Here is a 114,794-nt window from a genome sequence, read left to right as displayed (position 1 = left end):
GATTCATGGCAATAAAAAAAGCCGACTGGCTGTTTTATTTGCTAAACTACACCAATCGGCTATGTAAAAATCTATTCCGTTTTATTCTCTGCCTTATCTGTTCTTTTGTGATAAGGCTTCTCTTATTCTCTCCGTATCCCATTTTTCTGGAAACAATACCGCCATAATATGAAACGCATCCATCAGTCCTGCAATATACGCATGAGTGCCGTATTCAAAATCCTGCTTTTCCCTGCAATCTATAAGATGTTGGCAAACTTCCCTCTGTTTCTCCGTCAAATCAAGCTGGTTAAAGGCATCCTCCGCATATCCCTCATCCTTACTGTCTTTTTGATAACTTACATCGGCTTGTAGCAGTTTCAATACGGATTCGTCTTTTAATTTCTCTGCTGCTATCTTCACCAGTTCTTTAAATTCCTTATCGTACATCACTTCCCCCTACAAGCTCTACTCTTAATTTTTTTATAGGTGCATGGATAACCTTAAAAATAAGTTCGTCAACGCAGTCTGTATATCTGCCTTGCTGTATGAGCTGATTTTTCAGTTCCACAAGGCTATGTAACAAAATGCTCCGTTCCCCACTATCCACATACAAATGATTTTTCTTTTCTCTCATAAAGTCCACCATCCTTTTTTGATTTCATTATATAGACGGATAGCAGAATGTTCAAAGCTGCAAATTGGATCAAAAAAATAAGCGTACCACTATCTCTAATGATACACCTATCCCGTTCAATTTCTAAGAGCCTGTTGTCCGCTTTTTATCAGCAAGGTGGACACTACATAGACACGTTAATTGCCCAAACCCTTTATTTTCCGTTTGTGTTCCCACACCCGATATCAACTACCACCGAAACGTCAAAGTAGTTTTTGAGGTGCTTATTTCGGATTTTTTCACCCTCCGAAGTGAACGTGAAATGCTTCGCAAAGTGCCTAAAATAAAGGATTTCTACGAGGTTTTCTTTTGTATCAACACAATAGTCTCTACATGCACCGTTCCCGGAAACATATCCACACACACGCATCTCTCCACTCCATACCCGCATTCCTGCAACATCTCCAAATCCCTCGCCAAGCTTGTAGGCTTACAAGAGATATACACGATTTTCTTCACTCCGAAATCGATAATCTTCCTCAACGCTTTTGGATTAATACCGTCCCTTGGCGGGTCAAGTACGATAATGTCCGGCGTTTCCCGTACTAAATCAATTGCCTTTAGCACATCGCCTGCAAGGAACTCGCAGTTCGCAAGCCTATTCAGCTCCGCATTCTGCTTCGCCGCCTCCACAGCTTCCTCCACAATTTCAATGCCAACGACTTTCTTTGCCACAGACGCCAGCATTTGTGCTATCGTGCCTGTTCCGCTATACAAGTCGAAAATTACTTTGTCTTTCATCTCCCCTACATAAGATCGCGCCAAATCATATAGAACCTCCGCCCCCAGGGAGTTTGTCTGAAAAAAGGAAAACGGTGTTATTTTAAATTTCAGTCCCAGAAGTTCTTCGTAAAAGAAATCCTGCCCGTAAAGGATTTCCGTTCTGTCGTCCTGCACCACATCCGCCAAGCTGTCGTTGTATGTATGAAGAATTCCCGCAATCTTTCCTTCCAGCGGTAATGCCAGAATACACTCTGCAAAGCCCTTCAGATCATGCTGCTCCTGGCTGCTAGTCACCAAATCAATTAAAATCTCCCCCGTTTTCTCTCCTCTGCGCACCAGGAGATGACGCAGATATCCTTCATGCGCCATTCTATGATAAAAACTCATCTTATGTTCCCTGCAATATTCCAGGACACAGGTAAGGATTTTTCCAAAATCCCCGCACACAATCTGACAGTCCGGCACATTCACAATGTCATAAAAGCTTCCCCGTCTATGAAGTCCTAACGCCAACGGACCGTCTTTTATTTCATCGCCAAAAGAAAACTCCATCTTATTCCGATAAGCAAATATTTTCGGACTCCCCTTGATTCCCTCAAAAATATATTCTCCCTGCACCGCTCCATCCATGAGTGCTTTTACCTGCTGCTTTTTCATAGAAAGCTGTTCTTCGTAGGGAAGGTTTTGGTAAGTACACCCGCCGCAAGCGCCGAAATGCGGGCAGGCAGGTTCTATTTCTACAGGCGACTTTTCCAGGACTTCCAGAAGTCTTCCTTCACATTTCCCTTTCCGAATTTTATTGATGGAAAACCTGACCTTCTGCCCAGCCAGGCTATTTTTTACAATGACAGGCTTGTTCTCATTTTCTACTTCTGCAATCCCTTTATTTGGGAATACTACTTCCCGGATCTTGCCTTCCAATATCTGTCCTTTTTTCATATTCTGCTCCTCATATCAGTTCATCTATACTCTAAAGAAGGCAGGTGCCTTATGGCATCTGCCCATCTGTGTGCTTTCATTAATTACAATTTTAAAACATAAATAAAATGAAACTGCCGTGATTACTCAGCCTCTTCCTCTTTGCTGTCTTCTTTCTTGGAATCTTCCTCAGAATCATCAAAGTAATCATCAAAATCATCCTCAAAGTCATCCTCGAAATCTTCCAGATAGTCCGGTGTAAAATAACGGTATACGCCATATGCGATTGCTGCTACTGCGGTTACTGCCCCAATAATCGCCAGCACCCATAAAACGGTATTCTTTTTACTTTCCTCTTCTTTTCTTTGTAATGCTGCCAGAAAATCTTCCCACTTATTCATAGTATGCACATCCTTTCTAAGACATCCTGTTATGTCAATTCTTTTTCATAGTATAACACTAAAAAGAAAATATTACTATACAAAATCGAAATTTTATTCTTTTTTTGTTACCTGCATTATTGCATATAGGGTAAACAGCAGCATCGCACATATTTTCCAAAACCACGCATATATTTCATCATCAGAAGGAGGACAAGTGCATGACAAACCAAACGCCCATATCACAAGAAACCCGGCGCGGCCAAAACCAGCTTGACGAAGCGAAAAAGGCCACGCCCATCGGAACATTCTTCCAACAGCTGAATGATCCGCTGATTTACATTTTATTCGCCGCAGCCGCTATCTCTACCATGCTGGGCGAAATCGGGGACACTGCCATCATTCTGGTGGTAATCTTCGTAAACGCAGTTGTGGGAGTTATCCAGGAAGGAAAAGCCCAGCGCGCCCTGGACGCCCTAAAGGAAATGACCAGCCCCACCGCTCTTATAGACATAAACGGCATACCTGCGGAAATCCCTGCCAAAGATTTGATTGTAGGGGACCTCGTTTACCTTGACGCAGGAAGGCAGGTTCCGGCCGATCTGGTGCTGACTTCTGTTTCCAGTCTGAAAATCGAGGAGTCCGCACTTACCGGCGAGTCCCTTCCTGTTGAAAAAGATACCTTGTCTGAAAATAAGGCGTATATGTCTACCAACGTCACCTACGGCAAAGGAACCGGGCGCGTGACGGCCATTGGAATGGACACGGAAATCGGAAAAATCGCCAAAATGATTAATACGGCCCCCACTGAAATGACACCTTTGCAAAAGCGCCTTGGAGATTTAGGAAAAGTTCTGAGCGTCGTATCCGTACTGCTCTGTGTCCTGCTTTTCCTCATTGCACTAATTCAGAAACGAGATGTGATGGAAATGCTGATTACCGCTATTTCCCTGGCCGTTGCAGCAGTTCCGGAAGGACTGCCCGCCGTTGTCACTCTTGTACTGGCGCTCAGCATCTCACGGATGGTAAAAGTAAATACAATTGTCAAACGGCTGCCCAGTGTAGAAACCCTGGGTTCTGTAAGCGTTGTCTGTTCTGACAAAACAGGGACTTTAACACAGAACAAAATGTCTGTCACCCTCTGTTATACTAACGGCGAGCTTCTGGATGTTTCTACTCTGGCTCCCTCTAGGGATGAACATTTCCTGAACGGCTTCCTCCTTTGTAACGACGCCATCCTCTCCCCGGATACCCGTCTTGGCGATCCTACGGAGCTGGCGCTCTTAGATATGGGAGGCCTCTATCAGCTCTCCCGAAACCGTCTGGAACAAACATACCCTCGCATCCGCGAAATCACATTTAGCTCTGAGCGTAAAATGATGACCACCCTGCACCGCAGCGGTTCCTCCACCGTTTCTTACACGAAGGGATCGCCTGATGACGTCCTTGGAAAGTCCAGCCAAATCCTGCTAAATGGGAAAATCCTCCCGCTGACTTCCCAGAGGCGCAATGATATCCGCCGGATTCTTGACAGACTCACTTCCCATGCCTTACGTGTCCTTGCCCTTGCCATGCGGACCGGTGATTCTTCTCCCCAGGAAACCGACATGATTTTCCTTGGACTGGCAGGCATGAAAGACCCCATCCGCCCGGAAGCCGCAAAAGCTGTGCAGGATTTCAAAAAAGCCGGCGTCCGCACCGTCATGATTACAGGGGACAGGAGCGATACCGCGCTGGCGATTGCCCGGGAATTGGGAATTGCCTCTGAGCCACACGAATGTATGACTGGAAGTGATTTACAGAAAATGTCCGTGCCTGAGCTGGCGGCAGCGGCGTCTCGGGTCAACGTATATGCGCATGTCTCTCCCGAGCATAAAATGCGCATCGTATCCGCACTGAAATCTATAGGAAAAACTGTGGCGATGACTGGGGACGGAGTGAACGACGCACCTTCCTTGAAGACCGCCGATGTCGGGATTGCTATGGGAATCACAGGCACAGATGTTGCAAAGAATGCCGCAGATATCGTTCTGGCGGACGACAACTTTGCCACGATTGCAAAAGCTATCGCTGAAGGACGGAGCATTTACGAAAACATCAAAAAAGCCGTGCTTTTCCTGCTCTCCTCCAATTTCGGTGAAATTATTACCATGCTTTTTGCCATCATCCTGGGGCTGGCTTCTCCTTTAAAGCCCAGCCATATCCTATGGATTAACCTGATTACAGATTCTCTCCCGGCTTTAGCTCTGGGAACAGACAGGAATGATGCCTCCCATTTTATGAAACATCCTCCCCGTCCCAAAAATGAAAGCCTTTTTGCAGAAGGCGGACTTGCCTGTACGCTTTTATATGGGGGGCTGATTGCCTTTATCAGCATGGCTGCCTTTCTTCAGCTCCCCGTCAGCCTCCTGCTTGCAGGGCACACAGACATCACCCTGCGCTCCCTCCAGGCGCTGCTGATGGACGAAGGTATTCTCGCCCGCTCCCAGACCTACGCTTTTACCGTACTCGGCATGTCGCAGCTCTTCCATGCCATTGGTATGCGGGATGTGGAAACCTCTGTTTTCCGCATGAAGCATTTTTCCAACAAACTCATGATTTTCGCCTTTTTTACCGGAATCGGGCTGCAGCTCTTAGTGACGGAGATTCCATATTTTATCCAAATTTTCGGAACCTGCCATCTTACACTCTTTGAGTGGGGACAGATGATTTTCCTGGCTTCTATGCCTTTGCTGGTACATGAATTGCTGATACTGTTTTCAAGAAAAAGAGCTTCTGGCTCTTAACCGGTTTCAAAAGGGCTGTGCATCCGCTGCACAGCCCCTTATATCACACTTTATTCTATGTTAATTCCTTTTTCCTCTTCTTTGATTTCCCAATGAATCAGGAATGTCAGCGCCGCCCGCAAAGCAATGATTCCTGCCACGATACCAATCTCCTTCCATTCCCGCACAACTACGGTCCTCAGGATTTCACTTCCCAGCTTGAACTCCAGTCCCATCGCCATTCCTTTTGCCAAAGCAATCCTGGTATCGGGGCATCGTCTCAGATATTTATAAAATCCTACAATACCAGACCAGATAATAATTCCCACGCCAATAAACTCAAACAGCAGGATGGCATAATTGACAATATCCTCCAGCGTCATTTCCAATAACTCCATATTCTTCCTCCTATGTGCTCAGACTATTATATTTTTTTATTCTATCATCCTCCGCAGAAAAATGCATCCATTTTTTACTCCGCTCCACACAATTCATAATAAAATGCATATTGCTGCAGGACTCCTGCATATCCCTGGTAACGCTCAAAAGGGAATCCCTCCGGATAATGGCTCGTCAGCATGTCCCTGATATGTGTATCTATCGGAAACGCATCCACATGATGCAGTGCGAACAGGCAGATACACTCCGCAACCTTGATTCCCACACCGGATAATTTCATTAACTCCGTTCTGGCCGCCTCATACTCCATTCCCGCCAGTTCACTTAAAGACACCGTGCCATCTGCCACCATTTTCGCTGTATTCCAGATATATTTTGCCCGGTAGCCGAGGCTGCATATGGCAAAGTCTTCGAGATTTTTCCTTGCCAGGACATCTGCTGTCGGAAATACATAATATTTCTCCCCCCTGAAATCCTCTTTCTCCTCACCGAACTGTATACACAGAGATTCCACACACTTCCTTATACGCGGAATATTATTTTGCTGCGAAATGATAAAGCTGACAATCACTTCCCACAGCTCCTGTCGCAGAATCCTCATCCCCTGTCCGCAGCGCACTGCCGCCGTCAGGTAAATGTCCTCCTGATCTACTGCATGCACCATTTTCTCATAATCCGTATACAGATCAAAATAGTCTTCCCAACGCCTTGAAAATTCCTCTCCTGTACAAGAAAAAGAAATTACTTCCCCCTCCTGCTCCATCTCCAGATACTCTCCAAATGCTGTCAGGCCATAACGATTTTCTCCAAGCGATTTCATACGGAAACACTGCCCGGAATTACAGATTTTATGTAAATCAAATGCGGGAATTTTCCTTTTTATCATATGTCGTGCCTCCTGCCTTATTCCTCCAAATGCTCCAGCCCCTGGCTTAAAATGCTGCATACATGGTCATCCTGCAGCGAATAAAAAATAGTTTTTCCTTCCCGGCGGAACTTTACCAGACGGCTCTGTTTCAATATGCGGAGCTGATGGGAAATCGCACTCTGTGTCATATTCAAAAGCTGCGCAATGTCGCATACGCACATTTCGCTTTCCAACAGTACATAAAGAATCTTAATCCGGGTCGAATCTCCAAAAACCTTAAAGAGCTCCGCCAAATCATAGAGAAGCTCTTCATCTGGCATCTGACTGGTAACAGCTTGTATGATTTCCGGATGAGCGTGTATATAATCACATTTTGGCGCTTCATTATTATAAGCCATAGTAAATTCTCCTTCTTTTTGATTTCATCCCCTTCGTTCCGGAATGAGCCTTGATGCGATATATTCCTATTATACCTCTATTTCTCCTCATTGCAAATATATAACTTTTTCCACTTATGCTCACAGGTGGAAGTTCTTGAAGAGAATACTGCCCAGCCTTGATATTAGTGTTACCAATCATTGACGCCCCTACCGTATTACCTATCTATTGTATCTCAACACTGAAGCCTTCAATGGAAAATCCTCTCTAAAATAAATCCAGTTTCTTAAAATCTGTTTGCGGTGCATGGCAAGTTCCGTTTTCACAAAGATACCATTTCGTACCTTCCGATATCGGATAAGATGCGGTAAACGGTGCAAGCTCTGACAGCTTCTTTTTATTCTCCGCTGATTGAAAAAGAATACTTAAATCATGTGCCGGATTCTCCCGAAGGTAAGATATCAGTTCATCCGGCAGTTCACTTCCGGTGCAGACCAGCTCCTTATGCGGATAGAGCGATTTTGCCATAGCCATTAAAGAAAAACAGTGTGCGGCAGGATACTCCTTAACACATCCCGCCATAAATCTGTGCTGACGGTCTGCCGCTTCCCGAAACAATATTTCACCCGTAAGAGCCGCCAGCTCCTCTAATACTTCCTCAGCGACGGCGTTTCCGGATGGAACTGCCCCATCATAAGTTTCTTTGGGGCGTGTAATCAAGGCCTCCGCGTCATGTGCAGTCAGGTAATACCCCCCGTTTTCCTTATCCTCAAATAAATCTATCATCTGTTCCGCCCGAAATATTGCTTCTTCCAAATATTTGATTTCAAAGGAAGCGCGGTACAGCTCAAGCAGCGCAAGCGCATACACAGAGTAATCATTAAGCTGTCCGGCATGAGCAGCTTCCCCTACGCAATAGCGGACAAAAAGCCTGTCTCCTTCGTTTGTCATTTTTTCAGAAATGAAGTTCCTTGCCTTCACTGCGGCTTCCATATAACGCGGGCTATTAAGAATCCGCGCGGCTCTTGCCAGCGAAATAATTGTCCATGCATTCCATGACAGCAGGATTTTGTTGTCAAGATGGAGGTGTGCTCTCGTTCTCCGATACGTGTAAAGCCGCTGCAAACGAGAATCACCCGCCCCCCACGCTGCATCCCTTTTCCCAATCCGGTTTGGAATGCTCTGTCCTTCAAAATTTCCACGTTTTGTAATATCATACGCCCTGCAGAATTCTTTACCGTCTTGCTCCCCCAATACCTGTATAATTTCATCAGGGGTAAACACGTAATATTTTCCCTCCACACCGTCACTGTCTGCATCCTGCCCGCAATAAAATCCACCTTCCGGCGAAGCCAGCTCTCTTAGAATATATCCGGCAGTCCGCTTTGCAACGTCCGCATAAAATGCTTTTTGAGTAAGCTGAAACGCTTCCAGATACGCCAAAAGCAACAGAGCATTATCATACAGCATCTTCTCAAAATGCGGCGCAAGCCACCTCTGATCGGTCGAATAGCGTGAAAATCCTCCGCCAATCTGATCAAATATCCCTCCTTCAGCCATCGCTTTCAGGGTCACCTCTGCCATGTACAGCGCTTCTGGCAGCTTTTCCGCCTCATGCATCCTCATCAGAAAGAGCAAATTATGCGGAGTCGGGAATTTCGGCGCTGCGCCGAATCCTCCCCAGGCAGAATCAAAGGTTTGCAAAAGCAAACGATAGCCCCTGTGCAAAAGAGCTTCATCAATTTCACCCGGTTCTGTAAAATCATCCTTTTGCAGCGCTGATATAATCTGCTCACTTGACTCCAAAATTTTTTCACGCCCGTTCTCCCAAAGATACGATATCCGGCGAAGCAAATCAGAAAGCCCCGGCTGCCCATACCGGCTTCTCTTCGGAAAATAAGTCCCAGCAAAAAACGGCTTCTGTTCCGGTGTCATAAAAATCGTCAGCGGCCAGCCGCCCGAACCCGTTAATGCCTGGCAAACCGACATATAGACAGAATCAATGTCAGGGCGTTCCTCACGGTCAACCTTAATGCAGACATACTTATCAAGCAGCCTGCCAATTTCAACATCTTCGAAAGATTCATGCGCCATAACATGGCACCAGTGACAGGTAGAATAACCGATACTCAAAAAAACCGGCTTATCCTCTGCTTTTGCTTTTTCAAAAGCCTCCCTGCACCATGAATACCACTTGACCGGATTATCTTTATGCTGCAGCAGATAGGGAGACTTTTCATTTACAAGCCTATTCGCCATCCTTTTCCCTCCACACACATTCTTCTGGCGTCTTATGCTGATTTCTCTTTTTTCATCATCACACGCCATTGCGTATACCTCGCTTCTATACAGAATAGTGTGCCCTGAAATCGGAATACTATTTTATGTACTTTTCTTTTTTGGCTTCTGCAATTTATCTTTTCTGCTTTTCCACACTTTTGCCAGGATGTCTTTCAACACTAAAAAAGCATCCAGCTCATTATACCCGTACTCCTTTTTTAACTCGTCAATCATAATATTTAACCGTGCCGCATAATTGGCAGTGTTTCGTCCGTCTCCCCTTTTGATATCGTCTGCCTGCTTACTCCCAGCTTTTCAGCAACCGCTTCCTGCGAAAGTCCGCATTTCTTCCTCGCATGAAATAAACTGTTTCCTAATTTCATTCCAACCACCTCATTCCTGTGTAATATAAAGCAAGTATACTCCCACACATCTCAAAAAACCACCAATCCTATTTTACATTTCTGCACGTTTATTTAACTCTTTCATTAATACGTTACAATCCGCAAGACCGCTGTTTGTGATATCTCTGAAGAAAATCTTGACAAATTAGTAACTTGTTGCTATAATCAAAATACGTAACAAGTTACTTATAGAAAGAGAAGATTCCATGAATTTCAATGATTTAATTGCTAAATTTTCAAATACCGCAGAAAACCAACAAAAAGCTATTTTCAGCACATTATTTATTGCCGGAAATAAGCTGCAAACACTTTTTGACAAACATATCCCGGAGATATCATTAAAACAATTTATGCTGCTGTCAATCGTTAGACAATCCGAAAAACAATTAACATTCACCCAATTAGGAACTCTATTGGGCTGTTCAAGACAAAATATAAAAAAATTAGCTGATGTTTTGATGAAAAAAGGCTTCATTACGATTCAGCGAAGCCCTTTGGACACCCGAGCCATGTGCATTTGCCCCACAGATAGGGTAAATAACTATTTTCAGAACGATTTTTCTAAATACCAAGGAGAATTAAAATATCTTTTTGAAGTTTATACAGACAAAGAAATCGAGACACTTTTTATTCTTTTATCCAAGTTATATACAGGGATAGAGCATTTAGAAAAGGAGATTCACCCCTATGAAAACAGTAGTAATTTATAATTCACAAACAGGGTTTACAAAACGGTATGCCCAATGGATAGCAGAAGCAGCCGGAGCGGATTGTCTGGAATTATCAGCAGCAAAAAGGACAAATTTAGATGCATATAAAGCGATTATTTTTGGCGGCTGGGCATGTGCGGGCGGTATCAGGAAACTTAGCTGGTTCAAAAATAATATAGACAACTGGAACGATAAGAAGTTAATTACATTTTGTGTCGGTGCAAGTCCGATAGATAGCCCTGAAATAGAACCCTTTCTTAAACAAAACTTTACAGAAGCAGAGTTTAAAAAAGTAAGCGTATTTTATTTTCCAGGCGGATTGAACTATGAAAAAATGTCTATACCATCAAAACTTATGATGAAAATGTTTGTAAAAACACTTAAAGCCAAAAAGGGCAAAACAGAGAAAGAGCAGGCAATGGCCAAAATGATTTCTGCTTCCTATGATATTTCTGACAAAAAATATATTGAACCAATTTTAAAATGTTTAGAAAAATGATTTTTTCTATATCTCAGTCCGCCTGCCAGATAGAATTCCGCATGGAACAACCGCTATATTCCATGCGGAATTCTATCTGGCAGGCGGACCGGATACAGCTATGAAACTTACTGAGAAATCCAAACCGTCAATGGCTCTCTCAATGCTCCAGCATATTTTCAATAAATATCCCAAACCCACTGGTAGCATCCTGGATAAATACATGGGTCACGGCGCCTATCAGCTTTCCATTTTGGAGAATCGGGCTTCCGCTCATTCCCTGCACAATACCGCCCGTTTTTTCCAAAAGCACCGGGTCAGTTACCTGGATTACCATGCTTTTATTTGCATCTCCGCTGTTCAGGTAAATTTTCTTGATTTCCGCCTGGTATTCCTGCACTTCTCCTTCTACGGCGCAGAGAATCGTGGCTGCTCCTTCCTCAACCTCCTGTTTATAGGCGATTTCTACCGGCTCTGACGCGGCGGCAATCTCTTCCATCTGTTTATTTGCAGTTCCAAAAATTCCTTCTTCTGTATTTTCACCAATCTCGCCGAGTTCTTCCTCTGTCCGATAGTGAATGACGCCTGACAGCTCGCCCGGCACGCCCCGCTCTCCTTTTGTCACCGAAAGGATGTCTGCATGGTACAGGGTTCCGCCTGACAGATTCAGCAGCTCCCCAGTGTCTACGTCGCTGATTCCATGCCCCAGCGCTCCGAAATTCTTTTCCTCGTCTACATAAGTCAGCGTACCAATGCCCTGTGTATCGTCGCGGACCCAGATGCCCAGCTTGTATTCATCATTCTCTGTGTGCACCGGAGCCAGTTTCAGCGTAGTCGTTTCCCCATTCCGCTGTACCTCAAGCACAAGCTCTTCGCCCTTGCTTCCATTGATCAGCTGAGTAAGCTCTTCTTTATTCCTTACCGGGCTGTCATTGACAGAGGTAATGTAATCCCCGGACTGGACAATATTAAGCGCCGGCTCATAGTCCAGTCCATCTAAACCACGCACGGTTCCTGTACCCACCACCAGGATTCCCATGGTCTTCATATATATACCAATCGCTTCCCCGCCCGGTGTAACTTTCTTTTCTTCTACTACATTCACATGGATATCCTTGATTGGAATCACGCCAAGCAGACTGCAGCTTATCTTCACCGAACCCTGCGGAATATTGGATTCATCCCTGCCGCCCGCTTCCACTGCTTCCTGTTCTACCATAGGTAAATCCAGCTTTATTTCCCTCTGGTCTTTCCCTCTCACCACATTCAGCTCATCGGGAATGCTCCTTTTTATCAAAAAAAATCCTGTGAAAGCCATGATACACAGCAACACAGGAATAAAAATCCCAAGCTTTTTCATCACTTTTTTCACATCCTTTCTACGCTTCTAGTATGCGAAATAAAATGATTTTCAACCTTGTATTTTTTTGTCCGCCTTTCCAAATCCTTCCAAATTTATATTTGACGCCTAGCTCTTTTTCATCTGAGCCGCCAGCTCTTTCATCTCCCGCGCGCTTTTCAGCACAGTCGGAGTAATCTCTGCACCGCCCAAAATGCGCGCCAGCTCTTCCACGCTTTCTTTTTCTGACAATTTCTGTATAGACGTAAATGTAACCTGGTTTTCCACTTTCTTTTCTATTACATAATGGCTGTCAGCCATAGACGCAATCTGCGCCAGATGCGTAATACAGATAACCTGATGGCGCTTCGCCAGTACCGCCATCTTTTCTGATACCTTCTGCGCTGTACGTCCGCTGATTCCTACATCAATTTCATCAAAAATCAACGTTTCCGTAGCGTCTTTATCCGCCAGCACTGCCTTGAGCGCCAGCATAATCCTGGACAGCTCGCCTCCGGAGGCTACTTCATTCAATGGTTTTACAGGTGAACCCGGATTCGTGGAAATCATAAAGCAAATCTCGTCAATTCCCAAAATCCCCGGCGTTTCCAGCGGCTCAAACGCAATTTCAAACTGTACATCCAGAAAATTCAAATCTTCCAATGCTTCTTTTATTTTTACACTTAAATCAAACGCATATTTCTTTCTGATTTTAGACATCTTTCCGGCATTCTCAAACAACTCTGCCTCGCAGGATGCAAGTTCCTTCTGAAGCTTCGAAAGGCAGGCTTCATAATTCTCCAAAACATTCAGCCGTTCCTGCCGTTCCTCCTGGTATGCCAAAATTTCCGGAATCGCATTCCCATACTTCGATTTCAGGTGATTGATAAGATCAAGCCTCGTCTCAACTCTGGAAAATTCTTCCTCGTCAAAGCTCAACCTTTCCACGTAATCCGAAAGCTCCCTGTTAAAATCATTCAGAAGGCTGTCAATATCGTAAAGCTGGTCGTTCAGCCCTGAAATCTCCCCATCCAGCTCCGCCACTGCACTCAAGCTCCGGATGGCTCTTCCCGTCATCTCGGACGCGCCTCCGTCGGGGGAAAGCAGGGCGGATATCTCTGCGGCTGCCTCTGCAATCTTCCTGCCGTTCACCATTTTCCGATACTGCTCTTCCAGGCTCTCATCCTCGCCCTCCATCAGCGCCGCAGCCTCTATTTCCTCTATCTCAAAGCGCAGGAAATCTGCCTCCTTCGCCCTTGCATTCTCATCTGTCTGCATATTTGAAAGCTCACGCTTCTGCCGCTGCCACCGCTTATAGAGCTCTTCATTTTTCTCCGCATACGGCTCCAGTTCTTCTTTGGCATACTCGTCCACAATAGCCAGGTGGTTTTTCCGATACAGCAGCGACTGATGCTCATGCTGTCCATGAATATCCAGCAGTACCTCTGCCGCCTCCCGGATTCTGGATACCGTAACAGTTTCCCCGTTTATTTTGCTGATTGTCCTTCCTTTCGCCAGCTTCCTGGAAATAATGACCTGCCCATCCTCCACGGGCACTTCAAGCTCCTCCAGACGCCGCCTGATTTTTTCATTTTCTACAGAAAAAATCAATTCCACCAAAGCGTACTCCGCATCCTCCCGGGCAAAACCTTTAAAGCCCGCCGCGCCCAGCGCCACGTTTACCGCTCCGATAATAATTGACTTTCCCGCGCCTGTCTCTCCGGTCAGGATATTCAGTCCGGTGGAAAGCTCCACATCCACCTCCTGGATTAACGCCATATTTTTCACATGAATATTCCACAACATACGATTTTCCTGCCCTCTCCCGAATCAAGTAACCGTTCCGCTTTGCCGGCTGGTTACAAAAATAACCTATACTGTCTATCTTCCTGTCATCCGATGGATCTTATCCATCACCAGCAGCGTATCGTCCACGCTGCGGATAGCGCACATCACCGTATCGTCCCCCGCGATGCTTCCCGCGACCTCCGGCCAGCGCATCGCGTCAATCGCAGCCGCCACGGCCATCGCCATCCCCGCCACAGTCTTTACCACCAGGATATTCTGCGCCATATCCATAGAGACAAAGCCATCCTTAAGCACACGCAGATACTTCTCATCCATCCCTGAACTGTGTGCAGCCATCACCGCATATTTCTGCTTCTCACCGTTCTGTGAAATCTTTGTTAATTTCAATTCCCGGATATCCCGTGAAACCGTCGCCTGCGTTACGGCAAATCCTTCCCGGTTTAGCCGTTCCGCCAGTTCCTCCTGGGTTTCAATATCATAACGGTTAATCAAGTCAATGATTTTTGCATGTCTTTCTATCTTCATCTTTACCTCCATTGGCGCACTATAGGAGATAAGCACTCCTACTGATTGCTCATTTTCTTCCTGAGCACCTCAAGAAAACTAATATTATTTATTTTCAAAAGCCTGGCATACCGTGAAGCCTTGCGTACCGTCACCTGGTCGCCGCCGCAAAGCCCCATGCAGGTATCTCCGTCAAAAGTCACCACGGCTGACTCTGAGTGCCTTCCTTCCTTCACCTCAACCGTGATTTCCACATCATCCGGCAGCACAATGCTTCTGGTATTCAGCGTATGGGGGGCGATCGGGCTGAGTAGAATCAGGGAAGCCTCCGGCGATACGATCGGCCCGCCTGCCGAAAGGCTATAGCCGGTAGAACCGGTCGGTGTAGAAATCACGATGCCGTCCGCACTGTAAGAATTCAAAAATTCCCCATTCACATAAATATTGAAATCAATGATACGTGGCTTTCCATCCCGTCCAATCACAATATCATTCAGAGCCATATCCTCCATCAATTTCTTCGACTTCCTGCATACCGTTCCCTCCAGCATCATCCGGCGTTCCGTAATAAACGCATCTCCCATCAGCCTCTCCAGAGCCGGCTGCACATTCTGCTTCTCGATTTCCGCCAGGTAACCCAGCGTCCCCAGATTGATACCCAGCAGGGGAATATCCTTTTCACTTAAATCACGGCATGCCTGAAGCAGCGTCCCGTCACCGCCTACTACCAGAACGCACTCTATATCTTCCGGAATCTGCGCCGCGTCCGTATATTTATAGGAATGCCCTTCCCCGCACCGCACCTGTTCCTGAATCATACACGTTTTTCCCCGTGCCGTCAAATATTCCTGAACAAACCTGGCAGTCTCCAGCGCCGGGTCTTTACTATTGTTTGTAATAACATAAAAGTTCTCCATATGCGCTACCTGCCATCCAGTTCTTCATGTGCCGCGGCAACCGTTTCCTGCACGGAAAAATGCATATCCTCCCAGCGCGTGCCCTCTTCCCGTTTCTGAAGATGCAGCAGATATTCAATATTTCCCTCTGGCCCTTTGATGGGGGAAAATTCCAGATGCAAGGGTTCAAAAGAAATCTCCCGGGCATACGCCAGCACCTTACAGATTACCTCCTCATGCACTTTGCTGTCGCGTACTACGCCCTTTTTTCCTACCTTTTCCCGTCCCGCCTCAAACTGGGGTTTAATCAGGCACACGATTTGCCCGTTTTCCGTCAAAAGATTCCGAACCGGAAGCAGTACCTTTGTCAGAGAAATAAACGATACGTCAATCGATGAAAACTCCGCCCTCTCTTCGATATCTTCCGGCGTTACGTAGCGGATATTCGTTTTTTCCATGCATACCACACGCTCATCCTGGCGCAGCTTCCAGTCAAGCTGCCCGTGCCCCACATCTACCGCATATACCTTCACCGCGCCATTTTGCAGCATACAGTCCGTAAATCCCCCTGTGGAAGAACCTACGTCCATACAGATTTTCCCCTCCAGGGAAATATCAAAATGACTCATCGCTTTCTCCAGTTTCAGACCTCCGCGGCTCACATATTTCAGAGTGTTTCCTTTTACTTCAATCTGCACGCCCTCTTTAAACATAGTGCCTGCCTTATCCTCTTTCTGGCCGTCTACATATACATTGCCCGACATGATGATGGCTTTTGCCTTTTCCCGTGACGCCGCCAGATTCCTTTTTACCAGCAGCACATCCAAACGCTCCTTCATGTTATCTCCTTATCTATAAAATCGTCCGCGCTTTCACAAACAGCGTCAATCGCTGTTTCCAATATATTCTGCAAGAATCCTCTTCTCGATAGACTCCGCGTCTATACCTGCCTCTTTTTTCAAGATTTCCACATTTCCGTGTTCGATATAATCGTCCGGAAGCGCTACCTGTATGATCCGCGCCCTGCTGCCGATTTCATGCAGGTAATCCAGCACATGCTCCCCAAAACCGCCGCACCGCACATTTTCTTCCAGTGTAACAATCAAACGATGCTCCTGTTCCAGCTCACGCAGCAGATCCTCGTCAATCGGTTTCACAAACCTCGCATTTACCAGAGAGCATGGGTAACCAAGCTTTTTCAGGTACAGGCGCACTTCATGAGCCGTCTTTACCATGCTTCCCACCGCCAGCAGAAGGATTCCTTCTTCATCAAACAGTACCTCGCTTTTCCCGTATACCATCGGCGCACGGAATTCCTGCAGGCCGTCATACGCCTCACCCCGCGGATAACGCAGGGCAATCGGCCCTGTATACTCCACGGCAAACTTCATCATATCTGAAAGCTCCCACTTATTTTTCGGAGCCATCACACACATATTCGGAATCGTAGAAAGGTAAGATAAATCAAAAATACCCTGATGTGTCTCCCCGTCGCTGCCTACCAGTCCCGCCCTGTCGATGGCAAATACCACATGCAGGTTCTGGATACACACATCATGCAGCACCTGGTCATATGCCCTCTGCAGGAAGGAAGAATACACGGCAACTACCGGGGTAAGCCCCGCCGCCGCCAATCCTGCCGCAAACGTAACCGCATGTGCTTCCGCGATGCCCACGTCAAAAAACCTGTCCGGGAACATATTGGAAAACCGCTTCAGCCCCGTGCCGTCAGGCATCGCTGCCGTGATAGCTGCCACATTCGGATACCTATCCCCAAATTTCCGCATCACCGTAGAAAAAATATCCGTATAGTTTGGTTTTACCCGTTTCTTTTTGGGAAGCCCCGTCTCTATCTCAAAAGGCTCCGCCCCATGAAACCGCGCCGGATGGCGTTCTGCCGGGACATATCCCTTTCCTTTTTTCGTAAGCACATGTACCAGTACCGCGCCGTCCAGCTTCTTAGCTTCCTGGAATACACGGCACATCTGCTGGATATTGTGCCCGTCCACAGGTCCCAGATACGTAATTCCCATGTTTTCAAACAGCATTCCCGGAATAAAAAGCTGCTTGATGCCGTTCTTTGTCTTATGGATATGCTTCACAAATCTCTCGCCATATACCGGAATTTTATTCAAAACATTTGTAATTCCCGTTTTCAGCCCGGTATACGCTTCATTTGTCCGCAGTTCGCCCAGATACGTAGACATGCCTCCCACATTTTCCGAAATGGACATATTATTATCATTCAGGACGATAATAAAATTCGATTTCACCCGGGAAGCATTATTCAGCGCCTCGTACGCCATCCCTCCCGTCAGGGAACCATCGCCGATAACTGACAGCACATGATATTGTTCCCCCAGAATATCCCTAGCACGCACATATCCCAGCCCTGCCGAAATAGATGTAGAACTGTGGCCCGTGTCAAAAGCATCGCAGCTGCTCTCCTTCCTCTTCGGAAACCCGCTCATGCCTCCGTATTTACGCAGGCTGTCAAACCCGTCCCGCCGTCCGGTCAGCAGTTTATGCGTATACGCCTGATGCCCCACATCCCAGATCATCTTATCCTCGGGAAGTTCGAATACGAGATGCAGCGCCATCGTCAGCTCCACCACCCCCAGATTCGAAGCCAGATGCCCGCCCGAAACACTGATTTTCTGCATCAGAAATTCCCGGATTTCATCTGCAAGTACAAGAAGCTCCCCTTTATCCAGTTTTTTAATATCGTTCGCCTGATTTATCTTTTCTAAAACCATACTTTCTACCCTCCGCCGCCTCCCGGCAGCCGGCTATCGCCTTCGGTATGCCTTATATATGCTATTTTCTGCGGTCTATCAAAGACAGTACCAATTCCCTCAAAAATTCATTCTCCGCCTTCAGCCTGTCTAACCCTGCAATTGCATCTTTCGAAATGCGCTCCACGTCTTTCCCTGCCTGCTCCAGCCCCATCAAAGTTACATACGTAGTCTTTTCATTCTTTTCATCGCTCCGCACGGGCTTTCCAAGCTCTTCCACTGTACTTGTCACATCCAGGATATCGTCCTGTATCTGGAATGCCATCCCCACTGCCGACGCAATCTGTTCTACCGCCTGTACATCCGTATCACCTGCTCCGGCCAGAATTGCCCCAATCATCATAGACGCCTCAATCAGCGCTCCCGTTTTTAATCGGTAAATAAAGTCAAGTTCTTCTTCCGACAGGCTTTTTCCCGCCATTTCCACATCTCTGCACTGACCTCCCAGCATCCCATAAACGCCTGTTTTTCCAGTCAGAACAGCAAACGCCTGTCCGATGGCCGGATTCCCCGGCTCTATGGAAAATGCCCTGGATGCTGTCTCATAAGCATAGTTCAGCAGACCATCTCCTGCCAAGACTCCCATAGCCTCTCCATATTTCATCCAGGTCGTCTCCTGTCCTCTGCGGTACTCATCATTATCCATCGCCGGAAGGTCGTCATGAACCAGCGAATGGGTATGTATCATCTCCATAGCGGCCATAAACGGCTCTATCATATCAGAACCCCCGCCAAACATCCGGTAAGTCTCCAGCATCAACATAGGACGCAGCCTTTTTCCCCCTGCCCTCACACTGTAATTCATCGCTTCCAGCACTGTCTTTTGGAATCCCTCTTCCTTTGGCAGATATTTCTCAATAATCTCCTGAACTTCCTGCGTGTGCCTTCCCAGCTCTTCTTTAAAATTCATAAGCTTCTCCGTTTTCATTCAAAATCAGCACTTTCTTCTCAACAGCATCTATCTTCTCACTGCATTTCTTCACCAGCCCCATGCCTTCCTGATACTTCTGAAAAGACTCCTCCAGCGTAATCTCACGCCCTTCCAGAGCCTCCACAATCGCATCCAGTGCAAGAAACGCCTCGTCAATTGTCATTTCTTCCCTGTTTTCTTCCATCCTGCCCCTCCCGGTCTCTAATCTTCCAGCTCTTACTATTCACTGCGCTTACCATAACGTTCCGATACCTTCACTGTCATCCTGATTCCTATCCGCTGACTGCTCCACCCGTGCCGTCACACTGCCATCCTGCACAAAAATCCGAACCAGGCTTCCTGACGGCATCTGGGACACCGATGTGATTTTCCTCTTCTCTGAATCTGCCACATAAGCATAGCCCTGGTTCAGCCGTTCCAGCGGGGACAGTCCGCCAAGCTTCTCAATATACAGCGCCAGGCTGTGGCGTTTCTGACGGATTTGCTCCGCCATCAATTCCTGCAGCCTGTCCTCCTTCTCAGCAAGCATCTGCCGCTTCTCCCGAATTTGATTCTGCGGGCTAAGGTAAGACAGCCGCGTCCTGCTATTCGCCAGCCGCGCTCTCTGCTGCTGTACCTGGTCTGCCATACGCCGCCCCAGCTGCATTCGGTACTGCAAAAGCCGCTCCTGTACCAGACGTACATCTTCCACCGCCAGCTCTGCCGCCGCGGATGGGGTCGGAGCGCGTAAATCCGCCACAAAGTCTGCAATCGTCACATCCGTCTCATGTCCGATCGCTGAAATAACCGGAGTCTCACACTCAAAAAGCGCCCTTGCGACTTTCTCCTCGTTAAACGCCCACAAATCCTCAATAGAACCGCCGCCTCTCCCGACAATCATCGTATCCACACCATACTCGTCCAGCATCCGGATGCCGCGCACGATGCTGTCCGCGGCTCCCTCCCCCTGTACCAGCGCAGGATAGAGAATAATCTGTACATAGGGGTTCCGCCTTCCGGCTACGTTTATGATATCCCGGACTGCCGCGCCTGTCGGCGCTGTGACTACCCCCAGCCTTTTGATATATTTCGGAATCGGCTGTTTATATTCCGGCGCGAACATGCCCATCTCTTCCAGCTCCTGCTTCAAAGCTTCAAACTTCTCATACAGAAGCCCCGCGCCATCCAGAATGATTTCGTTTGCGTAAAGCTGATATTTCCCGTCACGCTCAAATACATTTACGCTTCCCAGCACAACCACCTGCTGTCCGTTCTGCATACGGAACGGCAGCCCTTTTCGCATTCCCGCAAACATGACGCACGCAATACTGCCTGTATCATCTTTCAGCGAAAAATAAATATGCCCTGAGGTATGGTATTTGCAGTTGGAAACTTCGCCTTTCACATAGATGCGTTTCAGCACAAAATCCTGCGTAAACATATTTTTGATGTAAGTGTTAATCTGCCCTACGGAATATGTTCTATTCTGTATCATTCCCCATCCTCTTCATCAGTTTTGCCAGAATCCCGTTAATAAATGCGGGCGATTCATCGCCGCCAAAGGTTTTTCCCAGCTCAACGGCTTCATTAATCGCCACCCTCGCCGGGATATCCTCATCACATGTAATCTCATACGCCGCCAGACGCAGAATCGTCAGCTCTGCCTTTCCCATCCTTGCTGTTTTCCATCCTTCTGCCGCTTCATTTAAAGCAGCGTCAAGCTCCGGAACCTTTTCTATCATGTTCTCCAGCTTCTCCAGGATATACGCATGGTTTTTTTCTGAAATTCCTTCCACTTCGTCAAAATAGAGCGCCGCCTGTTCTTTCAGCTCTTCCCCTTCATGGAATTCCACCATAAAAAGCAGCCTGAAAATATGTTCCCTCACTTCATGTCTTGTCATTCTTCTTCCCTCCATAGCCTGGCGCACGGACTCTTTGCCGCTGCCACCAGGCGGCTTTTCCTTTTATAAAAGGGATGCCTGAAAACCAGACATCCCTCTTAACTTTGTGTAATCTTACTTACGTTTCTCCATACTTACGCTGGCAATCCGTATATTTACACTGGATACTTCCAATCCGGTCATGTTTTCAATGGACGCTTTTACTTTTTCCTGCACTTTCCGGCAGATTTTCGGAACGCTGTAGCCATACGCCACATTCAGCGCCACATCTACCTCCACCACGCCATCCTCCACGGCAACCTTGATGCCTTTGGAAAGATTCTTCATTCCCAGCTTGCCCACCAGCTCATTCGTAATGTTCCCGGCCATGCTCGCCACGCCTTCCACTTCTGTAGCCGCCAGCCCCGCGATGATTGCTACAACCTCATCCGCAATCTTAACCTGGCCGAAACTCTCTTCACTCTTTATTGTATAATTATCCTTATTTTCTTCTTTGCCCATGTAAAGACCTCCTCATTTCTGTGTGGATGCTTGTAATATTCTTATTATATGATACCAGGGCCAAAAGGTCATGCGTTTCATGCCCGCATGAAAAAGCATGACTTTGAGACCCGTAAAACACCGAAAAGCAGCCATTTTTGAAGGAAAAATGAGCGAATTTGAGGTGTTTTAGGATTTCGAGAGTGCGTAAGCACGGAGAAATCCTTATCATAGTTGGGGACAAAGGCTTTTGACCCCAACATCATTATATACCAAAATATAGGTGGTGGCAAATAAATTTTCAGGGGAAATTCTATACTTTACCTGCCGAATTCCGCCAGCTCCAATCCCTCGTTCCTGTCCAAAGTCATTCCAATGCTCCAGGAATTTACCCAAAGCAGCAATGGATTGCCTTTGAGGTCTTTTACTTTTTTCATATCTGACGTTCCCACCAGCTTATTCAAGTCAATATCTTTATTCTCTATCCAGCGGATATGCTCATATGGCAGGTTTTCCAGAATAATATCTACATTATATTCATTCTCCAGGCGGTATTTCAGCACCTCGAACTGTAGCACGCCTACCACGCCCACGATAATCTCTTCCATTCCGGTATTGAATTCCTGGAAAATCTGAATAGCGCCCTCCTGCGCAATCTGATTAATTCCCTTGATAAACTGCTTCCTCTTCATGGTGTCCACCTGGCGCACCCTCGCAAAATGCTCTGGGGCAAACGTCGGAATCCCCTCATAAGAAAATTTCTTTCCAGGCATACAAATCGTATCTCCGATAGAAAAAATCCCCGGATCAAACACACCAATAATATCCCCGGCATATGCATGATCCACAATATGGCGCTCCTGAGCCATCATCTGCTGAGGCTGGGACAGACGCTGCTTTCTGTCTCCCTGCACATGGTAAACTTCCATTCCTGCATCAAACTCGCCCGAGCAGATACGCATAAACGCAATCCTGTCACGGTGCGCCTTATTCATATTCGCCTGTATCTTAAACACAAACGCGGAAAAACTCTCCTCCATAGGGTCTACAACGCCGATATCCGCCATTCTCGGCAACGGTGAAGTCGTCATCGACAAGAAATGTTTCAGAAAAATCTCCACGCCGAAATTCGTCAAAGCCGAACCAAAAAATACCGGAGACAGTTCGCCCTTGCTTACAAGCTCCTGATCAAACTCTGCGCTCGCGCCGTCCAGAAGTTCTATCTCATCCATAAGCTGGCTCTTCTGCTCCTCACTCACAATCTCATCGATTTCCGGTGAATCCAGCGGAATTTCCCTGGCTTCCCCTTCCTTCGTCCCTTTCTCCGTATCTGCAAATACCGTAATCTTCCCGCTGCCCCGCTCGTACACGCCCTTAAAACTTTTCCCTGAACCAATCGGCCAGTTAATCGGACAAGTAGCAATCCCCAGCTCCTTCTCAATATCATCCAGAAGCTCAAACGTATCATTCGCATCACGATCCATCTTATTGATAAACGTAAAAATCGGGATATGGCGCATCACACACACCTTGAACAGCTTCCGTGTCTGCGCCTCCACCCCTTTCGAAGCATCGATCACCATCACCGCCGAATCAGCCGCCATCAGCGTACGGTAGGTATCCTCCGAGAAGTCCTGATGTCCCGGCGTATCCAGAATATTGATGCAGTATCCGTCATAATTAAACTGTAAAACAGAAGAGGTGACCGAAATTCCCCTCTCCTTCTCAATCTCCATCCAGTCCGACACCGCATGTCTCGCCGTCGCCTTTCCCTTCACAGACCCCGCCAGGTTAATCGCCCCTCCGTAGAGCAGAAACTTCTCCGTCAGGGTCGTCTTACCTGCATCCGGATGGGAAATAATCGCAAATGTACGGCGTTTCTCTATTTCTTTCCTTATATCAGTCACGGTAAATCCTCCAAATATTTTAAAATTCCTGTTGCTGCGTACGCTCAATTTTAACAAGCGTGGGAGGAGATGTCAACTGGTGGGTTCTTCGCAATTTAAAATTTCTATCCTTTCATCCCTTTAAAAATGCCTTCCTATTTTCCCTCAAATAAAAGGCTCAACCATTTATTTTTATTTATAATGTAGTGAAATAAACATGACAAACACAACACTATAATTACTCCCCAAAAAATTGAATAATTTTCTCCCATAAAACGTTTCACTATTTGTCCGATAATTAAAACATGAAGATACATCACTGACATAGTGGCCCTCCCAATATATGCCACCACAGAGGAAACGCCTTTCATCTTCGCCAATATCAAAGATATTTCCAATAAAATTATACCTGCTACAACCGGAAATAACAAAGGAAACACAAAATTCGGGTATAAGCTATATTTCATATCCATACGGTAATCAAACTTCCCCTCCCAGTATGCATATGCAAACACTATAAAAATAATAATTGAAGCACCCGTGAGCAACATTCTCTTCCCTACAAACCCTTCTCTCATCCAATTTGTAATTTGTTCTTTTCCGTAATATCCCATTGCCAGGTATCCTATTGCCAGCGGCACGACATCTACATTCCATGGAAATTTCATCCAATCAGGCATTAATACGTAATCTGATGGAATCATTAAAATAGATTCTAAAATTGCCGAACAATAACACCCTGCATAAATCATAATTTTTATTTTAGAGGAAGATATATGTAATTCAATGACTGACATAAACAATTCTGCCAAAAATAAAACTATCACAAACCAATATACCCCACCCTGTCGCTTCCCTCCCCATACAAACGCTGCAAAACTTCCCGCTGTAAGGTTTCCATCTATAAATGTACATAATACCCAAAAGAACAAGCATGGAATCAAAAGTCTTTTTGCCTTTTTTATTGCCCAATTTTTCCATTCACTTTTCCTTGGCAAATGCAGCAAATATCCACTCAAATAAAAAAACACTGGCATATGGAACCAAAAAATTATTTTAATAATTCGCGTATCTACATTCGCGTGCCCTATCACTACTAAAATAATCAATAGTGCCTTACATATATCCAGTTCTTTCGAACGCTGTTTTAACACATTTAGCCTTCCATTTTCATCCTTCATCTCTTCTTTTTCTCCTGTACAAAGCATCTTTTTTCCAGCCACCAAATCCCATAAGCAAGTACTAAAACAATCGGTATGCTCAATACAATATTCAGATACGGATTCATATCTCCCCCACTCAATGAAATCACCATTTGCTGTACCGGAAAAGCTGTCAAATACATCGCATAAGAAAGATTTCCTATTTGGGAGCTTCGATACAGAACCTGCTTTGTCCCAATCAAGAATGTAACAATGATTACCGGCAGAAACAAGATATTCCCCCAGAAAGAAAGTTTCATCCAGCTAAATAGGAACCACCCAATAACAGCCATCATACCAAACCTGATATCTAAAACCAGCTTATCTTTGTTTATATAATACCAAACTCCCATAAAAAAACAGATAACCGCCTGCGCCGCTGATAAAATTACAGAACTGGAAGCTTTGCATCCTATCCCATAAGAAACAATACTTATTATCAAAAGCCCCACTCCAAAAACGATGTTCTTTTCCAAAAATCTAGTTTTATATAACACATAAAGGAATAAATAACATAAGAATTCGACCGGAAGTGTCCACAAAGAGCCATTAACTGTTGAAAGAAGATTTCCCCTCTCAAAGACACCTGGGAGATTATGCACTGGAATCAAACAGATATTTAACAGATATTTCCATGTATTTATATTTCCAAAATATGCGCCGCCCCCTAAAGTGCTCATACATGGTCCCAAAAAGAATACACTCGCGAGAATCACCACTGCCAGGGGCGGGATAATTCTTCTGATTCTTGAAAAAATATACTTTCTCCCACTTAATTTCTTAACTGTCAATGACTTCGTAACATACAGACCGCTGACAAAAAAGAAAAAGCTCACTGCAAGGCTTCCCCACGTTACGCCTGTCAGCTGATACAGCAAATCCATGCTTCCATCCGCCAGCGTATGCGCATGGGCAACTAAAACGCCGATTGCCGCCAAAAAACGAACCATATTAATATTCGTACTTCTTCCTTCTATTTTTTCATCCAATGTTCTCTTTTTTACAACAGCGTTTTCTGTTTTCAAATCTCTACCCTTTCTTCTCTTCACTTAAAACAGCTCTCTCTATTTCCCCACTGCCTTTTTCCTGCTTTATTTCCTCCAAAGCCACAATCTGCGCCAGTCTCCGTACTCGTGCTGTAACTCGTGATAATGCCACAGTTAAAGAAAAGATAATAATCAGCGAGAATACAAATCCCAAAAAGAAAATCATGTTGACCGGAGAATAAATCCCTAAAAAGTTTGAAAAGCCTACCATAAGTCCCGGCACCGCCGTAAAAACCAGCAATACAATATCGCACAGCAGCCACCCGAGGACATATTTCAATTCCAGTTCTCTCTTCCTGAGCATATTAATAATCATAAGCAATCCGCAAATCAGGACTGCCGCAATCAAGATTCTTACTTTTATTGTCATCTTGCATCCTCCTAACGTAAACGCTCAATCAAGATTGCCAGGCTCACTTTAATCATATAGTAACCTGATTTCTTTAATGAGATAGATGAAACTCCAGCCTCTCTTTCGTGCATAACAACCGGTATCTCTTTAATCCGGCATTTATAACGAAGTAGCCGCGCCACGCTCTCCGGTTCCGGATAATCTCTGGGATAATCTTTTATAAACAATTTCATCACTTTTCTATTACACATCCGCATTCCAGAAGTTGCATCTGTAATTTTCTGCCCAAATAGCAGTTTTGTCAAAAAAGCAAAGTAACGGATTCCTACTCTTCGAAGCCCTGATGACTGAAATCCTTCTTTTGTGATAAATCTGGAGCCTATTACCATATCGTTCTGCTCCTTCTCCAAAACTTTACTCATCGCTTCCAGATAAACGGCATCATGCTGTCCATCTCCATCAAACTGAACCGCGATATCATACTTATACTTATATGCATATAAGTATCCCGTCTGTACTGCGCCTCCAATACCGAGGTTGATGGGAAGATTCAGCACCTTCAAGCCATGCTCCCGACAAATATCCATCGTATTATCCTTTGAACAGTCATTAATGATAATGTAATCAAAATCCGGAGCTTTTTTCTGTAAATCCGTTACTGTTTTCACGATACTGTCCTGCTCATTATAAGCGGGTATAATTGCTATTTTTTTCATCTTCAATCCCTTTTTCTGCTGTTAAGTCATATTGTTTGATTTTTGCCCCTTTGCGTATTGACGATTTAATACTTTCGCAAACCATTTCGGCCAGAATTTACAATACATCTCATACTCTTCTGCACTTCTGGCATTATCACCGATAATCGCTGATGTTTCTGAATCTTCATGAATCCGATGACACATCAATGCTTTCCTGTCATAGACAAACGCGCCTTTTCTTCTGGAAATCATCTCCCATGCTTCCCAATCTTCACAGCTCCGGAATCCATCTTTAAAAATGACCTCAGGAAGGTTTTTCTTCACGTACATGACTGACGGACAGCAAATAGGGGAACCAAAAGACAAAATCCTCCGCCTTACAAAACAACTGTTCTGAAAAAAGCGAATTCGAAGAGGAGCCAGCATTATTCTTTTTACCTTCAATAATGTATTTCTTTTTACAATATTACCGTTTCGCATTTCATAATAATCGCTAAAGAAAATCAGAGGCTTCTTAAAACCCCGCACTGCTCTAAAAGCTCTTTCTAAATAATTTTTTCGATAAACATCATCCTGATGGGCAATCGTTACATACTCTGTCTTTGCGCATTGGTAACCAAAATTCCAGTCCTGAGTAATCCCTTTTGGTCCTTCATTGATAAAAAGCGGAATCTTATACTTGTCTGCCAACTGTGTAATGTGATGATTCGGCGTAGAAGTAACCATAATAATATTACTTTTCATAGTCTGTCTCTTCAAGGACTTAACACATTCCTCTAAAAAAGCGCTTTCCTTATATGCACAAATAACAAAGGTATGTTTTTCTGTTTTCATATGACGCTCCTGTTCCCTGCATGATTCTAATCTTTCAAAATTTTATGATAAAGCTCAACTGATAACTCCTGCATATGTTCCCATGTGTTCTTCACTGCGTGCTCTGCCATTTTTCTCCGGTCTATCTGCCGCTTTCCTTCTAAATATTCCACTGCAATGTCCGCCAGTTTTTCAGCAATCTCTTTTTCTGTCCCAATAACCGCCGTTCCGTATCCGTCCATCGCTTCCAAGATTCCTCCTACATTACAGCCTACCGGAATGACTCCACATGACTGCGCTTCCTTAATCGCACAGGAATACCCTTCATTTCTGCTCGGTACAATTAAAAGAGCCGATTTAGCATACTCCTCTGCCAGCCTTTCCTGCGAAATTTGCCCGGTAAATACTACCGGAAGCCCTTGCATCTTTTGTTCCAGCTCGCTGCGCAAGCTTCCATCCCCTATGACCCGGAATTCTGCTCCCGGATACTTTTCATATATTCTGTGAAATATTTTCGGCAGTCTGTCAGCGCCCTTAACAGGCAGCAGATTTCCCACAAAAGAAATCACGGCTCTCTTTTCTGTATCCGTCGGTAAAATTTTTCCGAAAATCTCCCCATCAATCCCATTATAAATCACTGCTGCGTTCTTCCCTGAATACCCCAGCTCCTTTGCATGTTTCAGTAACGCTTCACTTACAAACTCTACGGCTGCTGCGTTTTCCAGAACCTGCACCATCGCTTTTTGGATTCTCGGTTCTGCCATCGTAATATTAATTTCACTCCCATGGCAGGTAATGACATAAGGAATCTCTCTTTTTTGACAGAATTTCTGTACTCCTATTCCTACAGGCCATACCCAGTGCAGATGAATAATGTCTGCTCTTTTTCCACCTTTGCTGTCTCGCTCCAGCATTTTCGTAATCCTATGTTCATAAAAACAGGGCAAAAAACTTGCTGCTGCCATACTTACAAATCCCATTTTTGACATCCGCAGCTGATACTCAATATCCAACTGATAGCAAACTGGTTTTGACTGAGGCGGTATATGCCTAATTATAGAGAGGTATTTCTGCACTGTTTTCGAATACTCCACCCCATAAATATATGGAAATACCTGTATTCCTTTTTTCTGTAATGCCTGTATTCTCTTTGTCACAAAAATACCGCCCATTGGGACATTTTCCCTTGGAACAAAACCATTAATATATAAAATTCTCATGCTATTTTCCATAAATATTTATATAGTTTCTAGTATAATCTACAACCTGCATGATATCTTCCTGTTTCATATAAGGGTGTATCGGTAATGCCAGTACTCTGTCACATAATTCTGTTGTATTCGGAAAATCCTTTTCATCCTGTCTGACATCCTCAAATGCCTTTTGGCTATGCATAGGCTTCGGATAATAAACCATGCTCGGAATTCCGTTTTCTTTTAAATACGCCTGTAATCCTTCCCTTACTTTTTGGTTCTTAAGCTGTATTGTATACTGTGCCCAGCTTGAATAGTATCCTTCGGGAACGACTGGGGTTTTCACCACATCTTTTAAAAGTTTGGTATATTCCTGCGCCGCTGCATTAACATTCTCAAGTTCATACTGTTCAAATGCTTTCAATTTGACTTGCAACACCGCCGCCTGGATCGTATCAAGCCTCGAATTCATGCCAATGCGCACATTATCATATTTACATTCCCCTTTTCCATGAATCCGGATGGAACGGATAACATCCGCCGCCAAATCATCATCCGTAAAAACTGCCCCGCCATCCCCATAGCATCCAAGGGGCTTTGCCGGGAAAAAGGAAGTCGTAGAAATATCCCCAAAGCTGCATGCCCTCTTCCCATTCAGGCTTCCCCCAAATCCCTGGGCGCCGTCCTCCAAAAGCTTCAATCCATATTTATCTGTAATCGCCCGGATCCTGCCATAATCCGCAGGCTGCCCAAACAAATCCACCGCTATCACTGCTTTCGGCACAGCCTTTCCTTGGGCAAGCGTCTTTTTTATCGCCTGCTCCAAACTATCTGGATTCATATTAAAAGTTTCTTTATCCACATCCACAAAAACCGGAAGCGCTCCCTCAAAGGAAACCACCTCGCCCGTAGAAAAAAATGTGAAATCCGGTACGAATACCGCATCTCCTTCGTTTATCCCCCAAGCCATTAATGCCAGTGTCAGAGCATCGGTTCCATTTGCACAGGCAATACAGTGTTTTACTCCCACGTATTCTGCCAGGCTCTTCTCCAACTCTGTCACCTGTTTTCCACTGATAAAATTACTATCTGTGATTACCTGACTGACTGCCTGGTCAATCTCCGATTTCAACGCCTGATACTGCGCTTTTAAATCACGAAACTGCATATCCCTACCTTCTCTCTGCTAATCCATCTTCGCTTTCTTCATAATGCCTGCCGCATTCACCGCAGACAAATCCTTCTTTCAACTGCGCACCGCATTCGCATACCCAGCCATAATGCCGTGCCGGGACGCCCGCCACCAATTCATGTGTTTTGACGTCCCTTGTTACAACAGCTCCTGCCGCAACCATCGCCCATGCCCCAACCGTATGCCCACATACCACCGTGGCATTTGCGCCTATTGTAGCTCCAGTCTGTAAAAGCGTCCTCCTGTATCCCGCACTTCCCTTTGGATATTTCGCACGGGGCGTCAAATCATTCGTAAACACCATAGACGGCCCACAGAAGACATAATCTTCCAGCTCCACTCCTTCATAGATGGATACATTATTCTGTACTTTTACACCATTTCCGATTTTTACATCATTTGAAACATTGACATTCTGCCCGAAGGAACAGTTTTCCCCGATTCTGGCGCCCTTCTGAATGTGACAAAAATGCCAGACTTTCGTCCCTTCGCCAATCACTACATCTTCATCTATATAACTGCTTTCATGAACAAAATAATCACCCATCAAATTCTCCCTGCATATCCAGCGCCGCAAAACCCTCAAGCGGCAGCTTTACCGGCATTCCCGTTTTCTGACTTTTATATATCGCCAAAATCATCTCCAGTGCATTTTTGCCTGCATATGCGTCTACATAAGGCGCCCTGTCATTTTGGATTGCATCAATCACATCGGCATACAGGCTGGTATGACCGTTTCCATAAACATTGCTGGTCTGCTCCTCAAGTCCTTTATTCCTCTGGTCTGCGTCACTCTCATCCGCGAAATTCCACACATCAATATTGTTTGTAGACTTTCCGCCTATCTTAACTGTACCATTTTCCCCAAAAAGATACAAGGTTTCTTCCAGATTCTGCGGATAAACATTTGTCGTTCCCTCAATCGTACCAATCGCACCATTTTTAAATTTCACGACCGCCATACCAATATCTTCCGCCTCCAGATAAGGATGTAACTGTTGTCTTGTAGCTCCGTAAACTTCCTCTACCTCGTTTCCCATCATCCACCGCAGCAAATCGATTCCATGAATGCACTGGTTCATCAAAGCGCCGCCATCCTGCGCCCATGTTCCACGCCACGGCGCCTGCTCATAATATGCCTTTCCCCTATTCCATCTTACATGGATGGAACCGTGGGATATCTTTCCGAATCTTCCCTGTTCCAAGGCTTTTCTCATTTCCTGAACTGCCACATTAAAACGGTTCTGATGACAGGCGGATACTTTTACGCCCTTTTCCTCTGAACGTCGGACGATTTCATTCGCGTCGCTCATATTCATCGCCATCGGCTTTTCGATAATCACATGGATTCCATGATCAATGCAGTAAAGCGCTATCTCTGCATGAAGCCCGCTTTCCGTGGCAATTCCCACAAGCTCCGGCCTAATTTCCTTTATCATCCTTTTGTAGTCTGTGTATCTCTTAATTGAAGAATCATTTTGAAGTCCGTTTTTCTCCAAAACCGCTTCCATATGCTCCGGCACAATATCACATACAGCCGCAAATTCCAGTTTGTTATTAATAACGGCTTTCACATGATTTGTAGAAATACGTCCACAGCCAATTAATGCATATTTCATTTCTATCCTACCTCCATTATCTTTCTATTCACAAAAAGCAATCTGCCACTGGTTTCATCACTACATCCATATCACATAATTTTCGTGCGTGCTCCCGTATTTCTCCTGCAATACTGTTTAAATCCTTTCCTGTATAAAGGCTATCATAAAACTCAATCACTTTTTCCATATCAATCGGCATTTCGTTTCCTTCAACTTTATAAATATATGGATAATCCTGAATACAAAATATATCAATGTCAACCGCAGTAAGCATCGGAAGCCCTTTCGCTGCATATTCTCTGCTTTTTAAAGAACTTGACATTTTCAAGCCTTTTCTATGTGCCCCCAGACACTCCACCGCAAGTGTACATCGATTATAAATCTCGTCCAATTGTTCTCCATACAATGCCCCACAAAATGTTACTTTATCCTGAATCCCATATTTTCCCACAAGACTCTGATACAATTTCAATTCCTCTCCCTCGCCTACCATATAAAAATGAATCTTTCTTGTTCCTCCCTGTTTATAATACCTCCCTATTCCCTCCAATAATCTGTCATAGCCATGCCATCTTGCCAAATCTGCTACCGCAATCACATTGATGCCATCCTCCCCTATTTCCGGATGCTGTGCTATTGATATTTTCCCAAAATCTACACCATTAATCACCCGAAATGCCTCTATTCCATATATTTCTTTGTCGTACGAGTATGTTGCAATCTGAGATACATACGGCTTCATACGTTTCCTATAAAGCTTATCCAACAGCAAAACAATTCTGTTTTCAAGCGAATCTACCATTTCTGCATCATACGGATATGTCGGAATTTCAATTATAACTTTTGTATGTGCTTTTGCCAGCACTTTTAATAGCTTATGAAACTCTCCATCTGCAAATACATACCGGATATAACATCCGCTATAATGGACTTTTTGCAAATATTTAGATAAAAAATGGCTTGCCTGAACCTTATAAGGACGCTTCATCCCTGACACCAACACAATTTGTTTCCCATTGTTCTTTTCAAGTATTAGCTGACTGTCATTTTTTCGATAAACGGCATCCACGCAAAAACTTTTTCTAAGTGTTTCAATTTGGTTTCGTATCTTTTTGTTAATACCCAAAAGCGGATTTGTCATATCCCTTGCCGTATAATACAAAATTTTATTCATATCTTCACACCTTTCCCGCCAACATAAGAAAACGCATCACCAACTCACTGCTGATTCCCGGACGCCAGCGCTTCGGATAAAAGGCTTTCCGCAGCCTGATTTTCCACGGATACTTGTCATCCTCAAAGAGTCCTGCCATCTTTCTTTTTTTTGGGCTCAACTGATTCTTATAAATCCTGATATATTCACGGTTACGCTCCGCCACATCCCCATCGTTGCGAAGTACAGCCAGGCACCACTTTATTTTCCTTTCCAATGATATTTTCGTCACGCTGGAATCCAACCTCCGATACCTCGCATATATTTTATGGTTCACATGCACCTTTCCGAATCCTAAGCCAATTGCACCTGCCAGCCAGTCATGGGAACGCACCTTGTATGGATCGCATTTTAACATTTCTTCCCGAAGCCGCCTATTGATTACCATTGAGAATCCTACGCCAAAGGTTCCAGTCATTGCCCTTCGAAAGCATAGACTTCCTTTTGGGGGAGCCTGGATTCCCAAGCTTTTCCCTGTTTCATCAAACATCTCACTTAAACTATAATACAAAAGCGGCTGTTCCTGTCGCTGACTATCCAGCCATTTCACGGCGGACTTAAGCTTTCCAGGAAACCAAATATCATCCTGATCACAAAATGACCAGTAATCCCCTTCTTCTGCTGCTGCAAGCACTTCAAAGAAACTGGCCGAAAAACCTTTGTTTTCCCCTTCTATCACATGGACTCCGTGCTTCTCATATTCTTTTAAAATCTTAACAGTGCCATCGTTAGAGCCATCATCCCTTACATAAATTTCAAATTTTTCATATTCCTGTTTCAGAAGGCTGTCCAACTGCTCCCTGATATATCTTTCTCCATTATAGGCAGACATCACAATATTAACTCTTGAACTCATAGAATGATCTCCTATACCATATATTTAAAAAAGGAAATGCGGTCAAAAAGCTGAAATATCCTGCATACAGGCAGTTCTTGGTTCAGATAAGCCACCAAAACCTTTATTTTATGAAAAAGCGGAACCTCCTGTCCGACAAATACCGGTTTCACTCTTTTTCTGGCTTTCTTCCATCTTGTGAGAAGAATACGTCCTTCCCTCTCTTTTCTTTCCCTCACAGATTTAGAGCCATAAAACTGCCGCATGGAAGAAAACTTCATACCCAGTACAAAGTTATCCACGTTTCCTGTATATCCCGCTTTTTTCAGATAACGCAAAGCGTCTAACATATCCCGATACACATCCACCGCTTTTTTTACAGTGTAATTCGTAGATAAAGTCCCCATCTCACGAATGTAGCAGTACAGGCTTTCCGGAACAAGAACAACCTTCTGCACCACACTGAAAATTCCTGCGCTAGTCGGCAGGTCTTCTGCGTACCGATAATTTTCCGGAAACCAAATATTTCTCTCAGTAAAAACAGACCTGCCAACCAGTTTAAAGCATACACTGTTCAAAGAAAGGTACGTATAATTCAAAAACCAGTCTAAAATCTGCCCGCTGCTGTAGGCTGTCCTCTCTCCACACGGAAACTCTGTCTCCCCAAGAAATTTTTCTTTTCCATCCGGCAAAAAGCAGATATTCTTTTCCTGGCAGACTGCCACCTCTGCATTTTCCGCTCTGGCAGCTTCCAACATCGTTTCATACATATGCTTTTCCACATAATCATCCGAATCCACAAATCCCAGATACTCTCCGCAGCTCTCACGGATTCCTGCATTCCTTGCCGCCCCAAGCCCTCTGTTTTCCTGTACAAGCAGACGAATTCTGGGATCCGATTTCTGGCATTCTTTTACTACTTCGGCTCCACCGTCTGTAGACCCGTCGTCCACTACCACAATCTCAATATTTTTCAGTGTCTGTCTCATCAGGCTGTCCAGACATCGTCCAATCGTCTTTTTTCGATTATAAAGCGGTACAATAATACTGACTGCTATCTGTCCATCCATATCCATCACCTGTATCTTCCTTCTATTCCTCCCATGTAGGTACATTTCCCAGATATTTAAAACGATATTCACCGTCTGCTTCCTGAATCTCGTAAATATCCCCATCCTCTGCCGACTCAAATTTAAAATAATGCCTCAGATAGTCATATTCCTTCTTCTTCTCGTTAGGATTTGAAAACCATACATATTTATATTCTGTCTCTATCAGAAGCTCCGGATATTTTGCCACATTAATTAAAATCTGCTTTCCTTTATTTCTCATCCCTAGCGTATAGCTATCAAGATCCCAGGAATACTGTCTGCCTAACTCATAAGTCAGCATTTTTATATTGTTTGTTTCCAATTTCCCAATTAAAAAAACACGTCCGTCATCTCCCACCAGCTCCCGAAACTTTTCTACCTGCTCTTTTGTCTCAACACGTTTTTTCCATTCGCTCTCCTGGCTTCTCCGGAGACTTGAAACCTTCGGGATAAAATTGCCGCTTGTCCCATACAGACATGCAACAGAAATCGTTACCGCAACTGCTTTTATTTTCAAACTTCTATCAATTTCCGGCAGCCGGTAAAATATGGGAAAGAGCATCGTACACACCCCAACCAGCATATAATATGCCGCATACCGTTCCAATCCTGCTACCGTTTCACTATCTGACGCTCCAAATACATTCATATAGGCGTAGAACATGACGCCCATATATAAAAATGCACCCACTAAATAAAGAAACAGCACTGTTCTTATCTCATTTTTATGCTTTCTCAATACAGACACCAGCAAAAATATCCCCATCGCATACAAGCCAAAGAAAATCACATAACTCATATGGGGTATCTTCCCACTGCTCTCAATAACAACAAAACTTTTGTCCAAAATCGAACTGAATATCTGGGAGGCGCTCTTATTTACGGTTCCAATCCCTCTGCTCAGCACATTGCTGGATATTACCCCTGACCAGATGATATTCACAAAAAACGGCGTAATCAGAAGAAGCAGAAACTTGATATATTTCTTCTGAAGAACCGCTCTAAGCTTTCTAAAATCTGTCACATGATCGTCACAGTCTCTAAAATAATCCGAAAGAAAAGCAGTCAAAATCACCATACAAACAAATAATGGTCCCACCAGACTCTTCATAGCGGCAGTCACCGCCAAACTACAAAACAGGAGAATCTGGTTAATTTTTTCCTCACCTCTCCATAAAATCCACGCAAGAACTCCCCCCGCCCACATCGGCAGCACATAGTCCTGCAAAATCGTATAATACTTAACATAACTGATTAAATTCAAAGAAAAAAATACTGCCGCCGCATAAGCAAACACTGATTTCCAGCGCTTCCAGCCTGATTTCCGACAAGGAAGCATAACCGGTATGAATGTAAGTATAAAATTCCCCACATAGGTATTACTCTCTATAAAATCTCCAATACCTGAAAAGAAATATTGAAAAGTTGAGCAAATAGAAAACGTTCCGGCATGCCCCGTAAACTCTGAACCATATGGAAGCCGTCCAGTATTTGTCATATACTTTACGGCGCTTCCCCACTGATAAATCTCATCCGGATAGGTAAACAACGCTTTCCGGAAACAAACGCCACAATAAACAAACACAATTCCTATAACTACCATAGAAGGTGACACGAACGAGAATACTCTTTCCCAAAAGTTCTCTTTTTTTCTTCCTTTTCCCCTGTTCATCAAAAATAATCCGATTCCAACTATCGAAAGAATTGCCGATGCCAGGTATACATACTTCACATTTCCGGCAAACCCTGACAAAAATGTTACTGCCATGATCGTAATTGCCGACGCCGCCATACTTTCCTCTGTACAAAGCCCGGACAACTGATACCAAAATAACGTTATCAGTAAAAATAATAAAAATATTATTGACAATGTTACCATATTACTCATGGGGAAATCTCCTCGCAGCCTTCTTATAGTATCTCAATATTCTCTCTGTTTTTCACATTCTTCATCGCATTCTTTGTGTCAAAAACGGCTTTTGCATGTTTTTGTACAAACTCATAATCCACATTTGTATGCGCGGCAGTCACCATGACAAGATCCGAGCTTTCCAAAAGCTGTTTCGTCATTTCCGGCTCGCTTTTCCGGGATTCTCCCCTATAACGGTACTCCTGTACCCATGGATCATAATAACGAACCTCTGCACCCACTTTCTGAAGCTCCTCAATCACACGGAGCGCAGGGCTTTCCCGGTAATCATCTATATCCTGCTTATATGCCACACCCAGCACCAGCACTTTTGAACCGTTCAGCGCTTTGCGGAATCTGTTTAATATTTTTCCTGCGCGCTCTACACAGTATTCCGGCATACGATCGTTAATCATCATAGAACTTTCAATCATCGAAGTGTGGAATCCATACTCACGCGCTTTCCACGAGAGATAATATGGATCTAAAGGAATACAATGCCCCCCCAAACCCGGACCCGGATAAAATGCCTGGAACCCATATGGTTTTGTCTTTGCAGCGTCGATCACTTCCCAGATACTGATGCCCATTTCGTTGCAGAGCATCGTCAGTTCATTCACCAGGCCAATATTAATATTCCTGTAGGTGTTTTCCAAAATCTTTTCCATCTCGGCAATTGCCGGCGACGACACTTCGCATACTTCTCCTTCAAGAACTGCACGGTACATCGCCGCAATAACCTCTGTCGCATCTTTACCAATCGCCCCTACCACTTTAGGCGTGTTTTTCGTCTTATAAATCAAATTTCCAGGATCGACACGTTCTGGTGAAAACCCAAGATAGAAGTCTTCCCCACACTTCAACCCGGAACCCTCTTCCAAAATCGGCCGAATAAGTTCTTCTGTCGTCCCTGGATAGGTGGTGGATTCCAAAACCACCATTGTATTTTTTGTCAGATATTTCGAAATTGCTTCTGTAGAAGCTTTCACATAACTGATATCCGGCTGCTGATGCTCGTCCAATGGCGTCGGCACACAGATCGCAATAAAATCCACATCTTTCACAAAGCTGAAATCTGTTGTCGCAACCAGCATTTTCTCGTCTACTAATCTCTTTAAGTCACTGTCAACAACATCGCCGATATAGTTGTGCCCTTCATTTACCATGTGTACTTTCGTATCCTGGACATCAAACCCAATCGTCTGAAAACCTGCTTTTGCCTTTTCTACTGCCAAAGGAAGTCCCACATACCCAAGACCTACAACTCCTACTCTAATTTCCCTGTTACTAATCTTTTTCAACAAATATTCTTTCATTTTTCCTCCACATATCTGACAAAACTGCCGCCAGGCTATTTTGTCCTTTCTTTTATCTCCAATGAATTATTTGATATCAAAATCCGGGGATACATCAACAGCTTGTCTCCCTCTGCTTTTAAATATACAGTGTCAAATTTTCCTTTGACATTGATTTTATCGCCTACAATCGGCACAATTTGATTATCTCCCTTATCTGACGGCTCATACACACAAAGATAATTCTTACTCTCATCTTCAGAATATGTCCGGGATTCAACAAACAGGAATATCTGCCCATCCGAACCAAACCGCATTTGCTTTATGGTTCCAGACATTTGTGCTTTAAGCCCCTGATATTCATATGGAAAATCCAAGAAATTCTGATATTCATATGCCGGATTTTCAAAGTTGAATTCACATCCTTCCCGCAATGCCGTTACACCTTCCAGTAAAGGATACTGTCCTTCCTGCAATGCGCCTTCATCTATTTCTGAGAGTCCTCTCGTAAATGCGTACGCCCGAATCTGCTCTCCAACAACTACATCCGGCATATAATTTTCTGCAATTCTGGGATATTCAATATTGTATACTATCAAATAACGATTTCCCGATTTGTCCCGTACCTGCAGCTCGGCTATCCGCTCTGTCTCTGCTTCCTTACTGTCTTCCTTCTCTTCATCTATTGTAATTTCTCTGATGCTTTTTTTCTCCACCTGACAGTCCAGCGCTATTTTTTCATAATAGTGTTCTTCTGCACTATACACCAGTTCTGCATAATCAAATTTCCTGGCATCCGCTATGATTTCAGATACCCGTATGCCTTTATAATATCTGTCATAACCTATGATTCCATCCGTTTTCTCATCATATAGAACTGAAATGCCATAAGGTATATCTTTCCGGAAAGTAACTTTTTCATACGTATTACTGCCGTCCTGTTTTACCACTATCTCTCCATTTTTAGCATTATTAGAAAATTTTCCATCATAAGAAACTCCCCTGCTAAGGTTCTCAAAAACCCCTTTACCTGCCAGCCTCCCATCTTTCCACTTACCAGTGTAAGATACTTTATCCTGCTCTTGCCCGTCACGCATCACATATCCATGAAAAGTTCCTTTCCCCCAAGGTTTTCCTCCTTGCATTTCTCCGGTATAATTCCCTGTGCAGACGGTCCCCCCCCAGTAAAAAGAATGGCTTATATCTGCCTGCTCTGTCGGCTGGCTGTTTGAGCATCCCATAGCTAACAGCATTGCAAAACACACCACTGAAACTATTTTTTTCTTTTTCAAATTACGACACCTCATTCATAAACTGCTTTACATTATATAGCAAATATTTTACTGCGTCAACGCTTATCCCAGAAAGTGAGCAGACGCCCCCCTATATCTTGTAAAATCCCCGCTGCCAGTTTGAACAGCTTTATGAATTCTTTTACATACAGCAGGGTCAGTACTATCATCAGCAGCACAATACTTCCTATTCTTACCCACGGACTCTCGCTGAAAAACATATTTACAATACATGCCGCCAACATCAGTATCAGAGCTGTGACGCTCTTTTTATACGAATTTACACATTTATAATATTTTTCACCCAATACGCTTCGGATTGCCAGATACACAAGCCCTGCCGCCGCCGAAGCGATCGCCGCCCCCATTGAACCATATCTGGGAATCAAAATATAGCATCCGGCCACATTAACAATTAGAGAGCCCAGGATAAAAACCATGTTTAACTGAGTCTTTTTTGCAATTGCAATCCCTACTCCTGTACTCTCTGAAATCGTATAACAGATTGGCGCCATCAAAAGGAATGCGAAAAAACTCTTGGATGAACGGTAGGATTCTCCCAACAAAAGAAAAATAATATCCTGGAAAAGCAGAATTCCCATCCCAAATAATACCATAACATATGTGATGTAATTATGGACAGCGCTAATTCTCTTCTGTTCTTTCTTATAATTTTCATATACAAAGGCTGTCCAGTACATATTAAATCCTGCCTGAATCAGATTAATAAGAGATGCAATAGAAAGTGCAGAAGAATACACGCCCAAAGCGGTAAACGTCAGCTGCTCTTTTATCAGAAGATTTGAGATTGAAGTATTCAGCCAGGCAATAATTGATGCGGGCATAAGCGGCAAGCCAAACTTCAGCATCACTCTCACTGTCTCTTTATCATAAACCAGTTCCTTTCCCGAAGACACCCTCGCGTCTTTCTGAATGAACCAGTATACAGCCATTAGTAACACTACCAAACCTGAATTTAACAATACAGCGCTGTAATATGTAGTGTCCCATCCAGCACACACAATATACGCCACTTTGGTACACATCACTATCAGCAAAGACTGTATAGAAAACCGAATACAATCCTGCCGCATCCGGTAATTTAAATTATACAATCTTAAAATTGCCATTGCATAAATGCTCACTGCCAGACACCAAAATATTATCTCTTTTCCTTCCCCTACCACCTCATAGGCAAGCCTCTCGCGAAACGGAAATGCAATCAAAATTGCCACAGCCGAAACAAATGTTGTCGCGATAAGGGCATAAGAAAAAATCACACGGCTACTCTTTCCATGAATCCCCTCATAATAAAAACGTGTATACGTTTGATCTAACCCACACAGAACAATTGTCATCCCTAAATTCACAATTGTTGTATACATATTGATTTTCCCCATTGCGTCAGGGTCAAAAATCCTCGTAATAATTGGAATCGTAAAAAAACTGATGGCAAATCCAACCCAGGTACTCATGGAAAATCCGACAATATTTTTAATAAAACCTTTTGCGTTTATTTTATCCGCCAAGTAGTTCACCTTCCTTTACAAACCTCACTCCCTGCAGTGGCATATCTGTTTTCCTTTCAACTCCTAATCCTCTCTGCCTCTTATCAGCATCTTGATTTTCCCTGGAAGCCATGTCACCATTTTTCCTATTCCATAGGAACGGCTCTGCTTAAGCTGCCGCAATTCTTCATCCAGTTTGTCTTTTTCTTTCTGTATTCTTTCCATCCTTCTCTCAAGTCTGTCACGCACCTCTGCACCGTGCAGCACAATAATATAAAAAAGCTGCTGCTCTCCTGCGTCCAGGCTAAGCATGCCCCTTTCTCCCTTTTCACCGCTCTTTCTAACACACTGAACGCTCATGTCGCTCAAAATCTTCAGCCGCTTCATATAAGCTTTCCAGAATATTTTATCCATATTCAGACACTTCTTTTCTCCATAGGCAATCAGCTCACAAATCACCTTAAAATATCCGTAGGCATTCAGAAACTCTTTTTCCTTCGTCATAATAGAGTTCTCTCTGACCCTGCGCATATATAAGTGTTCATTCAAAAAGTAGGTTCTCTGCGATTCTGCCATACATTCAATTGTAAATAGATTATCCTCATGAATAATTCCTTCATAGAAAAGAACTCCGCAGCTTTCCAGAAACTCCCTGCGCCACAACTGCAGACAGACAGACGGCTTAAATTCCCCATTTGCATGCATAGCCACAAACATTTCTCTGCCAGTGCATACTTTATCATAAACTCCTTTTCTCTCATAGTAATCTTCATAAACTTTCTGCTTTTCTTTCAATTCCTCTGATTCATAGAAAGATTCTGCGTTATAAAACAATTCATCCAGTTCTTTTTCTTTAGCCTCCGCATACAAAATTTCAAGAGCATTTTCTTTCAAATAATCATCACTGTCCAGAAAAGAAATATATTCGCCTCTGGCAAGTTTTAACCCTGCATTTCTGGACGCGGAAACCCCTTGATTCCTCTGGACTACTAATGAAACCCTCTCATCCTTTTCTCTCAGACTCTCAACAACCTGGGCTGTAGCATCATTCGACCCATCATCAATACAAATAACTTCCAGTTCCCTAAGCGTCTGCCCACACACACTTTCTACGCACTGACCTATATATTTTTCCACGTTATACATCGGAATAATAACAGATACTTTTATCATGGAAACTCTCCTTCTTATATCTCCAAATTTGCCTGATACAGTTCTCCTATTTCTTCCTTCTCCCCATCACCTGGTTCACCACAAACGCAATCCCAATCAGCGCCAGCTCAGATACTGTCATCCACAGCCGGGACACGATAGAGATAAGCACCGCATACTCTTCCGGCATAATAAGCCCCAATCCCAGCACGAGGATACCCTCCCGGACTCCCAGCCCCGACGGGGCGAAAATCGCCAGGATGCCGATGATGCAGGACAGCCCAAAAATTCCTGCGCTGTAAAGCATTTCTGACATGGGAATCGGATAGATAGAGCAGGTCAGCATATAAAAACCGACGCCTACAATGACCCAATTGCCTATAAACATCAGCACCACTTTAATCATCTCACCATAAGTAATCGGTATTTCCATGTCCTTTTTATGGATGACCTTTTCCAAAATCCGCAGAAAGAAGTTGATAATCTTCGGGTTGATGCAAATGAAAAACACCACGACCAGCGCCGCTGTCGCCCACTGATAATCCGCCAGGAGATCATTCGGAAAGAACAGCAGCGACACCAGGAACAGGAACGACGCTCCCAACAGGGTGCATATATTTTCCAGGAAAAAACAAATCGTCACCTTACGGATCGGCACGCCCGCCTCCTCATAAGCCGGAATCCTGGCCAAAAGCATAAACACTTTACCCGGGATATATTTTCCCGGGATAGAATACAAATATGCCGTAATCGCCTTGAAATAGTTGATACCGCATCCATTCAGCTTCGTTATATAATGCCACAGGGATGCTAGGGTTACCTGATAAAGGAAATAAAAACCCACTGCCCCGGCAAATACCGGCCAGTGAATAGTCACATCCAGGTTTCTGTATATGTCGGCATTTTCATAAAAATACCGCGCCAGGAAAATTGCCACCGGAACCAGCAATCCGTATTTCAGGACCTTTATCCATGTTTTCTTTCTTCCTGACGCCTTCCCCTCCATGCTCTGTACCTCAAGTTCTTCCGTACTGATTTTTGTCCCTTTTGCCATACTCCCATCATCCTTTGCTAAACCTGCATAACCATACGCCTATCTTTTATCAAAAGCTCAATAGCACACGTATAAAGCACATATAATAATATATAAAAATATACGGCACTTTCCGCAGCCTGTCATAATGCTTTTCTGAATAATCCTTATTTTTCCTTGCCAGATAAAATACCAGCCTGTGATTCCACTTACATTTATCATCTGCCGTCAGGGCAGGATGCCGCCCCTGCTTCTCCAAATATTTCAGCTTCGTCGCCGCACATGTATACTTAAATACCAGCGCGGCTTCTGGCTCCGCACCATACCCCTGTCGCTGATCTGGGAATCTTCGATGGATCCTGCCTCTACTGCCGACCGATACAGCTTCTATGCCTTTTCATTCCGTATCACACAGCTCGTATGCTTAATGGGGTTTCCCTTCATCTCTTTCAGCCAGATATCGCCAAAACTGATATCTGCCGCCAGTGCAAAATGATCCTGGCAGGTCATGCAGCTTCCTTTCTCAAAAAAGTAAGCGTTTTTGTAAGCGCAGATGGTCTTGGAATAGGAAAAAGTTTTCTCGCTTCCGTCCTTGTAAACCACAGACGACAGCCTCTCCAATGTCCACGGCGATAATACAGCCGCTCTGCCCCGTCCAGGCTGACCTTCGACTGCTCCAGGGAAAGCAGCGTCGCCTTGTCCGAATGGTTTCCGCTGCAATACAGTCCCAGCTTCAGCACGATTTTCTCCCGCAGCCCGGCATCCTTCTCCATCAGCTTCTCCAATCCGTGCAGCATACATGGCGTCATGACCACAGCCACCTTACCGTCAAAGTTCCTCACGATATCCACATGTTTCAATAGCGGGATATTCATATAAATACTGGACGACGCGCCTCTTATCTCCTCTTCCGTAACAGCGATAAACGTATCATAACCCAGAACCCCGTTTTCCACTTTCGTCTTTGTCACCCATGCTCCGTCAATCTGCCCGGTCTTTAGCAGATGGCAGAGCAGCGCCGTAACCATACCGCCTGACGCAGCATTCTCCCGGATTCCCTCATCCTGTGCATACCCTTTGCGGCACGCCACATGCGTCCCCAGGTATTTATCAGGATTCTTATAGTCTAAAATCTTCTTTTTCTTCGCAGACTTTGCCACGATTTCGTCTACGATTGCGCCTACATACTCAATATTCTTCCGCGAGCTTTCCATCACTGCTTCATAGCTCTCTTCAATCTTTCCCCTGATTTCATCTTCACATTCCGCAAACTTGTAAAACTCCTGCTCCAGAGATTCCGCAGTCAAATTGGAAAAATCAATCGCATACTGCCCCAGATGAAAGAAGTCCAGCACCTCCTGGTATTTATGACTCCATCCTACCCGCAATACGGGAACTTTCTGCTCCAGCGCGCCAATCATCGCATGGAATCTTGAAGCCACCAGGAAACGGCATTTTCCCAGATATGCCCTGATTTCCTCTGCTTCCATTTCTTTATGATACCAGCGCACCATACGCTTGTCCTTCACGCCCTCATACACCGCATCGCAAATCATAAGATCATTATTCCGCGGCTTTTGGCTGTTTATCCGGGCGCCGTTGGCGATAATCAGCACTTTATAGCCTGCCCTGTTCAGTTTATCAATAAAATCAACCATAATTCCTTTATAGTCAATATTTATCTTGCCGCACTTTTTCTCCACGACAGAACTGATAGAAATCCCTACCAGACGGCTGTCTGCACTGCCGCAGGCACGGTAAAACTCATCTGCGCGGCATACCCCGTCCACCATCTCATTGCAACGTGCATCATCTGCCATCGTAAAAGCCCCGTCCGCACAAAGCTGCACATTTTCCTCAATCCCAATGGATTTCAGGTTTTCCAGCGTTCCCTCATCCCTGCCGCAGATAAGTTTTATCTTCGTCAAAATCCATTTTGCCAGGAAACAGTTTGTAAAAGAATGGAACGTACCCATAGCCTGGGAATATTTCATGGCTGGAACGCCCAGAAGCATCGGCACCGCCGCCCGCGCTCTTATTTCCACTGTAGCTGGCAGCCGTAATCGCGATTACCACATCTCTCATACTATTTATCCTCTTCTGATGGTCTGGAATTCTCTGCGTCATAGTCCAGCTTCCGCACATGGTACTGGATATCCTCAAGCAGCTTCCTGTTGCCCGCGATGACGTCCGCCTGCAGGCCGATAATCACCGTCATAAATCCCATCATCGACAGCGTGCTGGCCAAAATCAGCGACTGAATATGCCCCGTCCCGGCGCCCATGAAGAAATACACCAGAAAACGGATACCCAGCGCCAGGCCGATCAGCAGGAAGATACCGCCGATTAACGTAAAGAAACGCAGCGGCTTGTACATCATAAAAGAACGCACAATCGTCACCATTGAACGCTTCACATAACCAAACATGCTCGAAAAGAGCCTGGATTTCCGAAGCTCCGGGTTCGTGCGGACCGGCACGGACTTCATCGCTATCTTATTTCTTCCCGCCTGAATAATCGTTTCCAGGGTATACGTATATTCATTTGTCACATTCAGGCGCATCGCCGCATCCCGGCTGTATGCCCGGAATCCGCTCGGCGCGTCGGGAATATCTGTCTTTGAAGCCACGCGCACCGTCCAGCTCCCGAAATGCTGAAGTTTCTTTTTCAACGGTGAAAAGTGCTCTGTATCATCAATGGGACGTTCCCCGATTACAATATCCGCCTTTTCCTCCAGAATCGGACGTACCAGTTTTTCAATATCCTCACCGTTATACTGGTTGTCCGCATCTGTATTTACGATAATATCCGCCCCGTTTCTCAGGCACGCGTCAATACCCGCCATAAATCCTTTGGCAAGACCTTTATTTTTCTTAAAATTCACCACATAATGAACGCCCCAGTCTTTCGCTACCTGAACCGTATTGTCTTTGCTTCCGTCATTGATAATCAGATATTCAATCTCATCAATGCCATCAATCTTCTTCGGCAAATCGTTCAATGCGATTTCCAGAGTTTCCGCCTCATTGTAACATGGAATTTGTATAATCAGCTTCATTGTACCTCCCGTACCGCACACACGCGGCTCCTCTCAGGGATGGGCTTGCCCTTCTCACCTGTATTTTTCTCTTATTTTCCTATTGTTATCCAAAAACCGGATATATCCACTTCATCTTACTATCAAAGTACCCGGAAGTCAACCGAAAGTATCGGGGCTGCTTTCAAATTGGTAACAGTTCAGCCTTCGGCTTCCTGTCCCGCCCCGGCAAATGACAGCCCTGCATATTCCTCTATCATATCCCGGTACTTCTCACCTTTTACATAGACAGATTCCGTTTTGTTTAAATCAGCGCAGGAATACCCTGCCTGTATCAACTCGTCATAATTCAATTTTGTGCCCAGGATAATGGCGTCTTCTACGGATTCCTCCGGCACGCCGGGAAGTATCCGGTAACGGTTCAGCATAAACTGGTAGGTAAACAGTGCTTTCTGTGTCTGGCTCTCTTTGTATCCTGATACGTAAATCTCGCCGGGCAGTTCACAGCCCGCCTCCTCCAGTCCATGGATAAGCTCATACCCCTGTTCTGCCCTTGTGTGGTAACGTTCCGAGTAAGAACCATCCACATATACGCCGTTGTAAACATACTGATAAACCAGAAGCGCCAGAAGCAGCGCCGCAGGCAGTGTCCTCTTCCCTTTGCACAGGCACACAAACATTACCAAAAAGCTTATGCTGCACACCAGTACGCCGCCCAGGTAAACACGCAGGCGCATAGGGTCGCTTAATGCTTTATGCAGGCCGAACGCCCAGTACACCTCGGACGCTACCATATTGTTTGTGATATGGGGAAGCACCGCGCACAGGAACAGAATCTGCAGTCCCACGAATACTGCAAAAACTGCTGGAAGGTATTTCTTGAGATGTATCCGGTAATGGTAAATGTATGCCAGCGCCGCCAGGAAGAACGGCCCTATATAGGAGCCATAGTAGCGGAAATACGTGAAAGCTTTGTATCCGTAAGCCGTTGAATGCCAGGGGCTGTTTCTCAGAGCCTCCTCCACACGGAACAGCCAGGAAATGCTCTGAGCCAGAATCGTCGCCCCGATACACATCAAAAAGAAGATTCCCAGCACCAGGATATACGTTTTCACTTCCAACTGTTCGAAATTCTCTGTTACCGGATGTTTTTTCTTCTTGAAAAAGAGCGCCTTTCCGTTTTTACAGATATAAATCATCAGCAGCGTAATCGCGATTGCTGAAAACCCGCCCGTAAAAATCACGCTGACATGCACCTGCCCCAATACCGTGGCAAACCATCCCTGCCAGGAAGCAGGCGAAAGAAGAAGCTTTACTGACAAATTCAGGTTTACCGCCGTATTTTCCAACTTCTCGCCTTCATGCCACAGCCACAGCGTCGTCTTTGCCCAGTAGATAAACCGCCCTGCCAGCCAATATCCTGTTATACCGGAAACCAGCGCCGGAATTTTTGCCACCAGCCAGCTCTTATACATCAGAAAATACAAAAGCACCAGAAGCACCAGGGCAATCCACAAAGTTTTCGCCCGTGTATGGAGTGTTAAGCTGTAAGACAGCAGAACCATAAGCACCACTGAATAGGCTGCCTGCTTTCGGTAATCCCGCCTCTCCTTCCTGTCCTCTGCAATCAGCTTACAGAGAATCAGCGCAGTCAGCCAGGATGCCAGTATAAGCATATGCTCGTTATATACCACCAGCGCCCGGTTCACCATCATAAACCCGGCTGCCAGAGATGCCAGATAGAGATATATTTTCTTCTCCACTTTCATGTGTACATTCAGAATATGGTAAGCAATCGGCGCCGCCAGGCTTTGCAGTACCGCACAAAATACCAGACACGCCCGGTACAATGCCACCGGGTTCGAGAACATCCAGAACAGCGGCGCCATCAGAATCGTCATGCCGCCGCCATAATAACGTCCTCCATACTCAGCCGCTTTCGTCCAGTCCATTCCCGCCGCCCACGCGCCCGCAGACATAGTGGACATTTCATCCATAGGCGTCCGCAATGGGTCTGACACGGTAAAAATCAATATCAGCCTGGGCGCCATCGCAAGTAAGAATACAAGCAGCATATCTATGCGCCGTCTGTACGTTTCATTCATCTTCACACTTATCCCTCCTACCGTCTCAAGATCCGTTTCGCCAGGGGCTTTATCCTGTTGCGGAAATCATATTCTGCACAGGCACGCTGCAGGCCGATAAAGCTGCGCAGCTTTGCGCCTGCAGAAAGCTTCCTGTTCTCTTTCTTTCCTTCCAGGGCGTCTGAGAGCCATTGTCTGGACTCTTTTCTCTGCTTTGTAAGAATTGCATCTACCGGAGAATAATCTACGTCTGTCAGCAGTTCCCCGCACCGCAGGATATCTTTCACATCCATCACATACCGATTGGTCAGCCCCAGCGTCCCCAGCAGCGACTCAAACCGTGAACTGCCCCGCCCCGGATTTCCGATAGCGATAAACGGCTTATGGAAAAGAATTGCCATACATGTTCCATGGAAGGAATCTGTAATCACAAAATCACTGTTTTTAAAATAATACAGCCAGTCCTCCACCTGGAGATTTTCAACGGTATTCTCCAGATTAAGCCTTTCTTTATTCGCCTGGAACTTATTCTGCCATCCATCCAGCATATTTACCAGCTTCTTCCCCTTTTGCTTTGAAACATACAGCAGCGCTTCCCGCTTCTCAGGCGTGGGATCCAGAATATAGGACGCGACAAACGGTTCCTTTTCTTCTCTCCCGGATTTCTCTGTCAAATCCCCCAGCACATGAGGCTCGCACATCAGCACCGGATCCAGCACATGGACGGCTTCGACGCCAAACGTATTCCGGCAGATTTCCACACCTTCCGCTTCCCGGACAGAAACTGCGTCCATCCGGCGCATACATGCTCTTGCTTTCTTTGCAAAGGCTCTTGGCGCCAGAAATTTCCCCGATCCAAAAGAAGTAGCATAAGCAATTTTCTTCTTCGCGTCATCCACAAAGTCCAGAAAATAGCTGTGGCCGAAAATTTTGGTCACTCCATAATTCCAAATCTGATCTGAACCAAGCACAAACGCGTCGCACATCTGGTTCAGCACTCCGATTTCCGAAACATGGTAAGTCTCGCTGATGGTATAGTGTTCCTCGGCAAAACGTATCGAATGACGTCCCTTCATCCGGCCGTCATCCGGCTTAAGCCTGGGCTGATGAACCATCAGAACCCGGTAACCCATAGATTCAATTGTCTGCTCCAGCGCATAATAGGTGGCAATACTTCCATAATTGCACCCAAACCACACGCCCAGTATTCCCACATCGTAATGTTCCATTTCTTCCTCTTTCTGACGCATTGCCGCGTGACATCCAAAAAACTACTTCTTCATCCTTTTCACCGCTTTTACTACTTCCTCCGGAAGTACACGCTTTAGCCACTGCTTTGCCGCCGCTTTTTTTGAAAATTTCTGCCCGCCGGCTATCTCCACAGCCTTCTTAAATGTCTGCTTCCTGTTCTCCTCAAAAAACTTCTCCCGCCCTTCCGGTATCCGTATCTTGCTGCGGAACCGATTATGCTTCAACGCAAAGTCCAGGGGAACAGGCTCACAAAGTTTTAGCCGTGAACAAATATCCGCCCAGGCTTTCTCACCCTTCTCACTGTTGATGAGCACCAGGGAAACTCCTTTTTCACTGGCAAACCCGGGATTGTACTTGGCAATGTGCCAGAAATCACCCAGTGTCAAATCCCCCTGCCTCGGTAATGGCGCAAAACTGCACTCCCCGCAGGAAGACCGTAGCATCAGAGAACCGTGAAAGGCTCTCTCATACGCGTCATTTGCCTGATTTCCCACGATTCTCTTACCATTCTTCAATGTGGCAATGCAGTGGTTACAGTTATGCCCAAACTCTTTTGTCCGGAATTGAAAGCTTTTCAGGTTTTTTCCGTATTTTTCCGTCCGGTATTTTCGGAACACCCCGGGCGAAGGCACGCCATGACACACGACATCCACGGTAAACAGATTTTCATAATTCCGGTGCAGATATCCCTTCAATCCGGCCACCTGGCAGGGAACCCCGCTGAATAGCACATGTTTCCCTTCATCCAAAAGCTTTTTAATTTCGCGGTAAACCGTGCCTACCCGGCTCTGGACATATTTCGAACCACGCAGTTTCCCCAGTTCCTCCGCAGAACAGATAATTCTGTGTTCCGCCGAAAACTCTTCATCCATTGCCACACCGCATACACAGCCTCCTGTTTTCAGGGCCTTCTCAGCCAGAAGAGTAAAGATTCCGCCGGAAGAACTTTTCATCCGTACCTCATCCTCTGCATAAGCAGCAAAACATGCCGGCTCCTCCCTGTTGGAAAACTTCGGCGTCAGTTCCGGGCACGCTCTCACGCATTTTCCACAATTGATGCATACCTCTTCCTTCACGTGCGGATACAAAAATCCGTCCCTGTTTTCTCTCATCTCAATCGCATCCACCGGACAGCTATTGAAACATGCCGCACAGCCACAGCACCTCTCCTCCGGCAGAATCTTAATATTTTTACACACCTCAGGCATTGATACCTCCATGCCGCACACTGCGGCCCGATTCCTGCTATTTTATGCCAGCTCTTTCTCCGCCATCTCCAGGGCTGCTTCAATCACCTTATCCATATCATAATATCTGTAATTTCCCAGACGCCCGCCGAAGATTACTTTCTCCTCTTTCTCCGCCAGCGCACGATACCGGGCAAATAGTTCATTGTTCTTTTCGTCATTAATCGGGTAATACGGCTCGATTCCCGGTTTCCACTCAGAAGAATACTCCCTGGAAATCACAGTCGCCGGCTGCTTCCCAAACTCAAAATGTTTGTGCTCGATAATCCTGGTGTAAGGCACTTCCCTGTCTGTATAGTTTACCACAGCATTTCCCTGGTAATTCTCCATATCCAGCTTTTCTGTCTCAAACCGCACGGTACGGTACTCCAGGGCGCCCAGCTTATATCCGTAAAACTCATCAATCATCCCGGTAAACAACGTCTTATCTGCAATTTCAGGATTTTCTTTGATAAACGTAAAATAGTCCGTATTCAATTTCACCGGGATTCCATCCAGCATCTTCTCAACAACCGGAGTGTATCCGCCTACAGGAATTCCCTGATATCTGTCATTAAAATAATTATTGTCATACATAAAGCGGAACGGAAGCCTCTTGATGATAAATGCCGGAAGCTCCGTACAGGGACGTCCCCACTGCTTCTCCGTATAGCCCTTAATCAACTTTTCGTACACATCACGCCCAGCCAGAGAAAGCGCCTGCTCCTCAAGGTTTTTCGGCTCCGTAATATTCAGCTCGGCGCGCTGCTCTTCAATCTTCGCCTGCGCTTCCTCCGGAGTCTTGACCCCCCACATCTTACTGAACGTATTCATATTGAATGGCAGATTATACAGCTCGTCTTTGTAGACAGCCACCGGAGAATTCACATAATGGTTGAACTCCGCAAACTGATTCACATACTCCCACACCTTTTTATTGCTGGTATGGAAAATATGCGCGCCGTATTTGTGGACATGAATCCCGTCCATATCCTCACAATAAATATTTCCGGCAATATGCCCACGCTTATCAATTACCAGACATGTCTTTCCAACCTTCTTCGCTTCATGGGCAAATACCGCCCCATAAAGCCCTGCGCCCACGATTAGATAATCATATTTCATTTATGCTCTCCTTTCGTCACGAAATAATTTACGGTATATACGTTTCATCCTCCGATAACATCCGGCAGCTAAATCATGCAGAAGCTGTCCGGGCGGAAGATATTCATTCCCTTTCTCCCCCACCGGAAGAACTTCTCTCTCCAGTGCTTCCGCCAGCCATTCCAGGCATCTTGCCCTCTCCTGTTCCAGAATCCCGCGCACACGCCCGTAGTCCGGAGGCAGCAGCAGATCCTCCCTCTCCCGTATCCGGGCAGCGTCCGACACAAAACGGTTTCTCAGTCCAAACACCCTTCCCAGGGATTCAAACCTTGAAATCCCCCTTCCCTCATTCTCAATACACACAAAAGGCTTCTCATGGATAATGGCAAAACTCGCCCCATGACAGGAATCGGTAATCAGATAACGGCAATTTTCAATATAGTACAGCCAATCCTCCACCTGGAGATTCTCTGCCGCCGGATACAGCCCAAGCTTCTCCCTGTTCACCTCAAAATTCGCCATCGTGCCGTCCAGCATCACCACAAGCGGGAGCGCCAGCCTTTCTGATAGATACTCCGCCGCCGCCTTCTTCTCCGGGTTTCCGTCCAGGATATATACAGCAATAAAATCCCCTGCCACCAAAGGATTCCTCTTTGCCTCTGATTTTCCTGCCAGAACACTGTAAATCTCCCTGTCGGGAAGAAACACCGGATCCAGTACCCTGGCTGCCTGCAGTCCGAACGTATGGTTCACTACGCCAACTGCATCTTCCTCCCGGACAGAAATGGCGTCAAACTTCCTCAAATAGCTCTTTGTCACCGCCACCTCTTCCTCTGGGGCAAAAAATCCCGGATGCCCGAAAGATGCCGCATACGAAAGCCTGCGCTTATCATCATCCAAAAAATGAAAAAACATCCCTCCCCGGTAATGTCGGCAAATGCCATAATTCCACACCTGGTCAGACCCCATCACAAAGGTATCCGCATATGCGTTTAACTCCCGCATTTCGCCAAAGCCAAATACCGGAGTAATCGCTTCATAATGTTCCTTCGCAAACCTTCTTCCATGAGAATGGTAGATTGGAGCGTCCGGTTTAAACCCCGGACGGTCTATCATCGTAACCGAATACCCCAAATCCTTTATTGTGCGGTAAAGGGCATAGTAAGTCATGATACTGCCATAGTTCCAGCTCCACCACAGGCCAAATACCGCTACGTCACGCTTCTCTATATCACCCAAAACAATACTCCTTTACAGTTCAAGGTACTTTCTCCAGAAATCCAGGTTCGCCATCTCTCTATAACGCTCCTGATAAGATTTCTTCGCCGCCTCATATTCTTTATCCATCCGCCGCATAACTTTAAACAGGTTTCTGTAACACTGTACCATACGTTTAAAGCTTCTCTTTGTAGACACGGAATTTCCCGCCGCATCTGTCATGATTGTCTCCGACAGACGGAACATTTTGTAAATATTGTTATAGGGCGGAACTACAGGCACCTTGCCCTTCTTTGCCGGAAGAATATAGCCATTAATAAAAATCAGGTGGCAAAGCTTTTTCCACACCGGAATAAAGTCCGACTTATCCGGCGTAATCAGCTTCTCCCAATCATAATCTTCTTCTGTGATTCCTTTATATCCGATATATTCTTCTTTCGGCTTTGCCTGATAATTCAGCTTACAGATTTCTGCATGGAGCTCGACAGGCTCCTGGCGCATAAACCAGTCGGCGCCTTTTAAGAAATCCTCCACGCCGCGCAGATTCAAATCTGCATATTTATAACGATATTTCGCAATATTCGAACTGGCCCATTTCAGCAGCAGCCGCTTCATCTTCTTTGCCCCGTAGTCCGGGCAATGCACCGCATTTACAATACAGTGGTTCCGGATATCATAATACTCCAGCGGCCCGGAAACCTTATTTTCAAAAGCCTCGTGCCATACGCCCACACCGTTCAGGTAAATAAATCCTTTCCCTGTCCGCAGCCCATACTCCACATCATCCCTGTGAATAAACAGCGGCAGCGGCAGATTTTCTTTACTGATCACGCTCAGCGGAATACAGCAGTACCACCAGCCCGCATATTCTACTTTTTCCGACTCATCTTCATTTAGGAGAAGCACTTTCACTTCCCGCAAATCCACTTTGTGTTTCAGAGCCTCAATAGCCCCCTGGTTCCACTGCGCTCCCTCCTCATACTGGAGATAAGGCTTGTTCAACTGGATAATAGAACCAGCCAGAGTATAGTCTTGGTATTCCTCTTTCAGAACAGATAAAAAACTATAGGTAACTTCCAGGCTCGCAGGCTCTATCATGGCATCGTCGTCCATTAAAAGCACATGGCTGATGTCCCTCTGCTTCGCAAGGCTCATCGCCTCAATGATTCCCCGCGTAAAGCCTCCCACGCCCCCGGCATTCTTATTGGGAGAAACTTTCACAATCGTGCCGTCTGCTATGGAAGTATCCAGAGTCTTTGCATTATCTGAAATATGGACATACAAATGACGGTAAAGCGGAGACTCCGGATTTTCTAAAATCTGCTCCTTCAGCAGGTTCAAATTCCTGTACACATATTCCTCACGTTTAAAAGTGCAGATATCTACCATGATATTCACATTCAGATTCGCAGGCATCAGCTTTTCATTCACATAACGCCCTCCGAAAATCATGCCGTCCTCTGCCAGGGAAAGGCAGCGCATGGCAAAGATTCCCTCTTCTCTGCAGTTTCCAAAATCAAACGCCTCCTGTGTCCTCCCGGCGCTTGAAATTTCACGGTTTTCCAGAATTTCTTCTTTTACTTCCCCACTCTGCAGATATTGATACACCAGTTCTACAGAAAATGTCCCCTGAAATTCCAGAATAAGCTGCACTTTATCCACAACCGTATATTTCCGCCATTTTCCCGTTGAAAAGCCATTAAAATACGTGTCAAAACCGACACTTCCATTCAACCCAAATCTCAGGCTTCCATCCGGCTCTGCCGATACCTTGCCATCCCTGCGGTAATACAGCTTTTCTTCCGACTCTATCACAGATGGCAGCAAAATCCTTTTTAAATCCATACCTTAACCTCCAGCAGCCTTTATCAAGCCGTAATTTATCGTTTCTTTTTCTTTTTGGCAGCATTTATATCATGCTCCAGCTCCTGATATGCGTCGCACACTTCATGCACCCCGCCGCTCATCACAGCTTCGCCCTTATCCAGCCACAGCGCATGGTCGCACAAATCCCGCACCTGTTCCAGGTTATGGGACACAAAAAGCAGCGTCGTTCCTCCGGAAAGCATCTCCTGCATCCTCTTCTGGCATTTTTTCCGGAACAGGAAATCCCCGACCGCCAGCACCTCATCTACAATCAGGATATCCGGTTTTACCATAGTTGCCACGGAAAATCCCAGCCTTGCCTTCATACCGGAAGAATAATTCTTAATTGGGGAATCCAGAAAATCTCCGATATCTGCAAAGTCCACAATATCATCAAAATGCTCCTGCATAAACTTCTCGGAGTGCCCCAGCACCGCCCCGTTCATAAAAATATTTTCCCGCGCAGTCAGATTTGCATCAAATCCTGCACCCAGCTCAATCAACGGCGCAATGCCCCCTCTTATGGTAATTGTTCCCTTATATGGCTTCATAATACCACTGATGGCCTTCAAAAGCGTAGATTTTCCGGAACCGTTGGTACCAATCAGCCCCCAGGCTTCCCCCCGCTTCACTTTCAGGGAGACGTCCTTGACTGCCAGGAACTCCTGAAACAGCAGTTCTCGTTTAAGCATATGGATAACGTACTCTTTCAGATTATCCACGCCCTGCCTTGACTTATTAAACCGGATGGTCACATGATCCACATCAATGATATATTCCTTATCTTTCATCTCTTTTTTCCCTCACCTTAAATATAGAGAATAAATTTATCCTGGCTCTTCTTAAACACCGTAATTCCAATCGCAAACATCACGACTGCTATCAGCCAGCCGCCCCAGAAGATACGCGGTCCCGGAAACTGCCCGTTGCATACCATATCACGGAACTGCGCCACATAATAATACATAGGATTAAAACCCTTAACAAAGAACCGTATGTTCTCCGGAAGCTGCTGAATCGGATAGAAAATCGGCGTCAGGTACATCCATGCCGTAGTCACTGCCTTATAGATATGCTGTACATCCCGGAAGAACACATTCATAGACGCCAAAAGAAAACCAAGGCCGCAGCAGAACAAATAAAGCTGTATCATAACCAGCGGCGTACAGAGAATATAAGGCGTCACCGAAGCCCTGGTGCAAATCATTACAATTACGAGAGCGCCCAGTGAAAACACAAAATCCACCAAAGAGCTTGTCACCTTTGCCAAGGTGAAAATGTACTTGGGAACATAACACTTTTTCAGCAATGCCCCATTCCCGATAATAGAGCGCATCGCCGCATTGGTCGATGAGGTCATAAACTCAAAAATCGTCCGTCCGGTAATCAGATAGACCGGATAGTTCACGATACTTTTCCCTCTGTCAAACATATTTGAAAATACCAGCGTCATAATAATCATAATCAGCAGCGGATTCAGGATACTCCACACATACCCCAGGACGCTCCTCCGGTATTTCAGCTTTACATCACGCTTTACCAGCTGCTTGAGCAAGTCTTTATATTGGAAAAACACATGAACTCTTTCCTGCCAAATACTCATTTCTTCAACCCTTCCTTTATCTTAAATGTCAGCCTGGCCGCATAATACGCCCGGTAATCTGTTTTCCTCAGAAACAATACCGCCCGGTTTCTCACCGCCTGGTAAATCTTCGGGTACTTCTCCAAAAGCCCCCTGTCAAACTCCCGCATCTGCAGCGGAATTTTCCTGCTGCATGGAAAACTCAGGAATATCTTAAACCTGCTGGCTGCCATCCGCGCAATAATATTTTCCAGATAAACCATCACGCACGCCGGCGCTCTCTTCTGCCTCTGCTCATCATAAAAGCCCAGAAGACGCTGCAGAACCCTGTCATAATTTTCTGCGTTTTTCCTCATGCTTTTCATATTCATGCTTTGTCCCGGAAGCCCTACACGATACATGTACACAACCGCATCAATGCACGTAACCGTGCGGATTAACGGCACCGGAAACAGCACATATTCCATATCTACATAGAAACAATGCTCGTCAATCGGCGGAATCCCCCGCAGCATTTCTGTCCGCATCGTCATCCCATGCATTTTCATAAATATTCTACCACTAATCTCAGAAAATTGGTACTCTTTTCCATAAATAACCCCGGCAAATGGCTCCGCAAACTCCGGCTTTTTCCGGCCGTCCTTCTCGCGCACCCAGTAATAGTTCGAAAACACCACATCCGAAGTACAGCCTTTCAGACAGTCCATCAGACGCAGAAAAGCCTCCCGCTCCACCCAGTCGTCGCCGTCCACTACCTTAAAGTACTTTCCGGAAGCCTCCAAAAGCCCTCGGTTAATCGTGGAACCGTGTCCGCCGTTCTCTTTATTTATGACACGAAAAGAATTTGGATAGCGCTTTTCGTACGCCGCCGCCAAGTCGGCAGAACGGTCTTTCGAACCGTCGTTGACGATTAGAACCTCCAAATCCTCCAGAACCTCCGGAATCACAAACGAATCCAGACAGTTTTCAATATATTTTTCAATGTTATAGGCGGGTATCACCACCGTAAGTATTTTTTTCATAAACCATCTCCAGAGGAAGTGCTAAAGCCTCACTCCTCACGCCTTCTTTTCAGCCGCAGAATCCCTTCCTTTAAAGCACAGGGCAGGCACATAACAGCTTTCCCCACCTTGTAGGATGTAGAGCCCTTCACATTTTCAAGCTCCGCCTGCAGACGCTCAATCTCCCAGTCCTTTTCTATGCCCACCCGGTAAATCCGCTCTTCATAAACATAGGCATGACGGTCTCTCAGCAGAATCTTCACAAGCTCCCATTCTTCGGGAGTAAATACCTCTGCTTCCAGCTCATCGTTTTTGTCCGCCTCAAGAAACTCCTTCTGAAACCGCTCCATGTACATATCCCGGTATTCCTCTCCTACCCGGTAGAGAGCCGCGATATAATTGTGATACCGCTTAAAGTTATAAATCCCCATATAGCGCTTCTTAAACTCCGGGTGCGCGTTCAGGAAATCCAGGATAAACGCATATTCATCATTCATACAGAACACCTTCTCCCGGCTGTGAACCGAAGAGTTGGGGTTGTCACGGCGGTTCCTGTAATACGGCCTGTCTACAAAATAAATCCTCTTCGCAAAGCAGAACGTCTGAAACCAGAAACCGTTGTCCTGAAACGAAGCTCCCGGCGTCTCATTATGGCGGATATGATGCTCTTCCAGAAAGCTTCTCCGGTAAATGCCGCTCCAGGTATTCATCAGAGCCTTAAACATATCCGGTTCATCCTTTGGGTCAATCACACGCCCATACAGAGAATCCACGGAAGTCAGGCGGTTATACCGGAATTCCCTCTTCCCATCTTCCCCGGTAACAAAACGGTAAAAGTCTGCCTTGATAATATCAAGGTTCTTTTCCTTCGCCGTCCGATAAAGCTTTTCATACATATCTTCCTTCACATAATCGTCCGGCTCCAGAATTCCCACATACTCTCCCGTACACGCGTCCAGCCCCCGGTTCATAGCTTTTCCGTAGCCCCCATTCGGCCCGTCCAGGATTTTCACCCTGTCATCCTTCGCAGCATACTGCTTTAAAATCTCAAGCGACGAGTCTGTAGAACCGTCATTCACACAGACAAACTCCATATCCTGCAGCGTCTGCCCCAGCAGGCTATCCATACACTCCGCGAGATATTTCTCTACATTATAAGTAGGTACAACTACCGATACCTTTGGCATTTTCCTCTCCTCCCGGACTGTCTCAGCCCCTTTTCACCGCTCTCTTTATCTTTCCCGGCAATGCCGTGATGACTTTCCCCGTACGGAACGTCGCAGAATCTTTTACCGCCCTGTTTTCATCCTTCAACTCTTCGATCCGGCGCTGCTTCTCCTTATTCTCTTCTGCCAGTCTCCTGTTTTCCCCGAGAAGATATCCGATGCAGGAGCGTTCCCGCATCGCACCCAGCCTGTCATACAGCTCCGGCTGCGCATAATACTCTCTGCCGTGGGAAAAGAAGCCAAAGCGCTCGCTGCATTCTCCGCACAGCAAATCATACACCTTTTCATACGCAGAGCCTTCAATCGTATCCAGGTTCCAAAAGCAAAAGTGAAGCGCCCAGTTTACAAATCCTTTTTCCAGTTTTCCATATACGCCCATCTTCCTCAGCTCATCCTGCAGCGCCTTACACGCCTCATAAAAACAGTTCCAGGACTTCTCCCTAGTCGCCGACAGAGAGCCTTTCACATGGATTCTGTGGTGAACCAGAAGCTCCTCCACGATACAGATTTTCTCTGCCTTCACCAAAGACGAGAACACAAAATACAAATCATTCGAGGTGCGCAGCTCCTGAAATTTCAGTTCTGCCGCCTCCACAAACTCCCTACGGTACAGCTTATCCCATGCCCATCCCACGGCAAACGTAAAAATCCGATCCGGCATGTCCCGCCAGCAAAATGGGTTCTTTCCAGGCAGCTGCCCGCGCTTAATGGAATAGTCCATCTGTATATAATTCTCTAACGTATCATCATATCTGTCTCCCCGGAAGATCGTAACATCCGCCTGCGTCTCCCCGGCACGCCTGTAAGCCTTCTCCAGCATCTCCGGCTCATAGAAATCATCCGAATCCAGAAAAATCAGATATTCGCCGCATGCCCTCTCCATTCCCCTGTTTCTGGCAGCCGCCGCACCGTGGTTTTCCCCGGTAAGCACCTGCACCCGGCTGTCGCTGCGCTCATACTCACGCAAAATCCCCAGACTGCCGTCCGCAGAGCCGTCGTCTATGCATATGACCTCAATTTCCTTCAGCGTCTGCCCCAAAATACCATCCATGCACTGCGGCAGGTAGCGTTCCACATTATACACGGGCAGAACCACCGACACCTTTATTTTATCCGACATTTCGCACTTCCTCACTTATGCCGCCTATTCTACCATATGCCGAAAGTATCTGTCAAACATGAGTTAAATATTCGCCGGCAGGTATCACTTTCTGCAGCCAAAAAGAATAAATGTACCTCTCTTTCACTCTCTTCCCCGTCATCCTCTCCAGCGCCTGCGCATAATACTCCAATTGGATGCCATATTTATCTGCCAGGTAACCTACGCGTCCTTCCGGCACGTAATCCGTCTTGTAGTCTACCAGGACGATTTCATCCCCTTCATAAAAATACGCGTCGATAATCCCCTGTACCAGCACCATGTCGTCCCCCGTCCAGCTCTCCCGTATTTCGTCCGCATGAACGCCCAGGACAAACTGCTGCTCCCGGCAGAGTTTTCCGCCTGCGGCCGCCTGCTTCATCCGCTGTCCCAGGGGGCTCCGCAGAAAACGGACGATTTTCGGCACGTCAATCACTTCTGTTTCTTTTTCCGTAAGCTTTCCTTCTGCACATAGCCGCGCCAGCTGTTTCCCTACATCCTTTACCGTCTCTCCCATACTATAATCCAGGTTCTCCAGAAATTTATGATAAATCGTTCCTTTCGCCGCACCCTGTGCTTCCTGCTCTTCACTGACGAATTTCGGAAGCAGCGGCACCACATCAGGCTCTGTAAATACTTCGTACATTCCCTCTCTGTCTGCCGTCTGCTTCATGCTCTTTAGTTCAGACACTGTAATTTTCCCGTAGATATCCATGCTGTCTTTCCAGAAATACTCCGCGTCAAATGCGGCTTTCAAATGAATCCTCATAGGCTCACTGTACACGCAGTCCGTGTCCCACTGAAGCAAAGTTTCCTTTGTCCAGCGGCTCTTAATCTGATGCAGCGCCTCCTCTTTTGCCAAATCTCCGATAGACAATACCCTCACCGCATAAGAAGCTTCCGGCGTGGAAATATCTATTCCCATTCCTGCTTCTGTCTCCGAAAATCCCTGCTCCTGAGACTGCATCAACAGCGCGGGCATTACCCAGTCCAGATAAGAGCCGGCCTCCGAACGCACGCCAAAGGGCAGAGTATCCCCATAAAAATGACGCCACTTCTTCATGCGGTTCTCCAGCTTTGCCGCGCCGGTAAGAATCAGCTTTTCCTTCGCCCTGGTCAGCGCCACGTAAAGCACCCGCAGCTCTTCTCCCAAATTGTCATTAATAAGCTGCCGCTGAATGGCTTTCTTTAAAAGGGTCGGTGCTTTGATGCGCAGCTCTGCGTCGATAAAATCACAGCCAATCCCATAATCCGGATGCAGCGCAAGCTTCCCCCGGCTGTCCTGCCTGTTAAACGCTTTATTCATCCCCGCTGCAAATACAATCGGGAACTCCAGCCCTTTGCTCTTATGGATGCTCATGATACGCACCGTATCCTCTTCTTCCCCCAGGATATTCGCCTCCCCATAGTCCACGTCATACTTGCGGAGCTGCTCAATATAGCGGACAAAATTAAACAGTCCCCGGTAGCTGGTGTTCTCATAAGCCATCGCCTTCTCTGCCAGCATATCCAGATTCGCCCGCCGCTGCTCCCCGCCGGGCATCGCCGCCGCATATTCGCCATACCCTGTCTTTTCCAAAATGTACCACAGCAGTTCATGCATCGCCGTATAAGGCACGCGCCGCCGGAAGTCCCCCAGCATTTCATAAAAGTCTTTCAATTTTCCCTTAAGCGCTTCGTCCTCTCCATCTTCCGCATACTTTCTGCATACTTCGGAAAATGTGCCCTCCGCACAGCAGCTCCGTATCTGCGCCAGCTCCCTGTCCGTCACGCCCACAATCGGGGAATGCAGTACTGCCGTCAGCGGAAGATCCTGCTCCGGGTTATCCACGACCTTTAAAAGCGCCAGCACCGTCTGGATTTCCACCGCAGAAAAGTAACCTGAACGCGAGCCTGTATAAGCCGGAATCCCCATATTGCCCAGTATCCCCGCCATCGTATCTGCCCAGCCGGAAACAGTCCGCAGCAAGATAACAATGTCCCGGTACTGTGCCGGACGGTATTTTCCCGTCGCTTTATCCAGCACCTGCGTCTTTCCCACCAGCTCCTGAATCCGCTGCCCGATCATCCTCGCCTCCAGCTCTACCGCTGTCTCTCCGGACTCTTCGACTGCCTCTTCCTCCGCCCCCAAATCCAGCAGAAGTACCTCCGTATCCATATCTTCCCCTCCCCCTTCGGGAAAAGATGCTCCCGGATACAGAGCCGCCGCATCGTCATAGCGGATATTTCCCAGATTCTCCGCCATAATCCGGCGGAAGATTCCGTTCACCCCCGCCAGCACCTGGCTGCGGCTGCGGAAGTTTTTATGCAGTTCTACTTTCTGGTCAAGGGACTCCTCCGTGGTATACGCCGCATATTTTTCCATAAAAAGTTCCGGCCTCGCCAGACGGAAGCGGTAGATGCTCTGTTTCACATCCCCCACCATGAAAACATTGTGGACTCCTCTCTGCCGCCTGGAAACACTGGTCAGAATATATTCCTGCACCAGATTACTGTCCTGGTACTCATCAATCATGATTTCCTCAAATGCATCCGCAAACTGGCCTGCGGCATCCGTAGGCGCCGCCTTTCCATCCTCCTCACGCACCAGGATTTCCAGCGCCATATGCTCCAAATCATTAAAGTCCAGCAGGTTCCGCTCCCTCTTCTTCGCTGCAAACCGCCCGTGGAATTCCTCTGCCAGCCCCAACAGCACCTCCATCTGTTCCCGGCTTTCCCTGATATCCTCTGCCATCGCCTCCGGGCTCTGGTAAAAATACTGCTCCTGCAGGGATTTCATATATTTCTTCACCTGCTCCCGGATTTCTTTTACCTGTTCTCTTTTCTCCTCCGAAACTGCAGCATCCTTTTTCGCTGAAAGCCTGGAAAATGCGCCCAGATTACAAAATGCATCCGCATATTCCACATACGTCCCGGCGCTCTGACATTCCTGCACTGTCACCAAATCATCCAGAAGCGCCGCTTCATACATGTAAGGCCCGTCGCTTTCCCGGCAGATTTCAAGCGCCTGCCGGACATTCGCCTCACACTCTTCCAGCAGCAGCCCCACATTTTCCAGCAACGGCCGCATCCAGACGGCATGTTCCAGCCCCTGTACATCTTCAATTTCATACGCCCGCCTGCACTCCTCCAGCCATTTCAACGGCCAGGGATAGCTCATAGAGAAATCATAAATCGTAAAAATCAAATCCGCCAGCCCTGCGTCGTTCTTCCCTGTGGCGTAGCTCTCTACAAACTTCAGATATCTCCTGTCTTCCCGCACCTTCGCGTAAAAATCTTCCAAAAGTTCCTCCACCACATCATTGCGCAGAAGCTTCATCTCCCCGTCATCCCCGATACGGAAATTCGGGTCTAAGTCTATCGTGTGGAAATAGTTTCCGATTACATGCCGGCAGAAGCTGTGAATCGTAGTAATCTGCGCGTGATGCACCAGCGTAAGCTGTCTCTGCAGATGTATGTTTCCAGGTTCCTCCGCCAGTTTCTTTCCGATAGCATTCCGAATCCTCTCCTTCATCTCCCCCGCCGCCGCATTTGTAAACGTCACAATCAGCAGCCTGTCAATATCTACCGGATGCGCCCTGTCCATAATCATCGTGAGAATGCGCTCTACCAGCACTGCGGTTTTTCCCGAACCTGCCGCCGCAGACACCAGGATATTCCTGTTTCTCAGTTCAATCACCTGCTGCTGCTCTTTCGTCCATGATACTCCCATCTTTTACGCCTCCTCACCGATTTTCTTCCAGATATCCTCCGGCTTATATTCCCGCAGCCTGCGGAATTTCGTGCCGGGGACTTTCGCATCAAACCCGCATACCTCCCGGTAAGTGCAGTAGTCACACGCCGTCCGTCCTTTCCTCTCGTAAGGCTCCGCGTCCGTTTCGCCCGACAGGATACGCCTGCCGATATCCCGCATCTTCTCATTGACAAATGCGGACAGCTCTTCAAACTGCCGGCGCTGCGCCACCGCCGAATACCTGGAAAATCCGCTTTTTGTGTAAGACACTGGAATCACATCAGAAGATTTCTTTTCCCCCGCTCCCAGTCCCCTGTCCATGCTCCTGACAATCTCATCATCGCTGTTCACCAGCCCGTCAAGCTTCAGTTTTTTCAGAATTTCCCTGTTAATCTGTGCCGGAGATGCCTCCTCGCCTCTCTCCAGCATCGGGTCCTGCATCCGGTAATAGAAAATCCCGGCAGGCACAATATCTTTATCCGGGTACACCCGCTTTTCCAGCTCCAGCGCCGCATTCATATATACCACCAGCTGCAGCTGCAGTCCATAGTAAAGCGCCACCATATCAAATTCGGTATTTCCCGACTTGTAATCAATGACTTTCACATAAACCTGATCTTCTTTCTCACAGGTATCGATACGGTCGATACGCCCGCGCAGCCGCATCTTCTCTTCTTCCGACAAGGCAATATTTACAGAATCTAAATCCCCCGCCATAGAAAAGCTCACCTCATAACTCCCAGGTACAAATTCCCCCGCGCGAATCTGTTCGCAGAGCGCCCACACCGTCCGCTGCATAATGCGCTTCATCCTGTCAATGACATAGGCGTTCCGCGCGCTGCTGTAAAGGACTCTGCTCTCGTCCTTCCCCACAGCTTCCTCCACACATTCTTCCGTCCACTGCTCCCTTACCTTTTCAGGAATATCAAACCATGTATAACTGCTTCTGCTTATCCTCTCCGAAAACAGCTCTATCACCTTATGGAAAATATTCCCCATATCCACAGGCTGGAAGGTATACTCTTCCCTTTCCTCCAGTTTCAGTCCGTACATCAGAAAATGTGAAAATGCACACGCCGCGAACCGTTCCAGCCGGCTCACGCTGTTCTCAAGCACGCTGCCGTAGAGAGCCCTGGCGATTTCTTTTCCCAGTCCTTCGTCTGCCCATGTTAGAAATACGGCTTCCGCCAGCCTCTCCACTCTGCCGCGGTACTCCTCCTGCCGCAGATACCAGCTGTACAGCTCCGCCCATTCCATATCCAGTTTTCCGTCTTTCAGCTCCTTCATCCCCTGAATCAGATAAGGAAACCCGTTTCCGGGCGCGGCTATCCTCTCTCTGCTCCATCCCTGCGCATCTTCGTCCACGACGCGGATTCCCGGATACATCCCGCGGATATTATCAATAATATAAGACGGACGCATCGCTCCTCCATCCGTTTTTGACTTGCTGTAGGAAAGGCGGAGCCAGCCGCTGGGCTTCGTCAGATTCTGGTATAGATAAAAACGCTGAATATATCCGTTTTCTCTGGCTCCGGGCGCCAGCTCCACGCCGCACCCCTCCAGTGAATCCCTGTCCGTCTCAGAAAGGATTCCCGACTTCTCCGCAGCCTTCGGCACCCATCCGTCATTCAGCCCCAGGAAAATCAACGCCCGGATATCTTTCAGCCTTGTTCTCTCAATGTCCCCCACTACAACCCTGTCTGCGGTAGGCGGGATAATCCCCACCCGCGCTTCTTCAAACCCGGATTCCAGAATTTCCGTATACTCCTTTAACGTCATCGGCTCATCGCCGAGCAAATCCACGATTTTGTCCAGAAGTCCAATCACAATCCCATAAATCTGGCTGTACTCCTTCGCCGCATCCAGATTTCCTTCCCTGGTAAACCGCTGCTCATATACCGCCAGCTGCTCCTGGATTTCATGGGCGGCAATCAGACGATACAACGCCTCGGTTTTCGCCCGCGCATCCGTTTTCCTGTCCTTCATCACCTGAAGGAAAGGCAGCAGCGGCTCCATGATTTCCTCCCTCAGCGCATTGCATCGGGCCGTCTGCTCCCCGTCCAGCCGCCGGGTGGGGCGTTCCCATACCTCTTTCCAGGATCGGATGCTCCTCTTCCCCGAAGCTATCACATAGTTTTCCAGCAAATCAATTTCTTCCCCGGAAAATCCGCAGAGCCCCGTCCTGAGATAGCGGAATACACTTTCATAACTAAAATTACGCGCCGCCATCTCCAGCGCCGCGCGGATATATTCAATAAACGGATTCAGAAGAATCGTTTTTGTCTCATCAATAAAACATGGTATCCCATACTCGCCAAAGATCCGGCGCGCATACTCGCCGTAAGACGCCAAGTCCCCGGTAATCACTGCAATATCCTGATAACGGCAGCCCTCCCTGCGCACCAAGGAGAGAATCTCACGGGCGGCAAAATGTACTTCCTCCACCGCGTTTTTGGACACATGAAGCGTAACGGCGTCCTGCTCCTCCCGGAAACAAGCTCCGTCATGCCGCAGAAAGTGCTGTTCCAGAAATCCAAGAGCCGGAGCGTTCCGAAACCGTGGCGAACCATCCTTCCCGAGAATGACCGGTTCTCCGATTTCTGTGCCTGTCTCTTTTGCAATATCCACAAGCGTATGTATCGTTTTCTTGCTCAAATAAAACAGCTCGTGCATTCCTCCCACGCGCCAGGGATTTTCCCGCGCATCCAGCGTAACTGTCATAAGAACCTCGTCCGCCAGCTGAAACAGTTCCCGCAGGAACTTCTGCTGGATGGGTGTAAACCCTGTAAACCCATCCAGCAGCACCGTACAGCCTTGGAGGATTCCTGATTTTCCCGCCACATCACAGAGCACCCCCAGAATTTCCTCAGAGGTAATATAAGACTCCTTCAGTTTTTCCCGAAACGCCCCGTAAAGCACCTGGATATCTTTCAGCTTATAATATAACCCCGGCTTCTTCTCCACAAACCGAAGCATCCCGTCAAGCTGCTCCATCGTCACATCATACTGTGTCAGCTCAGAGATTACGGATTTCATCTCAGTAATATACCCCAGTTTACTCAGGTTCGCCTTCAAAACCCTGAGATTTTCCTGCTGTTCAATCGCTGTTTTCCTAAGCAGCAGGTTCTTCCCCGTCTCTTCCAGAACCGTGCGCCTGTCTGCCCCCACTTCCGCAAACACCCGGTAAGCAAGACGCTGAAAGCTCAGCACATCAATATTCAGTATCCCTTTCTGCGGATGCAGGCTCACCAGCTCTTTCTGGGTCTGCATGGAAAACTGCTCCGGCACGATAACCAGAAAATCCTGCTGCGGGTATTCCATAGATTTCTTAATGATTCTCTCATATGCATACCGGGATTTTCCACTCCCGGAATTTCCCAAAATAAATGTAAACGGCATTGCATTCCTCTCCTTATTTCTAATTCATCCACTTTCCCCCGCGCGCCAGGGTTCCATCCATCGCGTTGATTGTCAGAAAACTCTGGTTCGGCAAATTATTTGCCATCCAGTGCTCCTTCATCCCCAGAGCTTCATTCTCCGGCCAATAACCGATGTACGCCCCTATAAAATCCCACGCCGGAATCAGCATCCCTTCCATCTCTGTAGAAGCATCCGGCACCCACATATACCCCAGACGGATGTCCTTGATAAAAAGTATTTTCCGGGCACAATCATAGTCTTTATCCCTTTCCTCACGGTGAACCTCTGCCACTCTCTCCTGAAAGATTTTCAGTATATCCGAAAACGGAAGCAAAAACACGTATTCATCAGACATATCATAAATTTTCGATGGATTGTTCCATATCATCTGTGCCAGTCCATCGTCATCATACGCCAGGCTGAGTTTCTCCGAATAGTCCTGCTGTTCAAAATCAAATCCATAACGGTAACTCGTATAAGTAATAGGAACCCCGTCAATCTTACGCGTGTACACCAGATTCAATGCACAGGACTTTCCAAGTCCAAGGCTATAAAATGCGCTGCATTTCTCATACCCCGCCACTTCCATATCCGAAAATCCCAGAGCTTTTACCTGTGCATCCCCTTTCTCCTTCAATACTGCCTCCGAAGTCTCCATATGCCATCCGCTCTCTTTCTCTGCCTGTTCTGCTGCCATATCCATCGCCTCATTTTCTTCTTTGATGGATTCTTCATGCAAATCGAACGTTCCCTCATCATTTGTGTAAGTGTTCCAAATCCCCTCATGCTCATACCCGCCTTTTACCAGCATCGCTGATACCTTTCGAACATTAGACGTCCAGTTATTGTCCATCTGGAAATTGTAATTTTCCCCATCCAGAGTGACTCCTCCCCAGATCATATTTTTATTCCTGCCTGTTATTCCTTCCGCATAAAACTTTTCAGCTTCATGCCTGTCATAAAAAACTTCTGTCGAAGCCTCCTCACTCCCAAAGCTCTCAGGAACCTCCTCTAATATATTTCTCCAATATGCCAGCTCGTCCCCCGCAACCGCTATGCTATACGCATCGCTTTCTGACCCCATATTCTTTTCATATCTTTCAATAATCTTTTCTACTTCTCTTTTCGTTATATCATACCCTGCAGCCCTTTGCTCCTGTGTATAAACCCGGTGCCACAGAGGCTGCCCCTGCAGCAGATTTTCCTGCAGATTGTCCATATCCTTCTGCCCAAACACATGCGTCTCTGTCTTTTTCAGACGGATTCCCTCTACATCCGGCACTGTCACATCCGCATCCACGATGACTTTTATGATATCATACTCATCCTGAAATTCCAAAGAGCATTTCTCTGGCGCCTGTACCTGCTCCGGAACATTCCCTGCGGTTGTCTCATCCATCATTCTGGCTCCGGCAATTCCGTTTTTCGGAATTACAATAATCTCGTCTGTTGTCGGCTGGCAGCCTGCCAGTACCGCAGCAGCACATACCATTCCCAAAACAGCTCTTCCTCTTTTCATCCCCTGTTTCATATTTTCCTTACCCCATCTCCTCCTGGCTGCCGTCCATATTCTTCATCCTGTCAAATACCATGCTGATAGACGTGCCCGCATCCAGCCGGCTCTCTATCTCCAAATGTCCGTAATGCAGCTCCGCAATCTTTTTGCACAAGGCAAGCCCCAGCCCGATACCGCCCACCTTGCGGCTCCGGGATTTATCTACCATATAAAATGCCTCCGTAATCTTCGGTATTTCTTCAGGCGGGATACCTTTTCCCCAGTCGCGGACGGTAATCCTGTTATTCACCGCCAGAACATCGATCGTATCCCCTTCCCCGGAAGCTTTGATGGCATTGTCAATCAGGTTCACCAGCAGGCTTTCCATCAAGTCTACATCCATAGGTACTGTTCCCACTGCGCAGGTCATGACAAGCTGCATCTTATGTTCAGCCACATGATACCTTTCCAGAGCCTCCACCCGGTTTAGCAGCTCCTGTACCGGATATTCTTCAAAATGAATCATTTCATTGTCATACATCCCCACCAGGCTCATCATCTTACCGGAAAGCCGCTCCAGCCGCTTACATTCGGCATTAATATACTCCAGCGCTCTCTTCTGCTGCTCCTTGCTGATTTTCACATGGAGCAGCGTATCAGAATAACCGATGATGGACGTCATCGGCGTTTTTAGCTCATGTGTCAGGCTTCCCAGCAGCTGCTTTCTGCGCTCGGACACCTCTTCCAACTCCTCCACCTGCCGCTCTACCCTGTCTGCCATCTGGTTAAATACTTCCGCTACCTTGCCTACCTCATCATTCGTCCGCACCTGCACGCGCCGCCGGAAATCCCCCTCGCTTATCAGGGTCGCCGTCCACTGCAGCTCATTGAGCGGACGCAGCAGACGCTTCGTCACCCAGAAAATCATATTGATTGCAAGCGCCGTAACTCCTGCGTAGACAAGCAGAAGCATCCATACCTGATCCTGGATATCATCATAAATCTGCGAAATATCACGCACCAGAACCAAATCATATATGCCCTCTCCCGAAGAAGCAAACTGCTTTCCCATAATCAGGATATGATGCCCGTCCGTCCTCTGGATAACATATTTTGCCTGTTTCATCGTCCACTCCGGCATCGTTCCCTGCCCCGCCACATCATAATTTGTCAAGTTCCCGGCCAGTTTCCCGTTCCTGAACAGCATATAATCCGTTCCGCCATGTTTACGCAGCGTATACTGCAGGAAAGACTTGTTCGTCTCATCCCCAAAACCCTGGGGCGCGTTATTCCTGATTTCCTGTTCCAGCACATAGGCGGTGCTCGTTACCTGCCCCTGATAATTAGAAATCGTCTGGCTGATATTATAATTTGCCGTCTGGTAAAGTACTGTCCCGCCAAAAATCCCGGTGGCAGCCAGTATCGCAAGCACTGCCAGCATCGAAAGCTTTTTCCATAACTTCATAACAATTCCCTGTCCGGCCCTCTGCCCCTTCGCGCGCCGCTTTCTGAAATTATACCGCTGTTAGTCCTCCAGCCTGTATCCGATTTTCGGAATCGTCTTGATGACGCCTGACAGCCCCAGCTTTTTCCGAAGCTGCCCGATATGCACATCGATCGTTCTCGTCTCCCCTAAAAAGTCGCTGCCCCACACCTGATTCAAAAGCTGATCCCTGGAAAACGCCACGTTCTTATTCTTCGCCAGCAGCACCAGCAAATCATATTCCAGAGGTTTAAGCCCCACTGTCTTTCCCTTTTTTGTAACCTGGTGCTTGGATAGCTGTATCTGCACGTCCCCGATTTCCAGTACGTCTTTCTGTTTCCCGGTACGCTCTAGCACCTTCTCCACACGTACCAGAAGCTCCAGAATCTCAAAAGGCTTCACTATATAATCCTCAGCGCCTGCCCGAAGCCCCTTAATCTTCGAACCTACATCCGCTTTCGCCGTCAGATAAATGACCGGAATATCATGGGCTTTCATCGTCTCCATCAGCTCAAACCCGTCCTTTCCCGGCAGCATCACATCCAGCAGCGCCATGTCAAACGGCCCTTTTTCCAAAACGGCGTCCTCCGCCTTGTCCCCGTCAAAAACCGCCAACACCTCATAGCCTGCCACCGTCAGATTCATGCATATTAAATCTGAAATTGCAGTATCATCCTCGATAACCAATATTTTGTTCTTCACTGTCCGCACTCCCCTCCCATTTTATTCATTGTACCACACCCCCGGCCTTAAATATTCAACAAAGTGTAAACGTTATCGGTAAGCCGCCGAACCTTTTGGCTACCTGTTGACAGAAAAGACACACCCGCAGTAATCCTGCCGGTAAAGGTTATATTCTTTTGACAATTCGATCGAGCGCTTATAGCCGTTCTTCTTCTTAAAATCCGACGGCAGCCAGACCGTCTGGTATTCCTCCCCCAGCAGTCCGCCGATTTCATTTAATTTCGCCGCATTTTTCAAAGGGCTAATCGTCAGTGTCGTCGTGAAATAGTCAAATCCTCTCTCCGCTGCCAGCCTCGCTGTCTCACGCAGCCGCAGCTCATAACACCGGAAACAGCGCTCCCCGCCTTCCGAAACCTGCTCCAGCCCTCTCGCCATTTCATAAAAACGCTCTTTGTCATAAGCTCCTTCCACAAACTCTATGGGATATACGGACGGCAGCCTTTCTATCAGATTCTTCTGCTCCTCCACCCGTTTCTCATATTCCTCCGCAGGATAAATATTCGGATTATAATAAAAAACGGTAATCCTGAAAAATGCCGAGAGATACTCCAGCACGTAGCTGCTGCACGGCGCACAGCAACTGTGTAGAAAAAGCGTCGGCGCCTCCCGGCGCTGTCCGTGTCCCGCTATAATGTTATCCAGTTCTTTTTGATAATTTCTATTCATGCAATTCTCCCTTCCTTTCGTTATTTAATACATAATCACCTTTTTCTTCTTTTTTCCATACTATAAAGCAGAAAAGAAGCTCTATGGTTCAGGAGGTATTCATCTATGGAGCCATTATTGGAACTCCGTGATATCCATTACGCATACCACAGCATAAACGGCGAAACCCAAGCCTTATCAAATATATCCTTCTCCGTCAACGATGGGGAATTTATTGCCGTCGTCGGCCCTAGCGGCTGCGGTAATGCGATGTGCCAATAACGGAAACAATTCAACGGCTCCCATGTAGAAAAATCTGCGCCTTTTCCCCATCCCATACTACTTGATCCAGCAGCATACGGAGATACTCTCTCTTCTTTGGAACGGTAAGCATCTGAAATGCTTTTTCAAAAGAATCCAACTGCCCCACAAGCAAATCTGCCCGGCATTTTTCACGAACCGGCGTTTCCTCCCCGTCTCCACCGCTTTTTATATGCTTTTTCAATTCCTCACACTCTTTGCTAAGTTTTGCGATTTCTTCATCTGCATATGCAATAAATGCCTCGCTTCTTCCCGGCTTCTTTATAGCCGCAAGCAGGTTTTTGATGCCTTGCTCCTTTTCCTCCAGCGCCTGCCTCTGCAAATCCCCTTTGCCAGCCAAATAGCCCTCGCCCTTTTCAAATTCATTTCCCAGCTTATCCAGCATCTCCCTCACCCGCCAATCGGGCCGGGCATGCCGGAACAGCTCTCTGCACACCAGAAAGTCCAAATCATTTCCGGGAACATTTTCCACACTGCATTTTTCACTGTGTGTAGCATCTTTATAGGGACACAGATAAGAAAATTTCCGCTCCCCTTCATTTGTCACCTGCTTCGCACTATAATATTTGGGGCGCATCGCATGCCCACATGTACAAAAAAGGATTCCTGATAAAAGCGCCACCTCATTTCTCACCTTCCGGCATGCTTCCCCTTTTTGTCTATTGGCCCCCAGCAGTTTTTGGACCCTCTCAAATTCCGCCCCCGGAATTTCCCCTTTGTGCTTTCCCATTGCAATAATCCACGCCTCTGGGGGATTATCTTTATTTTTATATGAAGCGGACGATGTTTTCGCATACGCGATGATCCCATGCCTCCCGTCTGCTTCCTCCTTCGAAAAGCACATCTGGCATCCCATAGATTCGAAATAGCCATATGCTGCTTCATCTGCCATACAGTATACGGGATTTGATAAAATGTCTCTCACTGCCGTTGGCGTGTACTCTTTTCCGCGTTTTGTCTGTATGCCATTCCTCAGGAAATACTCTACGACCTTTGCCAAAGACTGCTTTTCCAGATATTCCCGAAAAATAAAGCGCACCGTTATCATTTCCTGCGGATTTTCAGCCAGCCTGTAGGAAGTCTTTATTTTATCATTTATCTGTATCTTTTCATCCTTTTGAGAAAAGAAGCCGAGAGGGGTATTCCCTCCCAGCCATCTTCCGCTCTTCGCAAGCATAACCATATTGTCTTTGACACGCTCCGCTATCTGTTCCCGTTCCATCTGTGCAAAAATTCCTGCAATATACAGCATAGTTTTTCCCAGCGGCGTAGAAGTATCAAAGTTTTCTTTAATGCTAATAAAAGATACTTTCAAATTGTTCAATTCTTCCACCAGGCCCGCAATATCTATAATATTTCTTCCAAGGCGGTCTAGCTTATAACAAACCAGATAACTGCATCTTCCTTTCTTAATTTCTGCCATCATCTTCTGGAATTCCGGCCTTTTTACGTTTTTTCCGGAATATCCCTCATCCTCAAATACACGGATTTCCGCCCGGTCTGCCCCCGGAACATAAGATTCTATATAGTCCCGGCACATTTGCACCTGATTTTCGATGCTCTCTCCGCGTCCTGTCCATTTGGATTTTCTGCTGTATATAAATATCCGCATACTCCACCTCCCGCACAGTTTACGATAACTATTTACGCAGAGATTCCTCCTGCAATTTATCAAATTCCGCCATACATTCATCCACTGTCGAACCGTTTAACAGCTTACGCACAATCAGGCATGTATTCCCCCACTGTTCTACCTTCATTCCTGCATTGGAGCCAAGAACGTAAACATTCTCTTTAATCTTCTCATTCAAGGACTTTAACGCAGGAATACAGTCTACTTCAACATTTTTAGAAGGTGAGATTACCTTATTTGTCTCTGCATAGATTTGAAGAGCTTCATCGGAAACCATCACATCTATTGTGCGCAGTGCGTCCTCCTTATGCTCCGCATCTATACTCACTGCGTACCCGGTCATAGGCACAACCGGCATCTGTCCCCGATGACTCGGAAATCCTATGACCTGCAGCTCAAAATCTGTTTTCCCGTAAGCAGTCTCCGTATTTGCCGCTCCCCAGTATGCCATTACAATCGGCGTCTTCTGTGCCAGGAAATCTTCTCCTTCCCCTTCAATTGCCTCGCTGACAGAAGCCTTCTGCGCATCAATATAACCACAGTCAATCAGCTCCTGAAGAAATTCAAACGCCGGACGCATATAATCGCTGTACTTGCTCTCTCCCCGGTTCAACGCCTCTACTTCTGCCTCTGTATTCCCTCCATTATACAAGTCCGCATACGCCTGTGCAAACACAAAGTTCTCCAGCCACCAGCGGTTCGCGCCAATCGGCGTATCGATTCCATTTTCCTTGAATACCCGGCAGCATTCCAGAAAATCTTCCGGCGTTTCCGGCAGTTCAAGATGATATTTATCAAACATATCTTTATTAATAAACAAACCATATGCTACCACTTCCTGGGGAATCGCTACCAGCTTGCCGTCAACAACATTCGCTGTTTTGACAATCTCTCTCAAATTCTCTGCACTGTCCAGCCCCGACAAATCCTGCAGCTTTCCCTCCTCGCCCAAAATCTGTATCGCATCCGGATTTAGCAGATACACATCATCCATATTATTGCGTACTCTGTCAATGGCTATTTCGTCATAGGTTTTTTCCTGATAATTTTCAGCCGTATAAGTTATATATCCCACCTTCACTCCCAGCTGCTCTTCTGCCAGAATGACCGTCTTATCCGTCGCGCTCCTTGCTACATTCTCGGCATCAGGTTCCATTTTTTCCATAGGGCTAAACAAATCTACAATCCTGTCATTTTCTTCTTCCGACATGAGTAAATTCTTTCCCGGATCCGTATCGCCTGCGCATGACGCCAGAGCCAGAGCTGTCATTCCCGCCAGACAGATGACTGCCAGTTTTTTGATATTTTTTCCCCTATTCATTTTTATATTCTTCCTTTCATTTTGTATATTGTTTAATAACCTTCTTTAATAAATCTATATCAAGGGGTTTTGCCACATGGGCATTCATGCCTGCATCCAAAGCTGCCTTCTCATCTTCTGCAAACGCATTTGCCGTCATAGCTATAATCGGTATTTTCGTTGCATCGCTGCGCTTTAAAGCCCTGATTTCCTTTGTGGCATCGTGGCCGTTCATAACCGGCATCTGAACGTCCATTAATATCGCGTCAAACTCGCCCTCTGCAGATCGCTCAAAACGCTCCACTGCCAGCTGTCCATTTTCTACAATTTCACAGTCCGCTCCTTCCATATCCAAAAGCTCTTCCAGAATTTCCGCGTTGATCTCATTATCTTCTGCTGCAAGAAAATGCATCCCCTCCAGGCTGCTGCCATTTTCTGCACCTGCTTCCTCCTTTGACGCCGTCTGCATTTCCAAAATCTTCTCCCTAAAAGCAGATACAAAAAATGGTTTTGCAAGAATTCCTGTATTGTCTGCCAGATGCATTTCTCCTATTTCATTTCCATCATGTGCCGTCAGGAACAAAATAAATATCTCATCTGACAATACTTCCCTTACCTGCTCCGCTGCCTGGAGCGCGCTTATGCCTGGCATATTCCAATCTATCAAAATGATATCATAACTTTTTTCTGCCCCGCTGCTATGCCGTATCTGCTGCATAGCCTCCTCCATATCAGAAGCTATATCCGTTAAAACTCCCACATCTCTCATAAGCATTCGGATATTCCCGCAAATCTGTTCCTCCCCGGACACCGCCAGTATCCTGCCAATTCCATTCTGTTTCCAAAACTGCACATCTGCCTGGTCTTCCGGTATACGAAACTCCAGTTCAACCCTGAACAGGCTTCCTTTCCCCACTTCACTGTAAACTTCTATTGTCCCCCCCATCAGCTCTACAATATTTTTTGTAATTGCCATACCAAGCCCGGTGCCCTGCACCTTATTTGTCGTGCTGTTCTCTGCTCTGGTAAACGCGTCAAAAATCGTCTCCAAATACTCCGGCGTCATCCCATATCCGTCGTCCTGCACCTCAATACGTATACGTTCATACTGGCTGGAGCGCTGCTTAATGCCTAATATGCGGAACCAAATATTGCCTCCCTCCGGCGTATATTTTACAGCATTGGACAGAAGATTGATAAGGATCTGATTCATCCTCATCTCATCTCCCAGTAAGTACTCGTGCTTAACGCCTATAACTTCTACATAAAAATTTTGCTTTTTTGCCTTTGCCATTGGCTGGATAATCGTATCCACTGACAACACCAGCGCGTTCAAAGTAAATTTTTCATACGTAAGCACCACTTTCCCGCTCTCAATTTTCGATACATCCAGAATATCATTAATCAAACTAAGCAGATGCTGGCCTGACGCCATGATTTTTTTTGTATATTCCCTTACCTTGGCCGGGTTCTCTGCCTCCTGAGCAAGAAGGGTTGTAAAACCAAGAACAGCGTTCATTGGCGTGCGGATATCATGGGACATATTGGAGAGAAACATTGTCTTAGAATTATTTGCAATCTGAGCGGCCTGCAGAGCTTCTGCAAGCTGCCTGTTATGTATTTCCCGTTCTGCCTCCCGCTCTTTTCTGCTTTTATTTTGCTCTCTCTGGTTAAAATAATACAGGATGCAGCACAAAAGAAATGCAATCAGCATCACAGAAACAACGACCAAAACATTCTGATTAACGGTTCTTCCTTCCTGCTGAATCGCCTCAAGCGGCACATATCCAATCAGGAAAATCTTCCCCCCATTTACCGACCACATATAATTCAACGCTTTTACATCCCGGATATTATGGTAAAACAACATATTCTTCCCGGTTTCCAGGCATTTTTCAACTTCCGTCCGCAGTCCCTGCTCCTGGATGTCATTCGCCCGGTAAAAATCCGCCAAATTCAGATGCCCTGCGCTCCGTTTTCCCATTCCTTTCGGCTTCAGCACGAATCTTTCTGTCTGTGCATCCATAATATATAACATGGCTTTTTTATTATAAAATCCATCCGGAAGGGATTTATCAAGGGAATCATAGATATATTCTATGTAAAGCGCCGCAATTTCCCTTCCGTCTTTTATGACCGGGCATTTCATTGAATACGCCCATGCACCCATATAATTCAAATACGATTGGGACACCTGCACGCCATCTTCTAACCCTCCGGCAGAAAATTCCAATTCTCCCTCCGAAAACACTTCTCCCGTATTAGAGACGCCTTCCGTTTTCCCCGACATAATGAGTGATATCTTTACCATCGTCTGATTTTTCTCATAAGACCGAATATATTCCTCTGGATTTTCTTCATTTGCAGTTTCCTGTGCTATCAGTTTTTGGAACTCTGCTTCATTCTTTAAAATAGCCTCGATTGTACACTCAATCAAGTCCAGGCTTTCACTCAAATTTTGAATCGCTGAGTCAGACATTTCACGGGATATTTTCTGCGACACGGAGAATACAACTCCTCCCAAAATACTGAAAACTATGATAATAGAAAAAAGCAAAGAAGTCCCTTTATTTTTCATTCCTAATCTCCATTCTACCTCTATGACACCTCAATGTCTTTTTGTTTTCATTGTATGTGTCATTTACGGTACGCCAAACATGCCGTTACAGATATATTATAGCATCCCCCTAATTTTTGTGTCAACAACTACGGCAGAACTGTTGCTTTTCCCATTACTTCTCCGACTTTTTTAACAACTTCCTTTTTCTTTTTACCATTTAGGTCTGCTTTACCCAGATTATCTTTCATGGAATAAACAAATACCTGGTTAACCTGTTTTTGGAATTCTCCTTTATTCTTTTCTAAAGGCATATGTACCACAACTTCTATTTGCTTTTTCGTCCGCGGCATGTCTCTATCCTTTCCGCAAGGATGCTCATACCCATGATATGAGTTTGTTTCCGCTGGCATACCATCGGTAAATCTACTCTCCTATCCTTAATCTGCGGACTGATTGTCCCAGAGTCAGGCACAATCCTGCTGCGCGGCAGGGAAAAGAAAGATTCCCACACGGAAATCGGGTATATGCTTCAGAAAGACCATCTTTTTGAATGGCGCACAATTTATCAAAATATTATGCTTGGTCTGGAAATACAAAAGAAAATTACTGTTGAATCCAAAGAAAGAGTAGAAAAAATGCTCTACACCTATGGTCTGAGCCGGTTCCGCGACTGCCGCCCTTCCGAACTTTCCGGCGGAATGCGCCAGAGAGCGGCGCTTATCCGTACATTGGCGTTAAATCCGGATTTGCTGCTTTTGGATGAGCCGTTTTCTGCCCTGGACTATCAGACCAGGCTGTCTGTATGCGACGATATCGCATCCATCATAAAGAGCGAAAAGAAAACAGCAATCCTGGTAACACATGACCTCTCAGAAGCTATCAGCGCCGCAGACCGGGTAATCGTCCTGTCTTCCCGTCCTGCCTGCATAAAAGCAATAGTCCCGATAAACATGGAAATGCCGGACCGGACGCCCCTAAAGTCCAGGAACGCTCCGGAGTTCAAAGAATATTTTAACCAAATATGGAAGGAGATGAATGCAAATGCCTGAATTTTCCCCTAATCAGCAGCATTACCTGAAAACGCTCAGACGCAGGAAACAGTCTGTCATTCTCATCCGCATTCTTCTGTTTACGGCTTTTTTTATTTTGTGGGAAACAGCCGCCACATTGGATTGGATTGACAGTTTTATATTCAGCAGCCCTTCCCGTGTGGCATCTGCTTTTGGAAAAATGGCTGCGGACGGAAGCCTTTTCCTTCATATCGGCATCACTCTGGCCGAAACACTTTTCAGCTTCGTCCTGGTGATTGTGCTTGGACTGTTTGCCGCTGTCCTCTTATGGCTTTTTCCGGCGCTCTCGCAGATACTTGACCCCTACCTGGTGGTGCTGAACAGCCTCCCAAAATCCGCCCTTGCCCCTCTGCTTATCGTATGGCTGGGCGCAAATATGAGCACGATTGTTGTTGCCGGAGTTTCTGTCGCTATTTTCGGAGCCATTTTAAATATCTACACTGGATTTACAGAGGTCAGCCCTGAAAAAATCAAATTAATATACACTCTGCACGGCACAAGAAAAGATGCGCTCTTGAAGGTTATCCTTCCCGGAACCATTCCGAATATTATCAGCAACATGAAAGTAAGCATCGGGCTTTGTCTGATCGGCGTCATTATTGGTGAATTTATCTCCAGCCGCCAGGGTCTTGGATACCTGATTATCTACGGTACGCAGGTCTTTCAGCTGGATCTGGTGATTATGTCCATTTTAATCTTATGCGTTATCGCTTCAGGACTGTACGCGTTAATTACCCTGCTTGAAAAAAGCTACCTGGGAAAAAATTAATCCCCGCTATCCTTTACTTGCCGTTTATTTCATGGTATGTTATAATTCTTAACAGTTAAACCATAATTAAAATAAAGATAAACGAGGTACAAAACATGAATATTGTAGTAGCCGGAACAGGTTATGTAGGGCTTGTCACCGGAGTTGCACTGGCAAATGCCGGACACTGCGTAACTTGTGTTGATGTGGACCAGGCAAAGGTGGAGCTTATGAGACAAGGCGTCTCCCCCATCTATGAACCTGGTCTTGAAGAACTGATGCAGGAGAATATGGAAAGGCTTACCTTTACTACTGACTATGCATCTGCCTACCGCACGGCAGAGGTTGTCTTTATCGGTGTGGGAACACCAGAAAAAAAAGACGGCTCCGCAAACCTTTCCTACGTTTTCCAGGTAGCCCATCAGATTGCCGAAAATATCGAAAATGACTGCATCGTGGTGGTAAAGTCTACCGTTCCCATAGGTACAAATGATAAAGTAGAAAAATTAATCAAAGACAACCTGGCTCATGACGTCTGGGTAGAGGTTGTCTCCAACCCGGAATTTCTCTCGCAGGGAACTGCCGTGCCGGATACGCTTCACGCTGCCCGTATCGTTATCGGCGCGGAGTCCGACAGAGCAAAAGAAATCGTACGGAACGTTTATGAAAATTTCCACCAGCCCTTTGTTATCACAAACCGCCGGAGCGCTGAGATGATTAAATATGCTTCCAACGATTTTCTTGCGCTGAAAATTTCCTATATTAATGAAATTGCCAATTTCTGTGAAATTGTCGGGGCAAACATCGAGGACGTAGCCAAAGGCATGGGATATGACCCCCGCATCGGCAACCGTTTTCTCCATGCCGGCATCGGCTACGGCGGCTCCTGTTTCCCGAAAGATACCAAGGCTCTTCACTGGATGTCCAACTACTATGAGCGCGAGCTGAAAACCATCAAGGCTGCTATTGAAATCAACGACAGCCAAAAACTGAAACTTATCAAGAAATCCAAACAGTATTACGATTCCCTGGAGGGACTGACCGCCGCTGTACTCGGCCTGACTTTTAAACCAAACACCGACGATTTGCGGGAAGCCCCTTCCCTGGTAAATATTCCCATTATGCTGGATGATGGCGCCACGGTAAAAGCCTGGGATCCTGTAGGTGTGGAAAACTATAAAAAGAAATATCCGGACGAGCTGCAGTACTGCGATACCATTGAAGAAACTTTAAAAGATGCCGATATCTGCTTTATCTTTACGGAATGGCAGGAAGTCAAAGATTTAAAACCCGAAGATTTCAAGCGCCTGATGAAAAAAGCCATTGTACTTGACGGCCGGAACTGCTATATACCTGAAACCTTCAGCGGAAGCGGCGTCGTGTACAATTCCATCGGAAGGACTATCGTAGAGGGTTGAATAAAATAGCATATTGTGGTAAGATATCCATTGAAATTTGGTGTCATGCCTTATAGGGATGCCCATACATTTTATGGGTATCCCTTGAAAAAGTATCGTAATTTTTTATGATACTTTTTTTCGTGCAAAGATACCAAATTATTAGAAAACAAGAAAGGAAACGTGAGAATGAAAAGAATGATGGCAGTGCTGCTCACTGGTTGTCTCGCTTTCCAAACATGGCTGGGCGCCTCCGCTCCGGTTTACAGCGCAGAAATCCCTGCGGAAACCGAAAACATGGCGTCCCCTGTTATGGACGAAACACTTCCAGATGAGACGGAGCCGGATGAAGCAGTTCCGGATGAAACGGAACTTGATGAAACCGCTCCGAACACACAGACAGACGAAGTTCTCCCCGAAGAACCAGACTCAGAGACACCTTCTTCGGAAGAACTGCTCCCAGAAGAAACCTCTTCCGATGAGACGGAACCGGAAAAGGATGCCGGTGAACCCCTGGAAGAGGAAACCTCCCTTCCGGAAACTTCTTCTTTAGAAGCCCGTGAACCCGTAGACGAAGGTACGGAAAATAACGGGGCAAATGCTTCTACACAGGCGCAGAGCGCCCTGGAAGTAGAAATCCGCCCTTCCTATCTATTTCCATATAAAGGAAATGTAACTGTAAAAGTCAGTGACAGCAGCAAGACAACGCAGCTCACCAAACAGCTGGATTTCACCGGCTCTGAGCCCTCCTCCCTGACTGCACGCTTTGATGTGCCCGTCGGAGACTACACAGTCTCGCTTTTGTCGGATAGATTTGCGACTTACTCTCAGAATATCCGCGTAACGAACGGCTGGATATCCAAAATACTGGTTTACTCTACAAAAATAGAAACCGGCTGCAGCGCAGTTCCCGGATGGTTCCGCCCCGGTGACGCGAACCGGGACGGTATTATAAACCAGGCTGACGCCGATGCGCTCCTAAACGCTATCCGTAAAGACCCGCAGGGAACAGACATGGATCTAAACAACGATGGCAAAACAGATATCGTGGATCTGCAGTACGTAGTTCAAAGTCTTGATGAGCGCCGGGAGTCACAAGTCACAAAGCTTGGGCTTACTAAGAAAACTCAGGCAGTAAACGGAACCTCCGCTGAAGGGGATATGCAAGATTTCCTGAACGGCGAAGGCAGCATTTCACTGAAGCCCTCTGACACAGACAGCGAAATTTCAGAGAACAACCCTGTGGGCATGGAATTCGTTCTGGCAGAAGAAAACAGCCAGGGCACCCCTCTTCGTGGAATGACCATCCTGGCTCCCACTGAAACAGATGCCGACGGCAATGTATCGAACGAAATCACTGCCGGAACAGCTGAAGTTTCCTATGTAGACGAAACGGGAACCGAACAAACCCTGGAATTCCCTCTGTCCTCTGGGCAAGCACAGACAGCTTCCAAAGGCAGAATGGCTGCCCGGGCGCCTCTTTCTGAAAATGCAAGCGTAAGCGTTGACGCGGATGGTTCTCTGGTTCTGGACTTCGGAACACAGATAGCAGTCAAGCGAGTGACTATCAAAATTACCGGAACAAAAAAGACAGAGCCTCTGGTAAATATCGCCAAAGTGGAATTCGTTAACAATATGGAAGAACGTATTCCGGCGCCCCAGCTTGATATCCCGACTCCAAACACGCCCATATCCGAGAATGAAGGTCTGACCGTGTCCTGGACGCCTCAGCGCAATGTCACAGGATATGAAGTCTTTGTAGAAGGGCCTGTAAAAAAGCAGAGCGGAACTCTTTCACAGATTGTCCGCGTATCCGGCACACAGCACAGGATTAGTTCTATCAATGACAATCCTCTCAAAAATTTTGCTGAATACAAGATAAAAGTCCGCTCTGTAAATGGAGACTGGCGCAGCCCCTGGTCAAAGGAAGTCATCGGAATTCCCAAGCCGCAGAAACTTCCGGCGCCGCCGGATAATGTAACGGCTACAGGCGGTTTCTGCTCCATTACCGTATCCTGGAAAGACATGGATGACGCCAACGGCTACATGGTATATTATAAGAAGAAAGCAGATCCGGATACTGCATACCTTCCGGTCGTTTCCGGTTTTCAGCCTGTTCAGGCAGGTACCGGAAAATTAGACGGTACACGCCATGTCATAACAGGTCTGGAAAAAGACACGCAATATTCCGTCTATGTTATAGGATGGAATGAACTGGGATGGGGAAAACCTTCCCTGGTTTCTGTCGCATCCACCACCAACACAGACCCGCCGCAGCTTCCAAAATACGGCCTAATCAATACTTCCAATGGTACCGGAAAAGTAAGCGCACATATCGCTGCTGCCGCATACGGCGGAAGCGGCGGAGCCTGCATGATGGGAAGCCCGCTGGATACGGAACCCCGCAGCGCTCTTGGACTGGTAGACGATGATTATGGTTCTTACTGGTTCAAAGCTGACTGGGATGACGGTCCCGCTTACCCGGCACGTGACAAGGGAATGACCGTTACTCTGGATGCAGACTATAAAATGGGATATATGACATTCTCAGCGGCCGATATTACATCGCCTGCCCAGTATGCTACCATAGACTATTGGAATTCTGAAAATCCAAACCAGCAGCAGAGTGTAGCAACACGGATGCTCAGAAAAATAGATGTAAATAATCATCCTTACTATATTATTAAATTTGCCGAATCCATAACCGCAAATAAAATCCGTCTGTGTATCGGAAAAGCCAGCGGCGCCCGCGACCTCCGGGTAGGAGAAATCCATTTCCATCATTATGACTCCCTGGATGATGATATTATGGGACTGTACGAGGATGAAATGCATACTACCCTGAAAGCAGAGGTAACAGAAGACACCATTAACACCTTGGAAGAACGCTTAAATACTCCGGATCCGGCAACAGGTGAAAAACATCCTCTTTTTGCAGAATTGGCTCTGGAAATAAAGACTGCCCGCGAAATCCTGGCGGCAAATCTCGCGCCTGCTTATGAAGTAGATAACCGGATCACCGGAAGGAAAGATTCTCATCTGGGATTTGGCGGCCTGAATGCATGGCAGCCTCTTGGAAAAACCGCATATATGGGCGAAACCCTGTTGGTATATGTAGGGCATAATACACTGAGAACCGGACAGAATGCCAGCCTGCAGCTTGTATTTACACAGTACCATGCAGAAGCCAGCACCCTCGCCCGCGCAGTAAACCTGAAAGTAGGAAGGAATGAAATTACAGTTCCGCAGATTACTACCAAAGATTTCGAGCGGGGCGGACAGCTCTATATCGCATACACCGGAAATAATCCTTCCGATAAATACGCTGTACGTATCAGCGGCGGCAGCGACATACCGGCGCTGAATGTATTCAAAAAGAGCGGGGCAGAAAGAACCGAAGCCATCCGCACCTATATAACAGAATTGCAGAATTATGTAGGCACTATCCAGACAAAGCATAATGACCTGCATACCGGCACAAAGAATGTAGATTACGATTACGATCAGACAAACTGCATCTTGAACAGCACTGACATCATGATGGATCAGATGATGTATTCCCTCCCTGCCACACAGATTTGGGCCGGAATACAGAATGCCACCGACAAAGTTACGAAACTTGACAACGCTTTGAGGGCTATGGAAGATACCATGACGCTGTTCTACCAGCACAAAGGCTTGAGCGACAGCGCAGGAACCGACAGAGGAAACAATGCCCTCCCGGCACAGCATCTGAATATCCGTTACATGAGGATGTTCGCCGGAGCATTTATGTACGCCTCAGGAAATCATATTGGTATAGAATGGGGCTCGACGGTACTCACCCCTGACTCCTGGAACGGTCTCGGCTGGGGCATCGCCCATGAAATCGGTCATGACATTAACCAGGGAACTTACGCCGTTGCAGAAGTTACAAACAACTATTTTGCGATGCTGCTCACCGGCACGCAGCGTTTTACTTATGAAAATGTATACAAGAAAGTTACTTCCGGTACCATAGGACGCGCTCCTAATGTATTTACCCAGCTGGCGCTGTACTGGCAGCTTCATCTGGCCTTCGATGACAACACCGACGACAGGCACATTTTTACTGATTACGAAGAACAGTTTAACAGCCTGTTCTTTGCAAGGGTAGACACTTACTCCAGAAACCCGGCAAAAGCGCCGCAGGCGGGATTAACCTTAAACGGCGGTTCCGAGCAGAACCTGATGCGCCTCTCGTGCGCGGCAGCAAACAGGAACATCCTTCCGTTCTTCCGCCGCTGGGGTATGGTGCCTGACGCAGACACCATCGCCTATGCTGAAAAATACGGCGCAGAGGATACAAAAGCACTCTATTATATCAATCAGGATGCCCGTTCCTACCGCGTTACCCATCCGGACGAAGCAGGCACGATCAAAGACCAGGATGCCGTATCTGCTGCCGTAACAGCAAACGCAAACCGGGCAGAAGTTACAATTTCCACCTCGAAAGACGCTGATTTAATCCTGGGCTACGAAATTAGCCGCAGCATGATTTTTAACGGTGAAAAGAAAACGGAAATCGTAGGATTCCAGCCGATTAACACGGCACAGTCTACGGTATACACAGACACGATTTCCTCTATTAACAACCGGGTAATGGAATATGAGGTGCGTGCTGTAGATAAGTTCCTAAACTACTCTAATATCGTCTCGGCAGGTTCCGTAAAAATCCAGACCGACGGTGTGCTGGACAAATCGCTTTGGAGTGTTGAGACTACCATGACATCTACAGATGATACGGCTATTGAGCCGGATGCAGACGACCCTGACAGCGGTTATAATGAGCAGAATCCTTCAGGAGTTACCGCTCAGACGCATCACACCATTGACAGGATTCTGGATAATGACAAAACAGACAACGGCACTTATCATGGAACCAGCGGCGGCAACGCTTCTATCACGGTAGATATGTGCAAAACCGAACAGGTAACTTCCCTGAAATATCACGGAGACGCACTTGAAAAAGTCACTGTAGAAGTCAGCAGCGACGGAACTGCATGGACAGCAGTAAAAACGGATTACACGGGGCTGAACGGAGCAGAAGAACAGACGATCTGGTTTGACTCTGTAGAAGAAGCCTCCAGGACAGACTGGATAGGCACTTATGACGCCCGGTATGTAAGGCTGACCATTCCGCAGACAGGGGATATTTCCATCAAAGAAATCGAAATCTGCGGTCCGACAGGCGACAACCTAGAGTTTATGTCCACAGACAGCGGCCAGCCGGCAATCGGCGTATCTACTGCAGACTTTAAGTACGGTAATCAAACCGACGATATTATCCCCGCCGGTTCTCTGATTTTCACCGGAACCTACAAGGGAAATCCTGCTTACAACCTGGTAGTGCTGTACGACACCGAAGGCAATGTCATCGGTGAAAAAGATGGCAATGTCTCTGCGAAGCAGGTCATCCTCGCCAATGTTCCTGAACACGGAAATCTTGGCGAGACTTCCGCCGGAACCTGGGTATATTATGTAGAACCCGGCCAGTGGAGCGAAGATTCCCTGAAAAAGCTCAGCGGTGTGCGCGGTGAACTTTTCCGCGTCGATAACGCGCTGACTCTGGAAGGCGAACGTATCGTCAGTGATACTCCGGTAATCAGCATCCCTGATTCCCTGCCGGATATCACCCTGACAGGCGGTATCGTTCCCGGAAACTAACAGTTATGCATTACATGGAGGTAGAGATGAAAAACTGGATAAAATATATATTAGCATCATTCCTTCTCCTTGCTGCATTCCCGCTGTCCGCCCTGGCGGCAGACAGCGAGAGTGCCGTCCTTACCGTTGACAAAAACGACGTAGGCATCTCTCTGGATATCCCGGAGGGGAAAACAGAGACCATCACTTCTCTGCGCCTGCAGCTTCTTGTCTCTGCAAACAGCGGAAGTATGGGAATGCCGTCCTTTAAATTCGAGGACTCCATCAAAAGCCTTATTAAAGATGCTGACATTACAAAAACGTCAAACGGAAGCTATCAGGTGGATTTGATTCTCTCCGGTAAAGACAATCAGGAGATTTTCGTAAACAGCGAATATGCAAAGCTCGGAACCTTGTCCGTGCAGCCCACCAGCAAGGAATATCAGATAAAAGTAGAAATCATCGGCGATATGGACAGCAGCGACGAGCCTGTTGTAAGATATGTGGACGGAAGCGGCCTAAGCGCTATGACCGTTCCGCTCAGCACAAGTCCTGTTTTGGTTCAGTCCCAGCCGGAAGCTCCCGAAGGGCTGGATTTTGAGCAGAAACCAGTTCTGGAAACTGCAGTAAAAGCCGGCGCACGGCGCATCCGCTTTAAATGGTCAAAAATCATTGGCGCTGAAGGCTATGTCCTTTATGAGTACAACACCAAAACAAAAAAATATAAGGGAATAAAAACTATTTCAGATCCTTCGGTAAACTATTATGCAAAGAATTTCGGATATGCCACCACCCACTCTTTCAAGGTGCGCGCATACAAGAAAGCAGCAAACGGCAGCAAAGCTTACGGAAAGTTCAGCGATGTAAAGAAAGTCACCCTGCCGCCTGCTTCGACCAAGAAATTTATTGCTAAATACCAGAACACTTCAAAAGTAACGCTTGTTTGGAAAAAGGTTTCAAAAGCCAAGGGCTATCAGATTTTCCGCAGCCAGACAAAGCGCGGCAAATATAAGCTTATAAAGACGATTAAGAAAGGAAGCGCTACCACCTGTCTCAACATCCGGCAGGCAAACGGAAAAACTGCCTACTACAAAATCAGGGCTTATATCACAGACTCCAACGGCAAACGCATATATGGCAAACTGAGCGGCGCAAGGATTGCCCGTCCCAGGTCGCCGCGGCTCCGCGCTTCCGTAAACGCCGGTAACGTCACCCTGAACTGGAATAAAGTTCCGCGCGCCGACGGCTACTATGTTTACCGCTGCAAAAAGAACTCTGAAAAGTTCGTGCTCATAAAAACTATTACAGGCAGCAGCAACACTACTTATACAGAAACGCCTCCTCATGGAAGCGGCTTCCGCTATAAAGTACGTGCATTTGAAAGACTCAAAAAAGGTACGAATCTTTCGGGTTATCCGCGCATTGCTGAAGTAAGCATAGGAAATTAAAGAAACTAATTTTTCCAAATCAAATTCCCCGCAGCATGCTGCGGGGAATTCATTTCTTCAAAAGAAATCCTTTTCCTATTTTTTTCGGATAATATCCCGTATTTTCAAGGGAACATATAAGAGCTTAGCGCCCAGCCGGTACTCCCGGCAGGCAAGCAGATCATGTTTCTGCTGCCGGTATCCCAGCATCCCTGTGGCAAATTTCACCTTCTCATGATGATCGCTGATTAGGCATCTGTCCCTCTCTGCCTTCAAATCTCCAATCCGATACCGCAGAAAGTCCTGATAATCACCATTCTGCAGCACCTTGTAGAAACCGTACATTCGACGGTTATATTCATGAAAATATTCTTCAGGCTGTCCGTCGATTGCAAGCTGTTTTAGCAGCCCTTCCTTAAATCTACGATAAAGCTCTTCATGCGCCCTGCCTTCTTCCTGAGAGTTCAAATTCGCCATACAGCCGTCCAAGGCATGGTTCACAAAACTTCGTTTCACCTGTTCAAAGATTCCTTTTCCTTCCAGATATTCCTTCAAGGCAAGAAATGCCCGGAAGAAATCAAGCGGCGCCTCCCCGTTTGTCGTCTGGCAGCTTCCGGCAATCCCCACCCGGTAATACACAAACTCTTCCCGGACCGTGACAATTCTCTCAGCCTCTGTCAGCGCCGCACAAGTGAAAAATAAATCATTGGTGCGCCGGATTTCCTGAAATTTCAGTCCCTTCTCTTCTATAAAAGAACGCAGAAACATCTTATTCCACGGCCAGTTATGAAACGCATCAAAAATGGTTTCCGGCATGTCTTTCCAATTAAAAACCCCGCCCTCTGGCAAAAGTTCCTCCCGCATAGACGCCGGCTCCGGCGTCTCAAACCCCAAATCCTCATGGTAACATTTTGCTTTGCACACACAAATCTGAGCAGCATCCTCCTCACAGCGCAGATACATCTTTTCCAACATCTCCGGATGAAAATAATCATCCGAATCCAAAAATACCAGATATTTTCCTTTTGCATGCCGCATCCCCGCATTCCTGGCCGCACCGCCGCCTCTGTTTTTCTGTGTAAGCAAACACAGCCTGGCATCCTCACTTTCCAGCTTCTTAATCTGTTCTACAGAATTGTCCGAAGAACCGTCATCCACACAAATAATCTCGATTTCCTTCAATGTCTGTCCCTGTATCCCACTCAGGCATTGCTCCAGATAAGCCCCCGTATTATAAACCGGAACAATCACCGACACCTTAACTTCTCCCATTTTTCTCTCCTTTCCGCAGTCCCCGCAGATGTGCCCCCGCATATTTTCCCAGTCCATGACATGCATATCCCAAAAAGCACCCGACTGATTTCACTATCCCAAATCCCATGTAACGGTAAACCTTGAACGTCATGCCTGCCGATTTCAGCTTATTCCCTGATTTTCCGCTGCTGCTCAAACGGTATTTGAGCAGTGGCTCATTGACCGCGCAGGCTTCTCCATATTTCTTTAAGATTTTAAGCCATGCAATATAGTCCTCATGGCTGTCCTCATGGCACATGGGGAACTCCTGTGCTGTCTCCCTGCGGAGCAGCACAGCTGAACAGTTAATACAGTTCCCCCGCAGCATCTGCCGATAGGTAATTTTCTCTGTGACCGGAATCACTCTCCCGGTAAGCCTTCCATCCGGAGTAACCAGTTCGCGCGCCGTTGTACACAATACCGTACCTGTCTCCTGGATTCGCTGAAGCTGCTTTTGCAGTTTTCCTTTTTCCCACCAGTCATCCGCATCCAGAAATGCCACATATTTTCCCTTTGCCATCTCTACGCCGATATTCCTTGATGCGCAAGCTCCCAGGTTTCTTTCATTTTTTACATAACGAACCGCCGGGTTCACCCGATAACCCTCTATGATTTCCGCAAGGCTCTCTGCGCCGCAGTCATCCAACACCAGAACTTCCAAAGGGATATCCTGTGCCAGTGCAGAGTCTATCGCCTTTCCCAGCGTCCTGCTGCAGTTATATGCAGGAATCACCACAGAAACAAGGGGCATGAATGCCCCTTTTACTTCCTTCCTTTCTTGTTTTCCTTTGTTGCCGCCGTCTTCTGCCACTGTTCCACCCCTTCGGTATTTTCCTTCTGGAAAAGAATCTTAAACGTCAAAAACAGCAGTTTCATGTCCAGAAAGAAACTGTAATTTTCAATATATGTCAAATCCAGCTTCAGCTTATCATAGGGTGTGGTGTTATATTTTCCGTATACCTGCGCATACCCTGTCAGCCCTGCTTTCATTTTCAGCCGATAATCAAATTCCGGTATATCTCGCTTATATTCCTCCGCAATCTCCGGACGCTCCGGACGCGGACCTACCAGCGACATATCTCCCTTCAGGATGTTAAAAAGCTGAGGAAGCTCATCAAAATGGATATTCCGAAGCACCTTCCCCACAGGCGTCACACGGCTGTCATGCTTTGCGGCAAGCCGCGCCCCTGCTTTCTCCGAATCTACCCGCATACTGCGGAATTTCAATACATAGAAAACTCTGCCACCTTCGGTTAGACGTTCCTGCCTGTAAAATACAGGACCGCCATCATAAACTTTTATCAGAACTGCAATCACCAGCATGACCGGAGACGCCGCCACCGTGCCAATCAGGGAGACCGCTACGTCAAACAGCCGTTTCGCAAATCTCTGCTCCGCCGACAATCCCCGGTTGCGGAACAGCAGCAGCGTCGTATCAAACAAATGAATATTATCCGCACTCTGCAGCATAATATCCGAAAGCTTTGGGATGCTGTAGCACCGGATATCTTTCTCGAAACAATATTTCAACAGCACATTCCTCTCATGTGACGGAATGTCCCCCAGAATAATATTTCTATACTCATCAATCTTTGCTTTCAGCACACTTTCTTCCTCTTTGATATGGATAGTTTCACAGATATAATATTTATCTTCCCTGGATGATATCTTCTGAATCAAATCTACCGGGCTGTACTCCCCATAAATCAGAAGCATCCGGCGGGGCGGATAAATCTTCGCATATATCCAACGCATAAACACTACCCATATGCATACAAATAGCAGATTAAATACCGTCATCTCCAAGATGGGCGCCGCATGGGCGCCAAACTTCCAGTGTCCGATCAGGGCAAGCTGCAGGTAGGTAATAACATTCACACACAATACCGACAGAATCTGTGAAAACAAAACGTCAAATACCCGAAGATATCCTACCTTAAACCCGCCGTACAATTTATAAAAAAGGAACAGCATCAGCGCATACTGACCGATAACCACATAATTTCCTCTGTACCAGAACTCCTTGCCGATGACACCTGCATCTGCATAATGCTCAAACCACACATAGGCGTACACGCCTGTCTGGATGGCCATAATAAGAAAGGATGTGCAGAACATGATAATTCTTTTATATTTTTCCCTGCGTTCCATATTCTCTCCTTTGCCGTCTGCGGCTCTGCCCGCTTACGCTGTAGATCTGCGTAACAGTTTATATACCTGCACTGCTACCATCTTACACTAAAACCCATAAAATGACAACAAAAACATCGTAACCACAACGCTATTTCACGGGCCTTGCAGCAAGTGCAAAGTCCTGAGCTAAACTGTTACAAAACCTCCTCTGTCAGCGCACATCCCTATATACAATATAGGTATTTACATTCCCGACCCTCTCATAGTCCAACGCCTGTATATTCTCATCCTGCCATTCATCCGCCGGGTAAATCAGGAAATTGCAGTCCAGCTTCCGGGAAATCCTGGCGATTTTCCGAAAATCCGGCGACTCTTTCAGCATTTCCTCTGCCAGCCGCTTTTTCTTTCTGCTGGTATTTCCCCGCCTGCCATAAGCCAGTTTGATATCCGGTGCATACTGCCGGATGAAGCTCACCAGCTCTTCCGGGGCCGTTACCCTTATCTCCCCATCTTCTGGTGCATTTTCCCTCATCATATCACATGCCCAGCATACCTCCGGAGGCAGCTTCAGAATATTCCCGGCCTTTTGGAACGGTCCGTCTGAGCCGTAAACACATCTTCCCGACAGTACCACAAGAGCTGCCAGAACCGCCAGGGTTCCCACACGCAGCGCCCTGCTCTTCTGCCTGTTCCATATCCTCGTGGCCGCATACGCCAGAATCATAGGAATCGGCAGCAGCCAAAACATCCTCCAGTAAACCAGCTCGCCAATGCAGTAATCCATGATAATCTTCGCCGTCACAGGGCAAAAATACAGCGCCGCAAAAATTCCCGTATAGGCTGCAAACAGACGGCGCTTGTCCTTTTCTTCCTTCGACAGCAGGATATACAGAAGCGCTAAAAGCAGCAGCGCGGGCTGCCAGCTTTCCCCTATATACCATCCCACCATTTTTACCGCTGACTTTAGTGTTTCAACCATAGCTTCCTCCTACCATCCACTTTTACGCCATTTCTATAATACAATATACACCGCCGCACACACAAGGCAGGGCAGGGTACACAAAACCGCCAGTCCCAGACGCTTCCACTGTTTCTTCAAAAGACCGTACAAAATTCCAAAAATCCCCAGCATAACCGGAGCCAGCATGATTCCCATGGAGGATACCAGGCTGCAGGATACCATAAGCAGCAGCAGCCCCATCCAGTCTCCGCTTTTCGACTCTCCCTGGAATACACGCATTCCGAAATAAAACACTGCCGGAAGAAGCAGCGCCGCCAGTACCGCTTTTCCCTGCCAGATACGGATAAGCATAAAAGTTCCCTGCGTATATACAGAATAATAGGAAAAGATATGAATCAGGGATAAAAAGCACAGGAACATCCCAGTAGCTTTCATATCTCCCCGAAACAGACGCCGCCCGATTAGCATATAGACGCCATATGCCAACGCTATGAAAAAAAGCGGCATTACCGTATGTGCCACTGCCGCAGGGCTCATCCCCACCGCCTCACTATAAAACGCCAGCATCACGGGAAATGGCGAAAGCACATATCGGGACGGCAGGCTTTTTACCGCATTTCCAGTATAAGCGCTGTACTGATACATGGTATCTGTCTCAATTGCCGTCGTCGCTGTCCCCACGTAAAACGAATCGTCCAAATCCGTAGACATCCCTACTGCATACACGCCAATCTGCAGAACAATCAATACGGCTGCCGCAAGGCATGTCCACGGTATCTCCCGTATCTTTTTTATTTTTCCCCAGATAAGCGGCAATATGCGTTTCCGCTCACAGACTGCCGAAATACCTGCCAGCGCCAGAATAACTGCTCCATAGGAATATTTCAGCATAGAAAAGGAAAGCCGCAGAAAAATCATCGGCACCGTCATAATTTCAAATACCGCAAACATCCCTGCGTAGCCGCAGAGCATCGTCAACAGAAAACTTTCTTTCTCCTCTTCCATCTTTCCTGTCACAAACAGGCCTGTGCAGAACGGAACGGCTAAAAACCACACCAGTATCCATATCGCTTTTACTGCCACCAAATCCCCTCTTTCCTACTTCCTCTTTGATTTATTCAGGCATATGCCCTCTTCATTAAACTTGTACCGCACACCGCTGATTCTCTTCGTCTTTCCCTGAATCGCATAACCGTATTTGCTGAAATAATACCAGCCCGCTTTCATTCTCTTCCAGGTCTTTTTTAACATCTTTCCGGTGCTTTTATCAAAATAGTATTTCCTGCCCTCATACGCAATCAGCCCCGTGCTTTTTCTGCCATTGCTGTCCAGATAATACTTCTCACCGCCGGATTCCACAATCCCTCTCTGCATCTGTCCGGCCTCATTGAAATAGTAGTAATATTTTCCAAGCTTTGCCCATCCCGTCCGTGCCGCATGTCTCTTCTTATGAAAATAGTATTTTTTTCCTTTGTAGTTTCTCCATCCGCTATAAAGTATACCGCTTTTATCCGCATAATAGCTGTTTCCGTCAAAGCCGGAAAAGAATCCTTTTTTGAGCATTCCCTTACTGTTAAAATAGTAATTCTTTCCGTCAACCGCCGTCAGGCCTGTCTGCCTCACGCCCTCGCTGTTAAAATAATACTTTTTCTTCGCAAGCGTCTGCCACCCTGTCACACGATAGCCATTGCTGTCCAGATAATACCATGCGCCGCCTGTATTCAGCCATCCGGAGGGCTGGCGCTGCCCGTCCTCTCTCACGTAATACCACTGCCCCTTTTCCTGGTTCCAGCCGATGGTGCTCTTCTTTTGCAGGTTATAATATTTCGCAATGGCTGTGGCGTCCGCCACGCCCATCTTCTTAATCTTTGCATTTGACCCATAATACTTTACGCAGTCCGCCGGGTTGCTCACAAAGCCGTGCTCCACAATCATGCCCGGAAACCCGGCCAGTACGCTCATCCTGACAATTCCGTAATAGTCTGCCAGCTTCTTATTAGGATAAGTATTTCCCGTTTCCGAAAGTTTGTATACCAAATCTCTGTTTTTAAATCCTATCTTCTCAAGCTCTGCCAGCACTGCCCGCGCTATCGCCCCTGTCTCTGCCGCCTGCTCCGGCCTGTAATTTCCCTTCGACACCATAACCTCAGCCCCTGTAGCTGTGGACTGCTGCTCTCCTGTCGAATTAATATGCTGGCTAATCAGCACAGTAGCTCCCATTTGCTCCGCATAAGCCACACGGTCTGCCAGCGAAAGAGCTACGTCCGTGCTCCGGGTCAGGTACACCCTTACACCTGCGTATTTCTCCAGCTCTTCTTTCGTATATTTCGAAATCTTCAAAGCAATATTCTTTTCTATGTAAGAGATGTTATCCCAGGTTCTGTAAGCGCCATAATCCGAGCCTCCATGCCCAGGATCAAGCACAACGACAATATCACCGCCGCCCCTGTTCAGCCCATTCCCCGGAGTAAACCCGCGATAGTTTTCAGAAGCTGCCGCCTCTGTCTCAGCCGTGCCAAGCATGCCATAAATTCCTTCCGCGCCTTCCGCTACTGGAATCTCCCCGACATCCTCCGACACCGCTGCACCCATCTCTCCATCCAGCTCTATTGCTGCGGCGTCCGCTACAGATGCCTCCACTGTGTCTTCCGCCGCCCGGAATGTCTGTATATCCAGCATATGCTCCACGCCGCCGCACACAATTCCCAAATACTGCAGCTGCCCTGTTTCTACTGCGTCATCAAGCAGAAACGCCGCATATCCGTCAACCACTTCCACAGCCTCTGCGCTCTGCATTTCTTCTCCAACCCCCCAAAAAAGTTCTGCACACTCCAGGCTCTCCCCTCCTGTGCGCACCGAGACAACCATTAGCCGGCTATCCGTCCCGTCTTCCCCTGTATAAATGTATTCAAGAACTGGAACCTCCTCTGCCGCCGCCTGTCGACTCATAAACATCCAGCACACGCCCAGTGCCAGAAAAAACCTCAACAGCATGCCCTTCCTTCGTTTTCTCATCATAGATTTCCCCTTTTCGTGCCTAATCTCTTTATACTCCGTAAACATTATACGTTTTCCGCCGTCTTATGTCAATAAAGCATCTGGTTCTGACATCCAGCATAACATGGAATCAGTCTTGTTTTCCAGCGTTTTTCTTATATAATATTAGTGGCAGGAGAGTTCCTAAGCTCCCTGCTGTATGTCAACAGATATTCTTTTGTATTATGCTCCGGTTCTTCCAGCACATCATTCAAAAGCGCTTCCAACACACGCCCTATCTCTTTGCCGGGTTCCATACCGTCCGCAATTAAATCCTTCCCGCTTACCGCCAGCTCTTTCATAGAAAGACACTGCCCTTTTTCCAGCACTTCTTCATAAATCCTGCCAACCATCTCAAGGCTGTGCAGCTTTTCTTCTCTTCGGCATCCGCTTTGAGCAAGGATATCCGCCCGCTGTACCTCAAAAAGCAGCGGCATCATCGCCCCTCCTACTTTATGAGCCATACGCCGGACACTCCTGGGAGTAAGCGCCGGGCGCAAATCATGAAAACGCACCAGACATTTCACCTTATTTATCGTATCATTATCAAACTTCCAACGGTGCAGGACTTCATTTGCCACGCGCACACTCTCTTCCGGATGTCCTATAAAATGATCCTGCCCCTTTTCATCTGCTGCACGGACAGCAGGCTTCCCCATATCATGAAACAACATCGCGAGACGCAGTACTTTGTCCGCCCGTACATTTATAAGCGCCCACAGAGTATGCTCCCCTACCGTGCAGAAATGATGAGGCGTATGCTGCTCCGTTCCCATCATCCTGTCAAATTCCGGCAAGATAACGGCTGTAATGCCTGTTTCATATGCCGTCCTTAATTCCTCAGGATGCGGAGACATAAGCAGCTTTGTCATTTCTGCCTGAATGCGCTCCGCACTGATTTTCGAAAGATTCCCGGCAAGCTTTGCAATAGCCTCCCTTGTGCTTTCTTCAATTGAAAAACCAAGCTGAGCCGAAAACCTTACCGCCCGCAGCATCCGCAGCGCATCCTCCGTAAAACGCTCTTCTGCGTTTCCCACACAGCGGATAACTCCTTTTTCTATGTCTCCCATACCGTCAAAAACATCCACCAGCCCGTCCCTTTCACTGTAAGCCATAGCATTAATCGTAAAATCGCGGCGCCGCAAATCCTCTGTCAGATTAGACGTAAAAACCACTTCCTTCGGATGTCTGCCATCCTCATATTCGCCATCAATCCGGTATGTCGTGACTTCATATCCCTCCCCGCCCAAAAGCACGGTAACTGTACCATGCTGCAATCCTGTATCAACCGTCCTTCTGAACAGCGCTTTTATTTCCAATGGCCTTGCGGAAGTGGTAATATCCCAATCATTCGGCCGACGCCCCAATATAGAGTCACGGATACATCCTCCCACAGCATAAGCTTCAAAGCCTGCTTCCTCCAGCTTCTCTATAATCTTTCTCACATTCTCCGGCATTGAAATCTGCATGGCGTTCTCCTTCTCGTGATTTCTGCAATTTCCTTCTCTACAAGTTTTCCGTCCTTTTCAGAACGCTCTTAGTCATTGTTAATTATAGCAGGTGAAATGCCGTATGACAAGAAACGCACAGACTCCGCATGTAATTTGTCTGGTTTTCAATTGCGGTTTGGCGCTTACCCCGGACAGTCACGGAACCGACAGTTCTCATGATTACGCCGGACGCTGCCCAGCCGGGGCGCCTGCCACTTTTCAGCCTTCTCTGTCAAGCCTCTCAAAAACTGCCCCCGCTAACTTGTCACAAAGGTATTGTAACCATATCTCCTGAGCACATTTTCCATTTTCACCGCATTATCCAGTTTTCCAAACTCTCCTACCACAACTTTGTAGTAACCGTCTTCCCAAATCGTGTATACCGGAAAGCCTTGCTGCTGCAACTGATAAAGCAGCGCTTCGGCGTTCTGGGGCTGTGTAAATGCTCCTGTCTGCACACGGTAAACCACGATTTCTTCCGCTTCCCCATTTTCAGGAAAGCTTCCTTCTATTTCCTGCGCCCTGTTATTTTCATGGATAGCCTGGAGAACCCCGTTGGCAATCCCCTGGGCAATCGCATCAAAATTCTCGTCAAAAATCCTGTTATCCACATCGCTGTTAATAAATCCTGCTTCCACCAATACAGCCGGCATCCTCGTCCTGCGGAGCACCGCCAGTCCCGGTCTTTCTTTGACACCGATATTGCGGAATCCCACCTGTTCCAGCTCACTGTTGATATTCTCTGCCATTTCTGACTTTATGCCGTTATTATCATAAACCAGGGTTTCTACTCCATTATACTGGTTTGGAACCGGACTGGAATTCCTGTGCAGAGACACAAAAAAATCTGCATTCTCTTCATTTCCTATCGCCGCTTTCCTAGAAGGGGTCTGATACACATCCTCTGTTCTGGTAAACACAACCTCCTGCCCGTTCCTTTCCAAGATTTCCCCCACAGCCAGCGCCAGCCGGAGCGTATCATCCTTCTCCTGCCTTCCCTGGAAAACTGCTCCGGAATCCCGGCCTCCGTGACCGGCGTCCACTACAATCTTTGCCATAAATAATCCCCTGCTATTTCTCTTTATAGCTATTGTATGTAAGCCCGGGCAAAATGTGCAGAACGTGCTGTTTTCTCTATCATTTTATACAGGAAAAGCCAGGCAAAGCATGAACTCATACCGCCCGGCTTTTCCTACATGGAAATCCATCCGAGTACGTTCGCAATCGAACTGAGAAGTATAATCACAATGCACACGGGAGCCAGATACTTCATAAATATATTATACATGCCCCTGCGCTTAAAAGCAGACGACTGTTCAACTTCCTGTGCAATTTTGCCAAGCCCTGCCACACGGGTAACCAAAAGACAGGTTGCCAGCGCAGCCACAGGCATCATAAGCGAATTTGTCAGAAAATCAAAAAAGTCAAGAATCGACATCCCAAACGGAGCAATAAAATCCAGCGCCCCAAAACCAAGTGCGGAAGCCAGTCCAAACAGAATGATAAGCGCCCCCATCAGCAGGGTAGACTTACGGCGGCTCCAGCCAAGCTGGTCTTCAAAAGTAGACACACCGGACTCCGCCAGAGAAATCGCACTGGTCAGCGCCGCAAGCAGCACCAGCAGAAAAAACATAACTCCCGCTCCCGTTCCAAAGCCCATATTCGCAAATACCTTCGGAATTGTAATAAACATCAGCGCCGGACCTGCTTTCAAAGTGTCCGGATCTCCGCCGGAAAATGCGAAAACTGCCGGGATAATCATAAGCCCCGCAAGTATGGCGATTGCCGTGTCAAACACTTCCACCTGCCCTGTTGACTTTTCAATGTCTACATCTTTCTTTATATAAGATCCGTAAGTGTATAAAATTCCCATAGCTATAGAAAGAGAATAAAACATCTGCCCCATAGCGGCAACCACCGTCATCCAGGAAAAATTCTTTACATTCGGAATCAAGAAATACTTTACTCCTTCCCAAGCGCCCGGCCTGGTCATAGAATATCCCGCCACAAAGACGGCCAGTACAACAAGCAGCGGCATCATCACTTTTGAAACCCTCTCTATTCCCTGCTTTACCCCGGCAAAGAGAACTGCCACAACCAGCAGCCCGAAAAAGAGAAACCAGCCCCCGGCGCTAATCCCATCTGCAATAAATCCTGAAAAATAGCCGTCTCCTGCAAGGACTTCTGTACTTCCTCTCAAATACTCAAACAAATATTTTAACACCCATCCCCCAATCACGCTGTAATAAGGTACAATCAACATGGGAATCACGGCATTTATCCAGCCGCCGAACCGAAACGGAAAACTCTTTCCAAATGCCTGGAAGGCTCCCACCGGGCTTCTTTTTGTCATACGTCCAAGCGCAGTCTCCGATACAATCAGCGCATATCCAAATGTCAGCATCAGCACCAGATATACCAGTAAAAAAATACCTCCCCCATATTTCGCAGCCAGATAGGGAAACCTCCAGATATTCCCAAGCCCCACAGCCGATCCTGCAACTGCCAGGACATATCCCAGCTTTCCAGAAAAACTGCCGCGGGACTTTCCTGCCTCCAAAGAATTTCCCGCACTTTCCTCTTTTCCCATCTTTCTCTTTCCTCCTACAATACTTTCCTTTTCATCTTTCTCTTAATCCACCGCCTCGCCCAAAAGCAGCCTTCGGCAAAGTCCGTGAACATCTTAAAGAACACAACTACCATACACAACAGCGGAACCATAAGCGCCATTTCCCAGCGGAAAATGCTGTAAATCCCTAAAAATCCCGGTGCCACGAGGATACCCGCGCAGAATATAACAATTATGCTAATGCTCAAAGCCCTTCTCAGCCAGTTCATCGGCCGGCACACTTTCACTACGACCATCATGGCTACGGCGCCGCCGGCTAAAAGATTAAACGTATAGGTCAGCGTTTCTTCCATATGCCAGAACCGCCCCAGAACCTGGATAACCAGCAGGCTCAGCACCATCGTCACCGCCGAAGGCAGGGCAATCCGCAGCACATGCCGCAGAAAACCGCTGGAGTTGACAGATTCTGTATGTTCCAGGGCAAGAATAAAGCTCGGAATCCCGATTGCCGTAGTGCTTATCCAGGAGAGCTGGATCGGAATAAACGGATACGCCCTCTCCAGCAAAATAAAAATCACGCACAGCAGCACGGAATAAATCGTCTTTGTCAGGTACAGGGAACTTACACGCTCAATATTCGTAATGATGGTACGTCCCTCACTCACAATATTTTTCAGGCAGGCAAAGTTGGAATCCAAAAGCACGATATGCGCCACCTGCTTCGCTGCGTCGCTGCCTGCCGCCATAGCAATGCCACAGTCCGAATCTTTTAATGCCAGCACATCGTTCACACCATCGCCTACCATGCCTACTACCTGTTTATTCGCCTGGTATGCCTGGACAATCCTCTGCTTCTGCTCAGGCTTCACACGGCCAAACACCGCATATTTCTCTACCTCCCTGCGCAGCTCCTGAAAGTCTTCAGGCAGCTCATTCGCGTCAATAAAGCGCTCTCCGCCTTCCAGCCCCGCCTTAACCGCTATCTGCGATACAGTCATAGGGTTATCTCCGGATACCACTTTTATATCTACCTGCTGCTCTCTGAAATAGCGGAATGTATCCATCGCCTCGGGACGAATGCAGTCTGAAATCACAACCAGCCCCACAGGTATTACATTTTCTACTTCCCCCGTATCCTCATGAATATCTCCGCACCTGCCCAGAAGCAGAACACGAAGCCCTTCCGCCGAATAACCGTAAACTTTCTGCCGCAGCTCTTCATCATCTTTATTCAGAAATTCCGGAGCGCCCAGCACATAGCAGCCTTCATTCTCAAATCGTATGGCGCGGTACTTCCTGTCAGATGAAAATGGGATTTTCCCCGAAATCCTCCATATTTTCGTCTGCCTAAACCTTTTCATCAGCGCTTTCTGGGTATTGTTCACATCATCAAAGGCATATGACATCTCATTCATAACCTGTTCAAGACGCTCAGTCTCCTCGTCGCCCACTGCCTCCAGCTCCACTACTTCCAGTTCGCCTGTCGTAATCGTCCCTGTTTTATCCAGGCAGAGCACATTTACCCTCGCCAGCGCCTCAATCGCCTCCATCTCCTGTACCAGCGCACGTTTCCTCGCCAAACGGCCTACGCCCAGAATAAAGGACACGCTTGTCAAAAGTACCAGACCTTCCGGAATCATACCGATAACCCCGGCCACAGTCCCAACCAGGCTTTCGGAAAATGTCGCGCCATCCACGTTAATCTGAGAACGGTACAAAAGAATACCAATCGGAATAATCAGGATACCCAGCACTTTAATAATCCGCTTAATCATGCGCTGCATTTCAGACGTTGCACGCTTCTTTGTCTTAGCCTTTTTTGCAAGCTGCACCGCATAATTCTCCTCTCCGACATGCTCAACTTTGCCGACCCCCGTTCCGGCTACCAGGAAACTTCCTGACAGAAGCTTATCCCCCTCCTTTTTCCGGACAGGCTTCGATTCTCCGGTCAGCATAGATTCATTCACTTCCATGCCGTCTGATTCCAATACGATGCAGTCCGCACAAATCTGGTCGCCGTTTGCCACCGCCACCACGTCTTCCTGCACGACTTCATCGATTGGGATTTCCTGCTCCTCCCCGTCCCGAATCACTCTCGCTTTCGAGGCTGTAATCACGGAAAGGCCGTCTACCAGTTTTTTTACTTTCATTTCCTGGATGATTCCTATGATGGAGTTTACGATAATGACGCCCATGAATGTGATATTCTTATATTGCCCCGATATAAGCACCAAAATTCCAAGGAAAAGATTTAGAAAATTAAAATATGTGATCGTATGGGTAATGATAATCTCTTTCTTTGTCTTAAAAATATTGTTGTTTGTGACATTTACCAGTCCCTGCTCCTTTTTCTGCCGGACCTCCGAAGCCGTCAGCCCTCTGTAATTTCCTTCTGCCATAAAACTTATGCACCCCTTTTTCCTGCGGCATATTTAACTCTATAAAAGAGTATACAAAACATGTCAGTTTTTGTACACCATATTCTTAAATTTTTAAGAACCTTCCTCTTATCTTCCTTTTTCCTTTTCTGTTTCTTTCATTTTTTTGTTTACGTATGGGAATTCTTTTGCTATAATAGGCAAGGAAACTTTATCTCGCTAAAGTAAAGCGAAAGTATATTCTATGTAAGAGGAGGAAAAAATATGTCATATGTTGATGAGGTTATTGCAAAAGTAGTAGCGCAGAACCCGGCGGAGCCGGAATTCCACCAGGCTGTAAAAGAAGTTTTGGAATCATTGAGAACCGTAATTGAGGCTAATGAAGACAAATTCAGAAAAGATGCCCTTCTGGAGCGTCTGGTAAACCCGGAAAGACAGTTCAAGTTCCGTGTTCCTTGGGTAGACGATAAAGGACAGGTACAGGTAAATACCGGATACCGCGTGCAGTTCAACAGCGCTATCGGGCCATATAAAGGAGGACTCCGTTTACATCCTTCCGTAAACCTTGGTATTATTAAATTCCTTGGATTTGAACAGATTTTCAAAAACTCTCTGACAGGGCTTCCTATCGGCGGCGGTAAGGGCGGTTCCGACTTTGATCCGAAGGGTAAATCTGACCGCGAGGTTATGGCATTCTGCCAGAGTTTTATGACAGAACTTTGTAAATACATCGGCGCTGATACCGACGTTCCTGCCGGAGACATCGGAACAGGAGCAAGAGAAATCGGCTTTATGTTCGGACAGTACAAGAGAATCCGCGGTTTATATGAAGGTGTTCTCACCGGAAAAGGACTTTCCTACGGCGGTTCCCTGGCAAGGACAGAAGCTACCGGATACGGCCTGCTTTATCTGACTCAGGAAATGCTGAAAATGAACGGCAAAGAGCTTGCCGGCAAGACAGTATGTATTTCCGGTTCCGGAAATGTAGCTATCTACGCCTGCCAGAAAGCACAGCAGCTCGGCGCTAAGGTAGTAACTATGAGCGACTCTACCGGATGGGTTTATGACGCAGAAGGTATCGACGTAGCTGCTATTAAGGAAATCAAAGAAGTAAACCGTGCCCGTCTGACCGAGTACAAGAAATACCGTCCGAACTCCGAATACCATGAAGGCCGCGGCGTATGGAATGTAAAATGCGATATCGCCCTTCCGTGCGCTACTCAGAACGAACTGCTTCTGGACGATGCAAAAGCCTTAGTGGCAAACGGCTGCTTCGCAGTTGCAGAAGGCGCAAACATGCCTACGACAATCGAAGCTACCGAGTACCTGCAGGCAAACGGTATCCTGTTTGCACCGGGTAAGGCTGCAAACGCCGGCGGCGTGGCAACCTCCGCTCTGGAAATGTCCCAGAACAGCGAGCGTTTAAGCTGGACATTCGAAGAAGTAGACGCTAAACTCCAGAACATTATGGTAAATATCTGCCACAACATGGCAGACGCCGCAGAGCGTTACGGAATGGCCGGCAACTATGTAGCAGGCGCGAACATCGCAGGCTTTGAAAAAGTGGTTGACGCTATGAACGCACAGGGCATTGTATAATTTATAGAAAAAATTGATTTCGGCTGCTGCAAGACATCCGTCGCGGCAGCCGATTTTAATAACATTCCAAACTTACAAAGATAACGCGGTAAACGCGTCAGAAAGAGGAAAAAATGAGCGAAAAAAAAACCATTCACATAGAGGACAAAGTACCTTTTCGGCTGCTTGTACCTCTCAGCATCCAGCATATGTTTGCTATGTTCGGCGCATCGGTACTTGTTCCCTTTATTTTTGGGATCAATCCTGCTATCGTACTTTTGACAAATGGCGTCGGCACACTGCTCTTTATCTTGATCACAAAAGGCAAAGCTCCCGCATACCTTGGCTCCAGTTTTGCATTCCTGGCTCCCGCGGGCATCGTAATTTCCAACTGGGGCTATGAATACGCCCTCGGCGGCTTCGTAGCCGTAGGTTTCTGTGGCTGCATCCTGGCGCTGATTATTTACAAATTCGGCACCAAATGGATTGACGTGGTACTGCCTCCTGCTGCCATGGGCCCTGTAGTCGCGCTGATTGGGCTGGAGCTGGCCGGAAGCGCGGCTTCTACCGCCGGAATCCTTTCCGGTACCGAATACGTGCTCGACGAAGCATCCGGGCTTTACAACCAGGTTGTAACTCCCGTTAATATGAACAATGCTCTCGTATTCCTGATTACCCTGGGCGTAGCCGTATTCGGGAATATCCTGTTCCGCAAATTCCTGGCTGTTATCCCGATTTTGATCGCGATTATCGCAGGCTATGTCTCTGCCGTCATATTCGGCGTGATAGACATGGCAACAATCTCAGAAGCGTTGGCAACGCCCTTTTTCACGCTGCCAAATTTTATGCTTCCGAAATTCAGCGCAGACGCTATCCTGATTATCCTTCCGGTAATCCTGGTTATCGCTTCTGAGCATATCGGACATCAGGTCGTAACAAGTGAAATCGTGGGACGTGATTTGCTGAAAGAACCGGGACTGCACCGCTCCTTGTTTGCAGACAACTTTTCCACTATGCTATCCGGTCTGGTGGGTTCTGTCCCCACGACTACTTATGGGGAAAATATCGGCGTTATGGCTATGACGAAAGTTTACTCCGTCCGGGTAATCGCCGGAGCTGCCGTGCTGTCTATCCTATGTTCTTTTATCGGGCCTATGTCTGCGCTGATTAATACAATTCCAGGACCCGTTATCGGCGGTATTTCTTTCCTGCTCTATGGCATGATCGGAACTTCCGGCATCCGCATTATGGTGGATTCCCAGGTAGACTACAGCAAAAGCCGGAACCTGACGCTTACCAGTGTGGTATTCGTCACAGGTCTTTCCGGAGCCGCCATAAGCTTTGGAAACGTACAGCTTACCGGCATGGTACTGGCATGTATCGTAGGTATGATACTTTCCCTGCTCTTCTATGCATTTGACAAATTCAAACTGACAAATGACAGGGATGAGGAATAAAATTGCCTGCTTCCCGGAATCATTTCATTAGAGGAGACAACATGAAACTACTTTTTGAATTTGGAATCATACTTTTTATCACATTTTTAGGGGAAGCACTCTATGCCGTGCTTCCTCTCCCTATTCCGGCAAGCATCTACGGATTGCTTCTGATGCTGCTTGCCCTGTGTACAGGAGTTATAAAACTTGAAAAAGTCAAACGTGCCTCTGATTTCCTGATTGAAATTATGCCGCCTATGTTTATTCCGGCAGCGGTAGGCCTTGTGGCTGTATGGGACAGTCTCATGCCAATGCTCTTCCCAATATCTGTTATCATAGCTGCAACTACTATACTGGTCATGGCAGTCACGGGCAGAACTGTCCAGTTTGTTATCCGCAGAAAGAAAGGGAGGAACCCGGAAAATGAGTGATTTTTTAAATAGCTCCTCCTATTTTGGAGTAACAGTCTGTATCATTGGATACGCCCTGGGCGTTTTCCTGAAGAAAAAATTAAAATTGGGATTACTAAATCCACTTCTGGTTTCCATCATCTTTGCAATCCTGGTAATCCGGATATTCGGCGTAGACTATGAAAACTTCAGCCAATCCGCAAAATGCTTAAGCTACCTGCTGACTCCTGCCACGGTCTGCCTGGCAGTTCCATTGTACCAGCAGCTTTCCATACTGAAACAGCACTCCTCTGCTGTCCTCCTTGGAATTCTCGCCGGGGTATTTTCCAGCTTGGGAAGCGTTCTGGGAATGGCAGCCCTGTTTGGCCTGGAGCACACATATTATGTAACTCTCCTCCCAAAATCGATCACCACTGCTATCGGCATAGGTCTTTCAGAGGAACTTGGAGGTATCCCTACAATTACCGTAGCGGTTATTGTCGTGACCGGCATCCTCGGAAATGTTATCGGTGAGCGAATATGCCGTCTGTTCCATATAGAAGAACCTGTAGCCGTAGGGTTAGCATTTGGAACCTCCTCCCATGCAATCGGCACCTCAAAAGCCCTGGAACTGGGTGAAATCCAGGGAGCCATGAGCAGCCTTTCCATTGCCGTATCCGGACTGTTCACCGTAATCGGCGCTTCTGTATTCACAAACTTCTTATAGCAAAGGTTATACAGGATTTTTACAAACTGCTATTTAGCTACATCAAGACAAAAGAAGCCCCCGAAAAAGCATTCCGCTTTCCGGGGGCTTCTCTCTATTTACTTATTACTTCACTTTAACCTTCTTGCTGCATCCGGCTTTCTTCAAAGCTTTCAGAAGTTTTGCTTTCTCTTTCTTGCTCATCTTCTTTGCGCTTACTTTCAGCTTCGCTGAAGTCTTTTTAAATGCGCCTGCTTTGATGCTCTTTAAAGCCTTGCCTTTTAACTGAACATTTGTCAGCTTCTTACAGTTCATAAACGCCTGTTTGCCGATTGTAGTAACGTTTTTGCCAAGGACTACTTTCTTCAGCTTGGGATTGCCCTTCATGACTTTTGCCCCAACCTCTACTACTTTGCATGTTACGCCGTTAATCTTTACTGTATCAGGAACGTTCAGTGTCGGCTTTTTCCTATTGATTACTTCTTTCAGCCTGGCTGTTTTCGCTTTTGCATTAATTACCTGATAACGGCCGTTGCCTGATTTACCAACGCTTCCATTCCGAATAGGCTCTTTCACCGGAGGATTCGGCGCTGGCCCCGGATTTGGATTCGGGTTTGGCGTTGGATTTGGTTTCTGCCCGCCGGAATTTCCCTGGTTAATTGGCTTATCCGGTTTTGCCAATGTCTCCTCCATGCTTGCCTTTGCCGCCGCCATATTTTGTTTTGCTTTTTCCAGCGTATCTTCAGCTTTTGCCAGACTGTCTTTCGCCTTGGCGATCTCTGCTTTCGCCGCATTTGCAGCCGCCTGCTTTTGTGCTTTTATTGCCGGGTCGGTTGCCTGCGCCGCTTCCATCATTGCGAGGGCATACGCTGCCTCCTGCTGTGCTTTCTCAGCTTTTTTCTTCGTCAGCTCTGCTTTCTGAACTTCCAGATCTGCCTGCGCCTTATTATAAACTGCCTGCGCTTTCTTCCATTCCGTTGTCGCGGCATTTACGGCTTTTTCAGCCTCTGCAAGCGTTTTCTTTGCATCGTCAACTGCCTTACCTGCTTCCTGTACGGCTGCATCCGCCGCTTTTTTCTCATCCTGCTTTTCCTTCAGAAGTTCTGCATTGTCAAAGACATCTGTTTTATAAAGGGCAAGCTCCCCAATAGCCGCAAAGTCTCCACCGCCTTTCAAAATACGGATCTGCAGATATTTACCTGTCACGGTCTCGTTAAACGGAACCTTAACTTCTGCTCCTGCCGCAACCTTTTCTTCTGCAACAGTCATATCTCCCTGTGCAATGATGTCGGAAACTGTATGTGTAGCCGCATCAAAGCTGTTTCCTACTATATATTGCAGTTTATGAACCAGACCGTTTGTATTGCCAGGTCTCTGCGTAAGTATAAAACCGCTGATCGCATCTATGCCGTCTTTCAGAGTCACTGTAGCAATTGCCGGATTCGTTTCGCTGACAGTAAAGCGTTCACCAGCCCACTGTGAGTGCCACCATGTGGACACGTCTCCGTCAATCGCGTTCTCTCCGCCCTCGCCTGATGCCTCTGTATTAACAACAATGCCTGTAAACGGCGCGTCCAGTAAAGAATCCTTTCCATTTACTACTGTTACAGAACAGCTCACCGTCTCAGAAGAATCCTGCTTCGACGTTGCAGTAATTTCTGCACTGCCTGCTCCCATTGCCTGCACGTAACCATCCGCATCCACGATTACTACATTCTCATCTGAACTGCTCCAGGTTACATCTTTTGACGCCGTAATTTTTCCAACATCCCCAAGCCCGTTCAATTCCATAGTTCTCTTATCTATGGTCAGAGCCTTTTCTCCTGCGCGCGGTTTTACTACCAGGTTATCAAGGATGAAATCTTTCTGTCCAAAACTATATTCCACGCCTTCTATTTCTGCAAACCTGGTACTGTAAAGCCCAAACCAGGACTGCCCTGTACCGGAACCGGTAATGGTAAAGCTGCACTTACCTGTTGTAGACTTCTGTCCAACTGCCGGAGCTGCCGTACCAGCCAGATACTCAGACTGCTCTGTAATACTCTCGCCATCACCAATCACCATATAGTACATATCGTCACGGCCTGCCTGATAGTCAAACGTAACATCATACGTTACGCCCGGCTCCAGATGCAAGTTCTGAGGAATGGTACGGTAAATCAGTCCGTTGTTATTTCCGTGATGCTTCAGAGACCACTTACCGCCGATCACGTCATCCAGAATCATATTTCCCCACCCAGACTGTGTATATGGGGCGTGCAGCTCAGACAAATGTGTCACATGGTCAGTCACACTCTGAGCCGGACCATATACAAACGGATAAATCCCCTGTACAACTTCTTCAAAGTCCTGTGTAAAGCTTCCATCCTCATGGACATTATTCAGCGTTTTCTGGACGATCCGGATGTCGTCAAAGTAAGTAATTCCCTCGCCTGCCTCGCGTCTCAGCACGAGAGTAGCGCTTGTAGACGCCGCTGTAAAGGAAACCAACATAATCTGCATATTGCTTCCCTGCATTCCTCGAAGATTATGTGCATCGCACTGCGTATAGTTTCCAGCTACTGATCTCAGTGTATAATTGGAAACAACTTTCGTTCCACCCAGCACTTCAATCCACGCCTTAGCGTCGCTCTTATTATCTACATAGACTTCCGCAACATAATTTTTGCCTTTTTCCAGACCTGAAATTTCTGTCATAACCTCAAGTTCTTTTTTCGCGCTGCCCATAGACAGATATTTATTCCCTGTCGCTACACGGACTACTTTCACATCTGCACTGTCCACATCGCCGCTCCATACCTGTGGGTTCAAAGCGCTTCCATTCTCGCCTGTACCTGCATAGCTGTTAAATCCTGAATCTTTCACATGTGTTCCTGTGCTCCATTCAGAAACTGTTTTCGGCGCTTCATCGCCTTTCAGCACAACATACGGCGTATCTGCCTCAGCAGTCAATGTAATCTTGCCATTCTTGACTTCAACGGTCTGTTTCCCTGTACGTCCGACATCTGTCAGTTTATAAACAATAACATTTGCCAATCCTGCCCAGTCTTCCTGAAGCTCCCATTCTGTTGTACCGCCTTCATAGTTGTAATGGTACAATTTCTCTTTTTTTGTCTCAGAATCCGTCCACGGAAGCAGATATTTTACCTCGTCCAGCACTGTCTTACCGTTCAGGGTAATGATTCTTTCAATATAATCATCATCCCTCTGCTCTTCTTTTCTGGTTACTACTACCGTATCGCCCTCTTTATTTTTCAGAGTAATCTGCTTTTCATGGTTTCCAACCGGAGACTGGCCTTTCGGATAATTCTCCCATTTGTAAACCAGGTAATGCTGCAAGAATTTTGTCGGTAAATTCTCTGCAAAAGTTCCTGTCATGTACGTATTGAAACTATCGTTCGAACCGCCCCAGCCCTCAAAGCCGGTAAGAGAAAATCCTCCAAGCAGCGGATTGTCAGCCGTACCGCCAAATCTTGGATAATTCAACACGTAAGAATCTTTCTGATGATTACGAAGAAAACGCATAACATCGCTGTTCATACCTTTCTTCGACTTACCGCCGTAATGTCCTTCTGTCGCCCAATGCTGCCATGTGGAATCATATTCTCCTTCTTCTCCAAACTCCGTAGAGAATCTCCAGCCCAGACTGTTAAACTGCTGTGCAATCTTACGTGTCTCCCAGGAATCGCCGTACCATACATCCAGGTACATGAAATCCAGATTTGTATCTACGGTCTGCTTTTTCTCAGCTACTGTATTCGCGATCGTTTCTGCGTCTGCTACAGTTTCATCTTCCCCTTCTCCTACAACTCCCGGCCATTTATTCGCATAAAGAGAAGTGTCATTCAACTGATCATACAGCTGAAGCATACGTTTGTAGCGAAGTCCGCTGCCAAGATCATACGGGCGGTTAATGGTAAGCGACTGGTCAAGCCATCCCCATCCTTTCACACCGACGCCATTAATCAATTTCTCGTTAAAACTCTGTGCTTCCGGATATGCTTCCTGCGCATTGACATGGATTCCCATCTGGGTATTGTACTTATGCGCAATAGAATTCAGCTTTTTCAGCTCTTCCAATCCTCCAAGACGGTCTGCGACATGCCCGTATTCGGAATTCGCAGAGTCATGTCCCTCGCTTCCGTACCCCTTCATCATAACTGCCTGAGGAAGTCCGTCCGTTGCCAGATATACTTTCTTAATATTATCGGCTGTTTTCAGATAAGGGTTTGTTGCCTGGCTGCTGAAGTTCATAGAAATACGATAGTTTACGAGTTCTTTCGTATTTTCCGAACCCATCGGATTATTCATAATATCACGGTATGCAATGGCTCCGTCCTGCCAGTCTACCGCCCCATCCTGATTCTCATCCCCTGCCAGGCACACTTTTGCACAAGGCAGCTCGCTTACCGGAGTCTTATTATAATCATCGCTATCATAATCTGCATTAAGCGCCAAATTGCCATATTCATGATACCAAAGCGCACTTGTCAACGACATGCTGTTTACGCCATTATTACGTACTAAACGCTTGTCTCCCGACATCTCTGAATTACTCCATACGCCTGCGCTGACCCCGTCTGCAGACAGGAATCCATACACGTATCCCGCAGAACTATTTGCCGCGAATCCATCCTCAAACGTAATCTCCTGGTCTCCGCTGACCTCTGTATCCGTAGATACATTTGCCCCCATAAACTGAGCGTCGCTCTGCTCGTCTGTAATCGTTACCAGGTTAAGTTCCGGCACTTCAATCGTATGAATCTTCGGACATCCTTCTTTTTTCTTGATTTCTGTAACTCTCCATATCAAATCATTCTGTTCTACAGAAATCTCCACTGTCATTTCCAAATCAATAGAATCTCTTTTCAGCGTCATTGGATATACAGCATTATTCTCACTGATTTTTACTTCACCCATAACAGGAGTAATCGCCACGCCATTGATTTTGATTGTGGAAAGCTCTTTTTCCTGTCCCTGAACAGTCTTCTCGCTCCCGCCGTCCGTCAGTTTATACTGCATAACCTGCGGGAATGTTTCGCTTACAGCTGCTTTTATCTTGTTTGTCTGGATGTAATGCTCATATACGGTCTCTGTTTTCGTCTCCAGTTCAATATCCCCCAGGGATTTGTCCTCAGTAATTGCAACGCCGGAAATCGTTTTTGCTACATATCCTTTTGCAGATACAGCCACATCATAGGTTCCCTCTTCCACTTCTACAGAAAAGCCGCCGTCGCTTCTGGTCTGTGCACTCTCATAGCCAATACGCACATTCGCTCCCTCAACCGGCTGGCCATTCGTATTTTTAACAGCGCCCGTTACTGTATGAACAGGTACCGGAGCTTCTTCCTGGAATGTCTGACCCGCACACTCCGCCAGAAAGCTCCAATTGTTGTCCAGCGCTGTAGTGCCAAGTTTCGCATCCGTAAAATGCATAGAAGTTGGAGAGCCCAGACGGAAACCAAATTTTCCATTATCTTCCACCACTTTCGCCAGTGTAAAGAAATCCTGCACATTTACGGACTTCGTGACATCGTTTACTTTAACTGTCAATGCCTCGCGGGCCAGTGAAATAGAAAACGTCGTCCTGGAACCGTCCGCCTGGTCCGGAATCCCTTCAATTGTATCATATTTAGTTCCGCCGCCATTCACATTATATTCATAAAACCAGTGGCTATCTTTATCATATCCTACGTACAGGAAATTGTTATCATTCAAATAAGTATAAAAGAAACCAAGCCTTGCATCCGCCGTACTGTCGCCCTGCTTCTCATATGTAACGCTAAACGTTCCGTCATTTGCAGGCATCCTTTCGGTGTTATGCAGCAGTACTGCTGCCGGCTTAGTAGATGCATTGGAATACGAATGATCATTCCCATTTCCGCTTCCTGTTTCCACATGATACCATTTCTTTGCCTCGGCCGCCTCCGCCTGCATCGCCGGAAGGCTTGACAGGACAGGCGTAAATGCCAGCACGAACGCCAGCAGACCCGACAGGAAAGAACGTATCAACCTCTTGCTGCTCTTTTCTCTCATCATAAATCCTCCTTTTAACTATTTCCCCTTGCTTACCAAGGAAGGCTGCTCTGGCTATTCTTTGGTAATTTCTTCCCCAGAGCATCCTTTTGTTACTATCCATTATACACATTCTCACAATTTTTTCTATATCTTTTAGCAATTTTATGTGTCTTTTTTCTAAAAACAGCTATGCAGGACCATGCACGCAGTCAAAGACCCCGCCGCAAGCAACAGGGCATCAAACTTGAAACGCCCCAAAGGGCGGAGTATTTGAGCCTCGCGGCAGTCGCCAAATGCCTGCAAGCAGTCACTTGGCTCGTTGCTCGCGGGAATAAAAAAAGCTGCGTCAGCAGCTTTTTTCTATACCTAAATCCTCTTTTTAGACAGCAAAAAAGCGCGAGACGGGACTCGAACCCGCGGCCTCGACCTTGGCAAGGTCGCGCTCCACCAACTGAGCCACTCGCGCATTTATGTTCTCTTGAACACAGATAGTATCATACTATTTTTCCCGTATTTTGTCAATACCTTTTTATCGTAAAATTACGCTGAGCACATACTGGTTATTCGGCAATGCAATATGGGTGATATTATCCAGCTTAATCAAATCCACATCAACCCATAACTCTTCCGCCGCCACCATCACATGTGCCAGCATAATCCCAAAATTAAACTCACTGTGCGGATTCCTCTTGCGCCGAAACCCTGACGCCTTCTTTGAAAATACATGAAAACGGTTTTCATATACAGCAAATCTCCAGGGCTGGCCATTAAAACTGGATGGAGCCAGCCGTGCAGCTTCCAGCATCTCTCTCACATGGGTTTTCGGCTGGCCTTTAAACACACATAGCTCTTCCATTGGCAGCCTTCTGTACTCCTGGTTTTTCCCTCTGCCCTTCGGGTATCCAAAAGCCATCACCATCACGCAAGAAAGCCCCTCCTCCTGCTGACTGTTCCTGGGCACCCCAGCCATCCCCTGATAACAGGTTCCCACACCCTGAGAAGTGAGGTAAAGGGCTATCTGCTGCATGACATATCCCGCATTCATCTCGCTCTTTTCCTTCTGTTCCGTGAAAACCGCCAGGTAATGCGGGGCAGAAACATTAGAAAAACCCGAAAATCTAATTTTTTTCCCACGTTCAGGAAAAACCTGTATACGAATTCTGATTTCCGGAAACAGCGGCTCTGTTTCATCCAGGAACCGGAATATTCCTTCTATAACACTATCCTCTACTGCCTCCTTACGGTATTTCCGCACGGAGTGCCTGGCATACATCGCTTCATATAAATTCATATTCGTCACCTGTTGAACATCCTGGCAATTTTCCCCTGCCGTCCACCTAAAATCACTAATCCTTCAGACAGCTCTGGCTGTCACTTGTTTGTTAAGATATTGTAACATAATTTCAAAGAAATGCAACCAATTCCTTTATATTTTTGAAACTTTTCCACTGAGATAGTATGTCCATTTTCTAAAATAGCCGAGACTGTGCAGCTCAAATTTTCCGCGTTCCATCGAAACTTCCAGCCATTCTTCCAGAGTTTTCTTTCCCGGAAGCCATTTGCGGCGGTGTACTTTTGACTCATAGCAGTAATCATCAAACCCATCCCCAAGCCGGTATGCTTCCAGCGAAAAGTTAAACATCGCAAGACTCTCATGGTACAGTTTTCGGGGACGCGGATGCTCCCGTTCCGCCACACCCGGCATAAATTCTTTCTCACGTCCCAGTATCCAGTTCAGAAATGGGTCATATAAATAATATACCGAAGGAACATAAGGAAATTCCAGTCCCTTCTGCCCTTCTGCGTCATGATAATGCAGGATGATTTTTATTTTCAGCAATTCCCGTTCTACCGATACCGCCGCAATCTGCTGCCTTAAAATCTCCTCCTTCCGTATCGCTGCCTCTCCTCCTGTCTCACTTTCCCTAAAAAAAAGAATTCTGTCTTTGCCATATCCAAACACATACGCATAAGACTGCTGGCTTGTACGCCGCTTCGGTGCATGTACAAACTGATAATCAGAAAAGGCTCCTTTTATCCAGGCGTTTACCGCCTCCGCATATTGTTCCGGAATTTCCTCTGCACTCCAAATCCGCACCGGCCATTCGCTCACCGTAGGACGTCCGTCCACTCTGCATTTTTTCCTCAGCATATCATTTCTTCCTCTCCGTCATATTTTTCCGCCAACAGCTTTTATTTTCGTATACTATGAATTTTCCTGATATTTATTGACTACTTATCTGCGGAAGATGATTGCCTCTGCAATACGTTCTGCCTCCTCTTCACCCTTCAGGCAGGAAATCATCTCAAGCCCAAAAGGAATTGCCGTCCCCATCCCTCTGCTGGTAGTGATATGCCCGTCTGTCACCACCTGCTCTCTCAGCACTTCCGCACCGGCCAGGCGCTCCTCAAAGCCCGGATAGCATACAGCCTTCTTTCCTCTCAGAAGCCCTAAATCTCCCAGCACACTCGGCGCTGCGCAAATTGCCCCGATTCTGATTTTCTGTTCATCTGCTTTCTTTAACAATGCAGTTAATTTTTCACACGCACCCAAATGCTTCGTCCCCGGCATTCCTCCCGGCAGCACCAACATGGCTGCCTCTTCCAGAGAGACCTCATCTATAGAGGTATCCATTCCTACACAGATACCGTGGCTGCCCGTCACGCTGCCCTCCCCCGAAATCCCCGTCATCTTCACGGAAACATCTGCCCGGCGCAGCAAATCCACTACTGTCAGCGCTTCAATCTCTTCAAAGCCCTCTGCAAAAAATACATATACGTTCTTCATTGTCCCGGTTTCTCCTCCTTCTCATTTTACAGACGAAGCCTACAAGCCTACAATCTGAATTAATTATACTACCATTTTCCCTTTCTGTGTAGTATAATACACCTCAAATCGCGGTTTGTCAGAGAGCCTGACTCTTATCCCGCCTGATTCTGGAGGAATTTATGGAAATTGAACGAAAATTTTTGATTACGGAACTCCCGGAAAACCTGACGCAGTATAACTGCCGCCGGATTGAGCAGGGCTACCTGTGTACTGCTCCCGTGGTGCGTATCCGGCGCCAGGATGAAGAATATTACCTTACCTATAAGTCTAAGGGTATGATGGTTCGTGAAGAATACAATCTTCCTCTGACTGCAGAAGCCTATGCACATCTCAGAGAAAAAACAGACGGAAACTTGATCAGCAAACAGCGCTACCTGATTCCGCTGAATGAAACATTAACGGCTGAATTGGATATCTTTGACGCCCCGTTTGCGCCGCTTATGCTGGCAGAAGTAGAATTTTCTTCCGAGGAAGAGGCAAATTCTTTCGTTCCGCCCGCATGGTTCGGGGAGGACGTTACTTTTTCAGGAAAATATCACAACAGCTATTTAAGCTGTCTCAAATTCTAAATATGGTAAGCGCCGGACAGCATCTTCTCCTGTCCGGCGCTTATATATATTATATATGATATTGGGGTCAAAAGCCCCGCTATAGTACCTTGAAAAGTTCATATATTTTGTAGTAAATACAAGCCTAAATAG

General features: G+C 46.6%; 90 protein-coding genes, 1 tRNA gene and 2 pseudogenes. 14 read left to right on the top strand and 79 right to left on the bottom strand.

The window, feature by feature from the left end; all coding sequences use genetic code 11:
• Positions 1 to 93: 93 nt before the first annotated feature.
• The 4 genes from NFR99_RS04805 to NFR99_RS04785 all read right to left on the bottom strand — a co-directional run bounded on the left by NFR99_RS04805 (position 94) and on the right by NFR99_RS04785 (position 2,697).
• On the bottom strand, positions 94 to 429 hold the full coding sequence (locus NFR99_RS04805) for a hypothetical protein (protein WP_135976966.1): 336 nt from the start codon (positions 427 to 429) through the stop codon (positions 94 to 96).
• Positions 419 to 616, bottom strand: a complete 198-nt coding sequence (locus NFR99_RS04800; RefSeq protein WP_135976967.1) for a hypothetical protein — start codon at positions 614 to 616, stop codon at positions 419 to 421. Before NFR99_RS04800 ends, NFR99_RS04805 begins: the two co-directional genes overlap by 11 nt.
• A gap of 333 nt (positions 617 to 949) precedes the next feature.
• Positions 950 to 2,317: a 23S rRNA (uracil(1939)-C(5))-methyltransferase RlmD gene (rlmD, locus tag NFR99_RS04790; RefSeq protein WP_251352982.1), complete on the bottom strand. Its 1,368-nt coding sequence runs from the start codon at positions 2,315 to 2,317 to the stop codon at positions 950 to 952.
• A 122-nt stretch (positions 2,318 to 2,439) separates the two neighbouring features.
• Complete coding sequence (locus NFR99_RS04785; protein WP_251352980.1) at positions 2,440 to 2,697, bottom strand: hypothetical protein; 258 nt, start codon at positions 2,695 to 2,697, stop codon at positions 2,440 to 2,442.
• Positions 2,698 to 2,897: 200 nt separating this feature from the next.
• On the opposite strand from NFR99_RS04785, the gene NFR99_RS04780 reads away from it, so the two are divergent.
• Positions 2,898 to 5,462 (top strand): cation-translocating P-type ATPase, encoded by a 2,565-nt coding sequence (locus NFR99_RS04780; RefSeq protein ID WP_135976970.1) that lies wholly within the window; start codon positions 2,898 to 2,900, stop codon positions 5,460 to 5,462.
• Between the two features lie 50 nt (positions 5,463 to 5,512).
• On the opposite strand, the gene NFR99_RS04775 is transcribed toward NFR99_RS04780, so the two are convergent.
• The 5 genes from NFR99_RS04775 to NFR99_RS15360 all read right to left on the bottom strand — a co-directional run bounded on the left by NFR99_RS04775 (position 5,513) and on the right by NFR99_RS15360 (position 9,749).
• Positions 5,513 to 5,839, bottom strand: coding sequence for a DUF1622 domain-containing protein (locus NFR99_RS04775; protein WP_120481439.1), 327 nt, complete (start codon positions 5,837 to 5,839; stop codon positions 5,513 to 5,515).
• Positions 5,840 to 5,913: 74 nt separating this feature from the next.
• Complete coding sequence (locus tag NFR99_RS04770; protein WP_251352978.1) at positions 5,914 to 6,726, bottom strand: DNA-3-methyladenine glycosylase family protein; 813 nt, start codon at positions 6,724 to 6,726, stop codon at positions 5,914 to 5,916.
• A gap of 17 nt (positions 6,727 to 6,743) precedes the next feature.
• Complete coding sequence (locus NFR99_RS04765; RefSeq protein ID WP_120481437.1) at positions 6,744 to 7,106, bottom strand: ArsR/SmtB family transcription factor; 363 nt, start codon at positions 7,104 to 7,106, stop codon at positions 6,744 to 6,746.
• 247 nt (positions 7,107 to 7,353) lie between these two features.
• Positions 7,354 to 9,345: a thioredoxin domain-containing protein gene (locus NFR99_RS04760; protein WP_251352976.1), complete on the bottom strand. Its 1,992-nt coding sequence runs from the start codon at positions 9,343 to 9,345 to the stop codon at positions 7,354 to 7,356.
• A 260-nt stretch (positions 9,346 to 9,605) separates the two neighbouring features.
• Positions 9,606 to 9,749, bottom strand: a complete 144-nt coding sequence (locus tag NFR99_RS15360) for a helix-turn-helix transcriptional regulator (protein WP_330571538.1) — start codon at positions 9,747 to 9,749, stop codon at positions 9,606 to 9,608.
• Between the two features lie 227 nt (positions 9,750 to 9,976).
• On the opposite strand from NFR99_RS15360, the gene NFR99_RS04750 reads away from it, so the two are divergent.
• Together NFR99_RS04750 and NFR99_RS04745 are read left to right on the top strand one after the other, a co-directional pair.
• Positions 9,977 to 10,480, top strand: coding sequence for a MarR family winged helix-turn-helix transcriptional regulator (locus NFR99_RS04750; RefSeq protein WP_120481435.1), 504 nt, complete (start codon positions 9,977 to 9,979; stop codon positions 10,478 to 10,480).
• Complete coding sequence (locus tag NFR99_RS04745; RefSeq protein ID WP_135974985.1) at positions 10,458 to 10,979, top strand: flavodoxin domain-containing protein; 522 nt, start codon at positions 10,458 to 10,460, stop codon at positions 10,977 to 10,979. The genes NFR99_RS04750 and NFR99_RS04745 overlap by 23 nt, the downstream gene beginning before the upstream one ends.
• A 139-nt stretch (positions 10,980 to 11,118) precedes the next feature.
• On the opposite strand, the gene spoIVB is transcribed toward NFR99_RS04745, so the two are convergent.
• From spoIVB to NFR99_RS04490, 51 genes are all read right to left on the bottom strand, one after another.
• The gene (gene spoIVB, locus NFR99_RS04740; RefSeq protein WP_120481433.1) at positions 11,119 to 12,318 is read right to left on the bottom strand and encodes a SpoIVB peptidase; all 1,200 of its coding nucleotides are present in this window, start codon (positions 12,316 to 12,318) and stop codon (positions 11,119 to 11,121) included.
• A gap of 108 nt (positions 12,319 to 12,426) precedes the next feature.
• A complete protein-coding gene (gene recN, locus NFR99_RS04735; protein ID WP_120481432.1) occupies positions 12,427 to 14,103 on the bottom strand; it encodes a DNA repair protein RecN in 1,677 nt (558 codons plus the stop codon).
• A gap of 75 nt (positions 14,104 to 14,178) precedes the next feature.
• The gene (gene argR / locus NFR99_RS04730) at positions 14,179 to 14,631 is read right to left on the bottom strand and encodes an arginine repressor (protein ID WP_135974989.1); all 453 of its coding nucleotides are present in this window, start codon (positions 14,629 to 14,631) and stop codon (positions 14,179 to 14,181) included.
• 38 nt (positions 14,632 to 14,669) lie between these two features.
• Positions 14,670 to 15,527: an NAD(+)/NADH kinase gene (locus NFR99_RS04725; protein ID WP_120481430.1), complete on the bottom strand. Its 858-nt coding sequence runs from the start codon at positions 15,525 to 15,527 to the stop codon at positions 14,670 to 14,672.
• A 5-nt stretch (positions 15,528 to 15,532) separates the two neighbouring features.
• Positions 15,533 to 16,345 carry a TlyA family RNA methyltransferase gene (locus NFR99_RS04720; RefSeq protein ID WP_251352974.1) on the bottom strand — a complete coding sequence of 271 codons (813 nt, stop codon included), beginning with the start codon at positions 16,343 to 16,345 and terminating at the stop codon, positions 15,533 to 15,535.
• Positions 16,346 to 16,390: 45 nt separating this feature from the next.
• Complete coding sequence (dxs, locus tag NFR99_RS04715; RefSeq protein WP_120481428.1) at positions 16,391 to 18,262, bottom strand: 1-deoxy-D-xylulose-5-phosphate synthase; 1,872 nt, start codon at positions 18,260 to 18,262, stop codon at positions 16,391 to 16,393.
• 61 nt (positions 18,263 to 18,323) lie between these two features.
• Positions 18,324 to 19,211, bottom strand: coding sequence for a polyprenyl synthetase family protein (locus tag NFR99_RS04710; protein ID WP_251352972.1), 888 nt, complete (start codon positions 19,209 to 19,211; stop codon positions 18,324 to 18,326).
• On the bottom strand, positions 19,201 to 19,416 hold the full coding sequence (xseB, locus tag NFR99_RS04705; RefSeq protein WP_120481426.1) for an exodeoxyribonuclease VII small subunit: 216 nt from the start codon (positions 19,414 to 19,416) through the stop codon (positions 19,201 to 19,203). The genes NFR99_RS04710 and xseB overlap by 11 nt, the downstream gene beginning before the upstream one ends.
• Positions 19,417 to 19,464: 48 nt before the next feature.
• Positions 19,465 to 20,706, bottom strand: coding sequence for an exodeoxyribonuclease VII large subunit (gene xseA / locus NFR99_RS04700; RefSeq protein ID WP_120481425.1), 1,242 nt, complete (start codon positions 20,704 to 20,706; stop codon positions 19,465 to 19,467).
• Positions 20,693 to 21,112, bottom strand: a complete 420-nt coding sequence (nusB, locus tag NFR99_RS04695) for a transcription antitermination factor NusB (protein ID WP_120481424.1) — start codon at positions 21,110 to 21,112, stop codon at positions 20,693 to 20,695. Before nusB ends, xseA begins: the two co-directional genes overlap by 14 nt.
• Before the next feature lie 114 nt (positions 21,113 to 21,226).
• Positions 21,227 to 21,613, bottom strand: a complete 387-nt coding sequence (locus NFR99_RS04690; RefSeq protein ID WP_120481423.1) for an Asp23/Gls24 family envelope stress response protein — start codon at positions 21,611 to 21,613, stop codon at positions 21,227 to 21,229.
• A gap of 299 nt (positions 21,614 to 21,912) precedes the next feature.
• On the bottom strand, positions 21,913 to 23,499 hold the full coding sequence (locus NFR99_RS04685; RefSeq protein WP_120481507.1) for a peptide chain release factor 3: 1,587 nt from the start codon (positions 23,497 to 23,499) through the stop codon (positions 21,913 to 21,915).
• A 134-nt stretch (positions 23,500 to 23,633) separates the two neighbouring features.
• A complete protein-coding gene (locus NFR99_RS04680) occupies positions 23,634 to 24,659 on the bottom strand; it encodes an acyltransferase family protein (RefSeq protein ID WP_251352970.1) in 1,026 nt (341 codons plus the stop codon).
• Positions 24,656 to 25,729, bottom strand: a complete 1,074-nt coding sequence (locus tag NFR99_RS04675) for an acyltransferase family protein (RefSeq protein ID WP_251352968.1) — start codon at positions 25,727 to 25,729, stop codon at positions 24,656 to 24,658. The genes NFR99_RS04680 and NFR99_RS04675 overlap by 4 nt, the downstream gene beginning before the upstream one ends.
• Positions 25,710 to 26,096 carry a DUF2304 domain-containing protein gene (locus tag NFR99_RS04670; RefSeq protein WP_251352966.1) on the bottom strand — a complete coding sequence of 129 codons (387 nt, stop codon included), beginning with the start codon at positions 26,094 to 26,096 and terminating at the stop codon, positions 25,710 to 25,712. The genes NFR99_RS04675 and NFR99_RS04670 overlap by 20 nt, the downstream gene beginning before the upstream one ends.
• Positions 26,097 to 26,107: 11 nt before the next feature.
• A complete protein-coding gene (locus NFR99_RS04665; RefSeq protein WP_251352964.1) occupies positions 26,108 to 26,794 on the bottom strand; it encodes a glycosyltransferase family 2 protein in 687 nt (228 codons plus the stop codon).
• 21 nt (positions 26,795 to 26,815) lie between these two features.
• Entirely contained in the window at positions 26,816 to 27,610 is a 795-nt protein-coding gene (locus tag NFR99_RS04660) for a glycosyltransferase family 2 protein (protein WP_251352957.1), read from the bottom strand.
• A 26-nt stretch (positions 27,611 to 27,636) separates the two neighbouring features.
• Positions 27,637 to 28,809 carry a glycosyltransferase gene (locus tag NFR99_RS04655; RefSeq protein WP_251352956.1) on the bottom strand — a complete coding sequence of 391 codons (1,173 nt, stop codon included), beginning with the start codon at positions 28,807 to 28,809 and terminating at the stop codon, positions 27,637 to 27,639.
• A 1-nt stretch (position 28,810) separates the two neighbouring features.
• Positions 28,811 to 29,950: a DegT/DnrJ/EryC1/StrS family aminotransferase gene (locus NFR99_RS04650; RefSeq protein ID WP_251352953.1), complete on the bottom strand. Its 1,140-nt coding sequence runs from the start codon at positions 29,948 to 29,950 to the stop codon at positions 28,811 to 28,813.
• 4 nt (positions 29,951 to 29,954) lie between these two features.
• Positions 29,955 to 30,521, bottom strand: coding sequence for an acyltransferase (locus NFR99_RS04645; protein WP_251352951.1), 567 nt, complete (start codon positions 30,519 to 30,521; stop codon positions 29,955 to 29,957).
• Complete coding sequence (locus NFR99_RS04640) at positions 30,514 to 31,593, bottom strand: Gfo/Idh/MocA family protein (protein WP_251352949.1); 1,080 nt, start codon at positions 31,591 to 31,593, stop codon at positions 30,514 to 30,516. The genes NFR99_RS04645 and NFR99_RS04640 overlap by 8 nt, the downstream gene beginning before the upstream one ends.
• 28 nt (positions 31,594 to 31,621) lie before the next feature.
• Complete coding sequence (locus NFR99_RS04635) at positions 31,622 to 32,749, bottom strand: glycosyltransferase (protein ID WP_251352947.1); 1,128 nt, start codon at positions 32,747 to 32,749, stop codon at positions 31,622 to 31,624.
• Positions 32,750 to 32,753: 4 nt separating this feature from the next.
• The gene (locus NFR99_RS04630) at positions 32,754 to 33,644 is read right to left on the bottom strand and encodes a glycosyltransferase (protein WP_251352945.1); all 891 of its coding nucleotides are present in this window, start codon (positions 33,642 to 33,644) and stop codon (positions 32,754 to 32,756) included.
• An 11-nt stretch (positions 33,645 to 33,655) separates the two neighbouring features.
• Positions 33,656 to 34,699, bottom strand: a complete 1,044-nt coding sequence (locus tag NFR99_RS04625) for a glycosyltransferase family 2 protein (protein WP_251352943.1) — start codon at positions 34,697 to 34,699, stop codon at positions 33,656 to 33,658.
• Between the two features lie 16 nt (positions 34,700 to 34,715).
• On the bottom strand, positions 34,716 to 36,602 hold the full coding sequence (locus tag NFR99_RS04620; RefSeq protein WP_251352941.1) for a hypothetical protein: 1,887 nt from the start codon (positions 36,600 to 36,602) through the stop codon (positions 34,716 to 34,718).
• Positions 36,603 to 36,625: 23 nt separating this feature from the next.
• Positions 36,626 to 37,939, bottom strand: coding sequence for a nucleotide sugar dehydrogenase (locus tag NFR99_RS04615; RefSeq protein WP_120481403.1), 1,314 nt, complete (start codon positions 37,937 to 37,939; stop codon positions 36,626 to 36,628).
• 35 nt (positions 37,940 to 37,974) lie between these two features.
• The gene (locus NFR99_RS04610; protein WP_120481402.1) at positions 37,975 to 39,210 is read right to left on the bottom strand and encodes an MORN repeat-containing protein; all 1,236 of its coding nucleotides are present in this window, start codon (positions 39,208 to 39,210) and stop codon (positions 37,975 to 37,977) included.
• Positions 39,211 to 39,266: 56 nt separating this feature from the next.
• The gene (locus NFR99_RS04605) at positions 39,267 to 40,739 is read right to left on the bottom strand and encodes a lipopolysaccharide biosynthesis protein (RefSeq protein WP_120481401.1); all 1,473 of its coding nucleotides are present in this window, start codon (positions 40,737 to 40,739) and stop codon (positions 39,267 to 39,269) included.
• 63 nt (positions 40,740 to 40,802) lie between these two features.
• Positions 40,803 to 41,891: a glycosyltransferase family 2 protein gene (locus NFR99_RS04600; protein ID WP_160216351.1), complete on the bottom strand. Its 1,089-nt coding sequence runs from the start codon at positions 41,889 to 41,891 to the stop codon at positions 40,803 to 40,805.
• A 46-nt stretch (positions 41,892 to 41,937) separates the two neighbouring features.
• Positions 41,938 to 42,924, bottom strand: coding sequence for a lysylphosphatidylglycerol synthase domain-containing protein (locus NFR99_RS04595; protein WP_251352939.1), 987 nt, complete (start codon positions 42,922 to 42,924; stop codon positions 41,938 to 41,940).
• A gap of 49 nt (positions 42,925 to 42,973) precedes the next feature.
• The gene (locus NFR99_RS04590) at positions 42,974 to 43,162 is read right to left on the bottom strand and encodes a hypothetical protein (RefSeq protein WP_160216353.1); all 189 of its coding nucleotides are present in this window, start codon (positions 43,160 to 43,162) and stop codon (positions 42,974 to 42,976) included.
• 128 nt (positions 43,163 to 43,290) lie between these two features.
• Positions 43,291 to 43,506 carry a Coenzyme F420 hydrogenase/dehydrogenase, beta subunit C-terminal domain gene (locus NFR99_RS04585; RefSeq protein WP_251352938.1) on the bottom strand — a complete coding sequence of 72 codons (216 nt, stop codon included), beginning with the start codon at positions 43,504 to 43,506 and terminating at the stop codon, positions 43,291 to 43,293.
• Positions 43,410 to 44,948: a polysaccharide pyruvyl transferase family protein gene (locus NFR99_RS04580; protein WP_251352936.1), complete on the bottom strand. Its 1,539-nt coding sequence runs from the start codon at positions 44,946 to 44,948 to the stop codon at positions 43,410 to 43,412. Before NFR99_RS04580 ends, NFR99_RS04585 begins: the two co-directional genes overlap by 97 nt.
• 41 nt (positions 44,949 to 44,989) lie before the next feature.
• Positions 44,990 to 45,961, bottom strand: a complete 972-nt coding sequence (locus NFR99_RS04575) for a glycosyltransferase family 2 protein (protein ID WP_135975027.1) — start codon at positions 45,959 to 45,961, stop codon at positions 44,990 to 44,992.
• Positions 45,962 to 46,140: 179 nt separating this feature from the next.
• Positions 46,141 to 48,051: a hypothetical protein gene (locus tag NFR99_RS04570; RefSeq protein WP_135975030.1), complete on the bottom strand. Its 1,911-nt coding sequence runs from the start codon at positions 48,049 to 48,051 to the stop codon at positions 46,141 to 46,143.
• A gap of 11 nt (positions 48,052 to 48,062) precedes the next feature.
• On the bottom strand, positions 48,063 to 49,274 hold the full coding sequence (locus NFR99_RS04565; RefSeq protein WP_251352934.1) for a polysaccharide pyruvyl transferase family protein: 1,212 nt from the start codon (positions 49,272 to 49,274) through the stop codon (positions 48,063 to 48,065).
• Between the two features lie 21 nt (positions 49,275 to 49,295).
• Positions 49,296 to 50,483 (bottom strand): Coenzyme F420 hydrogenase/dehydrogenase, beta subunit C-terminal domain, encoded by a 1,188-nt coding sequence (locus NFR99_RS04560; protein ID WP_168354723.1) that lies wholly within the window; start codon positions 50,481 to 50,483, stop codon positions 49,296 to 49,298.
• A 42-nt stretch (positions 50,484 to 50,525) separates the two neighbouring features.
• Positions 50,526 to 51,626 carry a UDP-galactopyranose mutase gene (gene glf, locus NFR99_RS04555; protein WP_251352932.1) on the bottom strand — a complete coding sequence of 367 codons (1,101 nt, stop codon included), beginning with the start codon at positions 51,624 to 51,626 and terminating at the stop codon, positions 50,526 to 50,528.
• Entirely contained in the window at positions 51,627 to 52,844 is a 1,218-nt protein-coding gene (locus NFR99_RS04550; protein WP_135975038.1) for a polysaccharide pyruvyl transferase family protein, read from the bottom strand.
• A gap of 12 nt (positions 52,845 to 52,856) precedes the next feature.
• A complete protein-coding gene (locus NFR99_RS04545) occupies positions 52,857 to 54,668 on the bottom strand; it encodes a glycosyltransferase (RefSeq protein ID WP_120481391.1) in 1,812 nt (603 codons plus the stop codon).
• A 35-nt stretch (positions 54,669 to 54,703) separates the two neighbouring features.
• The gene (locus NFR99_RS04540) at positions 54,704 to 55,480 is read right to left on the bottom strand and encodes an ABC transporter ATP-binding protein (RefSeq protein ID WP_120481390.1); all 777 of its coding nucleotides are present in this window, start codon (positions 55,478 to 55,480) and stop codon (positions 54,704 to 54,706) included.
• Positions 55,481 to 55,497: 17 nt separating this feature from the next.
• A complete protein-coding gene (locus NFR99_RS04535; RefSeq protein ID WP_120481389.1) occupies positions 55,498 to 56,292 on the bottom strand; it encodes an ABC transporter permease in 795 nt (264 codons plus the stop codon).
• Positions 56,289 to 57,293, bottom strand: coding sequence for a glycosyltransferase family 2 protein (locus tag NFR99_RS04530; protein ID WP_251352930.1), 1,005 nt, complete (start codon positions 57,291 to 57,293; stop codon positions 56,289 to 56,291). The genes NFR99_RS04535 and NFR99_RS04530 overlap by 4 nt, the downstream gene beginning before the upstream one ends.
• Positions 57,294 to 57,322: 29 nt before the next feature.
• Positions 57,323 to 58,459 (bottom strand): glycosyltransferase, encoded by a 1,137-nt coding sequence (locus NFR99_RS04525; protein WP_251352928.1) that lies wholly within the window; start codon positions 58,457 to 58,459, stop codon positions 57,323 to 57,325.
• Between the two features lie 22 nt (positions 58,460 to 58,481).
• A complete protein-coding gene (locus NFR99_RS04520; protein ID WP_251352926.1) occupies positions 58,482 to 59,618 on the bottom strand; it encodes a glycosyltransferase family 2 protein in 1,137 nt (378 codons plus the stop codon).
• A gap of 52 nt (positions 59,619 to 59,670) precedes the next feature.
• Positions 59,671 to 63,348 carry a helicase-exonuclease AddAB subunit AddA gene (gene addA / locus NFR99_RS04515; protein WP_251352925.1) on the bottom strand — a complete coding sequence of 1,226 codons (3,678 nt, stop codon included), beginning with the start codon at positions 63,346 to 63,348 and terminating at the stop codon, positions 59,671 to 59,673.
• A gap of 3 nt (positions 63,349 to 63,351) precedes the next feature.
• Positions 63,352 to 66,768: a helicase-exonuclease AddAB subunit AddB gene (addB, locus tag NFR99_RS04510; RefSeq protein WP_251352923.1), complete on the bottom strand. Its 3,417-nt coding sequence runs from the start codon at positions 66,766 to 66,768 to the stop codon at positions 63,352 to 63,354.
• A gap of 19 nt (positions 66,769 to 66,787) precedes the next feature.
• Entirely contained in the window at positions 66,788 to 68,308 is a 1,521-nt protein-coding gene (locus NFR99_RS04505; RefSeq protein ID WP_251352920.1) for a DUF6034 family protein, read from the bottom strand.
• 19 nt (positions 68,309 to 68,327) lie between these two features.
• Complete coding sequence (locus NFR99_RS04500; protein ID WP_135975048.1) at positions 68,328 to 69,749, bottom strand: sensor histidine kinase; 1,422 nt, start codon at positions 69,747 to 69,749, stop codon at positions 68,328 to 68,330.
• Positions 69,750 to 69,809: 60 nt separating this feature from the next.
• Positions 69,810 to 70,469, bottom strand: coding sequence for a response regulator transcription factor (locus NFR99_RS04495; RefSeq protein WP_120481380.1), 660 nt, complete (start codon positions 70,467 to 70,469; stop codon positions 69,810 to 69,812).
• Between the two features lie 99 nt (positions 70,470 to 70,568).
• Positions 70,569 to 71,177: an epoxyqueuosine reductase QueH gene (locus NFR99_RS04490; protein ID WP_135975051.1), complete on the bottom strand. Its 609-nt coding sequence runs from the start codon at positions 71,175 to 71,177 to the stop codon at positions 70,569 to 70,571.
• A 105-nt stretch (positions 71,178 to 71,282) separates the two neighbouring features.
• On the opposite strand from NFR99_RS04490, the pseudogene NFR99_RS04485 reads away from it, so the two are divergent.
• Positions 71,283 to 71,426: pseudogene (locus NFR99_RS04485) on the top strand (spermidine/putrescine ABC transporter ATP-binding protein); the annotation flags it as partial.
• Positions 71,427 to 71,448: 22 nt separating this feature from the next.
• On the opposite strand, the gene NFR99_RS04480 reads toward NFR99_RS04485, so the two are convergent.
• From NFR99_RS04480 to NFR99_RS04465, 4 genes are all read right to left on the bottom strand, one after another.
• Entirely contained in the window at positions 71,449 to 73,089 is a 1,641-nt protein-coding gene (locus tag NFR99_RS04480) for a recombinase family protein (protein ID WP_158604783.1), read from the bottom strand.
• Between the two features lie 28 nt (positions 73,090 to 73,117).
• Entirely contained in the window at positions 73,118 to 74,431 is a 1,314-nt protein-coding gene (locus NFR99_RS04475; protein ID WP_251352918.1) for an ABC transporter substrate-binding protein, read from the bottom strand.
• 16 nt (positions 74,432 to 74,447) lie between these two features.
• Positions 74,448 to 76,988: a response regulator gene (locus NFR99_RS04470; protein WP_120481376.1), complete on the bottom strand. Its 2,541-nt coding sequence runs from the start codon at positions 76,986 to 76,988 to the stop codon at positions 74,448 to 74,450.
• Between the two features lie 128 nt (positions 76,989 to 77,116).
• Entirely contained in the window at positions 77,117 to 77,281 is a 165-nt protein-coding gene (locus tag NFR99_RS04465; RefSeq protein WP_160216358.1) for a hypothetical protein, read from the bottom strand.
• A gap of 105 nt (positions 77,282 to 77,386) precedes the next feature.
• Between NFR99_RS04465 and NFR99_RS04460 the strand changes: the two are divergent.
• The 5 genes and pseudogenes from NFR99_RS04460 to NFR99_RS04440 all read left to right on the top strand — a co-directional run.
• Positions 77,387 to 78,019 (top strand): annotated as a pseudogene (locus NFR99_RS04460) (ABC transporter ATP-binding protein); the annotation flags it as partial.
• Positions 78,012 to 78,809: an ABC transporter permease gene (locus tag NFR99_RS04455; RefSeq protein ID WP_120481373.1), complete on the top strand. Its 798-nt coding sequence runs from the start codon at positions 78,012 to 78,014 to the stop codon at positions 78,807 to 78,809. The pseudogene NFR99_RS04460 and the gene NFR99_RS04455, both read left to right, overlap by 8 nt.
• Before the next feature lie 95 nt (positions 78,810 to 78,904).
• Positions 78,905 to 80,206 carry a UDP-glucose dehydrogenase family protein gene (locus tag NFR99_RS04450; RefSeq protein ID WP_251352911.1) on the top strand — a complete coding sequence of 434 codons (1,302 nt, stop codon included), beginning with the start codon at positions 78,905 to 78,907 and terminating at the stop codon, positions 80,204 to 80,206.
• A 168-nt stretch (positions 80,207 to 80,374) separates the two neighbouring features.
• Positions 80,375 to 85,870, top strand: coding sequence for a fibronectin type III domain-containing protein (locus NFR99_RS04445; protein ID WP_251352910.1), 5,496 nt, complete (start codon positions 80,375 to 80,377; stop codon positions 85,868 to 85,870).
• A 26-nt stretch (positions 85,871 to 85,896) separates the two neighbouring features.
• Entirely contained in the window at positions 85,897 to 87,297 is a 1,401-nt protein-coding gene (locus tag NFR99_RS04440) for a fibronectin type III domain-containing protein (RefSeq protein ID WP_251352908.1), read from the top strand.
• A 75-nt stretch (positions 87,298 to 87,372) separates the two neighbouring features.
• On the opposite strand, the gene NFR99_RS04435 is transcribed toward NFR99_RS04440, so the two are convergent.
• The 10 genes from NFR99_RS04435 to NFR99_RS04390 all read right to left on the bottom strand — a co-directional run bounded on the left by NFR99_RS04435 (position 87,373) and on the right by NFR99_RS04390 (position 101,157).
• Complete coding sequence (locus tag NFR99_RS04435) at positions 87,373 to 88,548, bottom strand: glycosyltransferase family 2 protein (RefSeq protein WP_168354724.1); 1,176 nt, start codon at positions 88,546 to 88,548, stop codon at positions 87,373 to 87,375.
• Complete coding sequence (locus tag NFR99_RS04430; protein WP_330571542.1) at positions 88,535 to 89,380, bottom strand: glycosyltransferase family 2 protein; 846 nt, start codon at positions 89,378 to 89,380, stop codon at positions 88,535 to 88,537. Before NFR99_RS04430 ends, NFR99_RS04435 begins: the two co-directional genes overlap by 14 nt.
• The gene (locus tag NFR99_RS04425; RefSeq protein WP_251352899.1) at positions 89,332 to 90,720 is read right to left on the bottom strand and encodes a sugar transferase; all 1,389 of its coding nucleotides are present in this window, start codon (positions 90,718 to 90,720) and stop codon (positions 89,332 to 89,334) included. Before NFR99_RS04425 ends, NFR99_RS04430 begins: the two co-directional genes overlap by 49 nt.
• Positions 90,721 to 90,913: 193 nt before the next feature.
• The gene (locus NFR99_RS04420; RefSeq protein ID WP_120481367.1) at positions 90,914 to 91,681 is read right to left on the bottom strand and encodes a hypothetical protein; all 768 of its coding nucleotides are present in this window, start codon (positions 91,679 to 91,681) and stop codon (positions 90,914 to 90,916) included.
• 33 nt (positions 91,682 to 91,714) lie between these two features.
• A complete protein-coding gene (locus NFR99_RS04415) occupies positions 91,715 to 92,746 on the bottom strand; it encodes a DUF6077 domain-containing protein (RefSeq protein WP_120481366.1) in 1,032 nt (343 codons plus the stop codon).
• A 15-nt stretch (positions 92,747 to 92,761) separates the two neighbouring features.
• Positions 92,762 to 94,681 carry an N-acetylmuramoyl-L-alanine amidase gene (locus tag NFR99_RS04410; RefSeq protein WP_251352897.1) on the bottom strand — a complete coding sequence of 640 codons (1,920 nt, stop codon included), beginning with the start codon at positions 94,679 to 94,681 and terminating at the stop codon, positions 92,762 to 92,764.
• A gap of 134 nt (positions 94,682 to 94,815) precedes the next feature.
• Positions 94,816 to 96,168 (bottom strand): CCA tRNA nucleotidyltransferase, encoded by a 1,353-nt coding sequence (locus tag NFR99_RS04405; protein ID WP_251352895.1) that lies wholly within the window; start codon positions 96,166 to 96,168, stop codon positions 94,816 to 94,818.
• A 278-nt stretch (positions 96,169 to 96,446) separates the two neighbouring features.
• The gene (locus tag NFR99_RS04400) at positions 96,447 to 97,247 is read right to left on the bottom strand and encodes an N-acetylmuramoyl-L-alanine amidase (RefSeq protein ID WP_135975065.1); all 801 of its coding nucleotides are present in this window, start codon (positions 97,245 to 97,247) and stop codon (positions 96,447 to 96,449) included.
• A 134-nt stretch (positions 97,248 to 97,381) separates the two neighbouring features.
• The gene (locus NFR99_RS04395) at positions 97,382 to 98,779 is read right to left on the bottom strand and encodes a sodium-dependent transporter (RefSeq protein ID WP_251352893.1); all 1,398 of its coding nucleotides are present in this window, start codon (positions 98,777 to 98,779) and stop codon (positions 97,382 to 97,384) included.
• 14 nt (positions 98,780 to 98,793) lie between these two features.
• Complete coding sequence (locus tag NFR99_RS04390; RefSeq protein ID WP_251352891.1) at positions 98,794 to 101,157, bottom strand: HAD-IC family P-type ATPase; 2,364 nt, start codon at positions 101,155 to 101,157, stop codon at positions 98,794 to 98,796.
• 243 nt (positions 101,158 to 101,400) lie between these two features.
• Between NFR99_RS04390 and gdhA the strand changes: the two genes are divergently transcribed.
• From gdhA to NFR99_RS04370, 4 genes are all read left to right on the top strand, one after another.
• On the top strand, positions 101,401 to 102,735 hold the full coding sequence (gene gdhA / locus NFR99_RS04385; protein ID WP_135975071.1) for an NADP-specific glutamate dehydrogenase: 1,335 nt from the start codon (positions 101,401 to 101,403) through the stop codon (positions 102,733 to 102,735).
• Between the two features lie 113 nt (positions 102,736 to 102,848).
• Positions 102,849 to 104,171 (top strand): uracil permease, encoded by a 1,323-nt coding sequence (gene uraA / locus NFR99_RS04380; RefSeq protein ID WP_251352889.1) that lies wholly within the window; start codon positions 102,849 to 102,851, stop codon positions 104,169 to 104,171.
• Positions 104,172 to 104,212: 41 nt separating this feature from the next.
• Positions 104,213 to 104,581 (top strand): CidA/LrgA family protein, encoded by a 369-nt coding sequence (locus tag NFR99_RS04375; RefSeq protein ID WP_120481360.1) that lies wholly within the window; start codon positions 104,213 to 104,215, stop codon positions 104,579 to 104,581.
• Positions 104,574 to 105,266 carry an LrgB family protein gene (locus NFR99_RS04370; RefSeq protein WP_120481359.1) on the top strand — a complete coding sequence of 231 codons (693 nt, stop codon included), beginning with the start codon at positions 104,574 to 104,576 and terminating at the stop codon, positions 105,264 to 105,266. Before NFR99_RS04375 ends, NFR99_RS04370 begins: the two co-directional genes overlap by 8 nt.
• Positions 105,267 to 105,371: 105 nt before the next feature.
• Here the strand turns inward: NFR99_RS04370 and NFR99_RS04365 are convergent, their stop codons facing one another.
• The 5 genes from NFR99_RS04365 to NFR99_RS04345 form a co-directional block, all read right to left on the bottom strand.
• A complete protein-coding gene (locus NFR99_RS04365) occupies positions 105,372 to 111,284 on the bottom strand; it encodes an endo-alpha-N-acetylgalactosaminidase family protein (protein WP_251352888.1) in 5,913 nt (1,970 codons plus the stop codon).
• Positions 111,285 to 111,656: 372 nt separating this feature from the next.
• Positions 111,657 to 111,729: transfer RNA gene (locus NFR99_RS04360), tRNA-Gly, on the bottom strand.
• A gap of 63 nt (positions 111,730 to 111,792) precedes the next feature.
• Positions 111,793 to 112,554: a nitroreductase family protein gene (locus NFR99_RS04355; protein ID WP_135975081.1), complete on the bottom strand. Its 762-nt coding sequence runs from the start codon at positions 112,552 to 112,554 to the stop codon at positions 111,793 to 111,795.
• A gap of 135 nt (positions 112,555 to 112,689) precedes the next feature.
• The gene (locus NFR99_RS04350; RefSeq protein WP_251352879.1) at positions 112,690 to 113,415 is read right to left on the bottom strand and encodes a hypothetical protein; all 726 of its coding nucleotides are present in this window, start codon (positions 113,413 to 113,415) and stop codon (positions 112,690 to 112,692) included.
• An 84-nt stretch (positions 113,416 to 113,499) separates the two neighbouring features.
• The gene (locus tag NFR99_RS04345; RefSeq protein ID WP_120485787.1) at positions 113,500 to 114,051 is read right to left on the bottom strand and encodes a DJ-1 family glyoxalase III; all 552 of its coding nucleotides are present in this window, start codon (positions 114,049 to 114,051) and stop codon (positions 113,500 to 113,502) included.
• Between the two features lie 161 nt (positions 114,052 to 114,212).
• Between NFR99_RS04345 and NFR99_RS04340 the strand changes: the two genes are divergently transcribed.
• Positions 114,213 to 114,662, top strand: coding sequence for a CYTH domain-containing protein (locus tag NFR99_RS04340; protein WP_135975085.1), 450 nt, complete (start codon positions 114,213 to 114,215; stop codon positions 114,660 to 114,662).
• Positions 114,663 to 114,794 lie beyond the last annotated feature (132 nt).

This window comes from Hominisplanchenecus murintestinalis (assembly GCF_943193015.1).
GTDB lineage: Bacteria > Bacillota > Clostridia > Lachnospirales > Lachnospiraceae > Hominisplanchenecus_A > Hominisplanchenecus_A murintestinalis.
The sequence above is the reverse complement of the archived record's forward strand: the minus strand, read 5'-3'. Positions and strand labels throughout refer to the sequence as shown.

Excerpts from the sequence above, each read along its gene's own strand:
- NFR99_RS04560 (WP_168354723.1), bottom strand. The coding sequence starts at position 50,483 with ATGCCTGAGGTGTGTAAAAATATTAAGATTCTGCCGGAGGAGAGGTGC.
- NFR99_RS04475 (WP_251352918.1), bottom strand. The coding sequence starts at position 74,431 with ATGAATAGGGGAAAAAATATCAAAAAACTGGCAGTCATCTGTCTGGCG.
- NFR99_RS04625 (WP_251352943.1), bottom strand. The coding sequence starts at position 34,699 with ATGGATATGGATGGACAGATAGCAGTCAGTATTATTGTACCGCTTTAT.
- NFR99_RS04440 (WP_251352908.1), top strand. The coding sequence starts at position 85,897 with ATGAAAAACTGGATAAAATATATATTAGCATCATTCCTTCTCCTTGCT.
- addB (WP_251352923.1), bottom strand. The coding sequence starts at position 66,768 with ATGCCGTTTACATTTATTTTGGGAAATTCCGGGAGTGGAAAATCCCGG.
- NFR99_RS04545 (WP_120481391.1), bottom strand. The coding sequence starts at position 54,668 with ATGGATTTAAAAAGGATTTTGCTGCCATCTGTGATAGAGTCGGAAGAA.
- NFR99_RS04465 (WP_160216358.1), bottom strand. The coding sequence starts at position 77,281 with ATGCCTTTAGAAAAGAATAAAGGAGAATTCCAAAAACAGGTTAACCAG.
- NFR99_RS04600 (WP_160216351.1), bottom strand. The coding sequence starts at position 41,891 with ATGATAAAAGTATCTGTTATTATTCCGATGTATAACGTGGAAAAATAT.
- NFR99_RS04500 (WP_135975048.1), bottom strand. The coding sequence starts at position 69,749 with ATGAAGTTATGGAAAAAGCTTTCGATGCTGGCAGTGCTTGCGATACTG.
- NFR99_RS04765 (WP_120481437.1), bottom strand. The coding sequence starts at position 7,106 with ATGGCTTATAATAATGAAGCGCCAAAATGTGATTATATACACGCTCAT.
- NFR99_RS04650 (WP_251352953.1), bottom strand. The coding sequence starts at position 29,950 with ATGCAGTTTCGTGATTTAAAAGCGCAGTATCAGGCGTTGAAATCGGAG.
- NFR99_RS04355 (WP_135975081.1), bottom strand. The coding sequence starts at position 112,554 with ATGAATTTATATGAAGCGATGTATGCCAGGCACTCCGTGCGGAAATAC.
- NFR99_RS04520 (WP_251352926.1), bottom strand. The coding sequence starts at position 59,618 with ATGTCGGATAAAATAAAGGTGTCGGTGGTTCTGCCCGTGTATAATGTG.
- dxs (WP_120481428.1), bottom strand. The coding sequence starts at position 18,262 with ATGGTTTTAGAAAAGATAAATCAGGCGAACGATATTAAAAAACTGGAT.
- NFR99_RS04775 (WP_120481439.1), bottom strand. The coding sequence starts at position 5,839 with ATGGAGTTATTGGAAATGACGCTGGAGGATATTGTCAATTATGCCATC.
- NFR99_RS04375 (WP_120481360.1), top strand. The coding sequence starts at position 104,213 with ATGAAACTACTTTTTGAATTTGGAATCATACTTTTTATCACATTTTTA.
- NFR99_RS04565 (WP_251352934.1), bottom strand. The coding sequence starts at position 49,274 with ATGCGTCAGAAAGAGGAAGAAATGGAACATTACGATGTGGGAATACTG.
- xseA (WP_120481425.1), bottom strand. The coding sequence starts at position 20,706 with ATGATACAGAATAGAACATATTCCGTAGGGCAGATTAACACTTACATC.
- NFR99_RS04455 (WP_120481373.1), top strand. The coding sequence starts at position 78,012 with ATGCCTGAATTTTCCCCTAATCAGCAGCATTACCTGAAAACGCTCAGA.
- NFR99_RS04345 (WP_120485787.1), bottom strand. The coding sequence starts at position 114,051 with ATGAAGAACGTATATGTATTTTTTGCAGAGGGCTTTGAAGAGATTGAA.
- NFR99_RS04390 (WP_251352891.1), bottom strand. The coding sequence starts at position 101,157 with ATGGCAGAAGGAAATTACAGAGGGCTGACGGCTTCGGAGGTCCGGCAG.
- NFR99_RS04710 (WP_251352972.1), bottom strand. The coding sequence starts at position 19,211 with ATGAATTTTAAAGAAGAGCTGGGAAGGCACACGCAGGAAGTTCAGGAG.
- argR (WP_135974989.1), bottom strand. The coding sequence starts at position 14,631 with ATGAAGATAGAAAGACATGCAAAAATCATTGACTTGATTAACCGTTAT.
- NFR99_RS04785 (WP_251352980.1), bottom strand. The coding sequence starts at position 2,697 with ATGAATAAGTGGGAAGATTTTCTGGCAGCATTACAAAGAAAAGAAGAG.
- NFR99_RS04720 (WP_251352974.1), bottom strand. The coding sequence starts at position 16,345 with ATGAAGGAGCGTTTGGATGTGCTGCTGGTAAAAAGGAATCTGGCGGCG.
- NFR99_RS04725 (WP_120481430.1), bottom strand. The coding sequence starts at position 15,527 with ATGGAGAACTTTTATGTTATTACAAACAATAGTAAAGACCCGGCGCTG.
- NFR99_RS04645 (WP_251352951.1), bottom strand. The coding sequence starts at position 30,521 with ATGGGTGATTATTTTGTTCATGAAAGCAGTTATATAGATGAAGATGTA.
- NFR99_RS04365 (WP_251352888.1), bottom strand. The coding sequence starts at position 111,284 with ATGATGAGAGAAAAGAGCAGCAAGAGGTTGATACGTTCTTTCCTGTCG.
- NFR99_RS04620 (WP_251352941.1), bottom strand. The coding sequence starts at position 36,602 with ATGAGTAATATGGTAACATTGTCAATAATATTTTTATTATTTTTACTG.
- NFR99_RS04760 (WP_251352976.1), bottom strand. The coding sequence starts at position 9,345 with ATGGCGAATAGGCTTGTAAATGAAAAGTCTCCCTATCTGCTGCAGCAT.
- NFR99_RS04805 (WP_135976966.1), bottom strand. The coding sequence starts at position 429 with ATGTACGATAAGGAATTTAAAGAACTGGTGAAGATAGCAGCAGAGAAA.
- NFR99_RS04450 (WP_251352911.1), top strand. The coding sequence starts at position 78,905 with ATGAATATTGTAGTAGCCGGAACAGGTTATGTAGGGCTTGTCACCGGA.
- NFR99_RS04505 (WP_251352920.1), bottom strand. The coding sequence starts at position 68,308 with ATGAAAAGAGGAAGAGCTGTTTTGGGAATGGTATGTGCTGCTGCGGTA.
- NFR99_RS04420 (WP_120481367.1), bottom strand. The coding sequence starts at position 91,681 with ATGGTTGAAACACTAAAGTCAGCGGTAAAAATGGTGGGATGGTATATA.
- NFR99_RS04445 (WP_251352910.1), top strand. The coding sequence starts at position 80,375 with ATGAAAAGAATGATGGCAGTGCTGCTCACTGGTTGTCTCGCTTTCCAA.
- uraA (WP_251352889.1), top strand. The coding sequence starts at position 102,849 with ATGAGCGAAAAAAAAACCATTCACATAGAGGACAAAGTACCTTTTCGG.
- NFR99_RS04750 (WP_120481435.1), top strand. The coding sequence starts at position 9,977 with ATGAATTTCAATGATTTAATTGCTAAATTTTCAAATACCGCAGAAAAC.
- NFR99_RS04490 (WP_135975051.1), bottom strand. The coding sequence starts at position 71,177 with ATGAATAGAAATTATCAAAAAGAACTGGATAACATTATAGCGGGACAC.
- NFR99_RS04635 (WP_251352947.1), bottom strand. The coding sequence starts at position 32,749 with ATGAATAAAATTTTGTATTATACGGCAAGGGATATGACAAATCCGCTT.
- NFR99_RS04370 (WP_120481359.1), top strand. The coding sequence starts at position 104,574 with ATGAGTGATTTTTTAAATAGCTCCTCCTATTTTGGAGTAACAGTCTGT.
- addA (WP_251352925.1), bottom strand. The coding sequence starts at position 63,348 with ATGGGAGTATCATGGACGAAAGAGCAGCAGCAGGTGATTGAACTGAGA.
- NFR99_RS04745 (WP_135974985.1), top strand. The coding sequence starts at position 10,458 with ATGAAAACAGTAGTAATTTATAATTCACAAACAGGGTTTACAAAACGG.
- NFR99_RS04425 (WP_251352899.1), bottom strand. The coding sequence starts at position 90,720 with ATGGAACGCAGGGAAAAATATAAAAGAATTATCATGTTCTGCACATCC.
- NFR99_RS04400 (WP_135975065.1), bottom strand. The coding sequence starts at position 97,247 with ATGGCAAAGATTGTAGTGGACGCCGGTCACGGAGGCCGGGATTCCGGA.
- glf (WP_251352932.1), bottom strand. The coding sequence starts at position 51,626 with ATGAAATATGATTATCTAATCGTGGGCGCAGGGCTTTATGGGGCGGTA.
- NFR99_RS04340 (WP_135975085.1), top strand. The coding sequence starts at position 114,213 with ATGGAAATTGAACGAAAATTTTTGATTACGGAACTCCCGGAAAACCTG.
- NFR99_RS04660 (WP_251352957.1), bottom strand. The coding sequence starts at position 27,610 with ATGAAAACAGAAAAACATACCTTTGTTATTTGTGCATATAAGGAAAGC.
- NFR99_RS04540 (WP_120481390.1), bottom strand. The coding sequence starts at position 55,480 with ATGAAAGATAAGGAATATATCATTGATGTGGATCATGTGACCATCCGG.
- NFR99_RS04595 (WP_251352939.1), bottom strand. The coding sequence starts at position 42,924 with ATGGCAAAAGGGACAAAAATCAGTACGGAAGAACTTGAGGTACAGAGC.
- NFR99_RS04690 (WP_120481423.1), bottom strand. The coding sequence starts at position 21,613 with ATGGGCAAAGAAGAAAATAAGGATAATTATACAATAAAGAGTGAAGAG.
- NFR99_RS04525 (WP_251352928.1), bottom strand. The coding sequence starts at position 58,459 with ATGCCAAAGGTATCGGTAGTTGTACCTACTTATAATGTAGAGAAATAT.
- NFR99_RS04395 (WP_251352893.1), bottom strand. The coding sequence starts at position 98,779 with ATGGGAAAAGAGGAAAGTGCGGGAAATTCTTTGGAGGCAGGAAAGTCC.
- NFR99_RS15360 (WP_330571538.1), bottom strand. The coding sequence starts at position 9,749 with ATGAAATTAGGAAACAGTTTATTTCATGCGAGGAAGAAATGCGGACTT.
- NFR99_RS04780 (WP_135976970.1), top strand. The coding sequence starts at position 2,898 with ATGACAAACCAAACGCCCATATCACAAGAAACCCGGCGCGGCCAAAAC.
- rlmD (WP_251352982.1), bottom strand. The coding sequence starts at position 2,317 with ATGAAAAAAGGACAGATATTGGAAGGCAAGATCCGGGAAGTAGTATTC.
- gdhA (WP_135975071.1), top strand. The coding sequence starts at position 101,401 with ATGTCATATGTTGATGAGGTTATTGCAAAAGTAGTAGCGCAGAACCCG.
- NFR99_RS04670 (WP_251352966.1), bottom strand. The coding sequence starts at position 26,096 with ATGACAATAAAAGTAAGAATCTTGATTGCGGCAGTCCTGATTTGCGGA.
- NFR99_RS04410 (WP_251352897.1), bottom strand. The coding sequence starts at position 94,681 with ATGATGAGAAAACGAAGGAAGGGCATGCTGTTGAGGTTTTTTCTGGCA.
- spoIVB (WP_120481433.1), bottom strand. The coding sequence starts at position 12,318 with ATGAAAAAGCTTGGGATTTTTATTCCTGTGTTGCTGTGTATCATGGCT.
- NFR99_RS04655 (WP_251352956.1), bottom strand. The coding sequence starts at position 28,809 with ATGAGAATTTTATATATTAATGGTTTTGTTCCAAGGGAAAATGTCCCA.
- NFR99_RS04630 (WP_251352945.1), bottom strand. The coding sequence starts at position 33,644 with ATGAGTTCAAGAGTTAATATTGTGATGTCTGCCTATAATGGAGAAAGA.
- NFR99_RS04615 (WP_120481403.1), bottom strand. The coding sequence starts at position 37,939 with ATGAAAGAATATTTGTTGAAAAAGATTAGTAACAGGGAAATTAGAGTA.
- NFR99_RS04350 (WP_251352879.1), bottom strand. The coding sequence starts at position 113,415 with ATGCTGAGGAAAAAATGCAGAGTGGACGGACGTCCTACGGTGAGCGAA.
- NFR99_RS04770 (WP_251352978.1), bottom strand. The coding sequence starts at position 6,726 with ATGATAAAAAGGAAAATTCCCGCATTTGATTTACATAAAATCTGTAAT.
- NFR99_RS04535 (WP_120481389.1), bottom strand. The coding sequence starts at position 56,292 with ATGAGTATTTGGCAGGAAAGAGTTCATGTGTTTTTCCAATATAAAGAC.
- NFR99_RS04640 (WP_251352949.1), bottom strand. The coding sequence starts at position 31,593 with ATGAAATATGCATTAATTGGCTGTGGACGTATTTCTACAAATCATGTG.
- xseB (WP_120481426.1), bottom strand. The coding sequence starts at position 19,416 with ATGGAAGAAAACAGGGAAGAAATGACAATTGACGAGGCGTTTCTTGCA.
- NFR99_RS04480 (WP_158604783.1), bottom strand. The coding sequence starts at position 73,089 with ATGCGGATATTTATATACAGCAGAAAATCCAAATGGACAGGACGCGGA.
- NFR99_RS04665 (WP_251352964.1), bottom strand. The coding sequence starts at position 26,794 with ATGAAAAAAATAGCAATTATACCCGCTTATAATGAGCAGGACAGTATC.
- NFR99_RS04680 (WP_251352970.1), bottom strand. The coding sequence starts at position 24,659 with ATGAAGGATGAAAATGGAAGGCTAAATGTGTTAAAACAGCGTTCGAAA.
- NFR99_RS04530 (WP_251352930.1), bottom strand. The coding sequence starts at position 57,293 with ATGAAAAAAATACTTACGGTGGTGATACCCGCCTATAACATTGAAAAA.
- recN (WP_120481432.1), bottom strand. The coding sequence starts at position 14,103 with ATGTTGTGGAATATTCATGTGAAAAATATGGCGTTAATCCAGGAGGTG.
- NFR99_RS04470 (WP_120481376.1), bottom strand. The coding sequence starts at position 76,988 with ATGAAAAATAAAGGGACTTCTTTGCTTTTTTCTATTATCATAGTTTTC.
- NFR99_RS04435 (WP_168354724.1), bottom strand. The coding sequence starts at position 88,548 with ATGGGAGAAGTTAAGGTGTCGGTGATTGTTCCGGTTTATAATACGGGG.
- nusB (WP_120481424.1), bottom strand. The coding sequence starts at position 21,112 with ATGACAAGACATGAAGTGAGGGAACATATTTTCAGGCTGCTTTTTATG.
- NFR99_RS04575 (WP_135975027.1), bottom strand. The coding sequence starts at position 45,961 with ATGAAGCTGATTATACAAATTCCATGTTACAATGAGGCGGAAACTCTG.
- NFR99_RS04800 (WP_135976967.1), bottom strand. The coding sequence starts at position 616 with ATGAGAGAAAAGAAAAATCATTTGTATGTGGATAGTGGGGAACGGAGC.
- NFR99_RS04405 (WP_251352895.1), bottom strand. The coding sequence starts at position 96,168 with ATGCAGATTTCAATGCCGGAGAATGTGAGAAAGATTATAGAGAAGCTG.